Origin of the sequence: Salmonella sp. NW177, assembly GCF_051811585.1 — a bacterium.
GTDB lineage: Bacteria > Pseudomonadota > Gammaproteobacteria > Enterobacterales > Enterobacteriaceae > Salmonella > Salmonella enterica.
Window position 1 is genome coordinate 271,449 of sequence record NZ_JAMMZV010000002.1, and the last position, 115,343, is coordinate 386,791.

Genomic DNA, 115,343 nt, shown 5'->3' on the forward strand with positions numbered 1-115,343 from the left:
ACCGTCTTCCAGCGTAATCGTCGTGGTTACCAGTTCGAAATGGCTATTATGCCATGTTTCGCGTCAACTAAGACCTCGGCCAGAGGGGCTTTGAAAGCTTTGTTTCAACGTACCTAATCTGCGTCTTCATCAATTTTTTCCTGTGTTCAATCAATGGATTAATTTGCCAATTACGTCTAAAGGCGGCTTACTCCTCATCGCTTTAGCAGCGACCCGGATGATCAAAACCGTAACTGATGTTCTTAGGTTAACGTTGATGCTGATAATAAATTGAGCTCATTAATTCACTAGACAAATTATCAGGTTTGGTATGCTGTTTAAGCAGAATTGGTAAACAAAACAGGAGTGGGAAAAATTCATGGACACCATAGCTCGCCAGTTAGACGCCGCAAGGCACCAATTCAAAACGACTTATTCACGTCAGGGAATGGAAGCCAACATCGTACATATTGGATTTGGCGCCTTTCACCGTGGTCATCAGGCTGTTTATAACGATCTCACGAATGAGATAACCGGCAACCGCTGGGGGATTTTTGAACTGAATCTGTTCGGCGATGCGGAGCTGGTGGATGCGCTAAATGCGCAACAGGGGCTGTTTTCAGTGGTGGAAACGTCAGCCAGCGCCATCAACAGTCGCCTGGTTCGTACCGTCACCGGCGCGTTGCATACGCCGAAGTCAGGTATTCAGGCGGCGATCGAGAAGCTGACTGAGCCGCAGGTAAAAATTGTTTCGTTGACGATAACGGAAAAAGGTTACTGCACCGATCCGCGGTCCAGAACGCTCGATCTCAGCCATCCGCTCATCAAACACGATCTTGCCGATCCTGAACATCCCCGGTCAGCACTCGGACTGATCGTCGAAGCGCTACGGATACGCCGCCAGCAAGGGCTTCCCCCGTTTAGTGTACTGTCGTGCGATAACATTCCGGAAAACGGTCATTTGACCAAAACGGCGATCGTTACGTTTGCCGATAATCTTGATCCGCAACTGGCGGCCTGGATAGCGAAGCATGTCACCTTTCCTGGCACCATGGTCGATCGCATCGTGCCGGCAATGACGCCAGAGCAATTTGACATGATTAAAGACCAGATCGGTTTTGCCGATCCCTGCGGCATCGTATGCGAGGATTTCCGTCAGTGGGTTATCGAAGATAATTTCGTTGCCGGTCGTCCTGACTGGGATAAAGCAGGGGCGATGTTCGTCTCGGACGTGCTTCCCTATGAAGAAATGAAACTTCGTATGCTGAATGGCAGCCATTCGTTTCTCGCCTATAACGGCAGCCTGGCTGGATATGAGTTTATCTATCAGTGCATGGAAGACGACGCTTTTAAAACCGCCGTACATCATTTAATGACGGAAGAGCAGGCAAAATCGCTGCGCCCGAATTTGGCGGTAGATGTACATCAATATGCGCAGTTGCTCATTGAGCGATTCAGCAACCCGAACATTAAACATAAGACCGGACAGATTGCGATGGACGGTTCTCAGAAGCTGCCTCAGCGGGCCGTCGATCCTTATCTGACGCTTCAGGCGCGCGGCGTTAAGGGCAGGGCGTTAGCGACGCTGATTGCGGGCTGGCTCCATTACGTCATTAATACCCTCTCTCAGGGGCAGAGTGTGGCCGACCCGCTCAATGATACCTTCAATGCGGCTATTAAAAATAAAAACACGCGATGGGAACAAGCGCTGTCTTTGCTGCAGATAAATAGCATCTTTGGAACGCTGGCCGGCGACAACGCAGACTTTTTAAACGACATTCAGCAGGCCTTTAACCATATTGAGTTACATGGCGTCACGGCCACCATTCACCGTTTATCTTCAAAGGGTTAAGTATGAAAACGCTTATCTGTAATAATCCGGGAAATATTGAATACATTGAAAGGGATATTCCTCATTTAAAAGACGATGAAGTACTGTTAAAAATTAAAGCGGTTGGTATTTGCGGCACCGATATCCATGCGTTTGCCGGCCGCCAGCCCTTTTTTGCCTATCCGCGCGTGCTGGGTCATGAAATTTGCGGCGTGGCGGAAATGTTGGGTAAATCGTGCAGCACGGCGAAGGTCGGCCAACGCTATAGCGTTATTCCCTGTATTCCTTGCGGCGCTTGCGCAGCCTGCCGGGAAGGAAAAACCAACTGCTGTGAGAACGTCTCGCTGTATGGCGTTCACCAGGACGGCGGCTTTAGCGAATATCTGGCCGTTCGTGAACAAAATCTGGTTGAACTGTCGGATAACCTCACCGACAGCGCGGGCGCGCTGGTTGAGTGTTTCGCCATCAGCGCCCACGCAGTACGCCGCGCTGACGTGAAGCCGCAGCAAAACATTGTGGTGGTCGGCGCCGGGCCGATTGGGCTGGCCGCCGCCGCGATAGCAAAAGCCAAAGGCGCTCGCGTCGCGGTAGCTGATATTGACGCCGAACGCCGTCGTCTGGTAGCCGAAAAGGTAGGCGTTGCAACGCTCGATCCGTCGTCAGACGACTATATTGATGCGCTGAAAGCCTGTTTCTCCGGTGAATTAGCCGGCACTGTGCTTGATGCCACCGGCAATAAATCCTCCATGAGCCGCGCTGTCGATCTGATTCGTCACGGCGGAAAAATCGTCTTCATCGGGCTGTATATCGGCGAGCTCGTCATTGACGATCCGACCTTCCATAAAAAAGAGACCACGCTATTGAGCAGCCGTAACGCGACGCGGGAAGACTTCGAATGTGTCATTGAGCTAATGGCTCAGGGCGCTATTAGCGAAACAATGATGAAAAACCAGGAATTCGATTTCTATACGTTCGGCAACCAGTACCAGAAGAACGTGGTAGAAAACAAAAAATTGGTTAAAGGCGTTATCAAATTTTAATAGCGGGATAGTTATGTCAACAATATTAGTCAAAGAAAATGAATTGAAAGCGCTGGCGTTTAATAAACTCACCCAGGCGGGCCTTGACGCGCAAACGGCGCAGCAGGTAGCCGACGTTTTGGTTCATGCCGATATTACCGGCGTTCACTCCCACGGCGTTATTCGCGTAGAGCACTATTGTACCCGCCTGAACGCAGGCGGGCTCAATCCAAAAGCAACATTCAGCATCGAACAGATTTCGCCTTCTGTCGCTATTCTGGACTCTGATGATGGAATGGGACACTGCGCGCTGATAAAGGCGACAGACCACGCTATTAGTCTGGCAAGAGAGACGGGGCTGGGCTTCGTCAGCGTCAAAAATACGTCCCACTGCGGCGCGCTCTCGTGGTTTATTGAGCAGGCGACAAGCCAGGGAATGGTGGCTATCGCCATGACGCAAACGGATACCTGCGTTGCGCCGTATGGCGGCGCGGAGCGCTTTCTGGGGACTAACCCAATCGCCTTCGGCTTCCCCGTTAAAGACAGCCATCCGATGATCGTCGATATGGCGACCAGCGCCATTGCGTTTGGTAAAATTCTGCACGCCAAAGAAACCGGGAAACCAATAGGTCATGGTCTGGCGCTGGATAAAGAGGGACATATCACTACCGATCCGCATAAAATTGAAAATCTGCTGCCCTTTGGCGGACACAAAGGTTCTGGTATTGCCCTGGCGATTGATGCGCTCACGGGCGTCCTGATGGGGGCAAACTTTAGCAACCATATTGTTCGGATGTATGGCGACTATGACAAGATGCGCAAGTTAGCGAGTCTGGTTATCGTTATTGATCCGCAGATGTTGGGCAATCCGCTGTTTTCCTCAATAATGAGCACAATGGTCAATGAGCTAAGGGCTGTAAAACCGATGCCCGGTGTTGATAAAGTGCTGGCGCCAAACGATCCGCAAATCGCCTATAAAGAAAAATGTTTAAAAGAAGGTATTCCTGTGGCTGAGGGTATTTACCAGTACCTGATTGGCTGATAATTATAATCACGACCATTATTTAGGATAACTATAGTATGCTATATGGAAATATAGAGCAGCTTACTTTATTACCTTACGTTAACCACATTATTAAAAAACTTATCATCGAAGCGGTGAAGATAGCTGAAGACCAGCCTGCTGGTAGATATGAACTTTCTTTCCCGGAATCATTTCTTATGATAAGCGAAGGAGAAACGCACTCTTCGTTAAACCGCAAAGCTGAACTTCATAAAAAATATATCGATGTTCAGATTTTACTAAGCGGTTATGAGGAGATTGGCTATTCCAATAAAATTGATACCAGGATAAAGGAGCTTGAGCATCTTCCTGATGACATCATCTTTCCTGAATGTGTCGCTAATGAGCAGTTCGTTACATTAAATCCTGGCGATTTCGCGCTTTTTTATCCCAACCAGATCCACCGTCCGCTTTGTACGCGTGGTAAACCTGCGCCGGTTAAAAAAGCGATTGTGAAAATTCCGGCCACGGCATTTAGCGAGTCAAGCTTGCCCTGTCAGACGAAGGAATAAAGAAAGCGCCAAATGCAATTCAGGAAGAGACCTTCAAGTCATCCTGAATTATAGCCAGAATGAATAAGGTGGCACTTTTCTGACTTCAGAGCCTTTTCGCGTTGAGGCTAATCGCGGAAAGGCTTTTTACGTTCTGTAAAAAGATGATGCGGGGTCTCCACGGTAAATAAGTGAAAATGATACGAATCGATTTTGATATTGTTTTTTGTTCAACCTGAATAATATGGTCTTTTACACGGAAAGTGATTGGCGAGGTGTTATGAATCATATTTTTAAATTCGCATTTATTTTTATTATCAATATTATATTTTTAATAAATGCTTCAGCAACAACGATGGACAAAGATAAATTTGTGGAAGCGAATGGTATCAAAATTCATTACGTTGAAGAGGGCGAGGGGCCTCCGCTGCTGTTGATTCACGGTGGTGGTCTGACGGCGAAAAGTTGGCAGGGATTAGCGAAAGAAGCATCTCGATATTTTCGCGTCATCATGCCGGACAGTCGTGGACATGGATTAACCAATAACCCGCAAGGAACGTTTAGCTATGATCTGATGGCGGAAGATATGGCGGCTTTTGTTAAAGCGCTGAAGCTGGAAAAACCGCTGGTGATGGGTTACAGCGATGGCGGCATGGTCGTTCTGAAGTTAACCAGCCGATACCCGGATCTAGCGCGCGCTGCTATCGTCGGCGGCGCAACGCATCGCTTTGCTACGGCCCATTACATGCAGGGGATGGAAATTTTTTATGGTAAAGGAATGCCTCAGGGGCAATTGACGGATCGCGATCTGGATAAAATGGCTTCGGATGCGCCCGGGATGGTTAAATTTTATCAGAACATGCATCATCCAGAGCAAAAAGACTACTGGCGCACGTTCCTCAAAGGTGTCTGGCCAATGTGGACAACGCCCACATCGCTGGCGGAAGAAGAGGTGAAAAAAATCCACATTCCTGTGCTATTACTGGACGGCGACCGGGATGAATTTTTCACCGTTGAAGAAGTTACCGAGCTGTACCGGCTGCTGCCTCAGGCGGAGATGACCCTCATTCCCGGTAGCGGTCACGCCATTTTCCAGACGCCAGGAAAAACACCGCTGTTTTACGCATTAGTGCTTGAGTTTTTACAGCGGCAAATCCCTAAGGCCTCTTAACTGGCCGCGATGGACGTATGAGCCTACTGATTTGCGCTGGATATATATTTTTTTCGGGCGTTGTCTACTGTACCTGGCTAAACTGACTTCAATAATGCGGTCTGTCAGAGTAAACTTTGAGCCGTAAACAAATTCAAACCCTTCCTCGTCGGGCCTAACGACGCGGGAGGGTTTTTTTATATTGACTAAGAAGAGGTTTTTGCCATGAGCACCTTAGGTCATCAGTACGATAACTCACTGGTTTCTAATGCGTTTGGTTTTTTACGTCTGCCAATGAACTTCCAGCCGTATGACAGCGATGCCGACTGGGTGATCACTGGCGTACCGTTTGATATGGCAACGTCCGGTCGCGCTGGCGGCCGTCATGGCCCGGCGGCGATCCGTCAGGTGTCGACCAACCTCGCCTGGGAACATCACCGTTTCCCGTGGAATTTTGACATGCGCGAGCGCCTGAACGTCGTGGACTGCGGCGATTTGGTGTATGCGTTTGGCGATGCCCGTGAAATGAGCGAAAAATTACAGGCGCACGCTGAAAAACTGCTGTCTGCAGGCAAGCGTATGCTCTCTTTCGGCGGCGACCACTTCGTCACGCTGCCGCTGCTGCGCGCCCACGCGAAACATTTTGGCAAAATGGCGCTGGTACATTTTGACGCGCATACCGATACCTACGCTAACGGCTGCGAATTCGATCACGGCACGATGTTCTACACCGCGCCGAAAGAAGGCCTGATCGATCCGCATCATTCGGTACAGATCGGTATTCGCACTGAGTTTGACAAAGACAATGGCTTTACCGTGCTGGATGCCTGCCAGGTCAACGATCGCGGCGTGGATGATATTCTCGCTCAGGTGAAACAGATCGTCGGCGATATGCCGGTCTATCTGACCTTTGATATCGACTGTCTGGACCCGGCGTTTGCGCCTGGCACCGGTACGCCGGTGATCGGCGGTTTGACCTCCGATCGCGCCATTAAACTGGTACGCGGTCTGAAAGATCTGAACATTGTCGGTATGGATGTAGTGGAAGTCGCGCCGGCTTACGATCAGTCGGAGATCACCGCTCTGGCGGCCGCGACGCTGGCATTAGAAATGCTCTATATCCAGGCGGCGAAGAAAGGCGAGTAAGTTGTTTTGCCGGATGGCGCTGCGCTTATCCGGCCTACAGCTGATTGATGCTTGTAGGCCGGATAAGGCGTTCACGCCGCCATCCGGCACTGTTCGGGGATTATTTGATCCCGTCTGCGCTCATACGATCGCGCACATGCTGTGCGCGTGCGGCGGACGCCGGGTGATCGTCGAACATTGAGCTTTGACGACCCGCTTCCAGTTTTGCCAGTTTCTCAAAGCTGGTGGCGAGTCCTGCCGGACTGATACCGCGTTTGCGCAACAGATCGTAAGAATAATCATCCGCTTCGGACTCCTGACGCTGGGAGAACTGCGAGTTCACCAGTTTTTCGCCAAGATCGCCAAGCTGTGATTGCGACAGGCTGCCGACCACTCCTCCTGCCGATGCCGCCGCAACACGAACGGCGTTAGTGCCCAGCGCGACCTGCATCCCTTTCTTTACATGACCCAGCGCGACATGGCCCATTTCATGGCCGATCACGGCTTCAACTTCGTTGTCGGTCATCATATCCATCAGTCCGCTGTAGACGCGGATACAACCGTTCGCCATGGCAAACGCGTTGACGTCTTTCGTCTCGTAAACCTTATAGTTCACCGGCTGGCCGTTAATGTTATCCCCCAGCGCGGCGGCAATTTTTGCCAGTCGTTTAGTGTATTCGCTGCTCGCCGGCGCGATTTTCGCTTTGCTGTCGAGCTCTTGACAGGATTGATCGCTCAGCGCTTTTACCTGCGCATCGCTTAACGTATAGGCCTGAAAAGCTTCAGCACCCGAAGAAAGCAGTCCATTAGAGTCCATATTCTGGCAACCGGTCAGCACCGTCGCCATGCCCAAAGCAAGCAGTAAAGCGCGAATTTTCATTTTTCTCTTCCATACGAATTAATATTATTTTGAAATGCGCCCGTTGCAGATGAATTAGCGCCTGGGTTAAGTATAAAGAAAAGCGTGGCAGGCAAGTTAGCTAATTGCGCAACATGCGAGCACGATCCGGAGATTTCTGAAGCGGTAAAAGGATGTTCCATGTACATGACGCGCGGCTTGGGGTAAATTGTTGGCAAATCTTCCGGCGTAGCCCAAAACGCGCTGTCGTCAAGTCGTTACGGGCATGGCCTTTCAACATCCGATCTGGAGTCAAAATGTCCTCACGTAAAGAGCTTGCCAATGCTATTCGTGCGCTGAGCATGGACGCAGTACAGAAAGCCAAATCCGGTCACCCGGGTGCCCCGATGGGTATGGCTGACATTGCCGAAGTCCTGTGGCGTGATTTCCTGAACCACAACCCGACCAACCCGTCCTGGGCCGACCGCGACCGCTTCGTGCTGTCCAACGGCCACGGCTCAATGCTGATTTACAGCCTGCTGCACCTCACCGGTTATGACCTGCCGATGTCCGAGCTGCAGAATTTCCGTCAGCTACATTCAAAAACCCCTGGTCACCCGGAAGTGGGCTACACCGCTGGCGTTGAAACCACTACTGGCCCGCTGGGTCAGGGTATTGCCAACGCTGTCGGGATGGCGATTGCCGAGAAAACTCTGGCGGCGCAGTTTAACCGTCCTGGCCACGACATCGTTGACCACTTCACCTACGTCTTTATGGGTGACGGCTGCATGATGGAAGGCATTTCTCACGAAGTGTGCTCTCTGGCTGGTACTCTGAAACTGGGCAAACTGATCGCGTTCTATGATGACAACGGTATCTCCATCGACGGTCACGTTGAAGGCTGGTTCACCGATGACACCGCGAAACGTTTTGAAGCCTACGGCTGGCACGTTATCCGTGGCATTGACGGTCACGATGCCGACGCCATTAAACGCGCCACGGAAGAAGCTCGCGCCGTGACTGACAAACCGTCCCTGCTGATGTGCAAAACCATCATCGGCTTCGGTTCGCCGAACAAACAGGGTACCCACGATTCCCACGGCGCGCCGCTGGGCGACGCGGAAATCGCGCTGACCCGCGAACAGTTGGGCTGGAAGTACGCGCCGTTCGAAATCCCGTCTGAAATCTACGCCCAGTGGGATGCGAAAGAAGCCGGCCAGGCGAAAGAGTCTGCATGGAATGAGAAATTCGCGGCTTATGAGAAAGCTTTCCCGCAGGAAGCTGCTGAATTCACTCGTCGTATGAAAGGCGACATGCCGGCTGACTTCGATGCGAAAGCGAATGAGTTCATCGCTAAACTGCAGGCGAATCCATCCAAAATCGCCAGCCGCAAAGCGTCCCAGAATGCCATCGAAGCCTTCGGTCCGCTGTTGCCGGAATTCCTCGGCGGCTCCGCTGACCTGGCACCGTCTAACCTGACCCTGTGGTCCGGTTCGAAAGCGATTAACGAAGATGCCGCAGGTAACTACATTCATTACGGTGTGCGCGAATTCGGTATGACCGCTATCGCCAACGGTATCGCCCTGCACGGCGGTTTCCTGCCGTACACCTCCACCTTCCTGATGTTCGTCGAATATGCCCGTAACGCAGTGCGTATGGCAGCGTTGATGAAACAACGTCAGGTGATGGTGTACACCCACGACTCCATCGGTCTGGGCGAAGATGGCCCGACGCACCAGCCGGTCGAGCAGGTGGCAAGCCTGCGCGTAACGCCGAACATGTCCACATGGCGTCCGTGCGACCAGGTGGAATCCGCGGTGGCGTGGAAATATGGCGTAGAGCGTCAGGATGGCCCAACCGCGCTGATCCTCTCCCGTCAGAACCTGGCGCAGCAGGAACGTACTGAAGAGCAACTGGCGAATATCGCCCGCGGTGGTTACGTACTGAAAGATTGTGTGGGCCAGCCGCAGATTATCTTCATTGCGACCGGTTCAGAGGTTGAGCTGGCGGTTGCCGCTTACGAAAAACTGACTGCCGAAGGCGTGAAGGCGCGCGTGGTTTCCATGCCGTCCACCGACGCGTTCGACAAGCAGGATGCGGCTTACCGTGAATCCGTGCTGCCGAAGGCGGTCTCTGCGCGTGTGGCGATTGAAGCGGGTATCGCTGACTATTGGTTCAAATACGTCGGCCTGAACGGCGCTATTGTCGGGATGACCACCTTCGGTGAATCCGCCCCGGCAGAGCTGCTGTTTGAAGAGTTTGGCTTCACGGTGGACAACGTGATCGCCAAAGCGAAAGCGCTGCTGTAATCCTTAATACGGCATAAAACGGGTCGCTTCGGCGACCCGTTTTTATTTTTAGATGCATTTATTTTATCGCTAACAAGGTTTTATTTGTGAGTTTTATCACAATTTTGATATTTTATTATTTATTGAATTTGCAATGAGAATCACAAAATGAAACTTGCTTTTTATTTTTATATCTATAACAGGTTGTTTTATAGATAAATTATAATCATGTCATTTTAAGCGCTCGCTTTTTCGCCTGGATTGATTTCATTTTGCCGCCCGCGTATTTTATTTTTAACGACAGGTTGTACCCTAAAAATAAAATAAGGATAGTTTATGCGGTTAATAGATTATTTTCCTGAAGCATCTATTACAATAAGACCATTGGCACAAAATTGGCAGGAAGCTGTTGATTTTTCCATGTCATCCCTTTTGGCTAATCGTTATATAAATGAAAATTATATTCAGGCTATCAAAGATTCAACAATCAGTAATGGTCCTTACTATATTCTGGCACCTGGTGTCGCGATGCCTCATGCTCGCCCCGAATGCGGCGCGTTAAAAACCGGGATGTCATTAACATTGCTCAGGCAGGATGTGCAGTTTACTGACGAGGATGACGGCATAAAATTATTAATCGGCCTGTCAGCAGCAGATTCAGATTCACATATTGGCGCTATCCAGGCGTTAAGCGAACTATTATGTGAAGAGGATGTTTTAGCGGCGTTATTAGCTGCGAAATCAGAAAAAGAGCTGGCGGATATTATAGCTCGCGCATAATTATTCTCTCCTTTACAGGATATTAATATGGAACACAAGTCTGCTCGTGCAAAGGTCCAGGCTTTTGGGGGCTTTTTGACCGCGATGGTCATTCCCAATATCGGCGCTTTTATTGCCTGGGGTTTTATCACTGCATTATTTATTCCAACCGGATGGATGCCAAATGAGCATTTCGCCAAAATTGTCGGCCCGATGATTACTTATTTACTGCCGGTGATGATTGGTTCTACCGGTGGACATCTGGTCGGTGGAAAGCGTGGCGCCGTGATGGGGGGAATTGGCACCATTGGCGTTATCATCGGCGCTGACATCCCCATGTTTCTTGGCTCAATGATTATGGGGCCTCTCGGCGGTCTGGTCATTAAATATATTGATCGGTTGCTGGAAAAGCGGATTCCCGCCGGTTTTGAGATGGTGATTAATAACTTCTCGCTGGGTATCGCCGGGATGATTTTGTGCCTGCTGGGTTTTGAAGTGATTGGTCCGGCGGTACTTATTGCCAATAACTTTGTGAAGGAGTGTATTGAATCATTGGTACATGCGGGCTATCTGCCGCTGCTGTCTTTAATCAATGAACCGGCAAAAATCCTCTTTTTGAACAATGCCATCGATCAGGGCGTTTATTATCCGTTGGGAATGCAACAGGCGTCGGAAACCGGAAAGTCCATTTTCTTTATGGTGGCCTCTAACCCGGGGCCTGGCTTAGGTTTGCTGCTTGCCTTTACGCTATTCGGCAAAGGAATGGCAAAGAAATCTGCGCCTGGCGCCATGATTATCCATTTCCTCGGCGGGATTCATGAGCTCTATTTCCCCTATGTGCTGATGAAGCCATTAACACTCATCGCCATGATTGCCGGCGGGATGAGCGGAACATGGGTGTTTAACCTGCTGGATGGCGGCCTGGTTGCAGGGCCAAGCCCGGGGTCAATTTTCGCTTACCTGGCGCTGACGCCGAAAGGTTCTTTCCTTGCTACGATTGCTGGCGTAACGGCGGGAACGGCAGTGACCTTTATTATCACCGCTTTCATTTTGAAAATGGAAAAAAGTAGCGAAGCCGACAGCGAAGATACTTTTAGTGATTCCGCTAAAGCGGTGAAAGCCATGAAGCAAGAAGGCAATTTTTCATATCGCGACGTGAAACGTATCGCCTTTGTCTGCGATGCGGGGATGGGCTCCAGCGCAATGGGCGCCACAACGTTCCGCCGACGTCTGGAAAAGGCGGGCCTGACTATCGACGTTAAACATTACGCTATCGAAAATGTACCGGATGATGCCGATATTATCGTTACCCACGCCAGCCTTGAAGGACGGGTTAAGCGAGTCAGCGATAAGCCCTTAATACTTATTAAAAACTATATTGGCGATCCGTGTCTTGATGATTTATTTAACCATTTGACATCGAATTAATATTTCAGGTTTCTGGAGTAAATATGAAAACGAAAGTAGCTGCTATATATGGCAAGCGGGATGTCCGTATCCGTGAGTTTGAATTACCTGACATTACGGAGAATGAACTGCTCGTAAGCGTAATTTCCGACAGCGTATGTCTCTCTACCTGGAAAGCCGCTTTATTAGGTAGTGAACATAAACGAGTGCCAGATGACCTGGAAAATCATCCAGTCATTACGGGTCATGAATGTGCCGGAATTATCGTCGAAGTAGGAAAAAATCTGACTGATAAATATAAAAAAGGACAGCGTTTTGTTTTACAACCGGCGATGGGCCTGCCGAGCGGTTATTCTGCTGGCTACAGTTACGAATATTTTGGCGGTAACGCCACGTACATGATAATCCCGGAAGTAGCGATTAATCTGGGCTGTGTTTTACCGTATCACGGCTCATATTTTGCCGCGGCATCGCTGGCGGAACCGATGTGCTGCATTATTGGCGCTTATAACGCCAATTACCATACAACACCTTATGTTTATGAACATCGGATGGGAGTCAAACCCGGCGGTAATATCGCGCTCCTGGCCTGTGCCGGACCGATGGGCATTGGCGCGATTGATTATGCCATTAACGGCGGGATCCAGCCGGCGCGAGTTGTGGTGGTAGATATCGATGAAGCCCGCCTGGCGCAGGTGAAAAAACTGCTGCCGGTCAAACAGGCCGCCGAGAAAGGCATTGAGCTTATCTATGTGAATACCGCGGGCATGGTTGATCCTGCTGCGCAACTTCGGACATTAACCGATGGCGCAGGATTTGATGATGTCTTTGTTTATGCCGCCGTTCCGTCCGTCGTTGAAATGGCTGACGATCTTCTCGCCGAAGACGGTTGCCTGAATTTCTTTGCCGGGCCGACAGATAGCCAGTTCAAGGTACCGTTTAATTTTTACAATGTGCATTACAACAGTACCCATGTTGTAGGGACATCCGGCGGCTCCACGGATGATATGAAAGAGGCTATTACGTTAAGCGCAACAGGACAGCTCCAACCTTCATTCATGGTGACGCATATTGGTGGGCTGGATGCAGTACCGGACACCGTACTCAACCTGCCGGATATTCCCGGCGGTAAGAAGCTTATCTATAACGGCGTCACCATGCCGCTGACGGCGATTACTGATTTCGCCGAAAAAGGAAAAACGGATCCGTTGTTCAGGGAGCTGGCGCGTCTGGTTGAAGAGACGCACGGCATCTGGAACGAAAAAGCGGAAAGATACCTGCTGGCGCAATTTGGCGTGGATATCGGGGAGGCGGCATGATGTCTCTGGCATGGCCGCTATTTCGCATTACGGAGCAGGCAGCACTGGCTGCCTGGCCGCAAACCGGATGCGGCGATAAGAACAGAATTGATGGGCTGGCTGTTACCGCGATGCGACAGGCATTGAATGATATCGCCATCCGTGGGCGGATCGTCATCGGCGAGGGGGAAATCGATCATGCGCCCATGCTGTGGATTGGCGAGGAGGTGGGTAACGGCGAGGGGCCGGAGGTGGATATCGCCGTCGATCCTATAGAAGGCACCCGAATGGTCGCCATGGGACAAAGTAATGCGCTGGCCGTCATGGCGTTTGCGCCCCGGGGCAGCTTGTTACATGCGCCCGATATGTATATGAAAAAGCTGGTTGTAAATCGGCAGGCGAAAGGCGTGATCAATCTGGCGTTATCGTTAACCGATAACCTGCGAAATGTCGCCAGGGCGCTAAATAAGCCGCTGGAGGATATGCGTATGGTCACGTTAGATAAACCGCGGCTGAAACCGGCCATTACACAGGCGACGCAACTTGGGGTTAAGGTATTCGCTCTCCCCGATGGTGATGTGGCGGCCAGCGTCCTGACCTGTTTGCAGGATAACCCTTATGATCTGATGTATACCATTGGCGGCGCGCCTGAAGGCGTAATTTCCGCCTGTGCGGTAAAAGCGCTGGGCGGTGATATGCAGGCGGAGCTGCTCGACTTTTGTGAAGCGAAAGGGGACAACACTGACAACCGCCTGGTGGCGCAACAGGAGCGTCAACGCTGCGAAGAAATGGGCGTTGCGGTTAACCGCGTCTACTCCCTTGACGAGCTGGCTGCCGGTAATAACATTCTCTTTAGCGCGACGGGCGTTACGGGCGGCGATCTGGTTAACGGGATCCAACGGGTTGCGAACGGTGTGCGCACGCAAACTTTACTGATCGGTAGCGCAGATCGAACGTGTAATATTATAGACTCTCTGCATTCATGGTGACTTATCCCCGTCATTCTTCACGTTGCAAGTACGTTGGCGACGCGCGTTCACACCAGTCACTTACTCATGTAAGCTCCTGGTGGTTCTCTCTCTTGCCGCTTGTCTGCAACTCGAATTATTTAGGGTATATACTCTGGGCTTTTCAGGATAAAGGACGGTGGCAAGTCCACGCCCACCTGTAGCTTGAAAGACGATGAGTATATCGGGACACAAATGACGACGCTGACAGAAGACGATGTGCTTGAGCAACTGGATGCTCAAAATAATTTACTTTCGTTTATGACGACGGCACATAACATTTTGCTCCAGGGCATTAAGCGCTTTCTGCCGTCGCTGTTTGTCGATAATGATGAAGAAATTGTGGAATATGCAGTGAAGCCGTTACTCGCCCAAAGCGGGCCGCTTGACGATATCGACGTTGCATTACGTCTGATTTATGCGCTGGGGAAAATGGATAAATGGCTCTACGCTGACATCACCCATTTTTCTCAGTTTTATCAGTACCTGCATGAACAGGACGCGATTCCCGGTTTTGCCGACGACATTACCTGGGACTTCATCAGTAACGTTAACTGTATTACCCGTAATGCGCCCTTATATGGCGCGCTGGAGTCGATGAAGTTTGCCGACTTCGCCGCGTGGTCTGAGGTGCGCTTTACCGGTATGGTCAAAACGGCGATGGCGCTGGCGGTAACGTCAATTTTAAAGGAATTAACGCCGTGAAAATCGCATTAACGGTTAATGGGCTGCACGTTGAAGCACATTATCATGATGATGAAATAGAGAAGGTTCACAAGCCCTTACTGCAACAACTGGATAAAATACATGCCGCTAAACCTGAGCGCCGTACCATCGTTTTTCTTAGCGCGCCGCCCGGCACAGGCAAATCCACGCTGACCACCTTCTGGGAATATCTCTCTCGTCAGGATGCTGGCCTGCCGGAAATTCAAACGCTTCCCATGGATGGCTTTCATTACTATAACCGCTGGCTGGAGGCGCATCATTTACGTGCCTGTAAAGGCGCGCCGGAAACCTTTGACGTTGATAAGCTGGCGGAAAATCTGCGTCTGGTGCGGGCTGGCGAAGCGACCTGGCCGCAGTACGACCGACAGCGGCACGACCCGGTGGAACACGCTGTTGTGGTCACGGCGCCGATCGTGATTGTGGAAGGAAACTGGCTCCTGCGTGATGACGACAGATGGCGCGCGTTAGCGGAGTTTTGCGATTTCTCATTATTTATTCGCGCCCCGGCGGAAACCTTACGCGCCCGGTTGATTGGACGTAAACTGGCGGGAGGATTATCACAGGCGGAGGCGGAAACCTTTTATGAACGCACCGACGGCCCAAATGTGCGCCGGGTGCTGGAAAGTAGCCTGCCAGCCGATCTCATGCTGGAAATGACCTCTACGGGCGAATATCGGATGGCGTGTCCTTAATGATGTTACGCGGCGTTATCGCGCCATTATGCAGCCGTACCACCCGTGAAAAATGACGCCGGGTAAACGCAGCGTCATGGCTAATCGCCACGACGCTGGTTCCCCGTGCCCGGCATGTCGCCAGCCAGTGTTCAAATACGGTTAGCCAGTGGGCGTCAAAATCCCGGCTGGGTTCATCCAGTAATAACACCGGCGGCGCCATCGCCTCCAGACTGGCGACCGCCACCATCCGGCGCTGTGCGGCGTGCAGATCAAGCGGGTGTGCCTCGGCGACGTCCGTTAGCTGGCATAACCTCAGCGCGGCCTGCGTGCGCCGTGAAATTTCCTCTGCCGATAAGCGTTGTAGTTTCAGCCCAAAAGCGACCTCTTGTGCGACATTGCTGTGGAAAATCTGGTTTTCCGCTTCCTGAAAGAGTACGCCGATAGCGGCGGCGCGTTGACGATTTTTAAGCTGCGCAATCGGCTCTCCATTAAGCGTTACCGAGCCGGAAGTGGGGGAAAGCAGGCCGGCCATAATCCGTAACAGCGTTGATTTTCCCGCGCCGTTATCGCCGGTCAACGCCAGCCATTCGCCGTCACGAAGTTCAAGCGAGATAGCGTGCAGACAGTCGGTTGCGGCATCTGGCCAGCGATAAGCGACCTGATTTAACGTCAACATAATGGGGTTAGCGCTCCGTCGCGCAATTGCCATACCCGCTGGCATCGCGTCAGAAAAGGAAAGTGATTACGCTCAAAAAGCACAATGAGAGAATGACGTTCCAGCGCCCACTGTTGTAACCGTTCCAGCAGCGTCCCGGTGGCCGCTGAGGTCAGTCGACTGAAGGCTTCATCAAGAACTAATAATCTGGGCTGCATGGCAAGCGCGCTGGCAATCACTACCCGCTGCGTTTCGCCGCCGGAGAGCGTGCCGGGATGACGATGGCGTAACGACTGGCAGTTTGTCAGAGTCAGCGCCTCGTCAATGCGCCGTAGAATTTCCGCTTCATGGAGGCCGAGATTCTCCGGGCCAAACGCCACCTCTTCCTCTACGCTAAAGGTACAGCCGGAAAGCTGTAAATATGGCGATTGCTGCACCAACTGGATGGTGGGCGACTGTTCTACCAGCGGGAGCCGCCCGATAGGGACGCCAAGCAGTAAGCCTGTGCCGTCAATATCACCGGGGAGATAATCCGGATACCAGCCAGCCATCAGTTGCGCCAGCGTACTTTTTCCGCTGCCGTTATCGCCGACTATCGCCACTATTCCGGGCGTTGAATAGTGAAAATCAAAACATGCCGGCGGGCGTGTCGCATCGGACGGAAGATAACGAAACTGCTCTAACGTAACCATATCCATACTCCCGCTTCCGCCAGTATTAGCAGTACCATGCCATACCGCGCAACCCGCTGTAACATGCTATCTTTCGGCGCCCACAGCGTGGTTCGGGCTCGATGCAGCCGAAACCCCCGCATATCCAACGCCGCGCCGCGTATTGTCAGATCGTTAAGCGCATTTTGCGTAAGCGGCACGATCAGCGCAGGCATTGCCCGTAGCCGCTGATACCAGCCTTCATCCAGCGGTACGCCGCGCGCGCGCTGGGCTTCATGAACGATCGTCAGTTGTCGTTTGAGTTGTTCGACGACCAGCAGCGGGCCAGCGAACAGGTACGCGATGCCGGGTGGCAGACGTGAAGCGAACAGGGCGCGAATAAACCGCTGAACCGGCACATACTGCATCCATAGCTGCGACGTCGACACGATCGCCAGCAGGCGTAGCCATAGCGTAACGGCATATATCCAGCGCTGCGGATCGCGAGGCTGCCCGCTTATCCATTCCGTTAGCCAACCGCCATGTACCAGCCATAGCCCAAACCCTAAAGACAGCATCAGCCAGGCGACATACTTCGCCCGCCGCCGCGTTGATTTCAGCGCCAGCAGACAGAGGAAGGCCGCCGCGCTATAAACCGGGAGCACGGTCTGCGCAGGGAGTAGCAGCGTGGTGCAGGCCGCCAACGCCCATAAGGTTAACGAGGTAAACGGATGCATTTAGCGTACGGCTGACATCGCAGGAAAATGCCGTGTCGTACGTAACGGTAGCTGACGCAGCAGCACCCAAACGATGATCGCCGTCAGAATTTTATCGACCAGATTAGCGCCTATGACGGTAATCGCGACTGACTCCACCAGGTTTTGGCCCATTGAATGCATCCAGGCGACGAACAAATCAGCGCCGCTACCGGTAACGCCGCCAAAAAGCGCGGTACGAAGCGGTACGGCGACCAGCGTCACCGCTAACGTAATGACGACCCCGCTGACGATCACTTTGGGCAGGGTACGAAACCAGCCTGCGCGCGCCAGCCACCCGGCGACCAGACCGATAACCATCGCTACCGGGGCAAACGCGGCAGCGATAGGGTCGGTAAGCAGCCCCCACAGCAAGTTGGTCAGAAGCCCAGTCAACATACCGATGAACGGTCCTAACAGTACCGCGCTAATTAAGGTGCCGATCGAGTCGAGAAAAATAGGCAGCTTCAACATGCTAATAAGCTGTCCGCCAATCATATTGATGGCAATAGCGATGACAATCAGCACCAGAGACTGGCTGGAAAACGGGCGACGCGCCATAAAGTACCTCTTAAAGAGTCGTCAATTAACGGGAAGAAATATGCAGTTCGTCATAACCGGAAATGGCGCACGGTTGACGGCTGAACGTCAGCGCTGGCAGCTCGCCGATAACCAGTTCCAGCGTGGTACGCACGGTACACCCTGGCATCATATGGCCGCCGAGCATGACCCCGTAGGGATCCGATACCGCGAGATGCAGATGCTCGCCGCTCAATTCAAGCGTGCCGTTTAGCGAGATAACTTCAAACGTGCCGGTGAGCGATGTGGTCGCCTCTTGCCCGGCATAACGCAGCGCAACGTCGGTCAGACTGCCGGTACACCCTGCAATCCAGGCGGCATGTAATTGGTTCTGTTGCACAAAGGCGTGTAATTGGGAAAACACTTCCTGGCCGGGAAGCAGACGAAGCGCGTAAAAGCGCGCTGTAGAGGCGTTGTGGTGAGATACAGTCATCGTTACAGGACTCCGAGACTCGGACGTGGCGCTGATAATATAGACGCTGGCGACAGCGCTTTCTGATATAAATCAGTATTTGTGACGCGACGATGAAAAGATCTGACGGATGTACTGGTGATTCTTAAATATGGAATAAATTGCAGCGTAAGCGGCCATGAAATGTGATGCAGGTCAGATAACTGTCTTCTTCGACTGGACAAACATTCCTTTTATTCCCCGTTTCGCTTATTCTAGCTGAAGCGTTTCAGTTAATTAAATGTTCGACAATTAACCAATCAGTCGCAGTTTGCGACAGGTGAGGTTTTACTCGACGATGAGCTGCATTACTCTGTCAGCCTCATCTGAATCGGGATAGCCTTGCAGGAGACCTATGACCGTACGCATAGCGATTAATGGCTTTGGTCGCATCGGACGTAACGTGGTTCGTGCTTTGTATGAATCCGGACGTCGGGCGGAAATTACCGTGGTGGCCATCAACGAGCTGGCGGATGCCGCAGGCATGGCGCATTTGTTGAAATACGATACCAGCCACGGGCGTTTTGCATGGGAGGTTCGCCACGAGCGCGAGCAGCTTTTTGTCGGCGACGATGTCATTCGTATTCTGCATGAACGAACGCTGGCGGATCTGCCGTGGCGCGAACTGGGCGTGGATATCGTGTTGGATTGTACGGGCGTATATGGCAACCGGGAGCATGGCGAGGCGCATATTGCCGCTGGCGCGAAGAAAGTGCTCTTTTCTCATCCGGGCAGCAACGATCTTGACGCCACCGTCGTTTTTGGCGTGAACCACAATCAACTGCGTGCGGAACATCGTATTGTCTCAAACGCGTCCTGTACCACGAATTGCATAATTCCCGTCATTAAATTGTTGGATGATGCTTACGGCATCGAGTCTGGTACCGTCACGACGATCCACTCCGCGATGAACGATCAGCAGGTGATCGACGCGTATCACTCCGATCTGCGGCGCACGCGCGCGGCCAGCCAGTCGATTATCCCGGTAGATACAAAACTGGCGGCAGGCATTACGCGTATATTCCCGCAGTTTAACGATCGTTTTGAGGCGATTGCGGTGCGCGTTCCAACCATTAATGTGACGGCGATCGATTTAAGCGTGACGGTGAAAAAACCAGTAAAAGCCAGTGAAGTCAACCAGTTGCTGCAAAAAGCAGCACAAGGTGCATTTCATGGTATAGTTGACTATACGGAATCACCGTTGGTCTCGATAGATTTTAACCACGACCCGCACAGCGCCATTGTTGATGGCACGCAAACCCGGGTTAGTGGCGCCCACCTGATCAAGACGCTGGTCTGGTGCGATAATGAATGGGGCTTTGCTAACCGGATGCTCGACACCACGTTAGCGATGGCCGCAGTTGGTTTCAGGCTCGACGCGTCAGCGTCGACAAAACTTTAAGCATCATTGAGAGGATTCACCATGTCTGTAATTAAGATGACCGATCTGGATCTGGCCGGGAAACGCGTTTTTATCCGTGCGGATCTGAACGTACCTGTTAAAGAAGGGAAAGTGACCAGCGACGCGCGTATCCGCGCCTCTCTGCCGACCATCGAACTGGCTCTGAAACAGGGCGCGAAAGTGATGGTAACTTCCCACCTGGGTCGTCCTACCGAAGGCGAGTACAACGAAGAATTCTCTCTGCTGCCGGTTGTTAACTACCTGAAAGACAAACTGTCTAACCCGGTTCGCCTGGTCAAAGATTACCTGGACGGCGTTGACGTGGCCGAAGGTGAGCTGGTGGTTCTGGAAAACGTTCGCTTTAACAAAGGCGAAAAGAAAGACGACGAAGCGCTGTCTAAAAAATATGCCGCCCTGTGTGACGTATTCGTGATGGACGCCTTTGGTACTGCGCACCGCGCGCAGGCTTCTACCCACGGTATCGGCAAATTTGCTGACGTCGCGTGCGCAGGCCCGCTGCTGGCCGCTGAACTGGATGCGCTGGGTAAAGCGCTGAAAGAACCGGCTCGTCCGATGGTGGCTATCGTTGGTGGTTCTAAAGTATCTACCAAACTGACCGTTCTGGATTCCCTGTCTAAAATCGCTGACCAGCTGATTGTCGGCGGCGGTATTGCCAACACCTTCGTTGCCGCTCAGGGCCACAGCGTCGGTAAATCCCTGTACGAAGCTGACCTGGTTGACGAAGCAAAACGTCTGCTGACCACTTGCGATATCCCGGTTCCGACCGATGTTCGCGTTGCCACCGAGTTCTCCGAAACCGCACCGGCGACTCTGAAATCCGTTAACGACGTGAAAGAAGACGAGCAGATCCTGGATATCGGCGATGCTTCCGCTCAGCAGCTGGCTGAAATCCTCAAGAATGCCAAAACCATTCTGTGGAACGGCCCGGTTGGCGTGTTTGAGTTCCCGAACTTCCGTAAAGGGACTGAAATCGTGGCGAATGCCATCGCTGATAGCGAAGCGTTTTCCATCGCTGGCGGCGGCGACACCCTGGCGGCAATCGACCTGTTCGGCATTGCTGACAAAATTTCCTACATTTCTACTGGCGGCGGCGCATTCCTCGAATTCGTGGAAGGTAAAGTTCTGCCAGCCGTAGCGATGCTCGAAGAGCGCGCTAAGAAGTAATCGTTACGGGCAGGGATTCCTGCCCGTTGATTTATCGCCGATCTGACATTCAGGGCGGCCCGTGTTTTTTCCCAAAGCCCGACGATACAGGACAACGAAACATGTCTAAAATTTTTGATTTCGTAAAACCAGGCGTGATCACTGGTGATGACGTACAGAAAGTGTTCCAGGTAGCAAAAGAAAACAATTTTGCTCTGCCGGCAGTTAACTGCGTGGGCACTGATTCCATCAACGCTGTTCTGGAAACCGCTGCAAAAGTTAAAGCGCCGGTCATCGTTCAGTTCTCCAACGGCGGCGCGTCCTTCATCGCGGGTAAAGGCGTGAAAACTGACGTACCTCAGGGCGCGGCAATCCTGGGCGCTATCTCTGGCGCGCATCACGTTCATCAGATGGCTGAACATTATGGCGTTCCGGTTATCCTGCACACTGACCACTGCGCGAAGAAACTGCTGCCGTGGATCGACGGTCTGCTGGACGCGGGTGAAAAACACTTCGCGGCTACCGGTAAACCGCTGTTCTCTTCTCACATGATTGACCTGTCTGAAGAGTCTCTGCACGAAAACATCGAAATCTGCTCCAAATACCTGGCGCGCATGTCCAAAATTGGCATGACTCTGGAAATCGAACTGGGTTGCACCGGTGGTGAAGAAGACGGCGTGGACAACAGCCACATGGACGCTTCTGCTCTGTACACCCAGCCGGAAGACGTTGATTACGCGTACACTGAGCTGAGCAAAATCAGCCCGCGTTTCACCATTGCCGCTTCCTTCGGTAACGTACACGGCGTTTACAAGCCGGGTAACGTGGTTCTGACCCCGACCATTCTGCGTGATTCTCAGGAGTATGTTTCTAAGAAACATAACCTGCCGCACAACAGCCTGAACTTCGTTTTCCACGGTGGTTCCGGTTCTACTGCTCAGGAAATCAAGGACTCCGTAAGCTACGGCGTAGTGAAAATGAACATCGATACCGATACCCAATGGGCAACCTGGGAAGGTGTTCTGAACTACTACAAAGAAAACGAAGCGTATCTGCAAGGTCAGCTGGGCAACCCGAAAGGCGAAGATCAGCCGAACAAGAAATACTATGACCCGCGCGTATGGCTGCGTGCTGGCCAGACTTCGATGATCGCTCGTCTGGAAAAAGCATTTAAAGAACTGAACGCGATTGACGTTCTGTAATATAGTCTGCTGATTGAAATGGCTTCCCTTGGGAAGCCATTTTTTTATCGTTATTTCCGGAGAGCGGCGTTAGTTAGCGCTTTCATCCGGCCAACTCACAATGTACCTGCCTTTTTTGGTTTTGGGATGATGCCGAAAAATGGCATATTCCTCTGTTTTTGTTTACCTTTAAAAAGTTCTTTTCGTGAGAATGATCTCATTTGCTTGTTTTGCTATGACCAAGGAATATTGAATGGAAGATTTGAATGTTGTCGACAGCATAAATGGTGCGGGCACCTGGCTGGTACGCAACCAGGCGTTATTGCTCAGCTATGCTGTGAATATTGTTGCGGCTATCGCTATTATCATCATCGGCTTGATTGTAGCGCGTGTGATTTCCAATACGGTAAATCGTCTGATGCGTGCGCGTCATATTGATGCGACAGTGGCCGACTTTCTTTCTGCGCTGGTGCGCTATGGGGTTATCGCTTTTACGCTGATTGCGGCTCTGGGTCGCGTGGGGGTACAAACGGCGTCGGTGATCGCAGTACTGGGCGCCGCCGGTTTAGCCGTTGGCCTGGCATTACAGGGATCGCTTTCTAACCTTGCGGCTGGGGTATTGCTGGTTATGTTCCGTCCGTTCCGCGCCGGTGAGTATGTCGATTTGGGCGGCGTTGCCGGTACGGTACTGAACGTGCAAATCTTTTCCACGACAATGCGCGCGGTAGACGGCAAAATTATTGTGATTCCGAATGGCAAAATTATCGCGGGAAATATCATCAACTATTCTCGTGAGCCGGTTCGCCGTAACGAATTCATTATTGGGGTGGCCTACGATTCGGATATCGATCAGGTGAAACAGCTGCTAACGACGATTATCGAGTCCGACGATCGTATTTTAAAAGATCGCGAAATGACGGTGCGTTTGAATGAGCTGGGCGCCTCATCAATTAATTTTGTGGTGCGTGTCTGGAGTAAAAGCAGCGACCTGCAAAATGTCTACTGGGACGTGCTGGAACGTATTAAACGTGAATTCGACGCCGCTGGTATTAGCTTCCCGTACCCGCAGATGGACGTCAATTTTAAACGCGTGAAAGATAACGCCGCGGAGTAATTTTCCTCCCGCGCTGCGCTTATCCGCCTCCAGTATTCTCTGGTTATTGAGCGGATAAGCGTAGCCGCCATCCGTTATTCAGTCTCTTCATTAGCTTTTCTTATTAGTGATTAAAATTATCAATTTCCGCTAATAATATTCCCGCGCTATAGTCTGCCTTTAAGAAAAACAGCTCAGGGTAGTTAACGTGATATCTTATTATTTTCAAGGGTTTGCCCTTGGCGCCGCCATGATCCTTCCGCTTGGCCCGCAAAATGCGTTTGTGATGAATCAGGGAATTCGTCGCCAGTACCACCTCATGATAGCGCTGCTTTGCGCGTTAAGTGATTTAGTCCTGATTAGCGCCGGTATTTTTGGCGGTAGCGCGTTGCTGATGCAGTCGCCGTGGCTGCTGGCGCTGGTCACATGGGGCGGGGTCGCGTTCTTGTTATGGTACGGTTTTGGCGCGCTGAAAACGGCAATGAGCAGTAATCTGGAGCTGGCCAGCGCCGAGGTTATGAAGCAGGGGCGCTGGAAAATTATTGCTACGATGCTGGCGGTAACGTGGCTGAATCCGCATGTTTATCTGGATACGTTTGTCGTGTTGGGCAGTCTCGGCGGACAACTGGCTATGGAGCCAAAGCGCTGGTTCGCCCTCGGCACGATTAGCGCGTCGTTCTTATGGTTTTTTGGGTTAGCGCTACTGGCGGCCTGGCTTGCGCCTCGACTGCGTACGGCGAAAGCTCAACGCATTATCAACATTCTGGTTGGGGTGGTGATGTGGCTTATCGCCTTCCAACTGGCGCGGGAAGGCGTCGCGCATATGCACGCGCTTTTCAACTAAGCGTTGTCTGATGGACAACGGGCCGATATCCGCTAAGCTTGCCTGCATGCGCCCTGTATATCAGGGCAATGACTGCAATATGGAGGAGAGACTGTGAAGTTCAAAGTGATGGCCCTGGCGGCATTAGTGGGTTTAAGTGCAATGTCGGCGCAGGCAAGCGAATTGCCGGAAGGCCCGCACATCGTGACTTCCGGTACGGCAAGCGTCGATGCTGTGCCTGATATCGCCACCTTAGCGATTGAAGTGAACGTCGCGGCGAAGGATGCGGCGACGGCGAAGAAGCAGGCCGATGAGCGCGTGGCGCAATATCTTTCCTTCCTTGAGCAAAATCAGATTGCGAAAAAAGACATTAGCGCGGCGAATCTGCGCACGCAGCCGGATTATGATTACCAAAACGGTAAAAGCATTCTGAAAGGGTATCGCGCGGTGCGAACCGTTGAGGTGACGCTGCGTCAGTTAGATAAACTTAATTCGCTGCTGGACGGCGCGCTGAAGGCGGGTCTGAACGAGATTCGTTCGGTATCGCTGGGCGTGGCGCAACCGGACGCCTATAAAGACAAGGCCCGTAAAGCCGCCATTGATGACGCGATTCATCAGGCGCAAGCGCTGGCAGCCGGTTTTAACAGCAAATTGGGGCCGGTTTACAGCGTTCGTTACCATGTCTCTAATTATCAGCCGAGTCCGGTGGTGCGAATGATGAAAGCCGCAGATGCTGCGCCAGTATCCGCGCAGGAAACTTACGAGCAGCCGACCATTCAGTTCGACGATCAGGTCGATGTGGTATTCCAGCTTGAACCTGGAGCAGGGCAGACGTCGACCACGGCCGCCAGCACGCAGTAATCTCGCCCGGCCTGGGCTTTCCAGGCCGCGTTTTCTCCCGATGTTCGCGTTTTTTGCTCCGTATTACGCAATGAAATGAAGATTTGCTAATACGGTGAGCGTTTTGAATCGTCTTGCCGCCAGCAAAAAATAGCCAATGGCGCGTCGTTTTTTGCCGCCTGAACGCAATGATTTTGTGATGAATTTCAAAGAAGTGACGGGGGAATAATGGGTCATGCAGGCCGGATAAGACGTTCACGCCGCCATCCGGCATTCATAGAGAGGCTAATCCTGACGCAGCACCTTGTGCCCGTACTCCAGCAGCGCGTCGGTCACTTTGCGCATCATCCGGCTTTCCGGGGCAAAGCGGTGCCAGTAAAGCATCCGGCGTTGTAGCAAGCCAGGCGTTAAGTTGATCAACTCGCCGCTTTCCAGCTCTTTCTCAATCTGCAGGTGAGGGATCATGCAGCAGGTCGTGCCCTGACGCGCAAGCTGTACAAACGCTTCGGATGAATTAACGATATGGCACGGCACGCTGCCGGGCGGTAGATCGAAATTCTGTTGCAAAAAGGCCTGATGCATATCATCCAGATGGTCGAACGCGACGGCGGGCGCTTTCAGCAGCGAGGACCGGGTAACGCCATTGGGGAAATAGCGCTCGGCAAACGGCTTTGACGCGACAAACAGATAGTCGAGCGCGCCCAGTTTGTCCACCAGGCAACTGGGCAACGCCTGATGCTGGATACTCACCGCGCCCACCACCTCGCCGCGACGCAGACGTTCTTGCGTGCGCGTTTCATCTTCCACCTGTAAATTGAGACGGATAGGGGAGTCCGCCAGCACCGGCGCCAGCGCCGGAAGCAGCCAGGTCGCCAGACTATCGGCGTTAACCGCCAGCGACAGCAGCAGCGGTGTAGAGCCGGTTTGTTCATCGCCCAGCCACTCTTCTTCCAGCAGTTCAACCTGACGCAGCAGAGCCAGTAATTTTTGCCCTTGCTCCGTGGGGCGAGGAGGAACGGTACGCACCAACAAAGGTTGTCCGAACATATTCTCAAGCTGTTTTATGCGCTGTGAGACGGCGGATTGTGTGATGCACAGCTTCTGGGCGGCGCGCTCGAATCCTCGTTCACGTATAACGGCATCCAGCGCCTGTAGTGTTCTGTAGTCCGGACGTTTCATTGTTGTGTCATGCTCCTGTTATTTTTTTCCGCACTATGACATAAATTTGCCGTCGGTACAGATGAAATCCGTAGCCTGTGTACGGACACGGAGATTTTTCCCGACAATGTTCTATAATGCGGCTGTATTTTCACACCACAGGCGAAACGATCTATGACGCAGGATGAACTGAAAAAAGCGGTAGGATGGGCGGCACTTCAGTATGTACAGCCCGGCACCATTGTGGGCGTTGGTACAGGCTCAACGGCCGCACACTTTATTGATGCGCTGGGCACAATGAAAGGCCAGATTGAAGGCGCGGTCTCCAGCTCGGACGCCTCGACTGAAAAACTCAAAGGCCTCGGTATTCATGTGTTTGACCTCAACGAAGTGGATAGCCTGGGTATCTATGTCGATGGCGCGGACGAAATCAACGGTCATATGCAGATGATCAAAGGCGGCGGCGCGGCATTAACCCGTGAGAAAATTATTGCTTCCGTGGCGGAGAAATTTATCTGTATTGCGGATGCATCTAAACAGGTGGATATTCTTGGCAAATTCCCGTTGCCGGTTGAAGTGATTCCGATGGCGCGCAGCGCGGTCGCTCGTCAACTGGTGAAGCTGGGCGGGCGTCCGGAGTATCGTCAGAACGTGGTCACGGATAACGGCAACGTGATTCTGGATGTTTATGGTATGGAAATCCTTGATCCCATCGCGCTGGAAAACGCCATTAACGCGATTCCGGGCGTCGTGACCGTAGGGTTGTTCGCCAACCGTGGCGCCGATGTCGCACTGATCGGCACGCCGGACGGGGTGAAAACCATCGTAAAATGATCCCGCCAGGCGTATTTCCTGCCGCGTAAAAAATTCGGTCAGGGCAAATTTGGTGACATGTATCACGTTTAATCGTTTGCCCTGCCGATCCCTCCAAAGAAAAAGTTATTCCCGGTATTTTCATCTGCTATTTCCCGCTGTATGCGATTCCTTCACGACGCTGGCGCAAACGTTCATATTGCCGTGATAATTTTTTTTGATATGTTGAAGGACGGATGCAAATCCACACACAACATCAGATGGCAAAAAAAGACAGGATCGGGGAAATGGCAAAGGTATCGCTGGAGAAAGATAAAATTAAATTTCTGCTGGTTGAAGGGGTGCATCAAAAGGCGCTGGAAAGCCTTCGTGCGGCAGGTTACACCAACATTGAATATCACAAGGGCGCGCTGGACGCTGAACAGTTGAAAGCGTCCATCCGCGATGCCCACTTCATCGGTCTGCGATCCCGTACTCATCTGACAGAAGAAGTGATTAACGCCGCAGAGAAGCTGGTGGCGATTGGCTGTTTTTGCATCGGCACCAACCAGGTGGATTTAAATGCGGCGGCAAAACGCGGTATTCCGGTCTTTAACGCGCCATTCTCGAATACCCGTTCCGTGGCGGAGTTGGTGATTGGCGAGCTATTGCTGCTGCTGCGCGGCGTGCCGGAAGCGAACGCCAAAGCGCACCGCGGCGTATGGAATAAACTGGCGGCGGGATCGTTCGAAGCGCGCGGTAAAAAGCTTGGCATTATCGGTTACGGCCATATAGGAACGCAGTTGGGCATTCTGGCGGAATCGCTGGGGATGCATGTCTATTTCTATGATATTGAAAATAAACTGCCGCTCGGTAACGCAACTCAGGTGCAGCACCTGTCTGAATTGCTGAATATGAGCGATGTGGTCAGTCTGCACGTACCTGAAAACGCCTCCACCAAAAACATGATGGGCGCAAAAGAGATTGCCCTGATGAAGCCGGGTTCGCTGCTGATTAACGCCGCGCGCGGTACGGTGGTGGATATCCCGGCTTTGTGCGACGCGCTGGCGACGAAACATCTGGCGGGGGCGGCTATCGACGTCTTCCCGACGGAACCGGCCACTAATAGCGATCCGTTTACCTCTCCGCTGTGCGAATTCGATAACGTGATCCTGACGCCGCATATCGGCGGCTCGACGCAGGAGGCGCAAGAAAACATCGGTCTGGAAGTCGCAGGAAAACTGATTAAGTACTCGGATAACGGCTCGACGCTGTCCGCCGTGAACTTCCCGGAAGTGTCGCTGCCGCTGCACGGCGGTCGTCGCCTGATGCACATCCACGAAAACCGCCCGGGCGTATTGACCGCGCTTAACCAGATCTTTGCCGAGCAGGGCGTTAACATTGCCGCACAGTATCTGCAAACCTCCGCCCGAATGGGGTATGTGGTAATTGATATAGAAGCCGATGGCGATGTGGCGGAGAAAGCGCTGCTGGCGATGAAGGCGATTCCGGGCACCATTCGCGCCCGTCTGCTGTACTAATTTCCTCTAAATGGGCAGGAGATGACCTGCCCATCCTTTCTTCTGGTTTCCCTGCCTCAACATCTCTTCGTGTAACGCATACATTCTGTTTTCGAGCCTTGCCGCAATTGGTAATTAAAGGCAGCGTTGCGTGTTGTACAGCAATAAAAGGAATTTACGATAAGGGCTCAGCATAGCGCTGAAACGGGAAAGCCCCTACCGAAGCAGGGGCTCTAAAAAGGAAAGGGACGATGATGAGATACGTCATCATGCTGCTGATCCTGTTAATCATCGCTACGCCAGCATATTAACAGAGAGTACGCAGGAGGGAGGTTCGCCTCCCTCACCCTTCACCGAGAAATTTAGGTCAAAAAAGCGACGCTGTCAATCGGCAAAACACGGCTACCACTCCCAAATTTTGGACGGCGTCACCACCGCAGGCAGAGGGATATCCCACTCTTCAACTGGCAGTTTTTCTACTAACTGGCAATCATGCGCGTAGCCCACGGGCTGGATCTTATGCTGCTGCCAGTTTTGCAACGTACGGTCATAAAATCCGCCGCCCATCCCCAGGCGCTGCCCGTCTTCGTCAAACGCCACTAATGGCGTTACCAGCACATCCAGCTTTGCCAGCGGCAATACGTCGCGGACATCAAGCCGTGGCTCCTGGATCTTTAGGCGGTTGGTCACCAGCGCACTCTGCGGATGATAGTGCAGGAACAGGAGGTTGCCAGGGCTAAAGGGATGAAGAACCGGAAGGTAGACGCGCTTGCCCGCTCGCCATAGCTGTTCAATCAGCGGCTGGGTGTCGAGTTCGCCATCAAAGGAGAGAAACACGGCGACAGTGTGCGCCATCACGACGGGAGGAAAGCTGAGCATTCGGGCGGCGGCCTGTTGACCAAAGCGGCGTTGCTGCTCTGGCGTCAGCGCACGGCGACGTTGCCGAATCATTCGGCGGATTTCTTGTCGTGATAAAGAGAGTTCGGGAAGTTGCGTCATGGCTGTCGCCAGTCAGAAGGGGAATCTCCGAGATGCCGCCGCAGGCTGTAACCCTTGAACCCTTGGTTCAAGGTGAATGTGTCGTCACAGTTTTAAGGCTTCTCGGACGAACCGAGCATGCTCACCAACCGCGGAGCGCCACATTCTTGTGGTATGAAATATCGGCTCAGGGGACTGGCCCGCTTGCAAACATCTCAGAGAAATTCTGTTTTCACAATCACTTTACCATAGTAAAGCGAAAAGTGTTATTCAAAGTTTTGGCCCGTTTTTTCGGTTATGCGACCTTGATCAAGCAACGCCTGTTCGATGGTCTGTTGTAGCATCCGAATACGTTGTTCCATGCTCGCCGCGTAATCGCGGGTCTTCGCTTTTTCCTGAGTTAACTCATAGCTGATATTCAATGCGGCAATGAAAACCAACTGCTCAGTATTTGTGACTCTAGTGCGAACTTTCAGATCTTGCAACCGCTGATTCAGATCGTCCGCAGCCTGATTCAACGCATCCCTTTGGTCAGGCGGGCAATTCACTCGCAGTGAACGGCCAAATATTTGGATATCGACGGGTTGTGCAGACATGCCACCTTCCTGCTGATTGACTGCGCTGCCTTCGTCTCCAGACCCAGGGTCCGCGAAGGGGCGACACTATAGCTACCCTGGTGTGAAGATACAAGCCCTTTTCTGGTTCACCAGGGTCCAAAGTGGTAGCATATCATGAATATCCTCCCTTTGATGACGAATGCTTATGTCTATACAGAACGAAATGCCTGGTTACAACGAAATGAACCGGTTTTTGAATCAACAAGGGGCCGGTCTGACCCCGGCTGAAATGCATGGTTTAATCAGCGGGATGATTTGCGGCGGCAACAACGACAGCTCATGGCAGCCGCTGTTGCACGACCTGACGAACGAAGGTCTGGCCTTCGGGCATGAGCTTGCTCAGGCGCTGCGCAAAATGCACGCGGCGACCAGCGACGCGCTGGAAGACGACGGCTTTCTTTTTCAGCTTTATCTGCCTGAAGGCGACGATGTCAGCGTATTCGATCGCGCAGATGCCTTAGCCGGGTGGGTTAACCACTTTTTGCTTGGCCTCGGCGTAACGCAGCCTAAACTTGATAAAGTCACCGGCGAAACGGGTGAAGCGATTGACGACCTGCGTAATATTGCGCAGCTTGGTTATGATGAGAGCGAAGATCAGGAAGAGCTGGAGATGTCGCTCGAAGAGATCATCGAATATGTCCGTGTTGCGGCGCTGTTATGTCATGACACTTTCACGCGCCAACAGCCGACCGCGCCGGAAGTGCGTAAACCGACGCTACACTAAGAAAAAACGAAATGGAGGCCATGTCATGACTCAGCAGGAATACCAACGCCGTCGCCAGGCATTACTGGCGCAAATGCAGCCCGGCAGCGCCGCGCTGATCTTTGCCGCGCCGGAGGCGACGCGCAGCGCAGACAGTGAATATCCGTATCGCCAGAGTAGCGACTTCTGGTATTTCACCGGTTTTAACGAGCCGGAAGCCGTGCTGGTACTGATTAAGAGTGATGACACCCACAACCACAGCGTTTTGTTCAACCGCGTTCGCGACCTGACGGCGGAAATCTGGTTTGGTCGCCGTTTAGGACAGGATGCCGCGCCGGAAAAACTGGGCGTTGACCGGGCGCTGGCGTTTAGCGAAATCAACCAGCAACTCTTTCAGTTGCTTAATGGTCTGGATGTGGTGTACCACGCGCAGGGCGAATATGCGTATGCCGACGAAATTGTTCTGGCTGCGCTGGAGAAGCTGCGTAAAGGCTCCCGCCAGAATCTGACCGCGCCGGCCACCATGACTGACTGGCGACCGATCGTCCATGAGATGCGCCTGTTCAAATCGCCGGAAGAGATTGCTGTCCTGCGCCGTGCCGGGGAAATTAGCGCGCTGGCGCATATCCGCGCGATGGAAAAATGCCGTCCGGGGATGTTTGAGTATCAGCTGGAGGGGGAAATTCACCACGAATTTAATCGCCACGGCGCGCGCTATCCCTCCTATAACACCATTGTCGGCAGCGGCGAAAATGGCTGTATCCTGCATTACACTGAAAACGAAAGTGAAATGCGCGACGGCGATTTAGTGCTTATCGACGCAGGTTGTGAATATAAAGGTTACGCGGGCGACATCACGCGTACTTTCCCGGTGAACGGGAAATTTACGCCAGCCCAGCGTGAAATTTATGACATCGTTCTGGAATCGCTGGAGACCAGCCTGCGACTGTTCCGTCCTGGTACCTCTATTCAGGAGGTGACCGGCGAAGTCGTGCGCATCATGATAACCGGGCTGGTGAAGCTGGGGATTTTGCAAGGAGAGGTTGATCAACTGATTGCCGAAAATGCGCATCGTCCTTTCTTTATGCATGGCTTGAGCCACTGGCTGGGGCTGGATGTTCATGATGTCGGCGTTTATGGGCCGGATCGCTCCCGCATCCTGGAGCCGGGCATGGTGCTGACCGTAGAGCCAGGCCTCTATATCGCGCCGGATGCCGACGTGCCGGAAGCGTATCGCGGCATTGGCGTTCGAATTGAAGATGACATTGTCATTACCGAAACCGGTAATGAAAACCTGACCGCTGGCGTTGTGAAGAAGGCGGATGACATTGAGGCATTAATGGCGGCGGCGCGGCAGCAATGAGCGTCATTATCGTTGGCGGCGGCATGGCAGGCGTGACGCTGGCGCTGGCCATCTCTCAGTTCAGTCATGGGACGTTGCCGGTACACCTGATTGAAGCGAAAGCGCCTGAAGCCGACGGTCATCCCGGCTTTGACGCCAGAGCGATTGCGCTGGCGGCGGGCACTTGTCAGCAACTGGCGCGAATTGGCGTCTGGCAGGCGATTTCCGATTGCGCAACGGCAATCAACACCGTACACGTCAGCGATTGCGGTCATGCCGGGTTTGTGACTCTCGACGCGCAGGACTACAGTCTGGCAGCGTTGGGGCACGTTGCGGAGCTGCATGATATCGGGCTGCGTCTGTTTGCGCTCTTGCGTAAAGCGCCAGGCGTTACGCTGCACTGCCCGGAGCGCGTAGCCAGCGTGTCGCGTACCCAACAGCAAGTTAACGTCACTCTGGAAAACGGCAATGTGATAGCTGGCAGCGTGCTGGTGGCGGCTAACGGTACCCACTCCGCGCTCGCGTCAGCCTGCGGCGTTGACTGGCATCAGGAGCCTTACGAACAGTTAGCGGTGATAGCGAATGTCGCGACCGCTATCCCGCATCAGGGACGCGCCTTTGAACGTTTTACTCCCAATGGCCCGCTGGCGATGTTGCCGATGTCGCATGGCCGATGTTCGCTGGTTTGGTGTCACCCGCTCGACCAGCGCGATGAGGTGCTGAGCTGGTCCGACGCGCAGTTCTGTCATGCATTGCAGGCCGCGTTCGGCTGGCGGCTGGGGCGAATTACTCAGGCCGGTAAGCGCAGCGCGTATCCGCTTGCCCTTACTACGGCGGCGAAAGTGTTTACTCACCGGACTGTCGTGGTCGGCAATGCGGCGCAGACGTTGCATCCTATCGCCGGACAAGGGTTTAATCTCGGTCTGCGCGATGTCATGAGCCTGGCGGAAACGCTGGTCACGGCACAGGACGCGGGCGAGGATATTGGCGCCTGGCACGTGTTATCGCGCTATCAGCAGCGTCGTCAGGTTGACCGGGATACGACGATTGGCGTAACGAACGGTCTGGTCCATCTGTTTGCAAATCGTTGGGCGCCGCTGGTTATTGGGCGCAATATCGGTTTAATGGCGATGGAGTTATTACCGCCTGCGCGCGATGCGCTGGCACAGCGGACCTTAGGTTGGGTTGCGCGTTAAGCAGATCTGTAGGCCGGATAAGGCATTTACGCCGCCATCCGGCATCGTGTTCGTAAAAATGCCGGATGGCGGCTTCGCCTTATCCGGCCTACGGTTTGATTGTTCCGGTTTCCAGGAGTAAATAGTGCAAAGTGTTGATGTAGCAATAGTTGGCGGAGGCATGGTGGGACTGGCTGTCGCCTGCGGCTTGCAGGGGAGCGGTTTGCGCGTTGCGGTACTGGATCACGTTGTCCCCCAGCCGTTGGCGAACGATGCGTCGCCTCAGCTTCGGGTGTCGGCGATTAATGCCGCCAGCGAAAAACTGCTTACCCGTCTTGGCGTATGGTCAAACATTGTGGCGCGACGGGCAAGTTGCTACCACGGTATGGAAGTCTGGGATAAAGACAGCTTTGGCCGTATTACGTTTGATGACGCAAGCATGGGATATAGCCATCTGGGGCATATTGTTGAAAACAGCGTCATTCACTACGCATTGTGGCAAAAAGCGCAGCAAGCGGCGGATATCACCTTAATGGCGCCAGCAGAGTTACAGCAGGTCGCCTGGGGGGAAAACGACGCCTTCCTGACTTTAAAAGACGGCGCGATGTTAACCGCGCGTCTGGTGATTGCCGCGGATGGCGCCAACTCTTGGCTGCGTAACAAAGCGGATATCCCCTTAACCTTCTGGGACTACCGTCACCATGCGCTGGTAGCGACTATCCGCACCGAAGAGCCGCACGGCGCGGTTGCTCGCCAGGTGTTTCATGGTGAAGGTATTCTGGCGTTTTTGCCGTTAAGCGATCCGCATCTGTGTTCCATTGTCTGGTCGCTTTCTCCGCAGGATGCGGAGCGTATGCAACAGAGCGGCGACGAGGCGTTTAACCAGGCGTTGACTATCGCCTTCGATAATCGGCTGGGCTTATGCCGCCTGGAAAGCGAACGGCAGGTTTTTCCGCTGACGGGCCGCTATGCTCGCCAGTTTGCCGCGCATCGTCTGGCGTTGGTCGGCGATGCCGCGCACACCATCCACCCGCTGGCAGGGCAAGGCGTCAACCTCGGCTTTATGGACGCGGCCGAACTGGTGGACGATCTGCGCCGGCTCCAGCGCCAGGGCAAAGACATTGGTCAACATCTTTATCTTCGTCGTTATGAGCGTAGCCGTAAACATAGCGCGGCGATGATGCTTGCCGGGATGCAAGGTTTTCGTGACCTGTTTGCCGGCGAAAACCCGGCAAAAAAATTGCTGCGCGACATCGGGCTGAAACTGGCGGATACGCTCCCCGGCGTCAAACCCCAACTGCTTCGCCAGGCAATGGGGCTAAACGACCTTCCGCAATGGCTTCGTTAAGTGTCTGACTGCACGCCAGCAAGAGTTTGAAACCCGTCACACTTTGCTTTCCCGGCTATCGCGCCGGGGGGCTTTCCTCGTTTGAAATAATCTAATTTCACCGCTTATTTCGCATTATATTTTCTCATGCCACTATTTTTGGTGAACGCGATTTTCGACATTTTTTCCGCATTTAATATTAATTTATGTTGTGGTAAATCGTATCAGCTTCCTTTTTATGACGGTTATTTAGCGTAATAGTGGTTTTTTGTGCTGATGGGATTTTAGCGTTTTTTAGTCATAAGCTAATGTGATGGTAAATTCAGCCTTATGGTTTAGCGCCTGGTTCGGTGGTAAGTTCAGGAGCAAGAGAACGTTTGCGTCGGCGCAGGAAAAAGGGCGTCGATGCCAGGTTTCGTGGCGAAGATTTCCCATGAAAATGGTTGTTAGCCCCCGCTAATTCAACGAGGAAAAGATGGCCCAACAGACGCCTTTGTACGAACAACACACGCTATGCGGCGCCCGCATGGTCGATTTTCATGGCTGGATGATGCCCCTGCATTACGGCTCTCAGCTTGATGAACACCACGCTGTGCGCACCGATGCCGGGATGTTTGATGTATCGCATATGACCATTGTCGATCTTCATGGCAGCCGCACCCGGGAGTTCTTGCGTTATCTGCTGGCAAACGACGTCGCGAAGCTAACGAAGACGGGTAAAGCCCTCTACTCCGGTATGCTTAACGCATCGGGCGGCGTGATTGATGACCTTATCGTCTACTACTTCACTGAAGATTTCTTCCGTCTCGTTGTTAACTCCGCCACCCGCGAAAAAGATCTCTCCTGGATTACCCAACACGCTGAACCTTATGCCATCGACATCACCGTTCGTGACGACCTGTCGCTGATTGCGGTACAGGGGCCGAATGCGCAGGAAAAAGCGGCGACTCTGTTTACTGACCAACAGCGCCATGCAGTAGAAGGTATGAAGCCGTTCTTCGGCGTTCAGGCGGGCGATCTGTTTATCGCCACCACCGGTTATACCGGCGAAGCGGGCTATGAAATCGCCATGCCGAATGAAAAAGCGGCGGATTTCTGGCGTGCGCTGGTGGAGGCGGGCGTGAAGCCGTGCGGTCTTGGCGCGCGCGACACGCTGCGTCTGGAAGCAGGCATGAACCTGTACGGTCAGGAGATGGATGAAGGTATCTCTCCGCTGGCGGCTAATATGGGATGGACTATCGCCTGGGAACCTGCTGACCGCGACTTTATTGGCCGTGAGGCGCTGGAGATGCAGCGTGAAAAAGGCCATGAGCAGCTTGTCGGTCTGGTGATGACCGAGAAGGGCGTATTGCGTAATGAACTGCCGGTGCGTTTTACCGATGCGCAGGGCAATCAGCAAGAAGGCATTATCACCAGCGGGACGTTTTCCCCAACGTTGGGCTACAGCATTGCGCTGGCGCGCGTTCCGGCGGGCATCGGCGAGACGGCGATTGTACAAATTCGTAACCGTGAAATGCCGGTAAAAGTGACTAAACCTGTTTTTGTGCGTAACGGCAAAGCCGTCGCGTGATTCATCCTTTTTTGGAGATTAATTGATGAGCAACGTACCCGCAGAACTGAAATACAGCAAAGAACACGAATGGCTACGTAAAGAAGCGGATGGCACTTACACCGTTGGCATTACTGAACACGCTCAGGAGCTGTTGGGCGATATGGTTTTTGTTGATCTGCCGGAAGTCGGCGCGACCGTAAGCGCGGGCGACGACTGCGCCGTGGCGGAGTCCGTAAAAGCGGCGTCCGACATTTATGCGCCGGTAAGCGGCGAGATCGTGGCGGTAAACGATGCGCTGAGCGACTCCCCGGAGCTGGTGAACAGCGAACCGTATGCCGGTGGCTGGATCTTTAAAATCAAAGCCAGCGATGAAAGCGAACTTGAATCGCTGCTGGATGCCACCGCGTACGAGGCATTGTTAGAAGACGAATAATGTTGTGCCGGATGGCGCTAATGCTTATCCGGCCTACTCACTGCAACGCGAATGATTTTGCGTATTCGTTTTCGCACGCGTAGGCCCGGTAAGCGTCAGCGCCACCGGGCAATTGAGTTAGAGACAATCACGATTCACTGCACGTTTCAGGAACCATCGCCCATGACACAGACGTTAAGCCAGCTTGAAAACCGCGGCGCTTTCATTGAACGCCACATCGGACCGGACGCCGCACAGCAACAAGAGATGCTGAATGCGGTTGGCGCCGAGTCGTTAAACGCGCTGACAGGTCAGATTGTGCCGAAAGACATTCAGCTCGCGACTCCGCCGCAGGTTGGCGAGGCGGCAACCGAATATGCCGCACTGGCGGAATTAAAAGCCATCGCCGGGCGTAACAAGCGCTTCACGTCGTACATTGGCATGGGCTACACCGCCGTGCAGCTACCGCCGGTTATCCTGCGCAACATGCTGGAAAATCCAGGCTGGTACACCGCTTATACCCCGTATCAACCGGAAGTCTCTCAGGGGCGTCTGGAAGCGCTGCTCAACTTCCAACAGGTGACGCTGGACCTGACGGGGCTGGACATGGCTTCCGCCTCGCTGCTGGATGAAGCGACCGCCGCCGCTGAAGCGATGGCGATGGCAAAGCGCGTCAGCAAACTGAAAAATGCCAACCGGTTCTTTGTCGCCTCTGATGTCCATCCGCAAACTCTGGACGTCGTGCGTACTCGCGCCGAAACCTTTGGCTTTGACGTCATTGTGGATGACGCGGCGAAAGCACTGGATCACCAGGATGTGTTTGGCGTGCTGTTGCAGCAGGTTGGCTCCACGGGCGAAATTCACGATTACAGCGCGCTGATTAGCGAACTCAAAGCCCGTAAAGTGATTGTCAGCGTCGCCGCCGACTTTATGGCGCTGGTGCTGCTTACCGCGCCGGGTAAACAGGGCGCGGACATTGTTTTCGGCTCTGCGCAACGCTTCGGCGTACCGATGGGGTACGGTGGCCCGCATGCGGCGTTCTTTGCCGCCAAAGACGAATTTAAACGCTCCATGCCAGGCCGTATTATCGGCGTCTCAAAAGATGCGGCGGGCAATACCGCACTGCGCATGGCGATGCAGACTCGCGAGCAGCATATCCGCCGTGAGAAAGCGAACTCCAACATTTGTACCTCGCAGGTGCTGCTGGCTAACATCGCCAGTCTGTATGCCGTTTATCATGGACCGGTTGGCCTGAAACGCATTGCGAATCGTATCCACCGCCTGACCGATATTCTGGCGGCCGGTCTGCAACAGAAAGGCTTAAAGCTGCGTCATGCGCACTACTTTGACACGCTGTGTGTGGAAGTAGCTGATAAAGCTGCGGTACTGGCGCGTGCGGAAGCGGCAGAGATCAATCTGCGCAGCGATATTCATAACGCGGTGGGTATTACGCTCGATGAAACCACCACCCGTGAGAATGTGGCGCAGTTGTTCAATGTTTTGCTGGGCGACAGCCACGGCCTGAACATTGAAACACTGGATAAAGACGTGGCGCTTGATAGCCGTTCCATTCAGCAAAGTATGCTGCGTGACGATGCGATTCTGACGCATCCGGTATTTAACCGTTACCACAGCGAAACCGAGATGATGCGCTATATGCACTCGCTGGAGCGTAAAGATCTGGCGCTGAATCAGGCGATGATCCCGCTGGGTTCCTGCACCATGAAGCTGAACGCCGCCGCCGAGATGATCCCTATCACCTGGCCGGAATTCGCTGAACTGCATCCGTTCTGCCCGCCGGAACAGGCGGAAGGATATCATCAGATGATTAGCCAGCTTTCTGACTGGCTGGTGAAACTCACCGGGTACGACGCCGTCTGTATGCAGCCTAACTCCGGCGCACAGGGGGAATACGCGGGGCTGCTGGCGATTCGTCACTATCACGAAAGCCGCAACGAAGGGCATCGCGATATCTGCCTGATTCCGGCCTCTGCTCACGGCACTAACCCTGCTTCTGCACATATGGCAGGAATGCAGGTGGTGGTAGTCGCCTGTGATAAGAACGGCAACATCGACCTGGACGATCTGCGGGCAAAAGCAGAACAACATGCTGCGAACCTTTCTTGCATCATGGTGACCTATCCGTCCACCCACGGCGTGTATGAAGAAACGATCCGTGAGGTGTGTGAAGTTGTGCACCAGTTCGGCGGTCAGGTTTACCTTGACGGCGCGAACATGAACGCTCAGGTCGGCATTACCTCACCGGGCTTTATTGGCGCGGACGTTTCGCATCTTAACCTGCATAAAACTTTCTGCATTCCGCACGGCGGCGGTGGCCCAGGCATGGGACCGATCGGCGTGAAAGCGCATCTGGCACCGTTCGTACCGGGCCATAGCGTGGTGCAAATCGAAGGCATGTTAACCCGTCAGGGCGCGGTTTCTGCGGCGCCGTTCGGTAGTGCCTCTATCCTGCCAATCAGCTGGATGTACATCCGCATGATGGGCGCAGAAGGCCTGAAGCAGGCAAGTCAGGTCGCGATTCTTAACGCTAACTACATTGCCAGCCGTCTGAAAGATGCCTATCCGGTACTGTATACTGGTCGCGATGGCCGTGTGGCGCACGAATGTATTCTTGATATTCGCCCATTGAAAGAAGAAACCGGCATCAGCGAGCTGGATATTGCCAAGCGTCTGATCGACTACGGTTTCCATGCGCCAACCATGTCGTTCCCGGTGGCGGGCACGCTGATGGTAGAGCCGACGGAATCTGAAGGTAAGGCTGAGCTGGATCGCTTTATCGATGCGATGCTGGCTATTCGCGCAGAGATTGACCAGGTGAAAGCGGGTGTCTGGCCGCTGGAAGATAACCCGCTGGTGAACGCGCCGCACATTCAGAGCGAACTGGTCGCCGAGTGGGCGCATCCGTACAGCCGTGAAGTTGCCGTATTCCCGGCAGGCGTGGCAGACAAATACTGGCCGACGGTGAAACGTCTGGATGATGTTTATGGCGACCGCAACCTGTTCTGCTCCTGCGTACCGATTAGCGACTACCAGTAATTTACTGATTCGACTGTTTTCTAAAGGCGCTTCGGCGCCTTTTCAGCTTGTTAATAAAGTGCGTTTTGTTTATGTCGGATGCAGTGTGAGTGACTTATTCAGGCTACAAAGTGTTACTAATTCAATATATTACAGTAAATCGTTGGCTCCTGTCAGGCAACCTGGCGTCTGTATCAGTGTATTAGCCAGAATTAAATTATCGGTTTTTTAGAGCCTAATGATTCATTGTGCATCATTTTTACCTTGCTGTTATTTAATCAAAACAACACAGTATATTTACATGTAGTTACAAATAGTTTCTCTCCGGAATCGTTATTTACCTCTCAATATAGTTACAAAAATTTCCGTATATTAAATTCATCAAGTTATTAATTTTAATTATAAATTAAAAACAAACATAAATAACGTAAATATTTATTAACTTAGCGCTTTGTTTTTTTATACCTGGAGGGAATAATGAAACGATTTATATTTCTGCCATTAATGACATATTTTCTATTAATGAATGCAATGGCAGCTAACGGAGAAAATAAGCCCAGTAATCTATTAGGTGCACCAGTTAATACCGCTATTTCTGGTGGTTCAGTATTGCCGGAAGGAAAGTTATTAACCGCCGTGAATAGCTCATTTCGCGATAAAGATCATCAAATCGAGGGGCACGGAAGTCCGGATGTTTACTCCCAGATATGGTTATTGAAGATTCGTTACGGTTTGACCGACAGACTGGAATTATCAACTGTGGGTTCCTATATCAATAACAAACGAGACAATCTGTCTCCTGAGCACATAGAGGGAATGGGCGACCAATCGGTGGGGGTCAATTATGCTTTAATGAGCCAGCGAAGAGGTGATCCGTTTTGGGTTACGGTAGGTGGGGCAGTATTACTACCCACCGGGCAAGATGGAGATAATCATTTGCCTGGGAATAGCGCCTGGGGAGGAAGAGTAACACTCACTTTAACAAAATTATTTACTCCTAACATTAAAGGGGATATGGGTTTTGTATATCAGGGACCATTTGAGCGCGGTAACCAGGACGTGAAACGAGGTAACGAATTCCAGTGGAATACCCAGGTACGGTATATGTTTAGCGATTTACCGCTGGATCTTGGTCTGGAAAGTGCCTACAGCAATAATGCCTCTGGAACGAAAAAACTGTCTAATGGCAGCGTAATTAATAACCATTCTGGAACTACCGAATGGGTTGTTGGTCCGTCATTTAATATTGCCGTCGATTCACTGAAATTATGGTTTGGTGCCGGAGCCTTCTTCCCGGTAATGCAGGAAGCGAAGTCGCCAACCAAAATGGAAGATGTACGCTGGGAATTTAAAATAGGTAAGACCTGGTAAGACTCGTTCAAAGTGTTACCCGCCGACTGGCGGGTAACGTGCAGGAGTTAAAGCTTCTCGCCGTTGCTGGCAATCACCTCTTTGTACCAGTTGAAGCTTTTCTTACGCGAACGCGACATATCGCCCGTACCGTCATCGTGCTTGTTCACGTAGATGAAGCCGTAGCGCTTGCTGTACTGACCGGTGGTGAACGACACGCAGTCGATGCAGCCCCACGGCGTGTAGCCCATCAGGTCGACACCATCGTAAGTCACCGCTTTTTTCATCTCTTCAATATGGGCGCGCAGGTAGTCAATTCGGTAGTCGTCGTTGATGCCGCCATCTTCTTCTACTTTGTCGTAAGCACCAAAACCGTTTTCGACAATAAACAGCGGCTTTTGATAGCGTTCGTACAGTTCACACAATGAATAACGCAGGCCCACCGGGTCAATCTGCCAGCCCCAGTCAGAGGTTTTAACATAGGGGTTCGGTACGCTGCCTTCAAAACCGGAAATCGCATCGCCGCTACCGCCTTCGGCTTTGACCGCGTTGGTCATGTAATAACTGAAACCAAGATAATCGCAGGTGCCTTCGCGCAGCACTTCAAGATCGCCATCGTCCATTTTGATGTTAAATCCGCGGCGCTCCCACTCGTTCAACACATAGGACGGGTAATAGCCGCGCAGCTGCACATCGGTAAAGACGTAGCGTTCACGCATCGACTCCTGAGCAAACATCACATCTTCTGGTTTACAGGAGAAAGGATACAGCGCGACCATCGCCAGCATACAACCCACTTTCATCTGTGGATTAATACGACGTGCCGCTTTTACCGCCAGCGCGCTGGCGACAAACTGATGATGTAAGACCTGATACATGGTTTCTTCTGGATTCTCATGCTCGGTATACACCACGCCGGAACAGCAGTAGCCAAACAGCGGCGCGCGCCAGTTTCGCTGGTTGTTAATTTCGTTGAAGGTCATCCAGTATTTGACCTTATGTTTGTAGCGTTCAAACACGACTTCAGCAAAACGGACAAAGAAATCAACGACCTTACGATTGGTCCAGCCGCCGTAGTGCTGTACCAGATGTAATGGCATTTCAAAGTGGGAAAGGGTGATGACCGGTTCGATGTTGTATTTGAGCAATTCATCAAACATGTCGTCGTAGAATTTCAGACCGGCCTCGTTTGGCTGGGATTCGTCGCCATTCGGGAAGATACGCGTCCAGGCAATAGAGGTACGGAAGCATTTGAACCCCATTTCGGCGAAAAGACGGATGTCTTCTTTGTAATGTCCGTAAAAATCCACCGCCTCGTGGTTCGGATAGTATTTGCCAGCAACGACATTCTGGGTGATTTCGCGTGGCACGCCGTGTGCGCCGCCGGTTAGCACGTCGCAGATGCTGGGGCCTTTACCGTCTTTATTCCAGCCGCCTTCAACCTGGTGTGCGGCAACCGCGCCGCCCCATAAAAAATCTTTTGGCAGGGTGAGTTTTCTCATTGTTGCATAATCTCAATTTATTTAGTCTGTTATCATTCATTCTGCACCAAATGGCATGTAAAGCGTACGCAAAATTCCAGGATGCTCGCGTGTCGGGACAAGAACACATTCAGATCGTAACATCCACTTCAAGGGGCCATATTCAGGGGATAACCACATGCAGCCAAACGACATTACTTTCTTTCAACGTTTCCAGAATGACATTCTGGCAGGGCGTAAAACCATCACTATTCGTGATGCCTCCGAGTCCCACTTTAAAGCAGGCGATGTGCTACGCGTGGGACGGTTCGAAGATAATGGCTATTTTTGCACAATCGAAGTGACAGGAACGTCAACTGTGACGCTGGATACGCTGAACGAAAAACATGCGCAACAGGAAAATATGTCGCTTGATGAGCTGAAACGGGTCATTGCTGAAATCTATCCCAACCAGACGCAATTTTATGTGATTGATTTTAAATGCCTTTGATAAACATGAACGCGTGTTAGTTGAGTTTTTGTAGTTAACTTATTGAATAATAAACAAAATTTAATTTTGCGAATTTATTTTAGCTAACATGTGTTCACTGGAACCATTCTCAGTTACGCTAGAGGCGCAGTTCATCGTTATGAACGTTTCTCCGGAGTAAGTTATGGTGCAAAAACCATTAATGACGCAGGGATATTCGCTGGCTGAGGAAATCGCCAACAGTATTAGCCACGGCATTGGATTGGTATTTGGTATTGTCGGCCTGGTGCTGTTGTTGGTTCAGGCGGTAGAGGCGAATGCGGGTATGACGGCTATCGCCAGCTACAGTTTATATGGCGGGAGCATGATCCTGCTTTTTCTTGCCTCAACGCTTTATCATGCCATTCCTCATCAGCGGGCAAAAATCTGGTTAAAGAAATTTGATCACTGCGCTATCTATCTGCTCATTGCCGGAACCTATACGCCATTTCTGCTGGTAGGTCTGGATTCGCCGCTGGCGCGCGGACTAATGATTGTGATCTGGAGCCTGGCGCTATTCGGTATCCTCTTCAAGTTGACGATTGCGCACCGATTTAAAGTGCTTTCACTGGTTACGTATCTGGCAATGGGCTGGCTGTCGCTGATAGTGGTTTATCAGTTGGCGATTAAGCTGGCGATAGGCGGCGTGACGCTGCTGGCGGTAGGTGGCGTCGTTTACTCGCTGGGCGTAATTTTCTATGTTTGCAAACGCATACCTTATAACCACGCTATCTGGCATGGCTTTGTGCTGGGCGGCAGCGTGTGCCACTTCCTGGCCATCTATTTGTATGTGGGACAGGCGTAATTCCCGGATGCCCGTGCCGGATGGCGGCGCTGTCGTACCTTATCCGGCCTACGAGAGCAGCACGTGCGAGCCTGATGGCGTTGCGCTATCAGGCTATCCGGCTTTTAACGTGATATCACTCTTCCAACGAGTAAGGCAGCGGGACGATATGCAGGGTGTTGGCATCGTCGCGAACACGGAAGACGCTTTCGGCTTCTAAATCGTTATTCATGACGGCCTGAACCAGTAACTGACCGTCGTCTAACTGCGTCGCCGCCAGAATAGCGCCGGTACGACGCCAGTTCTCGCCCATCTGTAGCTCCAGATCTTCTCCTGCTTCCGGTACCCGGCTGGCTTTGCCCGCCAGCAACCAAAGCGCGCGTTTATTGGCGCCGCGGAATTTTGCCCGTGCGACCATCTCCTGTCCGGTGTAGCAGCCTTTCTTGAAGCTGATGCCGCCCAGCGCCTGTAGGTTAGTCGCCTGGGGGATAAACTGACCGCTGTTTGCCGCGTCAATCACCGGAATGCCTGCTTCAATATCCAATGCCAGCCACTGTTGGCTGTTATTCAGTTCGGCTTCGCCATGTAACTTCTCCGTTAACATGTTGGCCGTCGCGACATCGGTGACAAGCAGGAATCGTTCCGCAGGATGTTCAAACCATAGCAGCGTGGAGGCGCCGTCTCTGACCACCTGATTTTCGCTATTGGGCAGTTCGCTAAAGACATTAGCCAGCGCCGCGCGGGCCTGAAAACCGGCCACGCCAAGCAATACGCGCTCGTCATCCGGCGCGATGACCACTTTGGAAAATACGGCGTACTTTTTCAGCTCCGTTAATTGCGCTTCACGCACGCTACGGCGTTCAATCCAGGCGAAACCGTCGCGCTCACGGAACAGGCGCAGAGTGCTCCACATCTTACCTTTAGCATCGCAGTGGGCGGCGAGAAGGTGTTGCTGTTCAGTCATCTGGCTTACGTCAGCGGTGACCTGGCCCTGAATATACTTTTCACTGTCTACGCCGGTGATGGACGACAGCGCCCAGTCGTCAAGCGCGATCAGCGTCAGCGGCAGGCGGGCTGACGATGAAGGATGACGTGGCGGAAAGGAGATAAAAGCCATAAATAATGTCCTGGTTAGCTGCAACAATAATGGTTAATGGTAAAAGAGCCATCGGTCATTGCAAGTGCTTTAAATAGCCCATTGAGAGCGGATTGATCGTTTTGCGAGGCGGTATCCAAAACGGATGAACGTATTGATTCCCAGCCTTTTATTTCGCGATCGCGTTCCAGATTACTGAGATTCCCGTAAAACAACGCCAAAAACACGTTACAATAGCCCGGTACTTCATTTTCGCGAGGCAGGAAGAACATGGATATTCACAATAAAGCACGTATTCACTGGGCATGTCGTCGCGGTATGCGCGAACTTGATATTTCCATCATGCCGTTTTTTGAACATGAGTACGATAGTTTAAGTGATGAAGAAAAGCGTATTTTTGTCCGTTTGTTGCAGAGTGATGACCCGGATTTATTTAACTGGTTGATGAATCACGGTAAACCGGCTGACGCTGAACTGGAACAGATGGTCCGACTCATTCAGACACGGAATCGGGAACGTGGTCCTGTGGCAATCTGATTTACGCGTCTCATGGCGCGCTCAGTGGATCTCATTGCTCATTCATGGGCTGGTTGCCGCGGTGATTTTATTGATGCCCTGGCCGCTGAGTTATACCCCGTTATGGATGATACTACTGTCGCTGGTCGTGTTTGACTGTGTACGTAGCCAGCGCAGGATTAATACCTGCCAGGGAGAGATCAAGCTACTCATGGACGGGCGCTTACGCTGGCAGGGGCAGGACTGGACGCTCTTGCGTCCGCCCTGGTTACTGAAGAGCGGGATGGTGTTGCGTTTACGCGCAGAGTCTGGACGTCATCAACATTTATGGCTGGCGGCGGATAGCATGGAAGAAGCGGAATGGCGTGAGTTGCGTCGGATACTGTTACAGCAGCCGATATCAGGCCAACACTGACGGAACGGCGTAAACGCGGTTCCGTCGAGAGGGAAATACAGCGAGTAAGGCTTCAGGCGTAGTGTTCGGCCATTTCGCCGAGAATTTGTTCACACCAGGTCTGTATACGCTCATCGCTGAGATCGTACTGGTTCGTTTCATCCAGCGCCAGGCCGACAAACAGTTGCCCATCCGCAATGACCGGTTTATTGCTGGTAAATTCGTAGCCTTCTGTGGGCCAGTAGCCGACAAATTTAACGCCTTTGAGGGCAAGTTTGTCATGCAACATACCCAGCGCATCCAGGAACCACTCGCCGTAGCCGAGCTGGTCGCCCATACCGTAAAGCGCAACGATTTTGCCTTCCAGATTGAGATCGTCCAGTTGCTCCCAGACGGCTTCCCAGTCCTCCTGAATTTCACCAAAATCCCAGGTGGGGATGCCTAAAATGAGCACGTCGTACTGCTCCATTAAGGCGGGGGCGTCATCCTTGAGGTTATGTAATGTCACCAGCTCCGGGCCGAGGATATCGCGAATTTTCTCTGCGGCCATCTCGGTGTAGCACGTGCTGGAACCGTAAAAAAGACCCATGTTCATTACGTTACATCTCGATTCTGCTATAGCGTTGCGGGTAGTGTAACAGAATCGCTGCATTCACGGCACAATGAGGCATAATGCACCCAAAGTCAGCGTGAAGTGGGGAGCGCGAATGGAACAGGATTTAGCGCGTATTGAGCAGTTTCTGGATGCCCTGTGGCTGGAACGAAATCTGGCGGAAAATACATTAAGCGCGTATCGTCGCGATTTATCGATGGTCGTTGCGTGGTTGCATCGTCGCGGAAAAACGCTTGCGACGGCGCAGGCTGATGATTTACAAACGCTGCTGGCTGAACGGGTGGAGGGCGGATACAAAGCGACCAGCTCCGCACGCCTGTTAAGCGCTATGCGGCGCTTTTTCCAGCATCTGTACCGTGAAAAGTATCGTGAGGATGATCCGAGCGCGCAGTTGGCCTCGCCTAAGCTTCCGCAGCGTTTACCGAAAGATCTTAGCGAGGCGCAGGTTGAACGGCTCTTGCAGGCGCCGCTTATTGATCAACCTTTGGAGTTGCGCGATAAAGCTATGTTGGAAGTGCTGTATGCCACCGGTTTGCGCGTGTCGGAACTGGTGGGGCTGACAATGAGCGATATCAGTCTGCGGCAGGGCGTGGTGCGGGTTATCGGTAAAGGCAATAAAGAGCGGTTGGTGCCGTTAGGCGAAGAGGCGGTATATTGGCTGGAAACGTATCTGGAGCATGGGCGTCCCTGGTTACTCAATGGCGTATCGATTGACGTATTGTTCCCCAGCCAGCGTGCGCAGCAGATGACGCGGCAGACCTTCTGGCACCGTATTAAACATTATGCGGTACTAGCTGGAATCGATAGCGAAAAACTATCGCCGCATGTTTTACGTCACGCTTTCGCCACGCATTTGCTGAATCACGGCGCCGACTTGCGCGTTGTACAAATGCTACTTGGGCATAGCGATCTTTCGACGACACAAATTTATACGCATGTCGCAACGGAGCGTTTGCGTCAACTTCATCAACAGCACCATCCGCGGGCATGAGTGCTGACAGGAAAGGATAGTTTATGAAAAAGCGTTTTATGATGTTCACTTTACTGGCGGCGGCGTTTTCAGGCGTGGCCCATGCGGATGATGCGGCTATCCGTCAGTCGCTGGCTAAGCTGGGCGTTCAGAGTACGGAAATTCAGGCCTCGCCAGTGGCAGGGATGAAAACCGTCCTCACTCACAGCGGCGTACTGTACGTCACTGATGACGGCAAACATATTATTCAAGGGCCGATGTATGACGTGAGCGGCGCGCATCCGGTAAACGTGACGAACAAACTGCTGATGAGCCAGCTAAATGCGCTGGAAAAAGAGATGATCGTCTATAAAGCGCCGGATGAGAAACATGTCATTACTGTTTTTACCGATATCACCTGCGGCTATTGTCATAAGCTACATGAAGAGATGAAAGATTATAACGCGCTGGGGATTACGGTACGTTATCTGGCCTTCCCGCGCCAGGGGCTGGAAAGCCAGGCGGAGCAGGATATGAAATCTATCTGGTGCGCCAAAGACAAAAACAAAGCGTTTGATGACGCCATGGCAGGTAAGGGCGTGAAACCGGCAAGCTGTGACGTGAACATTGCTGATCATTATGCGTTGGGCGTGCAGTTGGGCGTTAGCGGTACGCCAGCCATTGTATTGAGTAACGGCTATGTGGTGCCTGGCTATCAGGGACCGAAAGAGATGAAAGCGTTTCTTGATGAGCATCAAAAACAGACCAGTGGTAAATAATACGCGTGAAACAACAGAGACAACTTCGTCGGCGCGAGGCTGATGAGACGGCGGAACTCCCCGCCGATCTTCCTCCATTACTACGACGTCTATATGCCAGCCGGGGCGTTCGTAGCGCCCGCGAACTGGAGCGCAGCGTGAAAGGAATGCTGCCCTGGCAACAGCTTAGCGGCATAGATAACGCGGTGGAGATCCTCTACAACGCCTTTCGCGAAGGTACCCGCATTATTGTTGTTGGCGATTTTGACGCCGACGGCGCGACCAGTACTGCGCTAAGCGTATTGGGAATGCGTGCGTTGGGATGTGACAACATCAGTTATCTGGTGCCTAATCGCTTTGAAGATGGCTACGGTTTAAGCCCGGAAGTGGTCGATCAGGCGAAGGCGCGCGGCGCGCAGCTTATCGTCACCGTAGACAACGGCATTTCATCCCACGCCGGCGTAGCGCATGCAAAGACGTTGGGGATTCCGGTGATCGTGACCGATCACCACCTGCCAGGCGACACGTTGCCGGATGCCGAAGCGATTATTAATCCCAATCTGCGCGACTGCGAATTCCCGTCTAAGTCGCTGGCGGGCGTCGGCGTGGCGTTTTACCTGATGCTGGCGTTGCGAACATTTTTGCGCGACAAAGGATGGTTCGACGAGCGCAACATCGCGCCGCCGAATCTGGCGGAGCTGCTGGATTTAGTGGCGTTGGGAACGGTAGCAGACGTTGTGCCGCTGGACGCCAACAACCGTATTCTGACCTGGCAAGGGCTAAGTCGTATTCGTGCCGGGAAATGCCGTCCGGGAATTAAAGCGTTGCTGGAGATATCGAATCGCGATCCGCAGCAGCTTGCCGCCAGTGATTTAGGCTTCGCGTTGGGGCCTCGCCTGAATGCCGCCGGCAGGCTGGATGATATGTCCGTTGGCGTGGCGTTACTGTTGTGCGACAACCTCGGCGAAGCGCGTGTTCTGGCCAGTGAGCTGGATGCGCTTAACCAGACGCGCAAAGAAATAGAGCAGGGGATGCAGGCGGAAGCGCTTATCCTGTGCGAAAAGCTTGAGCGCAGTAGTGAAACGCTTCCGGGCGGTCTGGCGATGTATCATCCTGAATGGCATCAGGGCGTGGTCGGAATTCTGGCGTCGCGCATTAAAGAGCGTTTTCACCGCCCGGTGATCGCCTTTGCACCTGCGGGCGACGGCACGCTAAAAGGCTCAGGCCGTTCGATTCAGGGGTTGCATATGCGCGATGCGCTGGAAAGGCTGGATACCCTTTACCCTGATCTGATGATCAAGTTCGGCGGTCATGCGATGGCGGCGGGATTGTCGCTGGAAGAGCATAAATTCGAGCAGTTTCAGCAACGTTTTGGCGAGCTGGTGACGGAATGGCTCGATCCTGCCCTGTTGCAAGGCGAGGTGATCTCCGATGGTCCATTAAGCGCGGCGGAGATGTCTATGGAAGTGGCGCAACTGTTGCGGGATGCCGGACCGTGGGGGCAAATGTTCCCGGAACCGTTATTCGATGGTCGTTTCCGTCTGCTACAGCAGCGTCTGGTGGGCGAGCGCCACCTCAAGGTGATGGTGGAGCCCGTCGGCGGCGGCCCGCTGTTGGATGGCATCGCATTTAATATTGATACGACCTGTTGGCCGGATAACGGCGTGCGGGAGGTAGAACTGGCTTATAAACTGGACATTAACGAGTTTCGCGGCAACCGTAGTTTACAGATTATTATCGATGATATTTGGCCGCTATGATCGGGGCGATTTAACAACACTTTCGCTGTAATTAAGGGGCGAAATCCGCTAATATTTCGCCCTTATAACCGCATTTTGACAAGTCAAATAAAAGAAATCAGACCATGTTTGAAATTAACCCGGTGAATAACCGCATTCAGGACCTCACGGAACGCACCAACGTTCTTAGGGGGTATCTTTGACTACGATGCTAAGAAAGAGCGTCTGGAAGAAGTAAACGCCGAGCTGGAACAGCCGGATGTCTGGAACGAACCTGAGCGCGCGCAGGCGCTGGGAAAAGAGCGTTCATCGCTCGAAGCGATCGTCGATACGCTTGATCAAATGACTCAGGGGCTGGACGACGTTTCCGGGCTGCTGGAACTGGCGGTAGAAGCTGACGACGAAGAGACGTTTAACGAAGCCGTCGCGGAACTGAATACGCTGGAAGAGAAACTGGCGCAGTTGGAATTCCGCCGGATGTTCTCCGGCGAGTACGATAGCGCCGATTGCTATCTCGATATTCAGGCCGGTTCTGGTGGTACTGAAGCGCAGGACTGGGCCAGCATGTTGCTGCGTATGTATCTGCGTTGGGCGGAAGCGCGCGGCTTCAAGACGGAAGTCATTGAAGAGTCGGAAGGGGAAGTCGCCGGCATTAAGTCCGCGACTATCAAAATCTCCGGCGAATATGCCTATGGCTGGCTGCGCACTGAAACCGGCGTACATCGTCTGGTGCGTAAAAGTCCGTTTGACTCCGGCGGTCGCCGTCATACCTCGTTTAGCTCCGCGTTTGTGTACCCGGAAGTGGACGACGATATCGATATCGACATTAACCCGGCGGATCTGCGTATCGACGTCTATCGCGCGTCTGGCGCAGGCGGTCAGCACGTTAACCGTACGGAATCCGCCGTGCGTATCACCCATATTCCCACCGGGATTGTGACGCAGTGTCAGAACGACCGTTCGCAGCACAAAAACAAAGACCAGGCCATGAAGCAGATGAAAGCGAAGCTTTATGAACTGGAGATGCAGAAAAAGAACGCTGAAAAACAGGCGATGGAAGACACTAAGTCTGATATCGGCTGGGGAAGCCAGATTCGTTCCTATGTCCTGGACGATTCCCGCATTAAAGACCTGCGTACTGGGGTGGAAACCCGCAATACACAGGCGGTACTGGACGGTAGTCTGGATCAATTTATCGAAGCAAGTTTGAAAGCAGGGCTATGAGGAATCAACATGTCTGAACAAAACGCACAGGGCGCTGACGAGGTAGTCGATCTTAACAATGAAATGAAGGCACGTCGCGAGAAGCTGGCTGCACTGCGTGAGCAGGGTATCCCGTTCCCGAACGATTTCCGTCGTGACCGTACCTCAGACCAACTGCACGCAGAGTTTGACGCGAAAGAAGCTGAAGAACTGGAAGCGCTGAATATTGAAGTGTCCGTCGCGGGCCGTATGATGACTCGCCGTATTATGGGTAAAGCCTCTTTTGTTACCCTGCAAGACGTAGGCGGCCGCATTCAGCTGTATGTGGCGCGCGATGATCTGCCGGAAGGCGTTTACAACGAGCAGTTCAAGAAGTGGGATCTTGGCGATATCCTCGGCGCAAAAGGTAAGCTGTTCAAAACCAAAACCGGCGAGCTGTCTATCCACTGCACCGAACTGCGCCTGCTGACGAAAGCGCTGCGTCCGTTGCCGGATAAATTCCACGGCCTGCAGGACCAGGAAGCGCGCTATCGCCAGCGTTATCTGGATCTCATCTCTAACGATGAATCCCGTAACACCTTCAAAACCCGTTCGAAGATCCTGGCCGGTATTCGCCAGTTTATGGTTGCTCGCGGCTTTATGGAAGTCGAAACCCCGATGATGCAGGTGATCCCAGGCGGCGCGTCTGCCCGTCCGTTTATCACCCATCACAACGCGCTGGATCTGGACATGTACCTGCGTATCGCGCCGGAACTGTACCTCAAGCGTCTGGTGGTTGGCGGCTTCGAACGCGTATTCGAAATTAACCGTAACTTCCGTAACGAAGGCATCTCCGTGCGCCATAATCCTGAGTTCACCATGATGGAACTCTATATGGCGTATGCGGACTACAAAGACCTGATCGAGCTGACTGAGTCTCTGTTCCGTACGCTGGCGCAGGATGTTCTGGGCACCACCCAGGTTCCGTACGGTGATGAAGTGTTTGACTTCGGTAAGCCGTTCGAAAAACTGACCATGCGTGAAGCGATCAAGAAATATCGTCCGGAAACAGATATGGCTGATCTGGACAACTTCGATTCCGCGAAGGCGATTGCTGAAAGCATCGGCATTCACGTCGAGAAGAGCTGGGGTCTGGGCCGTATCGTCACCGAGATCTTTGACGAAGTCGCTGAAGCGCATCTGATTCAGCCGACCTTCATCACCGAATATCCGGCTGAAGTGTCTCCGCTGGCGCGTCGTAATGATGTGAACCCGGAAATCACTGACCGCTTCGAGTTCTTTATCGGCGGTCGTGAAATCGGCAATGGCTTTAGCGAGTTGAACGATGCGGAAGACCAGGCGCAGCGTTTCCTGGATCAGGTTAATGCAAAAGCGGCGGGCGATGACGAAGCCATGTTCTACGACGAAGACTACGTGACGGCGCTGGAACACGGTTTACCGCCGACAGCGGGTCTGGGAATTGGTATCGACCGTATGGTGATGCTGTTTACTAACAGCCACACGATTCGCGACGTTATTCTGTTCCCGGCGATGCGTCCGGTGAAATAAGATGTAAATTGCCGGATGGGGCATTAGCCGCCATCCGGCATCTCTTCGTTCAGACGTAGCGCCATCAGGCAATTTTTAACGCTGGCAGTAATTGAGCAGTCGTTCACGCGCTTGTTCGTCTGACGCTTGCATGACCATCCACGGGCTAAATGCCCACGGCGTAGCGAGAAGGCTTTTCCATACGCTTTTAAATTCGCTCCACTGATAGTCCATCACCTCTTCGCTGTTAACCTGTAACATACTGGTTGTCCGCGCGGCAAATACCGGACAGACTTCATTTTCCACAATACCGTTTGGATCTGTCGCCCGATAGCTGAAGTGCGGATAGACGGGGGTGAGATCGGTAATTTCCACGCCGAGTTCGAACCGACAACGGCGGAGGATCGCCTCTTCGGTGGTTTCGCCTTGTTGCGGATGACCGCAAACCGAATTCGTCCACACGCCTGGCCAGGCTTTCTTGCTCAGCGACCGTCGTGTTACCAGCAACTGACCCTCTTCGTTAAATAGCCAGCAGGAGAAAGCCAGATGCAAAGGCGTATTAAGCGTATGAGCCGCATACTTTTCCAGTGTGCCGGAAGGCTTATCCTGCTCATCCAATAAAACGACATGTTCCTCAGTCATGAAAGCTCCTGAAAATTAAAATGACCCGGCAGCATGGCCAGGCCATATACTCAGACGATCAGCGTAGCGCATAACAGAAAGAAAGGCATTACCAAAACAGGCCCTGACAGAACGCAGACGAGCGCCATTGTGCCGTGAGTCGATATTATGCTGGCATATCGGATATTCGCGGCATCATCATCCACGCGGACCCTTTCCGGCGTCAATGGATTGGGCATACGGCATTTGGCTGCTATCATAAGGCGTCTGTCAATAGAGTGAGGAATGGTTTTGAGCGCAGGACGCCTGAACAAAAATAGCCTGGGTATTGCGGTGCTGTTATGCGCAGGGCTGCTGCTGGCGGGGTGTTCCAGTAATTCCGGCTCAGGAACGTATTCCGGCTCCGTCTATACCGTTAAGCGCGGCGATACGTTGTATCGTATATCGCGCGCTACGGGAACCAGCGTGAAAGAACTGGCCCGACTGAATGGCATTTCTCCGCCTTATACTATTGAGGTGGGGCAGCGAATTAAAGTGCGCGGCAGCGCAAAGAGTAGCAGTTCAGCACGCAAAACCAGCAATAAAACAGCAACAAAAACTGCCGCGGTAAGACCGTCATCTTCGGTGCCAAAATCCTCCTGGCCGCCGGTGGGGCAGCGTTGTTGGGTATGGCCTGCTAACGGTAAAGTGATTTTACCTTATTCCACCGCGGAGGGCGGAAATAAGGGGATCGATATTGCGGGCGCGCGCGGAACGCCTGTTTATGCGGCGGGAGCGGGTAAAGTTGTCTATGTCGGGAACCAGCTGCGCGGTTACGGCAATCTCATCATGATTAAGCACAATGAAGATTACATTACGGCTTACGCTCATAATGACACCATGCTGGTTAATAATGGACAAAGCGTTAAAGCGGGGCAAAAAATCGCTACGATGGGCAGCACGGATGCCGCATCCGTAAGACTACACTTCCAGATTCGCTACCGGGCGACGGCCATCGATCCGCTGCGTTATCTGCCGCCGCAGGGGAGTAAACCGAAGTGCTGACGGCGAATTAATCGCCAGTCAGCCAGTAAGTCTCTTGCCAACCAGAGCGTAAGGTTTATAATGCCTTACGCATCTCAAAGCGGGCGTAGTTCAATGGTAGAACGAGAGCTTCCCAAGCTCTATACGAGGGTTCGATTCCCTTCGCCCGCTCCAGACAAATATCTTCTAGTATTTACTAAATCCACGAATTTACAGCAATTTTCCGTGTCGGCCCCACAGTACACAGGGTTTCAATACCTATGTCGGACGGCTATTATCAGCTGGCGACTCCGGTAATGACTTTATCATTCAGCCCGCAGCACAACGATGCCCGGTCTGGAATGCATGTATTCCATAAACGGTGTGTCCACCACTTTTCTGTTTGCGGCCAATGAGGAGGCGTTCCGAAACCACACCTGTTCATCATGGCGAACTACGATACCCACATGTGAAACGTCCAGCCCGTCAAGCGGGGAGTAGACACCGATATAGTCCCCATTTTTTAGGTGGTTCATGACCTGCTGGTTGATGGCTCTTCCGGGAATATAATTTATTTTACGAGGATGGATGCCCAGACCAGGAATGTACTCGCCGCCATCAGGTTTATGGTTAAGCTGCTTGTCAACAACGATATAATCAGGGCTGATATCCGGCGTTACATCCCGTGCATTACGCGGTGCTGCGGCGAACCAGTCAGAGAAGAAGTGCCTGCGGCTGAGATAAGCAACTTTGCCCGCGGCGTAGCGAGTCCTGGCAAGATTATGCAGAAACGATTTCTGATTATCGCTGCGGGCCAGGGCCTCAACGTAATCAGCCAGGGTAAAGCAGTCCACGCCGTTGAAATTCGCTACAAGGACTTCGGGGGTTCCAGGCCCACCGATGAGCGTATCCGCCTGATAAGGTGTTCCGAGAAAAGCAGACGATACGCGGCTAATAACTTCTCCATGGTTTTCGCCTTTATAAGGAATGACATCCGACTGGATAATCCGGCTTACTTTTTCTGCCGTAACGCTGTCCATGCTGGTCTGATATTTTTCTGTGCCAGGGACGGCACAGGCCGTCAGATGCGCCGACATAAGCAAAATTGTCCATGCATTTACCTTCATTATCATCTCCGGAAAGGTTCAAATCCCTTTTTTACCTTTACCGGAAATGGTTGTGATGGATACAGAAAAACGCCAGAGGTTGATTACAGGTTGAGTAATATGAACGCTGATGATGATAAATGTGAAGATCATCATACGACTTTATTCGCCGTTGTTTTTTGCCTGATCGTCAAAGCCAACATGCCCCTTCAGGCTGGCGATACATACCGGTCAAATCCGTGCCGAACTGGCCCGCAAGGGAACACCTGTCGGGCCTTATGACCAGATGATTGCTGGCCATGCCCGTAGCCGCGGACTGGTCGTTGTCACAAACAATCTCCGCGAGTTTGAACGCATTCCGGGTATCCGAATCGAAGACTGGTGCTAATTTCTGCATCAGATGTTATCCCCGGATTCAAACTCTTTTCCGGATTTAGTGGCACAGTCAATTTGGTTACCTGCTTAATGGTGGTTTGCATCACATTTTTAGCTGGTGGTATTTTTTTATGTTGACTGGAGATATCTGCCAACAGCATAACTTTTACGGCCAGATAATAAATAAAAGAGTACCAAAATGTCGTATTCTGACATGTTTACGAAGGGAGTACCGCTCCCTTCTTTTTTTGTTTCCTGGATACTCACTGAACAATGCCGTTACTGCCCGATAACTGCCGCCCCCCCCCTCACCATAGCCGTTTCCTGCAACTAAGTCACAGACGTTGATTTACCAGGCCGATATGCCTTCTTTCCCGTTATATACCCTTCATACTTCAAGTGGCTTATGTGTTGGCTACGGATTACTCAGTCCATCCATGGGCCTCGCCCTGACGGGCCGTCGCACGCGACGTTCAAATCTGCTCCCGGCAGATTTGTCGCTCACCCCAGTCACATAGTTATCTATGCTCCTGGGGACTCACTCCCTTGCCACCTTTAAGCAACTCGAATTATTTTGGGTATATATCAGTGAACTTCTATTTTTGTCAGTTTTTATTTTTCAGCTTATTTATTATTAAATACTGTTTCTGGCCTGGATATATTTCTGTGAATAGCCTCCCGACAGCCGGAGATAAAGGTATTTGCTGGCGTAACAGCGCTCATAATTTAAAAGATTTATTTATAGTTTGTTATCACGGAAAGATTTTAACTTAATACATGCCAGTAAGGCATCAGGTAAAAATAACCGGAGAGAAGAAGATGAACAAAATGCTATTAGCCGGAAGTGCCGGTATTGTTCTGCTGTCTGCTGCAGCCAGTCCGGTATGGGCAGACGATAATGCCAGTACATTTTCACTTGGATACGCCCAGTCCCATACTAATCACGCCGGGACGTTGCGTGGGGTTCGGCTGGCAAACAACTATGAAATGTCACCGGACTGGGGGCTGACAACCTCATTTGCCTGGCTAAATGGAAGCCAGCGCTATTCCGATGAAAGCAGTAATGGTCGTGTAACAACCCGTTATTACTCCCTGCTTGCAGGCCCCTCATGGAAAATAAATAACCAGTTAAGTCTGTATAGTCAAGTGGGCCCCGTATTATTGCATCAGCGTGATCACGGGATAAATGAGTCTGACAGTAAGGTCGGATATGGTTATTCTGCTGGCGTGGCTTATACCCCGGTCAGTAATGTCGCTATAACTCTGGGTTATGAGGGCGCGGATTTTGATGCTACCCATAACAGCGGAAGCCTTAATAGCAACGGCTTTAATCTTGGCGTGGGTTACCGGTTCTGAATAGGATAATCCGATAAAAAATGTTACTTTGTGGAGATGATGGATTATGAAAAGCCATATTATGCCAGGCGTTGCGCTGATGGTTATCCTGTTTTCAGGAAATATTATGGCCGCAACAAACATGACTGATAACGTTACTCTGAATAATGACAAGATATCCGGACAGGCCTGGCAGGCCATGCGTGATATCGGAATGTCGCGATTCGAGTTGTTTAATGGTCGCACCCAAAAGGCGGAACAACTGGCTGCGCAAGCAGAAAAACTCCTGAACGATGACAGCACTGACTGGAAGCTGTATGTCAAATCAGATAAAAAAGCCCCGGTTGAAGGAGACCACTATATTCGGATAAATTCATCGATTACGGTAGCCGAAGATTATCTCCCTGCGGGCCAGAAAAATGATGCTATTAATAAAGCAAACCAGAAAATGAAAGAAGGAGATAAAAAAGGGACTATAGAGGCCCTGAAACTAGCAGGCGTCAGTGTTATTGAAAATCAGGAACTCATTCCTCTTCAGCAAACCCGTAAGGATGTGACCACAGCGCTTTCCTTGATGAACGAAGGAAAATACTATCAGGCAGGTCTGATACTGAAATCAGCTCAGGATGGCATAGTTGTAGACTCTCAGTCAGTTCAGGAATCACCCACGCACTCCGTGCAGCACGACGCCGCGCATTAATATCCCCAGCCTGCTGTATACATTACAGCAGGCAGCATTATGTCTGACAGCTATTACCAGTTTATTCTTTGCTGTCGGCATTGTTTTTAAATTTCATCCGCGAAGTTCAGGAATGTCAGGGTACCTGCATTTATATCTATTGTGATGCCCATCACAAATACAGAAGAATATCATTTCATTTATTATTTTTTATTCCTTCCACTTATGATGGTTCATAATCATTTATTAAGTTAATGTTTTGAAATTAAATGCCTTTCACTTGCGTCATATCTGGTTTTTTATGCTGCCAGCAATTTCATTGCTATATATGATTAGTATTATGTTTTGTAAATATCCAGTGTGATGGAAAAGCAAAACATACATTCCAGATAACATATTACAAAATATTTCATGTCCGCTGCGAATATCTGTCTGTTAGGTATTCATCTGCTTATAATTACATTAAAAAGTATTTCTTTGATGATTATTCTTAAATTACGATCATAATCATCGATCGTATCGATCTATTTTTATTGTTTTAATTTGAATAAGAATTTTCTTACAACTGATTAGGCATTAGCTGAAATCAATATTTTTCGATGGAAAGTTCAGGTGCTTCGTTTAACACCAGGCGTTTATTATTCATACGAATCTTTTCTGAACGCTTTCATTAATACCCTCAGAGTTGTTTTCAGCCTTTGCAAAATAATTCTCATTCACCCAAAGGACATATTATCTATGCGTAATAAAATAATACTTGCCATGGCGGCTGCCGGTATGATGTATGGCGCTTCTGTATTTGCCGCCGATACTACACTCACAGCAGGCTCGTTCGGCTCAGGTAAAATTCTTTTCACTGGTACCATCACCAACTCACCCTGTGATATCGCACCGGGCGACGATGCGATCACCGTTCCGTTTGGACAGATTTCTTACCGTAAACTGAATACCGCCGACGCAACCACGGACTCAAAACCGTTCACCATTCATCTGCAGAACTGCGCCTTCGATCCGAATGAAACTACAATAGCCGGCTCCGCAGGGAAAATGTCTAAAGTAACCGTCTCTTTCAGTGGCACAGCTGATACCTCAGGTAAAGCTTACGTCAGCACCGGCAGGGCCCAGCATGTTGGTGTCCAGCTACTGAAGAGTGACAACACCACAATTATCGAGCCCAACACCCCGATGCCGGATACCGACGCTCAGCAACTGCAGGTCGGAAACAACGAACTCAACTTCTTTGCCCGCCTGATAGCCCTGACAGATGCCGCAACTCCTGGCGATGTTAACGCATCCGTCACCTACACCCTGAAATACTTGTGATTTTACGCGGTAAATAACGACAGGGAGAAGCCGTCCACGGAGGGGATCGGACGGCTTTTATATCTGACTGTGCCTGCGGGCTGTCTGTTACACGGACGACAACACGAAAACGCCATGCCATGAAAATTACCCGGCTTGCCATTCTGATTACCCTGACATTTTCCGTCCTGAAGTCGCAGGCCACGGAGTTCAATGCCAGCCTGCTGGACAGCGGGAACCTGTCTAACGTGGACCTCACGGCCTTCAGCCGCGAGGGGTATGTGGCGCCCGGTAACTATATTCTCGATATCTGGCTCAATGACCAGCCGGTACGGGAACAGTATCCGGTCAGAGTTGTACCGGTTGCCGGACGCGACGCGGCCGTCATCTGTGTGACAACAGACATGGTGGCCATGCTGGGTCTTAAGGATAAGATTATTCATGGCCTGAAACCCGTTACCGGTATCCCGAACGGGCAATGCCTTGAGCTGCGCTCCGCTGACAGTCAGGTACGGTACAGCGCTGAAAATCAGCGTCTGACCTTCATTATCCCTCAGGCCTGGATGCGTTATCAGGACCCGGACTGGGTGCCCCCTTCACGCTGGAGCGACGGCGTCACCGCCGGCCTGCTCGATTACAGCCTGATGGCCAATCGCTATATGCCGCAGCAGGGGGAGACCTCTACCAGCTACAGCCTCTACGGCACCGCCGGGTTTAATCTCGGCGCCTGGCGGTTGCGGAGCGATTATCAGTACAGCCGTTTTGACAGTGGGCGGGGCGCATCACAGTCCGATTTTTATCTGCCGCAGACGTATCTGTTCCGTGTCCTGCCAGCACTGCGCTCAAAACTGACGCTCGGACAGACGTACCTCAGCTCCGCTATTTTTGACTCCTTCCGCTTTGCCGGGCTCACTTTGGCCAGCGATGAGCGCATGCTACCGCCCTCTCTTCAGGGGTATGCCCCGAAAATCAGCGGCATTGCGAACAGTAATGCACAGGTTACCGTCAGCCAGAATGGCCGCATTCTGTACCAGACCCGGGTGTCGCCGGGGCCTTTTGAGCTTCCCGACCTGAGCCAGAATATCAGCGGCAACCTGGATGTCAGCGTCCGGGAAAGCGACGGTAGCGTCCGGACCTGGCAGGTCAACACGGCCAGCGTCCCCTTTATGGCACGCCAGGGACAGGTTCGCTATAAGGTGGCCGCCGGACGTCCGCTGTACGGCGGGACGCATAACAACAGCACGGTCAGTCCTGACTTTCTGCTCGGGGAGGCCACCTGGGGAGCATTTAACAACACGTCGCTGTATGGCGGCCTCATTGCTTCCACCGGCGACTACCAGTCCGCGGCGCTCGGGATCGGCCAGAATATGGGGCTGCTGGGCGCTCTGTCTGCGGACGTCACCCGCTCAGATGCGCGGTTGCCGCATGGGCAGAAGCAGTCCGGTTACAGCTACCGTATCAACTATGCCAAAACGTTTGATAAAACCGGCAGTACCCTGGCGTTCGTCGGATACCGCTTCTCGGACCGCCATTTTCTGTCCATGCCGGAGTACCTGCAGCGTCGGGCCACCGACGGCGGCGATGCATGGCATGAAAAACAGAGCTACACCGTGACTTACAGCCAGTCCGTTCCGGTACTCAATATGAGCGCGGCCCTCTCGGTAAGCCGGCTCAATTACTGGAATGCGCAGTCCAACAATAACTACATGCTCAGCTTCAACAAAGTGTTCAGTCTCGGCGACCTTCAGGGGCTCTCGGCCTCGGTGTCGTTTGCCCGTAACCAGTACACCGGCGGGGGGAGCCAGAATCAGGTCTACGCCACCATCAGTATCCCGTGGGGCGACAGCCGCCAGGTGAGCTACAGCGTGCAGAAGGATAACCGGGGCGGCCTGCAGCAGACCGTGAATTACAGCGATTTCCATAACCCGGATACCACATGGAACATCAGCGCCGGTCATAACCGCTATGACACCGGCAGTAACAGCAGCTTTAGCGGCAGCGTGCAGAGCCGTCTGCCGTGGGGTCAGGCGGCAGCGGACGCCACCCTGCAGCCCGGACAGTACCGCAGCCTGGGCCTGAGCTGGTACGGCTCGGTGACCGCCACCGCCCACGGCGCCGCCTTCAGCCAGTCGATGGCCGGGAATGAGCCTCGCATGATGATAGATACCGGAGACGTGGCCGGTGTGCCGGTGAACGGCAACAGCGGGGTGACCAACCGCTTCGGGGTGGGCGTGGTAAGCGCCGGCAGCAGCTATCGGCGCAGCGATATTTCGGTTGATGTGGCCGCCCTGCCGGAGGACGTGGACGTCAACAGCTCCGTCATTAGCCAGGTGCTGACGGAGGGCGCGGTGGGCTACCGGAAGATTGACGCCAGCCAGGGGGAGCAGGTGCTCGGTCATATCCGACTGGCTGATGGCGCCAGTCCGCCGTTTGGCGCTCTGGTGGTGTCCGGAAAAACCGGCAGAACCGCGGGGATGGTCGGGGATGACGGTTTGGCCTACCTGACAGGCCTCAGCGGGGAAGACCGCCGGACCCTGAACGTGTCCTGGGATGGCCGGGTGCAGTGCAGACTCACCCTGCCGGAAACGGTGACACTCAGTCGGGGGCCGCTGTTACTGCCCTGCAGATAAAAATATCCCTGTCACAGAGCAGGACTAAAGGAGAAAACAGGTGAAAAACAGCAGAAGAAGCCGTGTGATTTTACTCGCGCTGGCGGCAGCATGGAGCCAGTGCAGCCCGGCGGCCGTCAATGTCGACCGGACCCGTATTATCATGGATGCATCGCAGAAAACGGTGGCCATCACGCTGAATAACGATGACAAAACCACGCCGTTCCTGGCGCAGTCCTGGGTGACGGACGCTGACGGGGTGAGAACCGATGCGCTGATGGCGCTGCCGCCGCTGCAGCGTATTGATGCCGGACAGAAATCCCAGGTCCGCATCACCCAGGTTCGCGGGCTGACAGATAAGCTCCCTCAGGACAGGGAAACACTGTTCTGGTTTAACGTGCGGGGCGTTCCCCCGAAGCCAGAAGACGACAACGTTCTGCAACTGGCCATGCAGAGCCAGCTGAAACTGTTTTACCGTCCGAAAGCCATTATCAGAAGCAGCAGTGACCAGCCGGAAAGAAAGCTGACTGCTGAGCGGAATGCGGGACATCTGACCCTCAGAAACCCGACGCCGTACTACATCACTGTGGCGTGGCTGGGAGCAGACCGCAGCCACAGGCTCAGCGGTTTCCGCGAGGGCGTGATGGTGCCGCCCCTGGGGAGCCTGCCTTTAAAGGCTGTTTTGCCGGCAGAAACCCGGACGCTGTGGGTGGGGTATATTGATGATTACGGTGGACTGCAGATGAACCGCTACGCCTGCGATGCCCTGAACTGCGCGTTTAAGGACGCAGGGGCGACATCATGACAGAATGGATTTTTAATCTGAAAACAAAACTGACCGTACTGGTGATGATGTTGTGCTCTTTATGTGTGACTAAAGTGTATGCGGTTGAGCCAGGTATAAATGAATGTGCAGTCACTTCCGGTCAGAATATTAATTTAAGAAATATAAATTTGACAACCGATGATTTTAAACCTGGTCCGGATTCGGTTATCTATACAATCAATCAGGATGCTGTTTTTAAATGTTACATGGGATATGGCACGCAATTTCCACAACTGGTATTTAATCAGGACTACTTCAGTAAATTTACCCAGACACTAGATGCGATGGGACTTGGATTCAGAATGTCCGTTAAAGAAACAGAAAATGCTTCAAATGTTGTTTCGTTCTCCTGGGATGAAATAAAGAGCACTCAGTCAGGAAATGAGTTGCGAAAAGAGTTTGGCACAAAACTACCTGTTGGGACTACAGAACGAAAAGTAAGGATAACACTGGATTTCTTATATACAAAAGCATATTCAGAGAGTAGTGCAGTTACAGCTTTTACGGGGGTAAGTAATGTTTTAAATATTGTACCTTTTCCTTATTCTGTGAGACAAAACGGATTTGTTTTATCTGGTTTTAATGTGAGAATTCTCAGAAACGGATTGGGTAAAGTTGACATTGTTCCATTACAGGTCAACTTTGGGCATATTTATACGACTTATGAACCTTCACAGACCAGGCAGGCAAATTTTACAGTGATCGCCACGCAGGTTTTACGACCGGCTATGGGACAGGAATTCACGATCCCTCTGGCCATCACCTTCGGGAAAGGTGCACTGACACAGGATACCGGGCAAACTCTGAATCTTGTCAGCCTGGATGGCCCCAACAAAGGTCAGCCTAATGGACTCCGGCTTTCAATAAAAGACGGTACAAAAGAGATTACTTTTGATAAACAAGAAGTACTGGGGGATATTACTATTACAGGAGCTGTCACCGGTAATGTGTCGAAGGTATATACCGCAGTAATAACCCCGACCCCGGGGGAAAGTGTAAAGACAGGAATGTTTTCTGCTGCAATACCCGTTACTGTTACCTATAACTAATCGGGGGGCAGATAATAAAAATAAAAGAACTGACTGAGTTATCGGGGAACTAATCCCGAATAAACACACATTAATAATAAATACTATTTAAGAGTTGTTCTTCACCTCCGGGAAATCATTTACCCAGTTATGGAGAGGTTTTATGTGCCCTGATAATACACACGCAAAAAAGCAGTACCTTACCCCTGGTAACGATATTCATTATCCCGGACAGACCAACCATGATGCCTGTTTTATTCCGGTAAGTGTCCGCCAGTATTCCGGCGAGCCCCTGTATATCATCGTGGCACACTGGTGCCTGTTGCAGCAGAACTGGGTTCAGCGTAACCAGATAGCAGAGGCGTTTCACATCACGGCCAGACGGGCCAGCTACCTGATTGCCTATCTGCGAAGCAAAACATCGCGGGTGGTCAGCATCTGCCGTCACCAGACCCTGCCCAATAAAGCACGACGCTATGAGATTTATGTTATCCGGGTTCTTGACAGTCCCACCCCGTCCACGCGCCGTGAAAAAGCCGGACCGCCGCCGGTATCAAAACGCCGGGTCGGTAATGGTGACAGGTCGATGGCAAATGAACTGTGGAACCGGCTGTGCAGTAACAGAAATGCGGGGAAGATCCTGAAAAAGAAGGAGGATGAGGATGACGGAACATAACCGGATGCCGGCCCGGCAGATTATCGTTTACGGTGACTGCTGGCCGGTGACGAGCGCCGTGGCACACCTGGTCCGAAGATTTCTGCCGGGCTGCAACTGTGAAACCGCATACAGGCTGCCTGTTCTGTTGCAGCAATTACGTCGGAAACCGGAGGCCATACTGATACTGTGTCTGCGTCCCCGTGAACATCTCTTTTTGTTCTATTCCCTGAGGCAGATACTGCCGGACTACCCGGTTATGATTATCAGCGATGAGCTGTTTTTCAGCGACCGGGTGGTACTGAAGGTATACGGCGGCATCCCGGCGCTGCTGGAGCAGGAACTGGCGGAGATACTTATTCGGTGGCGGCGGGATGAACAGTGGGCCGGGGGCGCACGCTTGCGCAGGACAGGAGCGCTGGACGCCTTTTTGTTATCTCCGGAGCCAGTGACGGGCTTTCTGGAAGTGCCGCCGATATTTAACAATCCGAAGCGGTTGATGAAATATATGGACCAGTTGATGCACCGGGAGATACTGGCATGTGGAGTGAGCCTGGCCCAGTTACGCTTGCTTCAGGAAGTTTACCGTGGACGGGGAAGGTTGTCAGCGTTGTGTGGAAGGCTGAATACGCAGGAGAAGCAAATCTGGCAGGACAAATACCGGTTACTGGTGAAGCTGGGAATGCGGAACCGATTACGGGAACTGCTGTTTGGTACCCGGTTTTGTAAATCACTGCAGCGAACTCCGTTTATCGCTCCGCAATAACCCGCCTCCGGCGACCCTATCCAGAAACACTGACACGCCGGCTAAACCCGGTGGCGGTGGGGTATGTTTTGCCTGTGGTGTCGTGAAGTAAAACACAGATCATTATTCAGGCGGGACGCTGAATGTATGGCCTTTCATACCGTTTGATAAGTAAAAACGCTTCTGGAATGAAACCCGAAGTGAATGATACGGCCTGAGCAGAAGCGTTACATATTTACTGCATGATCCCGGTATAGCCATGAATTCCCATATACACGCCGACCAGACCAATCAGAATGCTCGAAAAATAGGGCGCCCGCCGGGCAAGCGTCGAAAAACCACTCCAGCGCTTTGCTGCCTGTTGAACGCTTATCGCCGCGCCAACGCCTACCGTCACCAGCGTTAATGCCAGGCCAAGACTAAAGCTCAGCACCATCGTGGCGCCCAGCGTAAACGCTTTAAGCTGGATACAAATCAGTAAAACGGTGATCGCAGCCGGACAGGGGATAAGCCCTCCGGTCAGGCCGAATAGCAGGATCTGTCCATTAGTCACTGTTTGACCATCAAAACGGCGTTGAATATCGGCAGCATGGGCGCGTTCATGGGCATCCTGATACGCTTTTGACGTTGCGCCTTCCGGATGTATGTGACCATGATGGTCGTGGTCGTGGTCGTGGTCGTGGTCGTGGTCGTGGTCGTGGTCGTGGTCGTGGTCGTGGTCGTGGTCGTGGTCGTGATGGTGGTTTCCCGCCAGCCACTGCTGCTCGCCTCGCCATGTCCGCCAGAACATCCAGCACGCGGTGCTCAGAATAATAATCGCAGAAATTAACTGCAGCCATGGTTCCACTGATTGTGCGGTGAATGCCCGGCTAAGATACATCCCACCCAGCGCGATTAACCAGACGATCGCGGTATGAGAAAGCGTTGCTGCCAGACCGAGCATGACGGCCTGTTTAACCGTACCTTTAATGGCAATGATAAAAGCCGCCATCATAGTTTTGGAGTGCCCTGGTTCAAGCCCGTGCAAAATACCTAATAAAATGGCGCTGGGAATGAAGAACCAGCCGTTTCCTTGCTGAAGAAGTGTCGAAAATTCACCCATGAGAATGATTCTTAGTTGTTTTATGTGGGCGTCATTCTACTCCCCCCCAGTATGGAATACTACCCCCCAGTAGCATCGTAATGCTATAATTTGTATTCGTTAATGTTAGTGAGGTGTTGTAATGTCACATACCATCCGGGACAAACAAAAGCTTAAAGCCAGAACCAGCAAGATTCAGGGGCAGGTGATAGCGCTAAAAAAAATGCTGGATGAACCGCATGAATGCGCGGCCGTGTTACAACAGATCGCGGCGATTCGCGGCGCGGTAAATGGCTTAATGCGTGAGGTGATTAAAGGGCATCTGACCGAGCATATCGTTCATCAGAGTGATGAAGCCAGGCGTGAAGAAGATCTGGACGTAATATTAAAGGTGCTGGATTCTTATATAAAATAGCCGGGAGTTATATCCCGGCTATCTTTTACTTTAGCCGAAAAACATCACCGATACGCAAAGTAAACCGACGACCAACGTAATGAAATTACCTATTGAACGGTAGGGTTTCAATGCCGGTATCAGGTACGTTGACAACGTGGGCATAATAAACAGAATCATCGCAATGAGCGGGCCGCTAATGGCATAAATCATAGAGATGGCATTCGGGTTAATACAGCAAATAATAAACGTAATCCCGGAAACCAGCATGATAGACAGCGCGCGATTGAACGCCCGGCTTTTTTTCACGCCAACCTGCTGTAGGGTGGTTCTTACCATTTCGGTTGCGCCCTCGATGACGCCGAAATAGGTGCCGAGGAAAGATTTCGACATGGCCACGACGGCAACGATAATACCGGAAATAGAGAGCCAGGCCGGCGCATTGGGCATCATCGAGAGCGCGGAAAGGATGGTAACGCCTTCGTTGCGCGCGTCTTCAATGTATGACGGCGGAATGGAGAGCAGGCAGCTAAAGACAAAGAACAGCACGCTCAGGCAGATAATCAGATAGGCGACCTTCATGATCTTTTTGCATTTATCCATGGCCTGATCGCCAAAATTTTCCCGTCTGTCGATGGCAAACGTCGAAATAATGGGCGTATGGCTAAAAGCAAAAACCATCACCGGAATAGAAATCCATACCTGGTGCAACGTGTGACTATCCAAAGACATCTGCCCGGTCAGTAACGAGGGTTGCCAGCTTCCGGTTAAGTAGAGCGAAAGGAACAAGAAGTAAGCGATAAGTGGAAAGACTAAAAAGCCCATTACGCGAAGAGTGGCATGTCTTCCCATTAAGAAAATCATATTCAGGATAAGTACTACGCCGAAGCTAACTGCCATCCGGATGCGAATATCTATCTGAATATGCTTCGCTAATTGCTCTGTCAGGGAATTGGTAATCGCCACAGCATAAATTAATACCACGACAAAAAACGCAATGAAATAAAGCGTGGTAATAATATTGCCGATTTTCTTGCCGTAATAATGAGTAACGGCGCCAGTAATTCCCTCACCGGCAGAAGTCTTTGAGGAAAGAATAAACTGACACAGCGCCTTATGCGGCCAGTATGTCAGCGGCCAGGCGACCAGCGCGGTAATAAATAGCACGATTGCGCCTGCCGATCCCAACTGGATGGGAAGGAAAAGAGTGCCTGCGCCTACAGCCGTTCCGTATAATGCAAAACTCCAGAGAGTCTCATCTTTTGACCAAATTTTAGACATTATTTGAATTTATCAACTATAAAACACACAAAAAGAAGCGCAATTTACCATAAATAGCGTCAGTTGGGGGCGTTTTAAGCAGATGGATGTCGTGGAGGCGGAGGGCCGGGAGCGTTGCGATCCCGGCAAAAAAGAGCAATATCATGCACTAACGCGCTGTTGGCGGCGGGTCACTATTCGCTGACGTAAAACATCGTATGCCCAGTTGTACAGCATCGTGTACGGTAAAAAGAACAGAAAGAAACCAATTTCCAGGGTGAATGCTTGTAGCAGGCTGACATTCAGTACCCAGGCGACAATACTCACGCCAATGACAATAAACCCACTTTCAAATCCTAACGCATGGAGTGCGCGCACTTTGGCGGTTCGTCTCACCTGATGCGCAGGCCACAGTCGATCAAACAGAGCGTTATAAATGATATTCCAGATCATGGCCGTCGTTGCCAGCAATATCGTCAGGCCGCCCATCTCCAGCACCGAGCGCTGCATTAGCCAGGCGGTCGTTGGCGCCAGTATCGCAGTCGCAATACCTTCAAAACAGACAGCATGGAAAATACGCTCCGGCAGCGAGCGACGTTGTATGGCGTCATGTTGCATAAACGAAAAAACCTTACTCTTAATCAAACTAAAGAAATTTCCGCTATTTTATCGTTTAATGTGATACCTAAAAGATAATATCCATCGATAAAGTAGATAGGTTATGCGTTACTCACCTGAAGCGTTAATGGCATTTGTTGAGACCGTCTCTTGCGGTTCGTTTTCTGCGGCGGCGCGCCGCCTGCGTAAAAGCCAGTCCACCATTAGTACCGCCATTGCGCATCTGGAGGCGGATCTGGGATTCTCATTATTTGATCGATCATCGCGCCAGCCCGTTCTGACCGAAGAAGGAAAACGGGTGCTTAGCTATGTTCAGGCTATTTTATCGGCGAGCGATCGTCTGGATGAGGTGGCGCTGACGTTATCCGGCGAGACGGAGGCAAGACTCACGTTCGTCCTCTCTGATACCCTGCACCCTGACAGTCTGGAAGAGTTAATGGCGCAGTTTGATCGTCAATTCCCGCATACCGAGTTTGAATGCTTGATCGGAGAAAATGATGATGTCATCGACCTGCTGCAAAAAGGGCGCGCCCAGATAGGCCTGATTGAAGCGCGTGATGACTATCCCACAGACATTGGCGCGACGCGTCTGCCTGTTCAAAGCTGGATGGGAGTTTATGTGGCGACCACGCATCCGTTGGCATCGCAGACGAACCTGCAATGGGAACAACTGCATACCTGGCGCGAGCTGCGTCTGAATACCTACCTTGACTCTAACGCCAACATTACGCGCGGCCCGGCCTGGTCAGCGCCAAACTATTTATTGCTGTTGAGCATGGCGGTTCAGGGATTTGGCTGGTGCGTATTGCCCTGCGCGCTGGTGGAAGAGTTTGCGGCGGAAAAACCGCTGGCGCAGCTGGATGTTCCTGGCTGGCCGAGGGCGATTGCTATTGATTTGCTGTGGAACAAGAAGACGCCGCCCGGAACGGCAGGGAACTGGCTTCGCTACCATTTGCAGCAGAAATAAGCTGCGTCACCGTCAAATCAGCGTCATTTCCTTTGTGATAAAACTCACTTTTTTTAAACAATCAAGATAACTAATTTTAACAATGCTCTACTATGGCGGTGTCATTTTGCGCTGAGGTGGTAATGAAAGAGGTTGTGATAGTGGGGGCTTTACGGACACCCATCGGCTGTTTTCAGGGAACGCTGGCCCGTCATTCCGCCGTCGAGCTGGGGAGCATGGTCGTAAAAGCGTTAATTGAGCGCACCGGCGTGGACGCTAACGCTATCGATGAGGTCATCCTCGGTCAGGTGCTGACGGCTGGTGCCGGGCAGAATCCGGCGCGCCAGTCAGCCATCAAAGGAGGGCTGCCGACTACCGTTTCCGCCATTACCATTAATGACGTTTGTGGTTCCGGTTTAAAAGCGTTGCACCTGGCGACGCAGGCTATTCAGTGCGGCGAAGCGGACATTGTTATTGCGGGCGGGCAGGAGAATATGAGCCGTGCGCCGCATGTCCTCAATGACAGCCGTAGCGGCGCGTTGCCTGATGCCGACAATCTGGTGGATAGTCTGGTACATGATGGCTTATGGGATGCCTTCAACGATTATCACATTGGCGTGACGGCAGAAAACCTGGCGCGGGAATATGGCATCAGCCGCGAGTTACAGGATGCTTATGCGCTCAGTTCGCAGCAAAAAGCCAGGGCCGCGATTGATACCGGGCGTTTTAAAGATGAGATTGTCCCCATCATCACGCAACGTAATGGGCAGACCGCAATTGTCGATACGGATGAACAACCGCAGGCCGACGCCAGTGCGGAGGGGTTAGCCCTGCTGCATCCGGCGTTTGATAGTTTAGGTTCGGTGACGGCGGGTAATGCCTCCTCAATCAACGATGGCGCCGCCGCGGTGATGATGATGAGCGAGGCGAAAGCCCAGGCGCTGGGGCTGCCGGTGCTGGCGCGCATCCGCGCGTTTGCCAGCGTCGGCGTCGATCCTGCGCTAATGGGGATTGCGCCGGTATATGCTACCCGGCGCTGTCTGGAGCGTGCCGGCTGGCAACTGACGGAGGTCGACCTTATCGAAGCCAACGAAGCGTTTGCCGCCCAGGCGTTGTCGGTAGGAAAAATGCTGGAATGGGATGAGCGACGGGTAAACGTTAATGGCGGCGCGATTGCGCTGGGGCATCCTATTGGCGCTTCCGGCTGTCGAATTCTGGTTTCACTGGTGCACGAAATGGTTAAACGCGACGCGCGTAAAGGCCTGGCGACGCTGTGTATCGGTGGTGGCCAGGGCGTTGCTTTAACCATTGAACGCGATTGATCCTGCGCCAGCCATCCTTTTTCTGCTTCAGTATTCCGTCATAAAAAGCCCTCTATCACGAGGGCAAAGCCAGTGACAGAACCCCCTTTTTCGTTATAGCGCAGAACGTCTTGCCGCGTCGGGCATTGCAGACGCATACCGCTTTTAATTCAATTCGCACATCAGACCCCGTTCCAAAACAAGCTCCAATTTTTATCTGAGTAACCGCATACAGCATCTGGCGCACATGTCTGAAAATCAGACAAGTGCGTAAGTTTTAGCGCCGTTCGTGATCGCTACAGCAGTTTTAAAAATAACCAACCATATAAATGAAACGTTGTTTTATTTATTGTTGAAAACCTTTATCCAGGCGACTATGATGCCGTTAAATAAATCAAAACAGTGTTTTGATTTTATGCCATTGCGATCGATTTATCATTGGAGGGAAAGGTGGACGTAAGGCAAAGTATCCATAGCGAGCACGCTAAAACGCTGGACACCCAGGCGCTGCGACGCGAGTTTTTAATAGAAAATATTTTTGTCGCTGATGAATATACGATGGTCTACAGCCATATCGACCGTATTATTGTCGGCGGCATTATGCCCGTCAGCCATCCCGTTGAAATCGGCGGAGAGGTGGGTAAACAGCTTGGCGTTTCCCGGTTACTGGACCGCCGCGAGCTGGGCGTCATTAATATTGGCGGCGCGGGCGCCATTATCGTTGACGGGCAGCGCCATGACATTGGTCATCGTGATGCTCTGTATATTGGTAAAGGGGCGAAAGAGCTGGTCTTCGTCAGCAATGAGGCGAGCAGACCGGCGAAGTTTTATTACAACTGCGCGCCAGCGCATACCGCTTATCCGACGAAAAAAGTGTCGCCTGCCGACGTTGCGCCCGTCACCTTAGGCGATAACCTCACCAGTAACCGTCGCACCATCAATAAATACTTCGTACCGGATGTACTGGAAACCTGTCAGCTCAGTATGGGACTCACCGAACTGGCGCCCGGCAATCTATGGAACACCATGCCATGCCATACCCATGAGCGCCGTATGGAAGTGTACCTCTATTTCAATATGGAAGAGGACAGTTGCGTTTTCCATATGATGGGGCAGCCTCAGGAAACCCGTCATATTGTGATGCGTAATGAACAGGCGGTTATTTCCCCAAGCTGGTCAATACATTCCGGCGTTGGCACCAAAGCCTATACGTTTATTTGGGGCATGGTGGGAGAAAATCAGGTCTTCGATGACATGGATCACGTTGCGGTACAAGATCTGCGCTAGTCGCGACCGGTGATAACGCCTGTGCGTGACAGGCATGACAAAAATAAGGATTAACAATGATTTTGAATGCATTTTCTCTTGAAGGTAAAGTCGCGGTTGTGACGGGGTGCGATACCGGATTGGGGCAGGGGATGGCGTTAGGGCTGGCGGAAGCGGGCTGTGACATTGTCGGTATTAACATTGTTGAACCGACGGAAACTATTGCGCGCGTCACCGCTCTGGGACGTCGTTTTTTAAGCCTGACAGCCGATCTGCGTCAAATCGATGGTATTCCGGCATTACTGGAACGGGCGGTGGCGGAATACGGTCATATTGATATTCTGGTGAATAACGCGGGTTTGATCCGTCGTGAAGATGCGATTGATTTCACGGAAAAAGACTGGGATGACGTCATGAACCTGAACATCAAGAGCGTGTTCTTTATGTCTCAGGCGGCGGCAAAACATTTTATTGCCCAGGGCAACGGCGGCAAAATTATTAATATCGCGTCTATGCTCTCCTTCCAGGGCGGCATTCGCGTTCCGTCTTATACCGCGTCGAAAAGCGGCGTAATGGGAATAACGCGTCTGATGGCGAACGAGTGGGCGAAACACAATATCAATGTGAACGCCATCGCGCCGGGCTATATGTCCACGAATAATACCCAGCAATTGCGCGCTGATGCACAACGTAGCGCCGAAATTCTCGACCGTATTCCGGCTGGACGTTGGGGGCTACCGGGCGATTTAATGGGGCCGGTAGTCTTCCTGGCATCCAGCGCCGCTGATTATGTTAACGGCTATACCATAGCGGTAGATGGCGGTTGGCTGGCGCGTTAATCCGCTACTGACAAATGCGTTTCTGGAAAAATCGACGCTTTGGCCGAAAAAACTGATAAAGCCCTGTCCTCGTACAGGGTTTTTTTATGATCTCATTAGCATAGTCCATATTGTGGGTTTAACTTAATCCATATATTGTTAAATAATAGCTATGATCAATGGTTTAATTCATTGAAATATTGGTGGTTTAAAAAAATACCCGGCAACGGCGTTAAATTTAAAAAGTGTAATATCCATCACATATCGCTATAGCGTAGCCATTTAATCCATATTTATGCCGTTTCCAGCCTGACACTTGAGGAAGAGTATCCCGTACTTTCAGGCTATGTCTTACTCTGTTGTGGCAGGAAAATATGGTCTCTATTAATCATGACTCTGCTTTAACGCCGCGTTCGCTTCGCGACACACGACGTATGAATATGTTTGTTTCGGTTTCTGCAGCGGTAGCGGGACTGTTATTTGGTCTGGATATCGGCGTTATCGCCGGGGCGCTGCCTTTTATTACCGACCATTTCGTACTGACCAGCCGGCTGCAGGAATGGGTCGTCAGCAGCATGATGCTTGGCGCGGCAATTGGCGCATTATTTAACGGCTGGCTTTCATTCCGGCTGGGGCGTAAGTATAGCCTGATGGCCGGCGCGATTTTGTTCGTGCTCGGCTCGCTGGGGTCGGCGTTTGCTTCCAGCGTGGAAGTATTGATTGGCGCCCGCGTGATACTGGGCGTAGCAGTAGGGATTGCCTCCTATACCGCGCCGCTTTATCTCTCTGAAATGGCAAGTGAAAATGTTCGCGGCAAAATGATCAGTATGTATCAACTGATGGTGACGTTAGGCATTGTGCTGGCTTTTTTATCCGATACGGCATTCAGCTACAGCGGCAACTGGCGCGCGATGTTGGGCGTGCTGGCGCTGCCTGCGGTGTTGCTCATTATTCTCGTGGTATTCCTGCCGAATAGTCCGCGTTGGCTGGCGCAAAAAGGTCGCCATATTGAAGCGGAAGAGGTGCTGCGTATGCTGCGCGATACCTCGGAAAAAGCCCGTGATGAACTGAATGAAATTCGGGAAAGCCTCAAACTCAAGCAGGGAGGGTGGGCATTATTTAAAGCTAACCGCAATGTTCGCCGCGCCGTGTTCCTCGGTATGCTGCTACAGGCAATGCAGCAGTTCACCGGCATGAACATCATTATGTACTATGCGCCGCGCATTTTTAAAATGGCCGGCTTTACCACCACGGAACAGCAAATGATCGCCACGCTGGTGGTCGGGCTGACCTTTATGTTCGCGACGTTTATCGCCGTCTTTACGGTCGATAAGGCCGGGCGTAAACCGGCGTTAAAAATCGGTTTCAGCGTAATGGCGTTAGGGACATTGGTGTTGGGCTACTGCCTGATGCAGTTTGATAACGGTACGGCATCAAGCGGCCTCTCCTGGCTTTCCGTTGGGATGACGATGATGTGTATCGCCGGTTACGCGATGAGCGCCGCTCCGGTGGTGTGGATACTGTGTTCGGAAATCCAGCCGCTGAAATGCCGTGATTTTGGCATTACCTGTTCAACCACGACAAACTGGGTATCGAACATGATCATCGGCGCGACATTCCTGACACTGTTGGACAGCATTGGCGCGGCAGGTACATTCTGGCTTTACACCGCGCTGAATATCGCTTTTATCGGCATCACTTTCTGGCTGATTCCGGAAACCAAAAATGTCACCCTGGAGCATATCGAACGCAAGCTAATGGCGGGCGAGAAGCTAAGAAATATTGGCGTGTAATCCCCCCTCCCATGCCGGATAACGTCTGTTATCCGGCATGATGAAAAATAGGCTGGAAACGGATGTGTAAGTTTGCTTCACTGCCATAATGCTTTACAAAAAGGAGAGCGCAGTGAAAACGATCGGACTGTTGGGTGGTATGAGCTGGGAATCGACTATCCCTTATTACCGTTTAATCAATGAAGGCATTAAACAGCAGCTGGGAGGCCTGCACTCGGCGAGCTTACTGCTGCATAGCGTAGATTTCCACGATATTGAAGTATGTCAACGCCGCGGCGAGTGGGATAAAGCGGGCGATATCCTGGCGCAGGCCGCGCAGGGGTTACAGCAGGCGGGCGCAGAAGGCATTGTGCTGTGTACCAACACCATGCATAAAATCGCGCACGTTATTGAATCTCGTTGTTCGCTGCCTTTCCTACACATCGCTGATGCTACCGGGCGAGCCATCGCCCGTCAGGGGTTGCATCGCGTGGCGCTATTAGGGACCCGCTATACGATGGAGCAGGATTTTTATCGCGGGCGGCTGGAACAGCAATTTGCGATTGAGACCATCGTGCCGGAGGCGGACGATCGGGCGCGTATCAATCAGGTCATTTTTGACGAGCTCTGTCAGGGGACATTCACTGACGCGTCGCGCCACTATTATTTACAGGTTATCGAACAACTGGCTGCGCAAGGCGCGCAGGGCGTTATTTTTGGCTGCACTGAAATAGGTTTGCTTGTTCCCCAGACGCAAAGCGCGCTACCGGTTTTCGATACCACGGCAATTCATGCCGCAGATGCCGTGAGCTTTATGCTTTCGTCATCGGCCCCAGAATAACCTCCAGCGGTTCGACCAGGCGCGAAAGATGCGTTTGTAAATGCTTACTGAAGGCGTCAACCAGCGCGGAGGCGGGGCGGTGTAGCGGGCGAATCAGGCTGACGGTAAAGGGCACGTCAATGCTGAAGCGGCGAACGGTGACGCCGCTGGCGGCATAGTCCAGCGCGGTCAGCGGGTTAACGATCGAAACGCCCGCCCCGGCGCGCACCATCGCGCAGACGGAGGCCGCGCTATGCGTTTCCACCACCATTCTGCGCTTCACCTGATGTTCGGCAAATAACGTATCCAATAACTGTCGATAGCTGTCCAGGCGGGAGAGGCTGATAAAGTTTTCCCCCTGAAAATCGTCTGGCGTCAGTACCGTTTTGGCGGCAAGCGGATGGTCGCAGGACAGTACGCACACTTCATTTAGCGTTAGTAACTCGGTGCGGGTTGTTCCTGCCGGGGCATGAAGCGTCTCCGTCAGCCCTAAGTCGTGGCGCTGGGCGGAGAGCCACTCTTCCAGCAACGGCGACTCCTGCGGCACAATATTCAGGCTGACATCCGGATAACGCGCCAGAAAAGGCGGTAGTAACGGCGGCAAAAAGGATTGTGAAAAGACCGGCAGGCAGGCGATAGAGAGCTCGCCCTGACGGAACTCGCGCAGACTTTCCGCCGCGCTGACGATGCGATCCAACCCATACCAGGAGCGTTGTACCTCTTCGAACAGGCGTAGCCCTTGCACCGTCGGATGTAAGCGCCCGCGTGTGCGCTCAAACAGCGTTAATCCCAGCACTTTCTCAAAACGCGCCAGCTCGCGACTGACGGTAGGCTGCGAGGTATGCAGCAGCCGCGCCGCTTCGGTGAGATTTCCGGCGGTCATTACGGCGTGAAAAATTTCAATGTGACGTAAATTTACGGCAGCCATACGTTTCCCTGAATCATTTATCCCATATCATTTTTGCATAGACTGACAATAAAACGATATTTTTTATTCTTTCTAAGGTATGGCGTAATCGTTAAAAAGCCTGTTCCGGAGTTTGTTATGTCATTGCCGCATTATCACGCTGAAACTGACCTTAACGCTGAAAATTTGCTCAGATTGCCTGCTGAATTCGGCTGTCCGGTCTGGGTCTATGACGCGCACATTATTCGCCGTCAGATAGCCGCCCTGCAGCAGTTTGACGTCGTGCGTTTTGCGCAAAAAGCCTGTTCGAACATTCATATCCTGCGCTTAATGCGCGCGCAGGGCGTCAAGGTGGATTCTGTTTCATTGGGGGAGATCGAACGTGCGCTGGCGGCGGGCTACGATCCGCAAACGTGCCCTGATGATATCGTTTTTACCGCCGATGTGATTGACGCCGCCACGCTGGCGCGCGTCAGTGAACTGCATATTCCGGTCAATGCCGGCTCGGTAGATATGCTGACGCAGCTTGGTCAGGTTTCGCCTGGGCATCGCGTCTGGTTGCGCGTGAATCCTGGCTTTGGTCACGGCCACAGCCAGAAAACCAACACCGGGGGCGAAAACAGCAAACACGGCATCTGGCATAGCGATCTTCCGGCGGCGCTGGCGGTAATGCAGAAATACCGACTGAAACTTGTCGGTATCCATATGCACATTGGTTCCGGCGTCGATTATGGCCATCTGGAGCAGGTTTGCGGCGCGATGGTACGCCAGGTGCTGGAATGTGGTCAGGATGTGGAGGCGATTTCGGCAGGCGGCGGACTCTCGATACCTTACCGTGAGGGAGAAGAGCCCGTTGATACGCGCCATTACTATGGCCTGTGGAACGCGGCGCGCGAGCAAATCGCCCGCCATCTGGGACATGCGGTCAAACTTGAGATCGAACCCGGACGTTTTCTGGTGGCGCAATCGGGCGTGCTGGTAACGCAGGTGCGTAGCGTAAAACAGATGGGAAGCCGCCATTTCGTGCTGGTAGATGCGGGTTTTAACGATCTGATGCGCCCGGCGATGTACGGTAGCTATCACCGTATTTCGGCGCTGGCGGCGGATGGTCGCGCGCTTGAAAATGGCCCGTGGGTCGAGACGGTGGTCGCCGGGCCGCTATGCGAATCAGGCGATGTTTTTACGCAGCAGGAAGGGGGAATGGTTGAAACACGCGCCTTACCTGCGGTCATCCCCGGCGATTACCTCGTATTGCACGATACCGGCGCGTACGGCGCGTCTATGTCATCGAATTACAACAGCCGCCCGCTCCTGCCGGAAGTGCTGTTTGACAATGGACAGGCGCGGCTGATCCGCCGTCGTCAGACCATTGAAGAGCTGTTAGCGCTGGAGATGCTCTGAAGCGCATCATTAGGCCGGACGTTGAAAAAACGGGCCCGCGGAGACGGACTCACGCAGAATCAGCGTGCCGGTAAAGGGTGGGATCGGGGCGACCGGCTCGCTGTTCGCCAGACGAACGGCCTGATCGATCGCGGTGGCTATCATATCCTCGATGGGTAAATAGACTGTTGAAAGCCCCGGTTCAAGCCAGGTTGCGCCCGGCGCATCGTCAAAACCAAACAGCGACACATCCTGCGGGATGCGTAATCCGGCCTGGCGCAGCGCTTTTGCCGCGCCCAGCGCCGTGTCATCATTACAGGCGAATAGCGCGCTAAACGTGACGCCTTCCTCCAGTAATTCCCGGCAGGCGTCATAGCCGCGCGTCAGCGTGTAATCGCCGTATTTCACTTTTGCCGGTTGCCAGGGGATGCCATATTTTTCCAGCGCCTTGCGATAACCCGCTACGCGTGATGTGCCGGTGGGAGTATGAACAGGCAGCGTAATACAGGCGATATCGCGATGGCCCTGCGTAATCAGATATTCCACCGCCTGGAATGCCGCCGTCTCCTGCTCGAAGAAAATAGCGCGATCGCGGGCCTGAGTGACGTTGCGATTAATAATCACCAGCGGCATTTCCGTGGCGTCAATCAACGACAAAATCGCCGGCTCATCCATATAGCGAGTGTAAAGAATAATAGCGTCGCACTGTCTGTCGGCCAACATTTGTACGGCTTTCTGCTCTCGTTCCGGCGTATCGTGACCATCGGTGACGATCAACTGCTTGTTATGAAACTCCGCCTGGCGCGACGCCCGGCGCAACAAACTGCCGAAATAGAAGCCGTCAAACGTAGAGACGACCAGACCGATGCTGTTGCTGGTGCGATTCGCCAGCGAGCGTGCCAGTAGGTTGGGGCGATAGTCCAGAGCCTGCATCGCCGTAAACACTTTCTGGCGCGTGCTTTCTTTTACCTGCCCCGTCCCATTCAGCACTCGTGAGACGGTGGCCTTTGATACGCCCGCATGGCGGGAAACATCCAGCATTGTCGCCATCATGCTACCCTGATTAATCGGTTGTCGACAGGTGCCCGGTATCCGTCGGCGTGGATACCGAATGTCGGCGTACCAGTGTCGGACTAAATACATGGGTCACTTCCGGCGTAGGGCATTTCCCTGCCAGCGCTAACGCCAGTTCCGCCGCCTGTGTCGCCATGGTGACGATCGGATACCGAATGGTGGTCAGTCGGGGACGCACATAGCGTGAGACCAGTACATCATCAAAACCGATGAGCGATACTTCGCCCGGCACCCCCACGCCATTATCATTTAATACTCCCATCGCGCCAGCCGCCATCGAGTCGTTATAGCAGGCCACTGCGGTAAAATTTCTGCCGCGACCTAATAACTCAGTCATCGCCTGCTCGCCGCCGCTTTCATCCGGTTCGCCGAACGTCACCAGCCGATCGTTAGCCGGGATATGGCTTTCCGCCAGCGCATCGTAATAGCCCCTCAGGCGATCTTCGGCATCAGAGATAGTGTGATTGGAACAGATATACCCAATACGCGTATGACCTTGCTGGATCAGATGCCGGGTCGCCAGCCATGCCCCGTAACGGTCATCCAGCGCGACACAGCGATGTTCTAACCCCGGTAAAATGCGGTTAATCAGCACCATGCCGGGGATTTGCTTCATTAATGAGGCCAGGTCCGCATCCGGAATCATTTTGGCGTGTACCACTAACGCTGCGCAACGATGACGAATCAACTGTTCAATAGCCTGACGCTCTTTTTGTTCGTTATGATACCCGTTGCCAATCAGTAAAAAATTGCCGGTGTGATACGCCACCTGTTCAACGGCTTTCACCATCGCGCCGAAAAAAGGATCGGAAACGTCGCCGACCACCAGACCGAGGGTTTCCGTTGCCTGCTGTGCCAGCGCGCGCGCGTTGGCGTTAGGGTGATAGCTCAGGGACTCCATTGCGCTGGTTACCGCCAGCCGGGACGCTTCGCTGGCTTTTGGCGAATCGTTAATAACGCGAGAAACGGTGGCGACTGAAACACCGGCCAGTCGGGCTACATCTTTTATGGTCGCCATGATAATACCTATAGTGGGTAAACGCTTACATTACGCCAGTTTTACGGAAAATGAACCTCTGTTCAAGCCTCTTGCCCCGCCGTGTCGGGCAAATGTGACCTGCACGGGAGAAATGCGTCTGTAAAGTGACAATACAAATCTTTCGTTACAGTTTGCGAAGCGCTGTTGCGATTGTCTGCTGGCAGGCCAGCGAGTCAGGTTGATAGAGTGGTGATCCCAGAGGTATTGATAGGTGGAATCAACGTCATTGTTGATCACACGAATTACACCAACCTGCGTAGAGATGCGCAGGTTTTTTTTTGTTTCGCCTGAACCTGTAACAGTAACGGATAATTTACACAACTCGTTGCATTTCCGTTTATTCCTTTGCGTTTTCGGACTGGCGATGCAGACGCGCGAAGCCCACAATCAAGATCCCAGAGGTATTGATTGGTGAGATTATTCGGTACGCTCTTCGTACCTGTCTCTTGCACCAACCTGCGCGGATGCGCAGGTTTTTTTTCGAACCTATTTTGCTATCGCTCCTGTTACGCAACTCGTGTAATCTGCCACAATTCATGTTTTAGCGAATTGTCGGCCAAAGGGAGTTGAAATGCTGTTTGGATTTTTCCGTAACCTGTTTCGCGTGCTTTATCGTGTGCGCGTCACTGGCGATGTCCGGGCGCTACAGGGGAACCGGGTCTTAATTACCCCCAATCACGTTTCATTTATCGATGGTATGCTACTGGCGCTGTTTTTGCCGGTACGGCCTGTCTTTGCGGTATATACCTCCATCAGCCAGCAATGGTATATGCGCTGGTTAACGCCGCTGATCGATTTTGTACCGCTCGATCCCACTAAACCCATGTCCATTAAACACCTGGTGCGTCTGGTGGAGCAGGGGCGTCCAGTGGTGATTTTCCCGGAAGGGCGGATTTCCGTGACCGGCTCGCTGATGAAAATTTATGACGGCGCAGGCTTTGTGGCGGCAAAATCGGGCGCAACCGTCATTCCGCTCCGCATTGACGGCGCGGAGCTTACCCCTTTCAGCCGCCTGAAAGGTCTGGTTAAACGGCGCTTATTCCCCCGTATTCAGCTTCATATTTTACCGCCGACGCAAATACCGATGCCGGAAGCGCCGCGCGCGCGCGACAGACGTAAGATAGCGGGTGAGATGCTGCACCAGATCATGATGGAAGCGCGTATGGCGGTGCGCCCGCGCGAGACGTTATACGAATCGTTGCTGGCGGCGCAATATCGTTACGGCGCGGGTAAAAACTGTATTGAGGACATTAACTTTACGACGGATACGTATCGTAAGTTACTGACCAAGACGCTTTTTGTTGGCCGGATTCTGGAAAAGTACAGCGTTGAGGGCGAGAAAATCGGTTTAATGCTGCCGAATGCCGCCATCAGCGCGGCGGTGATTTTCGGCGCGGTTTCTCGTCGCCGCATTCCGGCCATGATGAACTACACAGCGGGGGTAAAAGGGCTGACCAGCGCGATTACCGCGGCGGAAATTAAAACGATTTTTACCTCCCGCCAGTTCCTCGATAAAGGTAAATTGTGGCACCTGCCGGAACAGCTAACGCAGGTTCGCTGGGTTTACCTGGAAGATTTAAAAGCGGACGTCACACTCGCCGACAAGCTGTGGATTTTTGCCCACCTCCTGGCGCCGCGACTGGCGCAGGTAAAACAGCAGCCGGAAGACGCGGCGATCATTCTTTTTACTTCCGGCTCGGAAGGGCACCCGAAAGGGGTGGTGCACAGCCATAAAAGCATTCTGGCGAACGTCGAGCAGATAAAAACGATTGCGGATTTCACCGCCAATGACCGTTTTATGTCGGCGCTGCCGCTCTTTCACTCGTTCGGTTTGACGGTGGGCCTGTTTACGCCGTTGTTGACCGGCGCGGAAGTGTTTCTTTATCCAAGTCCGCTGCACTATCGCATTGTGCCGGAACTGGTCTATGACCGTAACTGTACCGTGCTGTTTGGTACGTCAACCTTCCTCGGCAACTATGCGCGCTTTGCCAATCCGTATGATTTTTATCGCCTGCGCTATGTGGTGGCCGGTGCGGAAAAACTTCAGGAGAGCACCAAACAACTGTGGCAGGATAAATTCGGTCTGCGCATTCTTGAGGGCTACGGGGTAACGGAATGCGCGCCAGTAGTCTCGATTAACGTGCCGATGGCGGCTAAGCCTGGCACTGTTGGCCGCATTCTGCCTGGCATGGACGCGCGTCTGCTGGCGGTGCCCGGTATTGAAAACGGCGGTCGGCTACAGCTGAAAGGGCCGAATATCATGAATGGCTATCTGCGCGTGGAAAAACCGGGCGTGCTGGAGGTGCCGTCGGCGGAAAACGCCAGAGGCGAAACCGAGCGCGGCTGGTACGACACGGGCGATATTGTACGCTTCGATGAAAATGGTTTTGTGCAGATTCAGGGGCGCGCGAAACGCTTTGCGAAAATTGCTGGCGAAATGGTCTCGCTGGAGATGGTCGAGCAACTGGCGCTTGGCGTTTCGGCGGACAAAATGCACGCTACCGCCATTAAAAGCGATGCCAGCAAAGGTGAAGCGCTGGTACTGTTTACGACTGACAGCGAACTCACCCGAGAAAAGTTACAGCACTATGCCCGTGAACACGGTATTCCGGAACTTGCCGTCCCGCGTGATATCCGTTATCTGAAGCAGCTTCCCTTGCTTGGCAGCGGGAAACCCGATTTTGTGACGCTGAAAAGTTGGGTGGATGCGCCGGAACAACATCATGAGTGAGTCAGTACGTACTAACACTTCCATCTGGTCGAAAGGGATGCTGTCGGTGATTGTCGCGCAGTTTCTCTCGGCTTTTGGCGATAATGCGCTGCTGTTCGCGACGCTGGCACTGCTGAAAGCTCAGTTTTACCCGGACTGGAGCCAGCCTGTTTTGCAAATGGTGTTTGTGGGCGCTTACATTCTTTTTGCGCCGTTTGTCGGCCAGATAGCGGACAGCTTTGCCAAAGGCCGGGTGATGATGGTCGCCAATGGTCTTAAACTGGCGGGAGCGGCAGGTATCTGCCTCGGCGTAAATCCTTTTGTCGGTTATACGTTGGTCGGGATTGGCGCGGCGGCTTATTCTCCGGCGAAATACGGTATTCTGGGCGAACTGACGACGGGCGATAAGCTGGTGAAAGCCAATGGCCTGATGGAAGCCTCTACGATTGCGGCGATTTTGCTCGGTTCCGTCGCGGGCGGCGTATTGGCCGACTGGCATGTCATCGCTGCGCTGGTTGCCTGCGCGTTGGCCTACGCTGGCGCAGTGGCGGCGAACCTGTTTATCCCGAAGCTTGTGGCGGCGCGTCCAGGACAATCCTGGCGGTTGTCGACGATGACGCGTAGCTTCTTCAGCGCTTGCGTTGTCCTTTGGCGTAACGGTGAAACGCGGTTTTCGCTGGTGGGGACCGGGCTATTCTGGGGCGCAGGCGTGACGCTGCGTTTTCTGCTGGTGCTGTGGGTGCCGGTGGCGCTGGGTATTACGGATAACGCCACGCCGACTTACCTGAACGCCATGGTGGCGGTAGGCATTGTGGTCGGCGCGGGCGCGGCGGCAAAACTGGTGACGCTGGAGACCGTATCGCGCTGTATGCCCGCCGGGATTTTGATTGGCGTTGTGGTTGCGATCTTCTCATTACAGCACGCATTGCTGCCTGCTTATGCCTTGTTGTTATTGATAGGTATGCTGGGCGGCTTTTTTGTGGTGCCGCTCAACGCTTTGCTCCAGGAGCGCGGTAAGAAGAGCGTTGGCGCCGGGAATGCCATTGCCGTACAAAATCTGGGCGAGAATAGCGCCATGCTATTAATGCTGGGACTGTACTCGCTGGCGGTGCTGGTTGGCGTTCCGGCAGTGGCGATAGGTATCGGCTTTGGCGTGCTGTTCGCGCTGGCGATCGCGGCGCTGTGGATCTGGCAGCGCCGGCAGGCATCATACTGAGTGAATATGCCGGGCGGCGAGCGCGCGTTATCCGGCTTACATTGTCTCTGTAAGCCCGGAAGCGTAGCGCCACCGGGCACTGACTATCACGGCGCCGGATAGGTATAAACCTGGTGCGCCGCCTCAATCTCCGCCAGGACCTCTTCGCTTAACGTCAGATGCAGACTTTCCACATTCGTCTTGAGCTGCGCCATCGTGGTTGCGCCCAGTAACGTACTGGCGACAAACGGCTGGCGGCGAACAAAGGCCAGCGCCATCTGCGCCGGATCAAGATTGTGACGCTTCGCGATATCGACGTAGGCGGCAACGGCTTTTTGCGCCTGTTCGCCGCTGTAACGTGTGAAGCGGCTGAACAAGGTATTCCGCGCGCCTGCGGGTTTGGCCCCGTTCAGGTATTTACCGGTTAATGTGCCAAACGCCAGACAGGAGTAGGCGAGCAATTCAACACCTTCATACTGGCTGACTTCCGCCAGCCCGACCTCGTAACTGCGGTTTAACAGGCTATAGGGGTTCTGGATCGTGACAATACGCGGCAGGTCATGTTTTTCCGCCAGATGCAGATAGCGCATAACGCCAAACGCTGTCTCATTTGAAACGCCAATATAACGAATCTTACCCGCTCGCTGAAACTCACTTAGCGCGTCTAACGTCTCCAGCAGACTTACTACTGGCGTGGAGTCCGTCCAGTTATAGCCGAGTTTACCGAAGCAGTTAGTGGGGCGCTGCGGCCAGTGCACCTGATACAAATCCAGATAGTCGGTCTGCAATCGGGTCAAACTGTCGTGTAGCGCTTCGCGAATATTTTTACGATCCAGCGCCTGATGAGGCCGGATGCCTTGATCATTATTACGTGCCGGTCCGCTGACTTTGCTGGCGATGATCAGTTTTTCACGGTTGCCGCGTTTGGCGAGCCAGTTACCGATATAGGACTCCGTCAGCCCTTGTGTTTCCGGGCGCGGCGGTACCGGATACATCTCGGCGGCGTCGATAAGGTTAATGCCATTTGCGATGGCATAGTCGAGCTGTGCGTGAGCGTCGGCTTCGCTGTTTTGTTCACCAAATGTCATTGTGCCCAGCCCTAGCGTACTTACTTCGAGCGAGCTGTGGGGTATACGGTGATAGTGCATAGCCGTTTCCTTTTTATTATGAAGTCAGAAATTCCCGACAAAGGACAATAAAAATGGCAGAGGGAAGGCAAAAGGGAAAGTAAAATTGCAGGCTGCGCGGCGTAATTGTTACCGGGCGTGGTCGCCACGCACCGTTACGGGACGCAGCCTGGAGGCTTGCAGAACGCTGACCTCGATCACAGGCCACCGCTTAACGTTCGATGATTTGAGACACTTCGTCACGGTTGATTTGCATCTCGTTTCCCTGTGCATCGGTATAGCTGACCAGACCGGTATCATCGTCAACTTGTGGTTTTCCATCGGTCAGGATCATACGACCATCTTTCGTCGCCATTACATAATCGCTGCTGCATCCGGATACCGCAAAAGCCAACCCTACTGCGGAAATTACAACTGCCCACTTTTTCATCCGTTTGTCCTCACATAGCTTGCATCTGATAATAGTCTGTTAATCATATGTCTGATAATAGTCTAGTAATAACGCGCAGCTCTGCATGTCGGAAGCAGCAAAATCTTAATCTGTGAGAAGAAAGGAAATAAAGTGAGTATTCGCTCCCCGGCGGGGGAGCGACACAGGATTACAGCGGATTCTTTTTATTACGCAACAGGTTCAGGCTCTCTACTGCGATAGAGAAGAACATGGCGAAATAGATATACCCTTTCGGAACGTGAACGTCGAAACTTTCCAGAATCAGGGTAAAGCCAACCAGGATCAGAAAGGAGAGCGCCAGCATTTTTACCGACGGATGGCGATCGACAAACTCGCCGATGGGCCGTGCCGCAAACATCATGACGCCCACGGCAATAACGACTGCCGCCATCATAATAAACAGATGATCGGAGAGGCCAACCGCTGTGATAACTGAATCAAGGCTGAAAATAATATCCAGCAGCATAATCTGTACAATTGCGCCCAGGAAAGAAGAAACCCGGGTTTTTAACCCTTCTTCTTCGCCTTCGATGGACTCATGGATCTCCTTGCTGGCTTTCCACATTAAAAATAACCCGCCCAGTAACAGAATGAGATCGCGGGCGGAAATCGCTTCGCCGAAAAGCTCAAACAGCGGATTAGTCAGACGAGTGACCCAGGCGATTGACGCCAGCAGCGCCAGGCGCATGACCATCGCCGCCGCCAACCCAAGCCGCCGTGCGTGGTTTCGTTGCGCCGTAGGAAGTTTTGCTACCACCAGAGAAAGAAAAATAATGTTGTCGATCCCAAGTACAATCTCCAGCAGCGTCAGCGTACCGAGCGCCAGCCAGGCATTAGGATCGGTTATCCATGCAAATAACATCGAACAAAGTCCTGCCAAAAAAAGAAGCGGTAATTATAGGCCCGTCGAGTGACGGGCGAAAGCCCAGGCTGAATTTGCGCAACCAGGAACGGTGTAAAATAGCGGCGACAATACGCTTACGTTTATCCGGCGTCGGCCCGATGCGTAGCCATAGCGGAGGCGCATTTGCGTGTAATGGACGTTACGGATTCTGCAATAAAAAATGGCGAGCCAGCAGCGCCTGCGTAAAATTTTTTTTCAGATAAAATCCACGCGGTAGCGTCAAAATAGGTTCCCCGCGCGCGCCGATAGCCTCGGTGAGCGCCCTGGCATTGGCGGCTTTGGGCCGCAGTTGTAAGACTTCGCCATGACGGGCGGTAATGCGTTCCACCTGGCCCAGCACTATCATGTCCATCAGCTCTTCCCAGTCGAGGCGTAGCTGCCTGTCCTCTTCTTCACTCGGACTCCAGAGTAGCGGCGAACCTACGCGGCGTTCGGCTAACGGTATGCTGCGATCGCCTTCGACAGGCACCCATAGCACGCGCTTCAATTTATGCCGTACGTGACTTGTCTCCCAGGTCACGCCGCTGTTACCGGTTAACGGCGCCACGCAAACAAAGGTTGTTTCCAGAGGACGACCCAGACTATCCACCGGGATGGTTTTCAGTTCTACGCCTAACGCGGCGAAATCCTGCTCCGGCTTGCTCCCGGCGCTGGCGCCGAGCCAGATCTCCAGCAAGACGCCGATCCAGCCTTTGTCTCGCTTCAAATCTTTAGGCGTGGTAATGCCGGCCATCGCCGCCAGCTCGCCTAACGTATAGCCGGAAAGCTGCCGCGCCTGGGCTAACAGCAATGCTTCCGAAGCAGGCGGAGTCAGTAGCGGACAAAGAGCGGACATGACAATTACCTTAGGTCAAAAAATAAGCAGCGATTTTATACCGTATGGGCAGAGTTTATCTTTTTCTGTGTCTTATATTCAATAGACTGATTTTTATTGCCTTTTTTGTGTTGTTTCTTCGTGTTGCGCAACGCTGAAGCGGGTTTTCCAATTCTGGTCACTGACAATAAACAGGATCTTACACTATGTTATCCACAGAAAGTTGGGATAACTGTGTAAAACCGCCACTACTGTTTCCATTTACAGCCTTGACGTGCGACGAAAATCGAAAATTCAGACAAATAGTGCGTAAGTTATTGGCACAATCTGTGGATAAAACCGACGCTGGTTGATCTTTCATCAGCATAAGGATCTTAGATGTGATGCTGGTCACGCTTTATGAAGGTGGTATGTAAGATTTGTCTATAACACAATGAATATAAGGCACTATTTTTACTGTTTTCCGCATGAGGAATTCAGACTGTTCTGGGTTTTCCCGTGGTAATTCCATACTTCTTCACAACTATATCCACAGAAAAGGTGAATAAAATGGCGCAAGGGCGTCATCATCTGTTTATAACTCGGCTATTTACTGTGAGTTATTCAATTGTTATTAGGCTGTGTCACTATTACAGAGTGGTTTACCGCCTCACTGGAGTATGAAACAATCGTTCATATATAAGGTTTATGTTGAGGTAGTCCGGTGATTGATGACGATGGCTACCGCCCAAATGTAGGTATCGTAATTTGTAATCGTCAGGGGCAGGTGATGTGGGCCCGGCGATTTGGTCAGCACTCCTGGCAGTTCCCGCAGGGCGGGATAAATCCAGGGGAGTCGGCAGAACAGGCGATGTACCGGGAACTGTTTGAAGAAGTTGGGTTAAGCCGTAAAGATGTGCGGATCCTTGCTTCTACTCGCAACTGGTTGCGTTACAAGTTACCAAAACGTTTGGTGCGTTGGGACACAAAGCCGGTATGTATCGGCCAGAAACAAAAGTGGTTTCTTTTGCAGTTAATGAGCGCCGACGCCGAAATCAATATGCAAACCAGCAGTACGCCGGAGTTTGACGGCTGGCGCTGGGTAAGTTACTGGTATCCGGTTCGACAAGTGGTGTCATTTAAACGCGATGTCTACCGCAGGGTAATGAAAGAGTTTGCAAGTGTTGTCATGGCGCTTCAGGATAATCCTCCTAAGCTACAAAGCGCGCCTGCTTATCGACGTAAAAGAGGTTAAGCCACGCAAATTATGCTCACTCGCCTGCGCGAAATAGTCGAAAAAGTGGCCAGTGCGCCGCGTCTGAACGAGGCGCTGAATATTCTGGTCACGGATATCTGTCTTGCGATGGATACTGAGGTTTGCTCGGTTTACCTGGCCGATCATGACCGACGCTGTTATTACCTGATGGCGACGCGGGGGTTGAAAAAACCGCGTGGTCGAACCGTTGCGCTTGCGTTTGATGAGGGGATCGTCGGTCTGGTGGGCAGACTGGCGGAACCCATTAACCTTGCCGATGCGCAAAAACATCCCAGCTTTAAATACATTCCTTCGGTAAAAGAGGAGCGTTTTCGCGCGTTTCTCGGCGTGCCGATCATTCAGCGTCGCCAACTTCTCGGCGTGCTGGTCGTACAGCAGCGCGAATTGCGCCAGTACGATGAAAGCGAAGAGTCTTTCCTCGTCACGCTCGCTACGCAGATGGCGGCTATCCTGTCACAGTCGCAGGTCACAGCGCTGTTCGGGCAATACCGGCAGACGCGAATCCGCGCGCTTCCTGCGGCGCCGGGCGTGGCTATCGCAACGGGCTGGCAAGACGCGACCATGCCGCTGATGGAACAGGTTTACGAAGCGTCTACGCTGGATACCTCTCTTGAACGCGAACGACTGACCGGCGCGCTGGAAGAGGCGGCGAACGAGTTCCGACGATACAGCAAACGCTTTGCCGCCGGCGCGCAAAAAGAGACGGCGGCCATTTTCGATCTGTACTCACACCTGCTTTCAGATGCCAGACTGCGTCGCGAACTCTTCGCCGAGGTCGACAAAGGCGCTGTTGCGGAGTGGGCCGTTAAAAAAATCATCGAAAAATTTGCCGAGCAATTTGCGGCGCTAACCGATAACTACCTCAAAGAACGTGCGGGAGACTTACGCACGCTGGGGCAGCGGCTGTTATTCCACCTTGATGATTCAGTTCAGGGGCCAAACGCCTGGCCGGAACGTTTTATTCTGGTCGCGGATGAGCTGTCGGCGACCACCCTGGCGGAGCTGCCGCAGGACAGGCTGGCGGGCGTTGTAGTGCGCGACGGCGCGGCAAACTCGCATGCGGCGATTATGGTGCGCGCGCTCGGTATCCCGACCGTCATGGGCGCGGATATCCAGCCTTCGGTGCTACATCGCCGTACGTTGGTGGTGGATGGCTATCGCGGTGAATTACTGGTCGATCCTGAACCCGTGCTTATTCAGGAATATCAGCGACTCATTAGTGAAGAGATAGAACTCAGTCGTCTGGCGGAGGACGACGTCAATCTTCCCGCCCAACTGAAAAGCGGCGAGCGAGTCAAAGTGATGCTGAATGCCGGGCTCAGCCCCGAGCATGAGGAAAAGTTAGGCAGTCGGATCGACGGTATCGGCCTGTACCGTACTGAAATTCCCTTTATGCTGCAAAGCGGGTTTCCCTCGGAAGAAGAGCAGGTGGCGCAGTATCAAGGGATGCTGCAAATGTTTAACGATAAACCGGTGACGCTGCGGACCCTGGATGTGGGAGCGGATAAGCAACTGCCCTATATGCCGATCAGCGAGGAGAACCCGTGTCTGGGCTGGCGCGGGATCCGCATTACGCTGGATCAGCCGGAGATCTTTTTGATCCAGGTCCGCGCGATGCTGCGCGCCAATGCGGCGACTGGCAACCTCAGCATTTTGTTGCCGATGGTCACCAGTATTGATGAAGTCGATGAAGCGCGGCGTCTGATCGAACGCGCCGGGCGCGAGGTCGAGGAGATGATCGGCTATGCGATCCCGAAACCGCGTATCGGCATTATGCTGGAAGTGCCGTCCATGGTATTTATGCTGCCGCATCTGGCTAACCGGATCGACTTTATCTCGGTCGGCACCAACGATTTAACGCAATATATCCTGGCGGTAGATCGTAACAATACCCGCGTGGCCAGTATTTATGACAGTTTGCATCCGGCTATGCTGCGCGCACTGTCCATGATTGCGCAGGAAGCCGAAAAACATGGTCTCGATCTTCGCTTGTGCGGCGAGATGGCGGGCGATCCGATGTGCGTGGCGATTCTTATCGGTCTGGGATATCGCCATCTTTCGATGAATGGCCGTTCGGTAGCGCGTGTGAAATATCTGCTGCGGCATATCGATTTTGAAGATGCGCAAACCCTTGCCAGACGCAGCCTTGAGGCGCAGATGGCGACCGAAGTGCGTCATCAGGTGGCGGCGTTTATGGAGCGCCGCGGGATGGGGGGATTGATTCGAGGAGGGTTGTAACGACTGGAGCGGGAAAAGAGAGTGACTGTGGATTCACGGCGCAGACAACACGCCTGCAAGATGAAAGACAATGCGTATACATATCTTTTAACGGTAATCGGCATCTCGCTTTTAACCCTTGTGCTATTATTCGCACCTTTGGAGCGTCTGCAACGCGCAGGCGCGCTTATCAATCGCTATCTCTTCAGCGAAATAACAAGAAATTGTGGTGACAGATGACCAGTAGCTATCTGCATTTTCCGGACTTTGATCCGGTCATTTTCTCAATTGGGCCCGTCGCGCTTCACTGGTATGGCTTGATGTATCTGGTGGGGTTCGTTTTCGCGATGTGGTTGGCGGTGCGTCGCGCTAACCGTCCGGGAAGCGGTTGGACCAAAAACGAAGTTGAAAATTTACTCTATGCAGGTTTCCTGGGGGTCTTCCTGGGGGGGCGTATTGGCTATGTCCTGTTTTATAACTTCCCTCTGTTTCTGGATAACCCGCTCTATTTATTCCGCGTCTGGGACGGCGGCATGTCCTTCCACGGCGGGCTTATCGGTGTGATACTGGTGATGATTATCTTCGCCAGGCGCACGAAGCGCTCGTTCTTTCAGGTGTCTGATTTTATTGCGCCGTTAATTCCGTTCGGCCTGGGCGCCGGGCGTCTGGGCAACTTTATCAACGGTGAATTGTGGGGGCGCGTTGATCCTGACTTCCGGTTTGCCATGCTCTTTCCTGGCTCACGCGCGGAAGATATTGCGTTGCTGCCGTCACATCCGCAATGGCAGCCTATTTTTGATACCTACGGCGTATTGCCGCGCCACCCTTCCCAGTTGTATGAACTGGCATTAGAAGGCGTGGTGCTGTTTATCATCCTTAATCTCTTTATTCGCAAACCGCGTCCGATGGGCGCAGTCTCCGGATTATTCCTGATTGGCTATGGCGCGTTTCGTATCATTGTTGAATTCTTCCGCCAGCCGGACGCGCAATTTACCGGCGCGTGGGTACAGTACATCAGCATGGGGCAGATTCTCTCTATCCCGATGATTATCGCTGGCGCGATCATGATGGTTTGGGCATATCGCCGCCGCCCGCAGCAACACGTTTCCTGAGGAACCATGAAACAGTATTTAGAACTGATGCAAAAAGTGCTGGATGAAGGCACACAGAAAAACGACCGTACCGGCACCGGCACGCTTTCCATTTTTGGCCATCAGATGCGTTTTAACCTGCAGGAAGGCTTTCCTCTGGTGACGACGAAACGCTGCCATTTACGTTCAATTATTCACGAACTGCTATGGTTTTTGCAGGGCGATACCAACATCGCTTACCTGCACGAAAATAATGTCACCATCTGGGACGAATGGGCCGATGAGAACGGCGATTTAGGCCCGGTTTATGGTAAGCAGTGGCGTGCATGGCCAACACCGGATGGCCGCCATATCGATCAGATCGCCACGGTCTTAAGCCAGCTTAAAAACGACCCGGACTCTCGTCGTATTATCGTTTCTGCGTGGAACGTCGGCGAGCTGGATAAGATGGCGCTGGCGCCGTGTCACGCCTTTTTCCAGTTTTATGTCGCAGATGGAAAACTCTCCTGTCAGCTTTATCAGCGCTCCTGCGATGTGTTCCTCGGTCTGCCGTTCAACATTGCCAGCTACGCGTTACTGGTGCATATGATGGCGCAACAGTGCGACCTGGACGTCGGCGATTTTGTCTGGACCGGCGGCGACACGCACCTGTACAGCAACCATATGGAGCAGACGCACCTGCAATTAAGCCGTGAACCGCGCGCGCTGCCGAAATTGGTCATTAAGCGTAAACCCGATTCGCTTTTTGACTACCGGTTCGATGATTTCGAAATTGAAGGCTATGATCCGCACCCCGGTATTAAAGCGCCGGTCGCTATCTAAGCGCTGACGATCCTGCCATAACCGACGTCATTGCGCGTCGGTTTTTTTACCCTTCGTCTCAATCTTCGGCGCGGATTCCTGAAATTTTGCAACGCGCTGCAAGACATGAACTTTTTTCCGTAACGCGCCGAACAATCTGTATTTGGCGCTCGTTATTTTTCTTCCGCCCGCCATACTGCCGACATGAAAAAACAACAGGGCTATACGCTCATTGAAACGGTGGTCGCGATGTCGCTCATTATCATTCTCAGCGCCACAGGACTTTATGGCTGGCAACGCTGGCAGCAGCAACAGCGCCTGTGGCAAACCGCATGTCAGGTGCGGGATTACCTGCTGCAACTTCGTGAGGACGCTCACTGGCATAACCGCGATCACATTCTTCGCGTGGTCAGCGAAGGCGGTTCATGGTGCTTTGTCAGCTCTGTTGCTACGCAAACATCGTGTACGCCATCTTCCCCCTTTGTGTTTACGCCCGACTGGCGTGATGTCGTCCTTGCCGATATCACGCCGTCGTTAGCCTTCTTTGGCCTGCGCAATACGGCATGGGCAGGGCATATCGTACTGAAAAACGCTGCCGGAGAGTGGCGTCTGGTCGTCTCCTCCTGGGGGCGAATCAGGCTATGTGAGCGTAATGAGGCCGCCACGTGTCAATAACCACGCGAGGGTTCTCGCTACTGGAGGTTGTGCTGGCGATGGCGATCGGTTCCATTTTACTGCTTGGGTCCGCACGATTTTTACCGGCGCTACAGCGTGAGATCTGGCACAACACGCGACAGTTATCGCTGGAAGATGAAATCTGGCAGCGAACCTATACCGTAGCGAAGCATCTTCAACGTGCGGGTTACTGCCATGGCCACTGTATTGGCGAAGGGTTACATCTTGCCGAACAGGGGCAATGCGTCATCGTTCAGTGGGACGGGAATAATAACGGTGTCTGGGATACCATACCGGCGAAAGAGGCCGACCAGACCGGGTTCCGTATGAAGGATAACGTTCTGGAAACATTACGCGGAGCAACATCTTGTCAGGGGAAGGGATGGGAAAAAATGACCGATCCCAATACGGTACTCATCACGGCGTTTACCGTTGAGCGCCGGGATATAACGGGATTCTCGCCAGTGCTCATGCTGCATCTGCGCGGCGCCAGCAAAGCCGAGCCTCAGACGGTTATTGACGCGCAATACAGCGTAACGGGATTTAATCTGTGAATCGGGAACGTGGCGCTTCTTCGCTAATACTGGCGCTTTTAATACTGATTCTGGGTAGTCTGCTACTGCAAGGCGTAAATCAGCAGCAGGCCAGCTATGCCGCCCGCGTGACGACGCAGAGCATGGCGATACAACGCCAGGCGCTCGTACAGTCGGCGCTGGAATGGGGGCGGGGGCAGCTATGGTCAGGCGTAACCGAAATGGAATGTCGGCGCTATTCCCCTTCAGGTGCGAGGGTCTGTTTGCGGAGATTATCGGGGGATGAGGTGGTGATGGCGGCACAAGATGACGGCATGACGTTATGGCGTTTGGGCAACGTCATTCAGGGAAGCATTGTCTTTTCTCCCCACGGCTGGAGCGATTTTTGTCCGTTAAAAGAGGTGGCGTTATGTCGCATCCCCTGAATTTACAACGCGGGTTTAGCCTCCCGGAAGTTTTAGTGGCGATGGTTCTAATGGTAATGATCGTCACCGCGCTGTCAGGCTATCAGCGGGTATTAATGCACAGTTTTGCATTACGACACCAGTATCTCCAGATCTGGCGGCAGGCGTGGCAGCAAACGGCGCTGTATCCATTTTCGCCTGCTGACGACTGGAAGGCCAACCGGATGCAGACAACGCAATCGGGATGTGTCAGCATCAGCGTCACGATGGTTTCACCCTCTGGCAGGCAGGGGCAGATGACGCGCTTGCATTGTCCAAATCGTTAATCGTCAGGAGTAATTATGTTAAGGGTCTACCACTCCAATCGTCTGGATGTGCTGGAAGCGTTGATGGAATTCATCGTCGAACGCGAGCGGCTGGATGATCCCTTTGAACCAGAAATGATTCTGGTACAAAGCACGGGTATGGCGCAGTGGCTGCAGATGACCCTTTCACAAAAGTTTGGTATTGCGGCGAATATCGCTTTTCCGTTACCGGCGAGTTTTATCTGGGAGATGTTTGTCCGCGTGTTGCCGGATATCCCCAAAGAAAGCGCTTTCAGCAAACAAAGCATGAGCTGGAAACTGATGACCTTGCTGCCGCAGTTGCTGGATAAGGATGAGTTTGTACTGCTGCGCCATTATCTGACCGACGACACCGATAAACGCAAACTCTTTCAGCTTTCCGCGCGCGCTGCCGACCTGTTCGATCAGTATCTGGTTTATCGGCCTGACTGGCTTACGCAGTGGGAAGCGGGAAAAACCGTGGAAGGTCTGGGGGAGGCGCAAAACTGGCAGGCGCCGCTGTGGAAAGCATTGGTGGAATATACCGCCGCGCTGGGGCAGCCGCGCTGGCATCGCGCCAATCTCTACCAACGCTTTATTCAGACGCTGGAGAGCGCGACCGCCTGCCCGCCAGGGTTGCCGTCCCGCGTTTTTATTTGCGGCATTTCCGCGTTACCGCCAGTGTATCTCAGAGCATTGCAGGCGCTGGGTAAACATATTGAAATCCATCTCCTTTTTACTAATCCGTGTCGGTATTACTGGGGGGATATTAAAGACCCAGCCTGGCTGGCAAAACTCATGGCTCGCCAGCGTCGTCACAGTTTTGAAGACCGTCATTTACCGTTGTTCCGTGAAAACCAGAATCCGGAAGCCTTATTTAACAGCGACGGTGAACAGGATATCGGTAATCCGCTACTGGCCTCATGGGGAAAACTGGGGCGGGATTATATCTACCTGCTATCTGAACTGGAAAACAGCCAGGAGCTGGATGCGTTTGTTGATATTACGCCAGATAATCTTTTGCATCGGATTCAGGCGGATATCCTTGAACTGGAAAGCCATGCGGTGGCGGGCGTAAATCTTGAGGAGTATTCGCGCAGCGACAATAAGCGTCTGCTCGATCCTGAGGATAACAGCCTCTCTTTTCACGTTTGTCACAGCCCGCAGCGTGAGGTGGAAATACTGCACGATCGCCTGCTGGCGATGCTGGAAGCCGATCCGACACTAACGCCGCGCGACATTATCGTTATGGTGGCTGATATTGACAGCTATAGCCCGTTTATCCAGGCGGTATTTGGTAGCGCGCCAACGGAGCGCTATCTGCCTTATGCCATTTCCGATCGGCGGGCGCGTCAGTCACATCCGGTGTTACAGGCATTTATCAGCCTACTTTCGTTACCGGACAGCCGCTTTGTCTCCGAGGATGTTCTGGCGTTGTTAGACGTACCGGTATTGGCTGCCCGCTTTACGATCAACGAAGAAGGGTTGCGTTATTTGCGCTTGTGGGTCAATGAGTCAGGCATTCGCTGGGGAATTGACGATGACAACGTACGAGAGCTGGAACTTCCTGCCACAGGGCAGCATACATGGCAATTTGGCCTGACGCGTATGCTGCTGGGGTATGCGATGGAAAGCGCCCAGGGCGAGTGGCAGTCGGTTCTGCCTTATGACGAATCCAGCGGTCTGATTGCTGAGCTGGTCGGGCATCTGGCTTCGCTGCTGATGCAGCTTAATATCTGGCGGCGCGGTCTGGCGCAGGAGCGACCGCTGGAAGAGTGGTTGCCCGTTTGTCGCGATATGCTCAATGATTTCTTCCTGCCCGATGCGGACACGGAAGCGGCAATGACATTGATTGAACAGCAGTGGCAGGCCATTATCGCCGAAGGCGTCGCGGCGGAATATGGCGACGCGGTACCGATTTCGCTACTGCGGGATGAACTGGCGCAGCGTCTGGATCAGGAACGTATTAGCCAGCGCTTCCTGGCGGGCCCCATCAATATTTGTACGCTGATGCCGATGCGTTCCATTCCGTTCAGAGTCGTTTGCCTGCTGGGAATGAACGACGGCGTATACCCGCGCCAGCTTGCGCCGTTGGGCTTTGACCTGATGAGCCAAAAACCCATGCGCGGGGATCGAAGCCGTCGCGACGATGACCGCTACCTGTTTCTGGAAGCGTTAATCTCGGCGCAGCAGACGCTGTATATCAGCTACATCGGTCGCTCCATCCAGGATAATAGCGAACGCTTTCCCTCTGTACTGGTGCAAGAATTGGTGGATTACATCGGACAAAGCCACTATTTGCCGGGCGACGAAACGCTGACCTGTGATGAGAGCGAAGCACGAGTCAAAGCGCATATTACGCGTCTGCATACCCGTATGCCTTTTGATGCGCAAAATTACCAACCCGGCGAACAGCAAAGTTATGCCAGAGAGTGGTTGCCCGCGGCGAGTCAATCGGGAAAAGCGCATTCTGACTTTGTGCAGCCGCTTCCTTTTACGATGCCGGAAACATTGACTCTGGAAAGTCTGCAGCGTTTTTGGGCCCATCCGGTACGCGCATTTTTTCAGATGCGGCTTCAGGTTAATTTCCGCTCGGAAGAGAGTGAGATTCCTGATGCGGAACCGTTTGAATTAGAGGGATTGACGCGATATCAACTTAACCAACAGTTGCTCAATACGCTGGTTGAAGAGGACGACGCCGAACGCTTGTTCCGCCGTTTCCGGGCTGCGGGAGAGTTGCCTTACGGCGCGTTTGGCGAAATATTCTGGGATGCGCAATGTCAGGAGATGCAGCAACTGGCAAGCCGGGTCATCGCCTGCCGTAAGCCGAGCCAAAGCCTGGAAGTGGATCTGCTTTGCAATGGCGTTCAGCTAACCGGCTGGCTACCGCAGGTACAGGAGGATGGATTATTGCGCTGGCGTCCCGCTTTAATCAGCGTGGCGCAAGGTGTGCAACTTTGGCTGGAACACCTTGTCTATTGTGCCAGCGGCGGGAGTGGCGAAAGTCGCCTGTTTTTGCGCAAAGAGGGAGAGTGGCGATTTCCGCCTCTTGATAAAACGCAGGCAATGGCTTACCTGGCGCAACTGATTGAAGGCTACCGGGAAGGCATGTCTTCTCCACTATTGGTACTGCCGGAAAGCGGCGGCGCATGGATAAAAGCCTGTTATGACGCTGAAAATGATGTCATGTTAGACGACGATGATACCTTACAGAAGGCCAGGACAAAGTTTTTACAGGCTTATGAAGGCAACATGATGGTGAGCGGCGAAGGCGAAGATATCTGGTATCAACGTCTTTGGCGTCAGCTGGAATCTGAAACGTTGCAGGCTATCATTGCGCAGTCCCGACATTACCTGTTACCGCTGTTTCGTTTTAATCAGTCTCGTTGATTGTATGAAAATCGCACAATTAAAAGGCTTCGACTATGATGCGCTCTTCGTCACGGACTGATTACTGATAAAAAGATGCTGCCTGGTTCAGCACAATAATATCCCGTTCCGCTCAGGTCGATGGTTTATGTGACCATCGAGGTGAGTGGGAATGAAAGTTAATGATGAGGTCCGTGAATGCCCCGCAGCACCTGGTTCAAAGCGTTATTGTTATTGGTCGCCCTCTGGGGGCCTGCAGTTCAGGCGGATATCGGTTGGCAACCGCTGCAAGAAACTATCCGTAAAAGCGATAAAGATACCCGGCAGTATCAGGCGATACGTCTTGATAATGACATGGTGGTGTTGCTGGTATCCGATCCGCAGGCTGTAAAGTCTCTTTCAGCGTTAGTGGTGCCCGTTGGATCGCTTGAAGATCCTGAGGCTCATCAGGGGCTTGCTCATTATCTTGAGCATATGTGCCTGATGGGGTCAAAAAAATATCCGCAGGCGGATAGCCTTGCCGAATACCTTAAAAGACATGGCGGTAGCCACAACGCCAGCACCGCGCCTTATCGAACAGCCTTCTACCTGGAGGTTGAAAACGACGCGCTTCCAGGCGCCGTAGATCGCCTGGCCGACGCCATTGCCGCGCCATTGCTCGATAAAAAATACGCCGAACGCGAACGAAACGCGGTGAATGCCGAGCTGACGATGGCGCGCACCCGCGACGGTATGCGTATGGCGCAGGTAAGCGCCGAAACCATTAACCCGGCGCATCCAGGCTCGCACTTTTCTGGCGGCAATCTGGAAACGCTAAGCGATAAGCCGGGAAATCCGGTGCAACAGGCGTTGATCGCTTTTCATGAAAAATACTATTCATCTAATCTGATGAAGGCGGTGATTTACAGTAATAAACCCTTGCCGGAACTGGCGAGTATTGCCGCCGCAACCTATGGTCGCGTGCCGAATAAACAGATTAAAAAACCGGAAATTACCGTACCTGTCATCACCGAGGCGCAGAAGGGCATCATTATTCATTACGTGCCGGCGCTACCGCGTAAAGTGCTGCGCGTGGAGTTTCGTATTGATAACAATAGCGCGCAGTTCCGTAGCAAGACCGATGAACTGGTCTCTTATCTGATTGGCAATCGTAGCCCGGGGACGCTCTCTGACTGGCTGCAAAAACAAGGACTGGTCGAAGGTATTAGCGCGGATTCCGATCCGATTGTTAATGGTAACAGCGGCGTATTTGCCATTTCGGCAACGCTGACTGATAAAGGTTTGGCCAATCGTGATGAAGTCGTCGCAGCTATCTTTAGCTATCTCAATACGTTACGTGAAAAAGGGATAGATAAACGTTACTTTGACGAGCTGGCGCATGTGCTGGATCTCGACTTCCGCTATCCGTCGATTACCCGCGATATGGACTATGTCGAATGGCTGGCGGACACTATGATCCGCGTCCCGGTAGCGCATACGCTGGATGCGGCGAATATCGCCGATCGTTACGATCCTGCCGCTATCAAAAATCGCCTGGCGATGATGACGCCGCAGAATGCGCGCATCTGGTACATCAGTCCCCAGGAACCCCATAATAAGATTGCGTATTTTGTGGATGCGCCTTATCAGGTCGATAAGATTAGCGAACAGACGTTTAAAAACTGGCAGAAAAAAGCACAGGGCATTGCGTTGTCGCTGCCGGAGTTAAACCCCTATATTCCTGATGATTTTACGCTTGTTAAGAATGACAAAAACTACGTGCGGCCAGAACTGATTGTCGATAAAGCGGATTTGCGCGTGGTTTATGCGCCGAGTCGTTATTTCGCCAGCGAGCCAAAAGCTGACGTGAGCGTGGTATTGCGTAACCCGCAGGCGATGGACAGCGCCCGCAATCAGGTACTGTTCGCCCTTAATGATTATCTGGCGGGAATGGCGCTAGATCAGCTCAGTAACCAGGCGGCAGTGGGTGGCATTAGCTTTTCTACTAACGCCAACAATGGTCTGATGGTCACTGCGAACGGTTATACCCAGCGTTTGCCGCAGCTTTTCCTGGCGCTGCTGGAAGGATATTTTAGCTACGACGCCACGGAAGAACAGCTGGCGCAGGCGAAATCCTGGTATACGCAGATGATGGATTCTGCGGAGAAGGGAAAAGCCTACGAACAGGCGATTATGCCAGTGCAGATGATTTCGCAGGTGCCTTATTTTTCCCGTGATGAACGTCGCGCTTTGCTGCCGTCCATTACGTTGAAAGAGGTGATGGCCTATCGTAATGCGTTAAAAACGGGCGCTCGTCCGGAATTTCTGGTTATAGGGAATATGAGCGAAGCCCAGGCGACCTCTCTGGCGCAAGATGTTCAAAAACAGCTCGCGGCGAACGGATCGGCGTGGTGTCGCAACAAAGACGTGGTGGTTGAGAAAAAGCAGTCCGTAATATTTGAAAAAGCGGGCAGTAGCACCGACTCCGCGTTAGCCGCGGTCTTTATCCCGGTCGGCTACGACGAGTACGTCAGCGCCGCCTACAGCGCGATGTTAGGTCAGATTGTTCAACCGTGGTTTTACAATCAGCTACGAACCGAAGAGCAACTGGGATACGCCGTTTTCGCCTTTCCGATGAGCGTTGGCCGTCAGTGGGGAATGGGATTCCTGCTACAGAGCAACGATAAACAGCCCTCTTACCTGTGGCAACGCTATCAGGCATTTTTCCCTGACGCCGAGGCAAAGCTGAGGGCGATGAAGCCGGAAGAGTTCGCCCAAATTCAGCAGGCGATCATTACGCAAATGCGCCAGGCGCCGCAAACGTTGGGCGAAGAAGCATCCCGTTTAAGCAAGGATTTCGATCGGGGTAATATGCGCTTTGACTCGCGTGATAAAATCATCGCTCAGATAAAATTGCTGACGCCACAAAAGCTTGCCGACTTCTTCCACCTGGCGGTGGTGGAACCACAAGGTATGGCAATATTGTCACAGATTGCCGGTAGCCAGAATGGAAAAGCAGAATACGTGCATCCGACAGGCTGGAAAGTGTGGGATAACGTCAGCGCATTGCAGCAAACGTTACCTCTAATGAGCGAAAAGAATGAATGATGTCGCCGAGACTCTTGATCCTCTACGCTTGCCCCTGACAGGCGAGCGTTTGATTGAAGCATCAGCGGGCACAGGCAAAACGTTTACTATCGCGGCGCTGTATCTGCGGTTATTGCTCGGCCTGGGCGGCAGTGCCGCATTTCCCCGCCCGTTGACCGTTGAAGAACTGCTGGTGGTAACCTTTACGGAGGCCGCCACTGAAGAGCTGCGTGGGCGAATCCGCAGTAATATCCATGAGTTGCGCATCGCCTGTCTGCGGGAAAGCACGGATAATCCGCTTTATGCCCGCTTGCTGGAAGAAATTAGCGACAAAAAGCAGGCCGCACAGTGGTTATTACTGGCGGAACGACAAATGGACGAGGCCGCGGTTTTTACCATCCACGGTTTTTGCCAGCGTATGCTCAGCCTGAACGCTTTCGAATCCGGTATGTTGTTTGAGCAACAGCTTATTGAAGACGAATCTTTGTTGCGTTATCAGGCCTGCGCCGATTTCTGGCGGCGTCATTGCTATCCGCTGCCGCGCGACATCGCGCAGGTGGTGTTTGACGTGTGGAAGGGACCGAAGGCGCTCTTAAAGGATATCGATCGTTATCTGCAGGGCGAAGCGCCGGTCATTAAAGCGCCGCCATCGCAGGAGGAGACGCTGGCATCGCGTCATGAACAGATCCTGGCGCGCATCAACCAGGTGAAGCAGCAGTGGTGTGAGGCGGTTAGCGAGCTGGACGCGCTGATCGAATCATCCGGCATCGATCGCAGAAAGTTCAACCGCGGCAATCAGGCGAAATGGATCGAAAAGATCACCGCGTGGGCGCAAGAAGAGACGAAAAACTATCAATTACCCGAGGCGTTGGGAAAATTTTCACAGCGTTTTTTAGCTGAGCGCACCAAAGCTGGCGGCGTGACGCCCCAGCACCCATTGTTTGTCGCCATTGATAACCTGTTGGGCGAACCGCTATCGATTAAAGATCTGGTTCTTACCCGAGCGCTATCAGAGATCCGTGAAACGGTGGCTCAGGAAAAACGCCGGCGCGGCGAGCTGGGGTTTGACGATATGCTCAGCCGTTTAGATACCGCGCTGCGTAGTGAAAGCGGCGAGGCGCTGGCTGCGGCGATTCGTACCCGTTTTCCGGTGGCGATGATCGATGAATTTCAGGATACCGACCCACAACAGTACCGTATTTTTCGCCGTATCTGGCGACATCAACCCGATACGGCGCTATTGCTGATTGGCGATCCTAAACAGGCGATTTATGCGTTTCGTGGCGCGGATATCTTTACCTACATGAAGGCTCGCAGCGAAGTGAGCGCGCACTATACCCTTGACACTAACTGGCGCTCCGCGCCGGGGATGGTGAATAGCGTTAACAAGCTGTTCAGTCAGATGAATGACACCTTTATGTTCCGCGATATTCCCTTCAGTCCGGTAAAGTTTGCGCCCAGAAACCAGTCGCTGCAATTTAAAGTGAATGACGCGCCTCAACCGGCGATGACCCTGTGGCTAATGGAGGGAGAAAGCTGCGGTTCGGGCGATTATCAAAGTTATATGGCGCAGGTGTGCGCCACGCAAATTCGCGACTGGCTGCGTGCCGGGCAAACGGGCGACGCGCTGCTGACGAACGGCGATTCGTCGCGGCCCGTTCGCGCCTCGGATATCAGCGTGCTGGTGCGCAGCAGGCGGGAAGCCGCGCTGATACGGGATGCGCTGACCTTACTGGCGATCCCCTCCGTCTATCTTTCTAACCGCGACAGCGTATTCGAAACGCTCGAAGCGCAGGAAATGCTGTGGGTGTTGCAGGCGGTGATGGCGCCCGAACGTGAGAATACGCTGCGTAGCGCTCTGGCGACATCAATGATGGGCCTTACCGCGCTGGATATCGAAACGCTTAACAATGATGAAAATGCGTGGGATGCGGTTGTTGAAGAGTTTGATGGCTACCGACAGATTTGGCATAAACGCGGCGTGATGCCTATGCTGCGCGCGCTAATGTCGGCGCGCAATATTGCTGAAAACCTGCTGGCGACGGCGGGAGGTGAACGTCGGCTGACGGATATTCTGCATATTAGCGAACTGTTACAGGAAGCCGGTTCGCAGCTGGAAAGCGAACATGCGCTGGTGCGTTGGCTGGCGCAACATATCCTTGAACCCGATAGCAATGCTTCCAGCCAGCAACTACGTCTGGAAAGCGATAAGCATCTGGTGCAAATCGTCACCATACATAAATCGAAAGGTCTGGAATACCCGCTGGTCTGGTTACCTTTTATCACCCATTTCCGCGTGCAGGACCAGGCTTTTTATCACGACAGGCACTCCTACGAGGCGGTGCTGGACCTTAGTCACGCCGAAGAGAGCATAGCACTGGCGGAAGCCGAACGCCTGGCGGAAGACCTGCGCCTACTTTATGTCGCGCTGACCCGTGCAGTGTGGCATTGCAGCCTCGGCGTCGCGCCGCTGGTGCGGCGTCGCAGTGATAAGAAAGGCGAGACGGATGTGCACCAAAGCGCGCTTGGGCGACTCCTGCAAAAAGGCGAACCGATGGATGCCGCAGGCCTTCGCGCCTGTATTGAGGCGCTATGCGACGAGGATATCGTGTGTCGAACGCCAGGCAATACGGATAACGACCGCTGGCAAATTGCCGCTGCCTCGCACGCGGAACTCAGTGCCAGAACGCTGCAACGCCTGCTTTATGATAGCTGGCGCGTCACCAGTTATTCCGGTTTGCAGCAGCGGGGACATAGCGTGGCGCAAGATCTTATTCCTCGTCTCGACATTGACGCCGCAGGCGTTGGCGAAGCGGCGGAAGCGCCGGCAATGACGCCGCATCACTTTCCTCGCGGGGCATCGCCGGGAACATTTTTGCACAGCCTGTTTGAAGAGCTTGATTTTACTCAACCGATAGACCCCCAATGGGTACAGGAAAAACTGGAGCTGAGTGGTTTTGAAACGCGATGGGAGCCCGTACTTACCCGCTGGCTGGACACCGTGTTGCACGTTCCCCTTAACGAGACGGGCGTTAGTCTGAGCGTGCTGACCGAGCGTGAAAAACAGGTCGAAATGGAGTTTTATCTGCCGATTGCCCAGCCGCTTACCGCCGGAGAGCTGGATGCGTTGATTCGTCGATACGACCCGCTTTCAGCAGGTTGCCCTGCGCTGGATTTCATGCAGGTTCGCGGCATGTTAAAGGGCTTTATCGACCTGGTGTTCCGTTATGAAGGGCGCTATTACCTGCTCGACTATAAATCTAACTGGCTGGGCGAGGATAGCGCCGCTTATACCCAGACGGCGATGGCTGCGGCGATGCAGGCGCATCGCTATGATTTGCAGTACCAGCTTTATACGCTGGCATTGCACCGTTACCTTCGTCATCGAATGGCGAATTACGACTATGAACGCCATTTCGGCGGCGTCATCTATCTCTTTTTACGCGGGGTGGATAGCGAACGTCCGCAGCAGGGTATTTTTACCACTCGTCCTGCGGCGGCGTTAATTAACCAACTGGATGATATGTTTGCAGGTGAAATGAGTGAGGAGGCGCAATGACAATCCAGGAGCGGTTGCTGGAGGCCGTTGAACAAAAACTCTTACGGCCCATTGATGCCCAGTTTGCTTTAACCGTCGCCGGTAACGACGATCCCGCCGTGACGCTGGCGGCAGCGCTGCTTAGTCATGACGCAGGTGAAGGTCACGTGTGTCTGCCGTTGTCGCGTTTAACGTTAACAGAGGGGGCGCATCCCTTACTGGTCGCCTGGATAAGCGAAACGGCTACGCCAATTGACTGGAAAAAGCGGTTACTGGCGTCTGCGGCGGTTAGCTGCGGCGATAGCCCCGCGCCGTTAATTCTGTGCGGCGAGCGCCTCTACCTGAATCGCATGTGGTGCAACGAGCGTACGGTTGCGCGCTTTTTTAACGAGGTTAACCAGGCCATCGCCGTAGATGAAGATCAGTTATCCCGTATTCTGGACGCGCTATTCCCTCCGACAGACGAGGTGAACTGGCAAAAGGTGGCCGCCGCCGTAGCGCTAACTCGCCGTATCTCCGTGATTTCAGGCGGTCCCGGCACCGGTAAAACCACCACCGTCGCGAAGCTGCTGGCGGCATTAATTCAAATGGCGGATGGCGAACGTTGCCGTATCCGGCTGGCAGCGCCGACCGGGAAAGCGGCCGCACGCCTGACGGAGTCGCTCGGCGCGGCGTTGCGTCAGCTTCCACTTACCGATGCGCAGAAAAAGCGTATACCGGAGGACGCCAGTACGCTGCACCGACTGCTGGGCGCACAGCCCGGCAGCCAGCGATTACGCCATCATGCGGGCAACCCGCTGCATCTGGACGTGCTGGTGGTCGATGAAGCATCAATGATTGATTTGCCGATGATGTCACGTTTGATTGACGCTCTGCCGCCGCACGGGCGGGTCATTTTTCTTGGCGATCGCGATCAGTTGGCATCCGTTGAGGCGGGCGCTGTGTTGGGCGATATTTGCGCCTATGTCAACGCAGGGTTTACGGCGGAACGCGCCCGACAGCTAAGTCGACTCACTGGTAGCGCCATTCCGGCGGGGGCCGGAACGCAAGCCGCATCTTTACGCGATAGCCTCTGTTTGTTGCAAAAGAGCTATCGTTTCGGCAGCGATTCTGGTATCGGCAAGCTGGCGGCGGCAATTAACTGCGGCGACAGGTCGGCAATCCAGGCTGTTTTTCAGCAGGGGTTTAGCGATATAGAGAAGCGTACATTGCAAAGCAGCGACGATTATGCCGGGATGCTGGATGAAGCGCTGGCGGGCTATGGGCGCTACCTGCGGTTGCTGCATGAAAAAGCGGTGCCGGAGGCAATCCTTCAGGCTTTCAATGAGTATCAACTGCTTTGTGCGCTGCGCGAAGGCCCATTTGGCGTGAGGGGACTGAATGACCGCATTGAGCAGGCGATGGTGCAGCAACGAAAAATTCAGCGGCATCCGCATTCTCGCTGGTATGAAGGGCGTCCGGTAATGATTGCGCGCAACGATAGCGCGTTGGGGCTATTTAACGGCGATATTGGTATTGCGCTCGATCGCGGGCAGGGGTTACGCGTCTGGTTTGTGATGCCGGACGGCACGATCAAGTCCGTTCAGCCCAGCCGTCTGCCGGAACATGATACAACCTGGGCGATGACGGTACATAAATCACAGGGGTCTGAATTTGATCACGCCGCGCTGATTTTACCCAGCCAACGTTCGCCGGTCGTGACGCGGGAGCTGGTGTATACCGCGGTTACGCGGGCGCGGCGGCGATTATCGCTGTATGCCGATGAACGGATCCTGGCAGGCGCGATTGTGACGCGAACGGAACGGCGCAGCGGGTTAGCCACCTTATTTGATGAAGTCAGTCGTACCGAATAAGACGAGTTCTCGCCGGATGGCGACGCGTAGCGTCTTATCCGGCCTCCAAATGATGCTTTCGAGCGTAGGCCTGATAAGCGCAGCGCCATCAGGCCCCCCTCGTTACCCTAAATCCGCCATCAGCACCTTTGAACGTCGCTGATAGTTATACATTTTTTTCTTGCTCTCAGGCAGTAACTCAATATCGACAGGCGTAAAACCGCGCTCCTGGAACCAGTGAATACTGCGCGTCGTCAGCACAAACAATTTACGCAGCCCCATTTGCCGTGCCTGGGCGGCAACCCGCTCCAGAAGCACTTCTCCACGCGATGAGCTGCGATAATCCGGATGTACCGCTACGCAGGCCATTTCGCCTATTTTCTCTTCCACAAAAGGATACAGCGCCGCGCAGGCGATAGTCATATTATCGCGCTGAATAATGGTAAATTTATCGATCTCCATCTCCAGTTGTTCACGGGAACGGCGTACCAGAATGCCCTGCTGTTCCAGTGGGCGGATAAGCTCCAGAATACCGCCAATATCGTTGATGGTGGCGCGGCGGATCTGCTCGGCGCTCTCCATGACGATCTGCGTACCGATACCGTCACGCGAGAACAGTTCCTGTAATAGCGAGCCATCTTCCTGATAGCTGATCAGATGGCAACGACGAACGCCGCTACGACAGGCTTTTACCGCGCCGCGCAAAAAACGTACGGTTCCGGAGTTGTAATCGCCCTGCGCTTCCAACTCTTCCACCCGCGCCTGCGCTTCATTCGGGAAGAGTTCAGAAATGATGCCGCCCTCGCTATTGGTAACGCCCTGAGAAGAACAGAACCCGATCATTTTTTCCGCTTTCAATTTAACGGCGAGTTGAGTGGCAATCTCTTCTGAGGTCAGATTAAAACTTTCGCCGGTCACTGAGACGGCGACCGGCCCCATCAGAACGATCGCGCCGTTATCCAACTGGCGGTTGATCGCATCTTCATCAATGCGCCGGATACGGCCGCTATGACAGTAGTCCACGCCATCATCAACGCCCAGCGGCTGCGCAATGGTGAAATTGCCGCTGACGACATTAATGTGCGCGCCCTGCAACGGCGTATTGTTCAGACTCATCGACAGACGGGCGGTAATATCAAGCTGGAGTAAACCGGCGGCCTGTTTCACCAGCTCCAGTGCTTTGGCGTCCGTCACCCGCGTGTTTTTGTGGTAAATCGGTTCATGATGATGCGCGGCCAGATTGGCGTCGATTTGTGGTCGCGCGCCATACACCACGACAAGGCGAATACCGAGGCTATGCAGTAGTCCGATATCGCTAACGATGCTGGAAAAATTGTCATGCTCAATGGCTTCGCCGCCGAGCATAATGACAAAGGTTTTTCCGCGATGGGTGTTGATATAGGGAACTGAATGGCGAAACCCTTCTACCAGTTCGGTTTTACGTTCCTTTATCATTGTGCGCCCCACTAATGAATTATTATTCGAAATTAGTGTATTTTTATTCTGTTTTTGCCCTCTGTGCAAGCGTAAATTTTATGCGGTCCGATCGCTTTTCTTAGTAATGCCGTGAATATAAAAAGAATGTTTACCCTTTTATAGATGACAGATTATGCGTCATTCGCTAAAGTTTCCGGTCAATTTGGATGAACTTTGTATGATCTCTATTTAGTTTTTGCTCGGGAGAAGCATGTCGGGAGCCAATTCAGCAATCAGCCGTCGCCGTTTACTACAAGGCGCGGGCGCCATGTGGCTATTAAGCGTGAGCCAGGTCGGGCTGGCTGCCGTAAGCCAGGTCGTTGCGGTGCGTATCTGGCCTGCGTCCAGCTATACCCGCGTCACGGTAGAGTCGAATCGTCTGCTGAAATATAAACAATTTGCCTTAAGTAACCCGGACCGCGTGGTGGTAGATATTGAGGATGTGAATCTGAACTCGGTGCTTAAAGGCATTGGCGCGCAGATTCGCAGCGACGATCCGTATATCAAATCCGCAAGGGTAGGGCAGTTTGATCCTAAGACTGTGCGTATGGTCTTTGAGCTAAAACAAAACGTGAAGCCGCAGCTATTTGCGCTGGCGCCTGTAGCAGGCTTTAAAGAACGACTGGTGATGGATCTTTATCCTGCCAATGCGCAGGATATGCAGGATCCGCTGCTGGCGCTGCTGGAAGACTACAATAAAGGCGATCTGGATAAACAAGTGCCGCCTTCGCAAAGCGGGCCGCAGCCCGGTAAAGCGGGGCGCGACCGCCCCATTGTCATTATGCTTGATCCGGGACACGGCGGCGAAGACCCCGGCGCGATAGGCAAATACAAAACGCGTGAAAAAGACGTGGTGCTCCAGATAGCCCGCCGCCTGCGCGCGTTGATCGAAAAAGAAGGCAACATGAGGGTCTATATGACGCGCAATGAAGACATCTTCATTCCGTTAAAAGTCCGGGTGGCGAAAGCGCAGAAACAGCGCGCCGACCTGTTTGTCTCTATTCATGCGGATGCCTTCACCAGCCGGCAGCCTAGCGGTTCATCCGTATTCGCGCTATCGACCAAAGGCGCCACCAGTACCGCGGCGAAATATCTGGCGCAAACGCAGAACGCCTCGGACTTAATTGGCGGCGTGAGCAAAAGCGGTGACCGTTATGTCGACCATACGATGTTCGATATGGTGCAATCGCTGACCATTGCCGATAGTTTGAAATTCGGTAAAGCGGTGTTGAAGCAGCTTGGTAAAATTAATGATCTGCATAAAAACAAGGTCGAGCAGGCGGGGTTTGCGGTGTTAAAGGCGCCCGATATTCCGTCTATTCTGGTCGAGACGGCGTTTATCAGTAACATTGAAGAAGAACGCAAGCTCAAGACTGCGACGTTCCAGCAACAGGTCGCAGAGTCGATTCTGGCGGGCATTAAAGCGTATTTTGCCGATGGGGCGACGCTGGCGAGAAGAAGTTAACCTGAGATGACGGCGAGTTTATTGCGCGGGTAAGTAGGATGCTGCCCGCACTGTCGTTGCGGACCAGACGACAGATACAAAAAAACACCCGTAAGGGTGTTCATTAAGTTGGTTGCGGGGGCCGGATTTGAACCGACGACCTTCGGGTTATGAGCCCGACGAGCTACCAGGCTGCTCCACCCCGCGTCCGTCTAAACTTGCATTCTCATTGTAATTGGTTGCGGGGGCCGGATTTGAACCGACGACCTTCGGGTTATGAGCCCGACGAGCTACCAGGCTGCTCCACCCCGCGTCCGTGGATGCGCACTATACTCCGCTGAGCTTTTGTTGCAACCCTTTTTTCATATAAATCGCTAATTTCTCATGAATTGCGCAAATACGCCGCAGATAGCGCGATTTTTAAACGAATTTACATAATGAGATCGCGATCGCATTTCATTACTCCGGACGGTTTGTTATCTTCACCGGGCACTTTCGATTACGCAGAAGACGAGACACCATGAAAGGACGTTGGGCAAAATATGTGGCGACAGGCGTAATGCTGGCAATGCTGGCTGCCTGTTCATCAAAACCGACCGATCGCGGTCAGCAATATAAGGACGGGAAATTTACCCAGCCCTTCTCCCTGGTAAACCAGCCGGACGCGGTGGGCGCGCCGATTAATGCTGGTGACTTTGCCGAGCAGGTCAACCAGATCCGTTCCGCGTCGCCGCGTTTATACACCAATCAAAGCAACGTCTATAACGCTGTCCAGAACTGGTTACGTTCCGGAGGCGATACGCGCACTATGCGTCAGTTTGGTATCGATGCCTGGCAGATGGAAGGCACCGACAATTACGGTAACGTCCAGTTCACGGGCTACTATACGCCCGTCGTTCAGGCTCGCCATACGCGCCAGGGCGCGTTCCAGTACCCTATCTATAGTATGCCGCCAAAACGCGGACGCTTACCGTCCCGCGCTCAGATCTACGCAGGCGCGCTGAGCGATAAGTACATCCTGGCCTGGAGTAATTCGCTGATGGATAACTTTATTATGGATGTCCAGGGCAGCGGTTATATTGATTTCGGTGATGGTAGTCCGCTGAACTTCTTTAGTTATGCCGGTAAAAACGGCTGGCCTTATCGCAGTATTGGTAAAGTGCTTATCGATCGCGGTGAAGTGAAAAAAGAAGATATGTCGATGCAGGCCATACGCGAATGGGGAGAGAAGCACAGCGAAGCGGAAGTGCGTGAATTACTGGAGCAGAACCCGTCGTTCGTCTTCTTTAAGCCGCAATCTTTTGCGCCGGTCAAAGGCGCCAGCGCCGTACCGCTGATTGGGCGAGCATCCGTCGCCTCCGACCGCAGCATCATTCCGCCTGGCACGACCTTGTTGGCGGAAGTACCGTTGCTGGATAACAACGGTAAATTTAGCGGTCAGTATGAGCTACGTTTGATGGTCGCGCTGGATGTCGGCGGAGCGATTAAAGGCCAGCACTTTGATATTTACCAGGGGATCGGCCCGGATGCCGGGCATCGTGCCGGATGGTATAATCACTATGGTCGCGTCTGGGTGTTAAAAAGCGCGCCGGGCGCCGGTAACGTGTTTAGCGGCTGATTGTGGTATTCTGCGACAACCGGATTGCCCGATAACGTGTTCGCTATCGGGCCTGAAAATAGTGAGCAGGGGTGAGGAATAACCTCACCTTTTTTTATTCTGAGGTCATATGTCAGTGGTGATAAGTGATGCCTGGCGCCAACGCTTTGGCGGCACCGCGCGTCTGTACGGTGAAAAAGCGCTGCAGCGGTTTGCTGAGGCGCATATCTGCGTCGTGGGAATCGGCGGGGTGGGATCATGGGCGGCAGAGGCGCTGGCGCGTACGGGCATCGGCGCGATTACGCTGATTGATATGGACGATGTCTGCGTGACCAATACGAACCGTCAGATCCATGCGTTGCGTGATAACGTCGGGTTGGCGAAAGCGGAAGTGATGGCCGAACGGATTCGGCAAATTAACCCGGAGTGCCGGGTAACGGTTATCGATGATTTCATCACGCCGGATAATGTGGCGGGTTATATGGACGCGGGTTTTACCTATGTCATTGACGCCATTGACAGCGTTCGTCCAAAAGCCGCTCTGATTGCGTACTGTCGCCGATATAAGGTTCCTTTAGTGACCACTGGCGGCGCGGGCGGGCAGATCGATCCGACGCAAATCCAGGTCGCTGATTTGGCGAAAACCATCCAGGATCCGCTGGCGGCAAAACTGCGCGAGAGATTGAAACATAATTTTGGCGTAGTGAAGAACAGTAAAGGTAAGCTGGGCGTGGACTGTGTTTTTTCCACTGAAGCGCTGGTTTACCCACAGGCGGACGGTTCCGTATGCGCGATGAAAGCTACCGCAGAAGGGCCAAAACGGATGGATTGCGCCTCTGGCTTCGGCGCGGCGACGATGGTGACGGCAACGTTCGGTTTTGTCGCCGTTTCCCATGCGCTGAAGAAGATCATGGCTAAAGCGGCGCGACAAGAATAAAAGGACGGGGCGGAGTGTCACGCAGACGCGTATCCGGCCCTGCGCCCTTTGTTAGCGAAAGAAGCGCTGTACCCTGCCGAACACCGGTTTCAGACGGGCGCGGAGATAATGGGAATATAAATTTTCAGATATGCATAAAAACAACCCGAACCATACCGCACAAAAGCAGAGCAGTTCCGCGTAATTAATGTGCTCGCCAAATATCATAATGGCAAGTAAGAACTGTAAAGACGGCTCTATATATTGCGCCAGTCCGGTGACAATCAACGAGGTGTGATTTAACGCGATGGCAAATAATACCAGTGGAATGATCGTCACTGGCGCCGTCATGACATACAAAAAGAAAGGAGTATTAGCGGATATAATTGGTCCGCTATCGCTAAAGAGAAAAATTAATAGTGAGACAGGCAATGCCCATAATGTTTCAATCGTTATCGATGTCATCACATCATAATGTATAAACTTTCGCGCCAGGCCATATAGCGCAAATGATAATCCCATGGTTAGCGCCAGCGCCGGGAAATGCCGTAACATGATAATTTGAAAAGTCAGGCCACAGACACCAGAAAAAACGGCGATGGCCTGAAACAACGACAGTTTTTCTTTAAGAAAAATGCATCCCAGCGCAATAACAAATAGCGGGTTGATAAAATAGCCGAGGCTGGCATCAAGCACCAGATGATGGGTTAGCGCATAAATAAAAGATGACCATGAGACAATCATCAAAAGTCCGGCGATCATGCAGAAGAAAAAAGATTTTTTATCTTTCCAGGCATCATGAAATCGCGTTCGCTGCCGAAATAACAATCTTACTGCCAGTAATAATGGAATTGACCAGAACACCCGGTATATCAATATTTGTGCGAGATTTCCCCCTGATAAATATTGGTAGTATAAAGGTGTTAACCCCCATAATATAAATGCCAGCACCACAAACATGGTACCGCTACGCAGATATTTTTCCACTTATCCATATCCTGTTATAACTTCACCCGATGCGTATGAATTTTCCAGTTCTCCTGCTACGCTACATCGAGTGGCTTTATTTACTCTAAAATCTTCACGCCGTTTTAACATGGATTCTAACATTGTAATTTCATTGTGATAGCTGATAAAAATCAAAAGAATGCTTATCAGGGAAATCTGACGCCGAAACTAATAAAGTGACTGGATTATTTTATCTGCATCGCCTGACCGCCGCGGGCGGCGCTGTCAGGCGACAGAATATTTACGCTATTTCAACCCTTATGCGTTGCGGCAACAATCGCTTCGCTCAGCGCGTTCAGCCCCTGACTACGTGAGGCGCTAAGCTGGGCGCGTAAACCCAGCTCGTCAAACAGCGCCAGCGGTGAACGAGCCTGCAACTCGGCGGCGTTTTTTCCTTCCACCGCGGTGAGCAATACCGCCAGCAGGCCGCGGACAATCCGCCCCTCACTGTCGCCGAAAAAGTGCATCGTTCCGTTATCTGATCGGGTAAAGCCCAGCCAGACGCGGTTCTCGCAGCCGGCTATCTCTTTCGCCTGCGCTTTGCATTCATCCGGCAGAGCGGGGAGCTGTTTTCCTAACAGAATCAACTGACGATATTTATCCTCCCATTGGGTCAGCGGGAGAAAGACAGCGCGTAACGTCTCTTCCGTTACCGTTGTGCCGAACGGGTGTCCGGTATAAAGAGGGTTTGTCATTAATCCACCAGCAGTTCCAGCGCGCGGTCAACGGCGTTAACCAACGCATCCACATCATGTTGGGTATTATACGGCGCAAAAGAGGCGCGCAGCGTCCCTGTGACGCCAAGTTCCGCCAGCAATGGCTGGGCGCAATGTTGCCCGGCCCGGAGCGCAATACCGTATTCCGCCAGCAGCGTCACCATATCGCCGTGGTGCACGCCGACAAAATCAAAGGCCAGCAGGCTGGAGTCCTGGCAGCGGAACGAACGAAAGCCCGGACGTTTCGCCAGTGCGTCTTCCGCCAGCGTCGCCAGCCCGCGGCTCCAGTTTTCGGCCTGTTCAATATCGATATCGGACAGCCATTCCAGCGCAGCGCTCAGGCCGATGACCCCGGCGACGTTCGGCGTCCCCGCTTCCAGCTTCCAGGGAGCGCTTTGAGTGGTGAAGCCTTCAAAGCTAACGTCGCGGATCATCTTGCCGCCGCCGAGCCAGGGCGACATCGCCTCAAGAAGCTCCGGCTTACCGTACAGCACGCCGATACCGGTCGGGCCATACAGTTTGTGGGCGGAAAAAGCATAAAAATCGATATCAAGCTGCTGGACATCCGCCGGGAAGTGTACCGCGCCTTGCGCGCCATCTACCATCACGACCATTCCCGCTGCGTGAGCGGCGCTGATAGCGCTTGCGAGATCCGGGCAGCCGCCCGTTACGTTCGACATTTGCCCCAGCGCCAGAATCCGGCTGCGCGACGTGATCAGTTCCGGCAGACGCTCAACATCAGGAAGACGCCGGTCATTAAGCGGCAGTTTTATGACCTGCGCGCCGGTTTGTTGCGCCACCATCAGCCAGGGCACAAGGTTGGCGTGATGCTCGGCGACGCTAACGATAATTTCATCGCCGGGGCGCAGACGAGGACGGGCGTAACACTGCGCCACCATGTTGATCGCTTCGGTGGTGCCGCGTGTCCAGACGATACTTTTTTCATCGGGCGCGTTTAACAGTCTCGCCGCTTTTGCTCTGGCCGCTTCATATTGCGCCGTCAGGCGCTGCGCCTGCGCAAACTGGCTACGATGAACGTTACCGGCGCTCAAACAATAAAACTGGTGCGTGGCGTCAATGACTGCCTGTGGCTTTAATGCCGTGGCGGCGCTATCGAGATAAACACCCGCATCGGCTAGCGCGGGAAACTGCGCGCGAAACTGCGTGGGATTAAAAGCGTTCATGATATTCCTCGGTTCAGTTTACCGATCGTGGCGTAAAAGCGCGGCTGATACAAGGTTTGTCCTAACCATCGGAATCGTCTGTATATCCTGGCGAATTATGTAAAGGAGGTTATGCTGAATAATGTTAGGCGAATGTTTAAGCCTGTTACGGAGTCCGCTTTAAATAGCACAAACAGCTTTAAGGAGAAGAAGATGAAAAAGACTGCCGCAATTATCTCTGCATGTATGCTGACTTTTGCCCTGAGCGCCTGTTCCGGTCCTAATTACGTTATGCACACCAATGATGGACGTAGCATTGTGACCGACGGTAAACCCCAGACCGATAACGATACCGGTATGATTTCGTATAAAGACGCTAATGGCAACAAACAGCAGATCAATCGTACTGACGTGAAAGAGATGGTGGCTCTGGAAAACTAACCGTTTGTTATACAAAAAAAAGCACCGCAATATGGCGGTGCTACATTAATCACTATGGACAGACAGGGTAAATGTACAGGAAGTGAAAAAGGGTAGTCTCGCTACCGTGGTCTGAATCGCAGACCAATTGCAAACACAACAACACAACATCACAACCGTAAGCCAAAAGCCCATCAGAACACGCATTCCGATAAAACTTTTCGTTCCGGCTCAGGAAGTGCCGCCACTATAGGTATTTGCTGGTAGAACCTCAACGGACAATTTATAATGTCTCAGATTAAAAAAACTAATAGGTTACATATTGTTACCTATTTGTTAAATTCATTCGACATTAAGTCCAGAGGCCATGTCAAAACGATTACCTCCTTTAAATGCGTTACGCGTTTTTGATGCTGCCGCGCGCCATTTGAGCTTTACGCGAGCAGCGGAAGAACTTTTTGTGACGCAGGCCGCAGTAAGCCACCAAATTAAGTCACTTGAGGATTTTTTGGGGCTAAAACTGTTCCGCCGCCGCAATCGTTCGCTGTTGCTGACGGAAGA

102 protein-coding genes, 3 tRNA genes, 1 other RNA gene and 2 pseudogenes (1 of these 108 only partly in view) are annotated in these 115,343 nt (G+C 52.7%); 77 read left to right on the forward strand and 31 right to left on the reverse strand.

The annotated features are described in order from the left end of the window. Positions 1–358 precede the first annotated feature (358 nt). The 7 genes and pseudogenes from NA986_RS08020 to NA986_RS08050 form a co-directional block, all read left to right on the forward strand. A complete protein-coding gene (locus NA986_RS08020) occupies positions 359–1,831 on the forward strand; it encodes a mannitol dehydrogenase family protein (RefSeq protein ID WP_000379532.1) in 1,473 nt (490 codons plus the stop codon). Between the two features lie 2 nt (positions 1,832–1,833). After that, entirely contained in the window at positions 1,834–2,850 is a 1,017-nt protein-coding gene (locus NA986_RS08025) for a zinc-binding alcohol dehydrogenase family protein (RefSeq protein WP_000853913.1), read from the forward strand. Positions 2,851–2,863: 13 nt separating this feature from the next. Further along, on the forward strand, positions 2,864–3,871 hold the full coding sequence (locus NA986_RS08030; protein WP_000104231.1) for an Ldh family oxidoreductase: 1,008 nt from the start codon (positions 2,864–2,866) through the stop codon (positions 3,869–3,871). Positions 3,872–3,909: 38 nt separating this feature from the next. Continuing rightward, complete coding sequence (locus NA986_RS08035; RefSeq protein ID WP_000965537.1) at positions 3,910–4,404, forward strand: YhcH/YjgK/YiaL family protein; 495 nt, start codon at positions 3,910–3,912, stop codon at positions 4,402–4,404. A 223-nt stretch (positions 4,405–4,627) separates the two neighbouring features. Beyond that, a complete protein-coding gene (locus NA986_RS08040) occupies positions 4,628–5,554 on the forward strand; it encodes an alpha/beta fold hydrolase (RefSeq protein ID WP_077957173.1) in 927 nt (308 codons plus the stop codon). 204 nt (positions 5,555–5,758) lie between these two features. Further along, positions 5,759–6,679 (forward strand): agmatinase, encoded by a 921-nt coding sequence (gene speB, locus NA986_RS08045; protein ID WP_000105550.1) that lies wholly within the window; start codon positions 5,759–5,761, stop codon positions 6,677–6,679. 3 nt (positions 6,680–6,682) lie between these two features. After that, positions 6,683–6,767 (forward strand): annotated as a pseudogene (locus tag NA986_RS08050) (hypothetical protein); the annotation flags it as partial. A 12-nt stretch (positions 6,768–6,779) separates the two neighbouring features. Here NA986_RS08050 and NA986_RS08055 read toward each other — a convergent pair. Then, complete coding sequence (locus NA986_RS08055) at positions 6,780–7,538, reverse strand: M48 family metallopeptidase (RefSeq protein WP_000701830.1); 759 nt, start codon at positions 7,536–7,538, stop codon at positions 6,780–6,782. A gap of 275 nt (positions 7,539–7,813) precedes the next feature. On the opposite strand from NA986_RS08055, the gene tkt reads away from it, so the two are divergent. From tkt to NA986_RS08090, 7 genes are all read left to right on the forward strand, one after another. Further along, positions 7,814–9,805, forward strand: coding sequence for a transketolase (gene tkt / locus NA986_RS08060; RefSeq protein WP_023193721.1), 1,992 nt, complete (start codon positions 7,814–7,816; stop codon positions 9,803–9,805). Between the two features lie 315 nt (positions 9,806–10,120). Continuing rightward, a complete protein-coding gene (cmtB, locus tag NA986_RS08065; protein ID WP_001518319.1) occupies positions 10,121–10,564 on the forward strand; it encodes a PTS mannitol transporter subunit IIA in 444 nt (147 codons plus the stop codon). Positions 10,565–10,591: 27 nt separating this feature from the next. Beyond that, positions 10,592–11,971 (forward strand): PTS mannitol transporter subunit IICB, encoded by a 1,380-nt coding sequence (locus NA986_RS08070; protein WP_000400413.1) that lies wholly within the window; start codon positions 10,592–10,594, stop codon positions 11,969–11,971. Positions 11,972–11,994: 23 nt separating this feature from the next. Beyond that, the gene (locus NA986_RS08075; RefSeq protein WP_070793832.1) at positions 11,995–13,269 is read left to right on the forward strand and encodes a zinc-binding dehydrogenase; all 1,275 of its coding nucleotides are present in this window, start codon (positions 11,995–11,997) and stop codon (positions 13,267–13,269) included. Beyond that, complete coding sequence (gene glpX, locus NA986_RS08080) at positions 13,266–14,237, forward strand: class II fructose-bisphosphatase (protein ID WP_023216282.1); 972 nt, start codon at positions 13,266–13,268, stop codon at positions 14,235–14,237. The genes NA986_RS08075 and glpX overlap by 4 nt, the downstream gene beginning before the upstream one ends. Before the next feature lie 213 nt (positions 14,238–14,450). Continuing rightward, positions 14,451–14,960 carry an MltR family transcriptional regulator gene (locus NA986_RS08085; RefSeq protein ID WP_023216281.1) on the forward strand — a complete coding sequence of 170 codons (510 nt, stop codon included), beginning with the start codon at positions 14,451–14,453 and terminating at the stop codon, positions 14,958–14,960. Further along, on the forward strand, positions 14,957–15,673 hold the full coding sequence (locus tag NA986_RS08090) for a nucleoside/nucleotide kinase family protein (RefSeq protein ID WP_023216280.1): 717 nt from the start codon (positions 14,957–14,959) through the stop codon (positions 15,671–15,673). The genes NA986_RS08085 and NA986_RS08090 overlap by 4 nt, the downstream gene beginning before the upstream one ends. On the opposite strand, the gene NA986_RS08095 is transcribed toward NA986_RS08090, so the two are convergent. From NA986_RS08095 to NA986_RS08115, 5 genes are read right to left on the reverse strand one after another with little or no spacing between them, the layout of a single operon-like run. Continuing rightward, the gene (locus tag NA986_RS08095) at positions 15,642–16,331 is read right to left on the reverse strand and encodes an energy-coupling factor ABC transporter ATP-binding protein (protein WP_023216279.1); all 690 of its coding nucleotides are present in this window, start codon (positions 16,329–16,331) and stop codon (positions 15,642–15,644) included. The two genes, NA986_RS08090 and NA986_RS08095, sit on opposite strands and share 32 nt — an antisense overlap. Then, the gene (locus tag NA986_RS08100; RefSeq protein ID WP_001517914.1) at positions 16,325–17,002 is read right to left on the reverse strand and encodes an ABC transporter ATP-binding protein; all 678 of its coding nucleotides are present in this window, start codon (positions 17,000–17,002) and stop codon (positions 16,325–16,327) included. Before NA986_RS08100 ends, NA986_RS08095 begins: the two co-directional genes overlap by 7 nt. Next, entirely contained in the window at positions 16,990–17,697 is a 708-nt protein-coding gene (locus NA986_RS08105) for an energy-coupling factor transporter transmembrane component T (protein ID WP_020839035.1), read from the reverse strand. Before NA986_RS08105 ends, NA986_RS08100 begins: the two co-directional genes overlap by 13 nt. Continuing rightward, positions 17,698–18,276: an ECF transporter S component gene (locus NA986_RS08110; protein WP_000124001.1), complete on the reverse strand. Its 579-nt coding sequence runs from the start codon at positions 18,274–18,276 to the stop codon at positions 17,698–17,700. A gap of 25 nt (positions 18,277–18,301) precedes the next feature. Beyond that, positions 18,302–18,727 (reverse strand): PPC domain-containing DNA-binding protein, encoded by a 426-nt coding sequence (locus NA986_RS08115; protein ID WP_023216278.1) that lies wholly within the window; start codon positions 18,725–18,727, stop codon positions 18,302–18,304. Positions 18,728–19,100: 373 nt separating this feature from the next. Between NA986_RS08115 and epd the strand changes: the two genes are divergently transcribed. The 6 genes from epd to NA986_RS08145 all read left to right on the forward strand — a co-directional run bounded on the left by epd (position 19,101) and on the right by NA986_RS08145 (position 25,269). After that, complete coding sequence (gene epd / locus NA986_RS08120) at positions 19,101–20,147, forward strand: erythrose-4-phosphate dehydrogenase (protein ID WP_023216277.1); 1,047 nt, start codon at positions 19,101–19,103, stop codon at positions 20,145–20,147. 21 nt (positions 20,148–20,168) lie between these two features. Continuing rightward, positions 20,169–21,332, forward strand: coding sequence for a phosphoglycerate kinase (pgk, locus tag NA986_RS08125; RefSeq protein WP_000111274.1), 1,164 nt, complete (start codon positions 20,169–20,171; stop codon positions 21,330–21,332). A 101-nt stretch (positions 21,333–21,433) separates the two neighbouring features. Further along, a complete protein-coding gene (gene fbaA, locus NA986_RS08130) occupies positions 21,434–22,513 on the forward strand; it encodes a class II fructose-bisphosphate aldolase (protein WP_000034387.1) in 1,080 nt (359 codons plus the stop codon). Between the two features lie 232 nt (positions 22,514–22,745). After that, complete coding sequence (locus NA986_RS08135) at positions 22,746–23,606, forward strand: small-conductance mechanosensitive channel MscS (RefSeq protein ID WP_000389833.1); 861 nt, start codon at positions 22,746–22,748, stop codon at positions 23,604–23,606. Positions 23,607–23,793: 187 nt separating this feature from the next. After that, a complete protein-coding gene (gene argO / locus NA986_RS08140; RefSeq protein ID WP_000626863.1) occupies positions 23,794–24,429 on the forward strand; it encodes an arginine exporter ArgO in 636 nt (211 codons plus the stop codon). Between the two features lie 93 nt (positions 24,430–24,522). Next, entirely contained in the window at positions 24,523–25,269 is a 747-nt protein-coding gene (locus NA986_RS08145; RefSeq protein ID WP_000669853.1) for an oxidative stress defense protein, read from the forward strand. Between the two features lie 264 nt (positions 25,270–25,533). On the opposite strand, the gene argP is transcribed toward NA986_RS08145, so the two are convergent. Next, a complete protein-coding gene (gene argP / locus NA986_RS08150; protein ID WP_000828345.1) occupies positions 25,534–26,427 on the reverse strand; it encodes a DNA-binding transcriptional regulator ArgP in 894 nt (297 codons plus the stop codon). Positions 26,428–26,580: 153 nt separating this feature from the next. Between argP and rpiA the strand changes: the two genes are divergently transcribed. Both rpiA and serA read left to right on the forward strand, forming a co-directional pair. Further along, positions 26,581–27,240 carry a ribose-5-phosphate isomerase RpiA gene (rpiA, locus tag NA986_RS08155; protein ID WP_000189741.1) on the forward strand — a complete coding sequence of 220 codons (660 nt, stop codon included), beginning with the start codon at positions 26,581–26,583 and terminating at the stop codon, positions 27,238–27,240. 266 nt (positions 27,241–27,506) lie between these two features. After that, entirely contained in the window at positions 27,507–28,739 is a 1,233-nt protein-coding gene (serA, locus tag NA986_RS08160; protein WP_001151627.1) for a phosphoglycerate dehydrogenase, read from the forward strand. A gap of 381 nt (positions 28,740–29,120) precedes the next feature. On the opposite strand, the gene NA986_RS08165 is transcribed toward serA, so the two are convergent. The 3 genes from NA986_RS08165 to zapA form a co-directional block, all read right to left on the reverse strand. Beyond that, entirely contained in the window at positions 29,121–29,717 is a 597-nt protein-coding gene (locus NA986_RS08165) for a 5-formyltetrahydrofolate cyclo-ligase (protein WP_001532573.1), read from the reverse strand. A 20-nt stretch (positions 29,718–29,737) separates the two neighbouring features. Beyond that, a non-coding RNA gene (ssrS, locus tag NA986_RS08170) (6S RNA) lies at positions 29,738–29,921 on the reverse strand. 41 nt (positions 29,922–29,962) lie between these two features. Continuing rightward, entirely contained in the window at positions 29,963–30,292 is a 330-nt protein-coding gene (gene zapA, locus NA986_RS08175) for a cell division protein ZapA (protein ID WP_001276011.1), read from the reverse strand. A gap of 166 nt (positions 30,293–30,458) precedes the next feature. Between zapA and NA986_RS08180 the strand changes: the two genes are divergently transcribed. The 8 genes from NA986_RS08180 to NA986_RS08215 all read left to right on the forward strand — a co-directional run bounded on the left by NA986_RS08180 (position 30,459) and on the right by NA986_RS08215 (position 41,231). Further along, the gene (locus tag NA986_RS08180; RefSeq protein ID WP_000027236.1) at positions 30,459–31,037 is read left to right on the forward strand and encodes a YecA/YgfB family protein; all 579 of its coding nucleotides are present in this window, start codon (positions 30,459–30,461) and stop codon (positions 31,035–31,037) included. A 25-nt stretch (positions 31,038–31,062) separates the two neighbouring features. Continuing rightward, positions 31,063–32,379: a Xaa-Pro aminopeptidase gene (gene pepP / locus NA986_RS08185; RefSeq protein WP_000193681.1), complete on the forward strand. Its 1,317-nt coding sequence runs from the start codon at positions 31,063–31,065 to the stop codon at positions 32,377–32,379. Further along, positions 32,376–33,554 carry a 2-octaprenyl-6-methoxyphenyl hydroxylase gene (gene ubiH / locus NA986_RS08190; RefSeq protein WP_198910075.1) on the forward strand — a complete coding sequence of 393 codons (1,179 nt, stop codon included), beginning with the start codon at positions 32,376–32,378 and terminating at the stop codon, positions 33,552–33,554. The genes pepP and ubiH overlap by 4 nt, the downstream gene beginning before the upstream one ends. Positions 33,555–33,678: 124 nt before the next feature. Further along, positions 33,679–34,881 carry an FAD-dependent 2-octaprenylphenol hydroxylase gene (gene ubiI, locus NA986_RS08195; protein WP_001192149.1) on the forward strand — a complete coding sequence of 401 codons (1,203 nt, stop codon included), beginning with the start codon at positions 33,679–33,681 and terminating at the stop codon, positions 34,879–34,881. Between the two features lie 454 nt (positions 34,882–35,335). Continuing rightward, positions 35,336–36,430, forward strand: a complete 1,095-nt coding sequence (gene gcvT / locus NA986_RS08200) for a glycine cleavage system aminomethyltransferase GcvT (RefSeq protein WP_000068738.1) — start codon at positions 35,336–35,338, stop codon at positions 36,428–36,430. A 25-nt stretch (positions 36,431–36,455) separates the two neighbouring features. Beyond that, on the forward strand, positions 36,456–36,845 hold the full coding sequence (gene gcvH / locus NA986_RS08205) for a glycine cleavage system protein GcvH (protein ID WP_001295377.1): 390 nt from the start codon (positions 36,456–36,458) through the stop codon (positions 36,843–36,845). A gap of 162 nt (positions 36,846–37,007) precedes the next feature. After that, positions 37,008–39,881 carry an aminomethyl-transferring glycine dehydrogenase gene (gene gcvP, locus NA986_RS08210; protein ID WP_000194964.1) on the forward strand — a complete coding sequence of 958 codons (2,874 nt, stop codon included), beginning with the start codon at positions 37,008–37,010 and terminating at the stop codon, positions 39,879–39,881. 456 nt (positions 39,882–40,337) lie between these two features. Continuing rightward, positions 40,338–41,231 (forward strand): transporter, encoded by an 894-nt coding sequence (locus NA986_RS08215; RefSeq protein ID WP_023216366.1) that lies wholly within the window; start codon positions 40,338–40,340, stop codon positions 41,229–41,231. Between the two features lie 47 nt (positions 41,232–41,278). Here NA986_RS08215 and bglA read toward each other — a convergent pair whose 3' ends face one another. Next, on the reverse strand, positions 41,279–42,712 hold the full coding sequence (gene bglA / locus NA986_RS08220) for a 6-phospho-beta-glucosidase BglA (protein ID WP_023216365.1): 1,434 nt from the start codon (positions 42,710–42,712) through the stop codon (positions 41,279–41,281). Between the two features lie 157 nt (positions 42,713–42,869). Here bglA and yqfB point away from each other — a divergent pair, with 157 nt between their 5' ends. Beyond that, a complete protein-coding gene (yqfB, locus tag NA986_RS08225) occupies positions 42,870–43,181 on the forward strand; it encodes a N(4)-acetylcytidine aminohydrolase (protein ID WP_023216364.1) in 312 nt (103 codons plus the stop codon). A 163-nt stretch (positions 43,182–43,344) separates the two neighbouring features. Continuing rightward, positions 43,345–44,004 carry a PAQR family membrane homeostasis protein TrhA gene (gene trhA, locus NA986_RS08230; RefSeq protein ID WP_000250289.1) on the forward strand — a complete coding sequence of 220 codons (660 nt, stop codon included), beginning with the start codon at positions 43,345–43,347 and terminating at the stop codon, positions 44,002–44,004. A gap of 115 nt (positions 44,005–44,119) precedes the next feature. Here the strand turns inward: trhA and ygfZ are convergent, their stop codons facing one another. Beyond that, entirely contained in the window at positions 44,120–45,100 is a 981-nt protein-coding gene (gene ygfZ, locus NA986_RS08235; RefSeq protein ID WP_000874170.1) for a tRNA-modifying protein YgfZ, read from the reverse strand. Positions 45,101–45,349: 249 nt separating this feature from the next. On the opposite strand from ygfZ, the gene sdhE reads away from it, so the two are divergent. Further along, the gene (sdhE, locus tag NA986_RS08240; RefSeq protein WP_000351186.1) at positions 45,350–45,616 is read left to right on the forward strand and encodes an FAD assembly factor SdhE; all 267 of its coding nucleotides are present in this window, start codon (positions 45,350–45,352) and stop codon (positions 45,614–45,616) included. Next, on the forward strand, positions 45,597–46,010 hold the full coding sequence (locus NA986_RS08245; RefSeq protein ID WP_000244756.1) for a protein YgfX: 414 nt from the start codon (positions 45,597–45,599) through the stop codon (positions 46,008–46,010). Before sdhE ends, NA986_RS08245 begins: the two co-directional genes overlap by 20 nt. A 52-nt stretch (positions 46,011–46,062) precedes the next feature. Here NA986_RS08245 and fldB read toward each other — a convergent pair whose 3' ends face one another. Beyond that, entirely contained in the window at positions 46,063–46,584 is a 522-nt protein-coding gene (gene fldB / locus NA986_RS08250; RefSeq protein ID WP_001055885.1) for a flavodoxin FldB, read from the reverse strand. 112 nt (positions 46,585–46,696) lie between these two features. On the opposite strand from fldB, the gene xerD reads away from it, so the two are divergent. The 5 genes from xerD to lysS all read left to right on the forward strand — a co-directional run bounded on the left by xerD (position 46,697) and on the right by lysS (position 52,799). Next, the gene (gene xerD, locus NA986_RS08255; protein ID WP_000434303.1) at positions 46,697–47,593 is read left to right on the forward strand and encodes a site-specific tyrosine recombinase XerD; all 897 of its coding nucleotides are present in this window, start codon (positions 46,697–46,699) and stop codon (positions 47,591–47,593) included. A 23-nt stretch (positions 47,594–47,616) separates the two neighbouring features. Further along, positions 47,617–48,330: a bifunctional protein-disulfide isomerase/oxidoreductase DsbC gene (dsbC, locus tag NA986_RS08260; protein WP_000745614.1), complete on the forward strand. Its 714-nt coding sequence runs from the start codon at positions 47,617–47,619 to the stop codon at positions 48,328–48,330. A 5-nt stretch (positions 48,331–48,335) separates the two neighbouring features. Beyond that, positions 48,336–50,069 carry a single-stranded-DNA-specific exonuclease RecJ gene (gene recJ, locus NA986_RS08265; protein WP_000813394.1) on the forward strand — a complete coding sequence of 578 codons (1,734 nt, stop codon included), beginning with the start codon at positions 48,336–48,338 and terminating at the stop codon, positions 50,067–50,069. A 104-nt stretch (positions 50,070–50,173) separates the two neighbouring features. After that, positions 50,174–51,272, forward strand: a protein-coding gene (prfB, locus tag NA986_RS08270) for a peptide chain release factor 2 (protein ID WP_010989230.1) whose coding sequence is annotated in 2 segments (ribosomal slippage) — positions 50,174–50,248 and positions 50,250–51,272 — 1,098 coding nt in all. Because the reading frame shifts where the segments join, the coding sequence is not laid out codon by codon here. Positions 51,273–51,281: 9 nt separating this feature from the next. Then, positions 51,282–52,799: a lysine--tRNA ligase gene (gene lysS, locus NA986_RS08275; protein ID WP_000003339.1), complete on the forward strand. Its 1,518-nt coding sequence runs from the start codon at positions 51,282–51,284 to the stop codon at positions 52,797–52,799. Positions 52,800–52,874: 75 nt separating this feature from the next. On the opposite strand, the gene idi is transcribed toward lysS, so the two are convergent. Beyond that, positions 52,875–53,420 carry an isopentenyl-diphosphate Delta-isomerase gene (idi, locus tag NA986_RS08280; protein ID WP_023216363.1) on the reverse strand — a complete coding sequence of 182 codons (546 nt, stop codon included), beginning with the start codon at positions 53,418–53,420 and terminating at the stop codon, positions 52,875–52,877. A gap of 264 nt (positions 53,421–53,684) precedes the next feature. Here idi and actS point away from each other — a divergent pair, with 264 nt between their 5' ends. Together actS and NA986_RS08290 are read left to right on the forward strand one after the other, a co-directional pair. Then, the gene (actS, locus tag NA986_RS08285) at positions 53,685–54,443 is read left to right on the forward strand and encodes an amidase activator ActS (RefSeq protein ID WP_000244317.1); all 759 of its coding nucleotides are present in this window, start codon (positions 53,685–53,687) and stop codon (positions 54,441–54,443) included. 79 nt (positions 54,444–54,522) lie between these two features. Beyond that, positions 54,523–54,596, forward strand: a tRNA-Gly gene (locus NA986_RS08290). Between the two features lie 131 nt (positions 54,597–54,727). Here NA986_RS08290 and NA986_RS08295 read toward each other — a convergent pair. Beyond that, positions 54,728–55,534, reverse strand: a complete 807-nt coding sequence (locus NA986_RS08295) for a DUF1460 domain-containing protein (protein WP_023888953.1) — start codon at positions 55,532–55,534, stop codon at positions 54,728–54,730. 190 nt (positions 55,535–55,724) lie between these two features. On the opposite strand from NA986_RS08295, the pseudogene vapC reads away from it, so the two are divergent. The 9 genes and pseudogenes from vapC to NA986_RS08340 all read left to right on the forward strand — a co-directional run. Then, positions 55,725–55,895, forward strand: a pseudogene (vapC, locus tag NA986_RS08300) (tRNA(fMet)-specific endonuclease VapC); the annotation flags it as partial. 806 nt (positions 55,896–56,701) lie between these two features. Beyond that, positions 56,702–57,238, forward strand: coding sequence for an STM3031 family outer membrane protein (locus NA986_RS08305; protein WP_001038500.1), 537 nt, complete (start codon positions 56,702–56,704; stop codon positions 57,236–57,238). 46 nt (positions 57,239–57,284) lie between these two features. Then, positions 57,285–57,917, forward strand: coding sequence for a YfdX family protein (locus NA986_RS08310; protein WP_000835260.1), 633 nt, complete (start codon positions 57,285–57,287; stop codon positions 57,915–57,917). A gap of 717 nt (positions 57,918–58,634) precedes the next feature. Beyond that, positions 58,635–59,219, forward strand: coding sequence for a fimbrial protein (locus NA986_RS08315; RefSeq protein WP_139758742.1), 585 nt, complete (start codon positions 58,635–58,637; stop codon positions 59,217–59,219). Between the two features lie 119 nt (positions 59,220–59,338). Beyond that, positions 59,339–61,828: a fimbrial outer membrane usher protein StdB gene (gene stdB, locus NA986_RS08320; RefSeq protein WP_023216361.1), complete on the forward strand. Its 2,490-nt coding sequence runs from the start codon at positions 59,339–59,341 to the stop codon at positions 61,826–61,828. Between the two features lie 40 nt (positions 61,829–61,868). Then, positions 61,869–62,612, forward strand: a complete 744-nt coding sequence (gene stdC / locus NA986_RS08325) for a fimbrial biogenesis chaperone StdC (protein ID WP_000798496.1) — start codon at positions 61,869–61,871, stop codon at positions 62,610–62,612. Continuing rightward, complete coding sequence (locus tag NA986_RS08330; protein WP_023216360.1) at positions 62,609–63,682, forward strand: hypothetical protein; 1,074 nt, start codon at positions 62,609–62,611, stop codon at positions 63,680–63,682. The genes stdC and NA986_RS08330 overlap by 4 nt, the downstream gene beginning before the upstream one ends. A gap of 142 nt (positions 63,683–63,824) precedes the next feature. Next, a complete protein-coding gene (locus NA986_RS08335) occupies positions 63,825–64,337 on the forward strand; it encodes a CaiF/GrlA family transcriptional regulator (protein WP_023216359.1) in 513 nt (170 codons plus the stop codon). Continuing rightward, entirely contained in the window at positions 64,324–65,082 is a 759-nt protein-coding gene (locus NA986_RS08340; protein ID WP_023216358.1) for a hypothetical protein, read from the forward strand. Before NA986_RS08335 ends, NA986_RS08340 begins: the two co-directional genes overlap by 14 nt. Positions 65,083–65,296: 214 nt before the next feature. Here NA986_RS08340 and NA986_RS08345 read toward each other — a convergent pair whose 3' ends face one another. Then, a complete protein-coding gene (locus tag NA986_RS08345; RefSeq protein ID WP_000503682.1) occupies positions 65,297–66,163 on the reverse strand; it encodes a nickel/cobalt efflux protein RcnA in 867 nt (288 codons plus the stop codon). 121 nt (positions 66,164–66,284) lie between these two features. Between NA986_RS08345 and rcnR the strand changes: the two genes are divergently transcribed. Beyond that, complete coding sequence (gene rcnR / locus NA986_RS08350; protein ID WP_000019953.1) at positions 66,285–66,557, forward strand: Ni(II)/Co(II)-binding transcriptional repressor RcnR; 273 nt, start codon at positions 66,285–66,287, stop codon at positions 66,555–66,557. Positions 66,558–66,587: 30 nt separating this feature from the next. Here rcnR and NA986_RS08355 read toward each other — a convergent pair whose 3' ends face one another. Together NA986_RS08355 and NA986_RS08360 are read right to left on the reverse strand one after the other, a co-directional pair. After that, positions 66,588–67,817 (reverse strand): amino acid permease, encoded by a 1,230-nt coding sequence (locus NA986_RS08355; RefSeq protein WP_000036824.1) that lies wholly within the window; start codon positions 67,815–67,817, stop codon positions 66,588–66,590. 141 nt (positions 67,818–67,958) lie between these two features. After that, positions 67,959–68,414: a multidrug/biocide efflux PACE transporter gene (locus tag NA986_RS08360; RefSeq protein WP_001519547.1), complete on the reverse strand. Its 456-nt coding sequence runs from the start codon at positions 68,412–68,414 to the stop codon at positions 67,959–67,961. Positions 68,415–68,517: 103 nt separating this feature from the next. Between NA986_RS08360 and NA986_RS08365 the strand changes: the two genes are divergently transcribed. The 6 genes from NA986_RS08365 (at position 68,518) to NA986_RS08390 (ending at position 75,358) form a co-directional block, all read left to right on the forward strand. Next, entirely contained in the window at positions 68,518–69,381 is an 864-nt protein-coding gene (locus NA986_RS08365; RefSeq protein ID WP_001270769.1) for a LysR family transcriptional regulator, read from the forward strand. A gap of 122 nt (positions 69,382–69,503) precedes the next feature. Then, positions 69,504–70,682 carry an acetyl-CoA C-acetyltransferase gene (locus NA986_RS08370; RefSeq protein ID WP_023216357.1) on the forward strand — a complete coding sequence of 393 codons (1,179 nt, stop codon included), beginning with the start codon at positions 69,504–69,506 and terminating at the stop codon, positions 70,680–70,682. A gap of 429 nt (positions 70,683–71,111) precedes the next feature. Next, a complete protein-coding gene (gene kduI / locus NA986_RS08375) occupies positions 71,112–71,948 on the forward strand; it encodes a 5-dehydro-4-deoxy-D-glucuronate isomerase (RefSeq protein ID WP_000383270.1) in 837 nt (278 codons plus the stop codon). Between the two features lie 56 nt (positions 71,949–72,004). Continuing rightward, positions 72,005–72,766, forward strand: a complete 762-nt coding sequence (kduD, locus tag NA986_RS08380) for a 2-dehydro-3-deoxy-D-gluconate 5-dehydrogenase KduD (protein ID WP_000602491.1) — start codon at positions 72,005–72,007, stop codon at positions 72,764–72,766. Positions 72,767–73,119: 353 nt separating this feature from the next. Further along, positions 73,120–74,538 carry an arabinose-proton symporter AraE gene (araE, locus tag NA986_RS08385; RefSeq protein WP_000253650.1) on the forward strand — a complete coding sequence of 473 codons (1,419 nt, stop codon included), beginning with the start codon at positions 73,120–73,122 and terminating at the stop codon, positions 74,536–74,538. A 112-nt stretch (positions 74,539–74,650) separates the two neighbouring features. Continuing rightward, on the forward strand, positions 74,651–75,358 hold the full coding sequence (locus tag NA986_RS08390; RefSeq protein WP_000848633.1) for an aspartate/glutamate racemase: 708 nt from the start codon (positions 74,651–74,653) through the stop codon (positions 75,356–75,358). Here the strand turns inward: NA986_RS08390 and NA986_RS08395 are convergent. Then, a complete protein-coding gene (locus NA986_RS08395) occupies positions 75,330–76,265 on the reverse strand; it encodes a LysR family transcriptional regulator (protein WP_023216776.1) in 936 nt (311 codons plus the stop codon). The genes NA986_RS08390 and NA986_RS08395 overlap by 29 nt on opposite strands. 117 nt (positions 76,266–76,382) lie before the next feature. Between NA986_RS08395 and lysA the strand changes: the two genes are divergently transcribed. Continuing rightward, positions 76,383–77,645, forward strand: coding sequence for a diaminopimelate decarboxylase (gene lysA / locus NA986_RS08400; RefSeq protein ID WP_000056587.1), 1,263 nt, complete (start codon positions 76,383–76,385; stop codon positions 77,643–77,645). Between the two features lie 9 nt (positions 77,646–77,654). Here lysA and NA986_RS08405 read toward each other — a convergent pair whose 3' ends face one another. Both NA986_RS08405 and galR read right to left on the reverse strand, forming a co-directional pair. After that, a complete protein-coding gene (locus NA986_RS08405) occupies positions 77,655–78,677 on the reverse strand; it encodes a LacI family DNA-binding transcriptional regulator (RefSeq protein ID WP_077957175.1) in 1,023 nt (340 codons plus the stop codon). A gap of 10 nt (positions 78,678–78,687) precedes the next feature. After that, entirely contained in the window at positions 78,688–79,716 is a 1,029-nt protein-coding gene (gene galR, locus NA986_RS08410) for an HTH-type transcriptional regulator GalR (protein ID WP_000201030.1), read from the reverse strand. Between the two features lie 592 nt (positions 79,717–80,308). Here galR and aas point away from each other — a divergent pair. Beyond that, positions 80,309–82,468 (forward strand): bifunctional acyl-ACP--phospholipid O-acyltransferase/long-chain-fatty-acid--ACP ligase, encoded by a 2,160-nt coding sequence (gene aas / locus NA986_RS08415; protein ID WP_070793833.1) that lies wholly within the window; start codon positions 80,309–80,311, stop codon positions 82,466–82,468. Further along, on the forward strand, positions 82,461–83,663 hold the full coding sequence (gene lplT, locus NA986_RS08420) for a lysophospholipid transporter LplT (protein ID WP_023216774.1): 1,203 nt from the start codon (positions 82,461–82,463) through the stop codon (positions 83,661–83,663). The genes aas and lplT overlap by 8 nt, the downstream gene beginning before the upstream one ends. Before the next feature lie 86 nt (positions 83,664–83,749). On the opposite strand, the gene NA986_RS08425 is transcribed toward lplT, so the two are convergent. From NA986_RS08425 to mutH, 4 genes are all read right to left on the reverse strand, one after another. After that, a complete protein-coding gene (locus NA986_RS08425) occupies positions 83,750–84,790 on the reverse strand; it encodes an NADP(H)-dependent aldo-keto reductase (RefSeq protein ID WP_000558960.1) in 1,041 nt (346 codons plus the stop codon). Positions 84,791–84,980: 190 nt separating this feature from the next. Beyond that, the gene (locus NA986_RS08430; RefSeq protein ID WP_000758662.1) at positions 84,981–85,199 is read right to left on the reverse strand and encodes a YgdI/YgdR family lipoprotein; all 219 of its coding nucleotides are present in this window, start codon (positions 85,197–85,199) and stop codon (positions 84,981–84,983) included. A gap of 169 nt (positions 85,200–85,368) precedes the next feature. Further along, on the reverse strand, positions 85,369–86,082 hold the full coding sequence (locus NA986_RS08435) for a TerC family protein (RefSeq protein WP_023216773.1): 714 nt from the start codon (positions 86,080–86,082) through the stop codon (positions 85,369–85,371). A gap of 181 nt (positions 86,083–86,263) precedes the next feature. Beyond that, on the reverse strand, positions 86,264–86,959 hold the full coding sequence (gene mutH / locus NA986_RS08440; protein ID WP_001274930.1) for a DNA mismatch repair endonuclease MutH: 696 nt from the start codon (positions 86,957–86,959) through the stop codon (positions 86,264–86,266). A gap of 682 nt (positions 86,960–87,641) precedes the next feature. On the opposite strand from mutH, the gene rppH reads away from it, so the two are divergent. The 12 genes from rppH (at position 87,642) to recD (ending at position 106,063) form a co-directional block, all read left to right on the forward strand. Beyond that, complete coding sequence (rppH, locus tag NA986_RS08445) at positions 87,642–88,172, forward strand: RNA pyrophosphohydrolase (protein WP_000564481.1); 531 nt, start codon at positions 87,642–87,644, stop codon at positions 88,170–88,172. 12 nt (positions 88,173–88,184) lie between these two features. After that, positions 88,185–90,431 carry a phosphoenolpyruvate--protein phosphotransferase gene (gene ptsP / locus NA986_RS08450; protein WP_000957887.1) on the forward strand — a complete coding sequence of 749 codons (2,247 nt, stop codon included), beginning with the start codon at positions 88,185–88,187 and terminating at the stop codon, positions 90,429–90,431. Between the two features lie 215 nt (positions 90,432–90,646). After that, positions 90,647–91,522, forward strand: a complete 876-nt coding sequence (gene lgt, locus NA986_RS08455) for a prolipoprotein diacylglyceryl transferase (RefSeq protein WP_000204645.1) — start codon at positions 90,647–90,649, stop codon at positions 91,520–91,522. A gap of 6 nt (positions 91,523–91,528) precedes the next feature. Continuing rightward, on the forward strand, positions 91,529–92,323 hold the full coding sequence (gene thyA / locus NA986_RS08460) for a thymidylate synthase (protein WP_000816247.1): 795 nt from the start codon (positions 91,529–91,531) through the stop codon (positions 92,321–92,323). 183 nt (positions 92,324–92,506) lie between these two features. Then, complete coding sequence (locus NA986_RS08465) at positions 92,507–92,977, forward strand: prepilin peptidase-dependent protein (protein ID WP_000744668.1); 471 nt, start codon at positions 92,507–92,509, stop codon at positions 92,975–92,977. Next, complete coding sequence (locus NA986_RS08470) at positions 92,968–93,531, forward strand: prepilin peptidase-dependent protein (protein ID WP_000029150.1); 564 nt, start codon at positions 92,968–92,970, stop codon at positions 93,529–93,531. Before NA986_RS08465 ends, NA986_RS08470 begins: the two co-directional genes overlap by 10 nt. Continuing rightward, positions 93,528–93,935, forward strand: coding sequence for a DUF2509 family protein (locus NA986_RS08475; RefSeq protein ID WP_001078535.1), 408 nt, complete (start codon positions 93,528–93,530; stop codon positions 93,933–93,935). The genes NA986_RS08470 and NA986_RS08475 overlap by 4 nt, the downstream gene beginning before the upstream one ends. After that, a complete protein-coding gene (locus NA986_RS08480; protein WP_000019286.1) occupies positions 93,920–94,240 on the forward strand; it encodes a prepilin-type N-terminal cleavage/methylation domain-containing protein in 321 nt (106 codons plus the stop codon). Before NA986_RS08475 ends, NA986_RS08480 begins: the two co-directional genes overlap by 16 nt. 15 nt (positions 94,241–94,255) lie before the next feature. Further along, positions 94,256–97,627: an exodeoxyribonuclease V subunit gamma gene (gene recC, locus NA986_RS08485; protein WP_000946832.1), complete on the forward strand. Its 3,372-nt coding sequence runs from the start codon at positions 94,256–94,258 to the stop codon at positions 97,625–97,627. Positions 97,628–97,804: 177 nt separating this feature from the next. Further along, positions 97,805–100,693, forward strand: a complete 2,889-nt coding sequence (gene ptrA, locus NA986_RS08490; protein ID WP_023215980.1) for a pitrilysin — start codon at positions 97,805–97,807, stop codon at positions 100,691–100,693. After that, complete coding sequence (recB, locus tag NA986_RS08495; RefSeq protein WP_001748691.1) at positions 100,686–104,231, forward strand: exodeoxyribonuclease V subunit beta; 3,546 nt, start codon at positions 100,686–100,688, stop codon at positions 104,229–104,231. The genes ptrA and recB overlap by 8 nt, the downstream gene beginning before the upstream one ends. Next, positions 104,228–106,063, forward strand: coding sequence for an exodeoxyribonuclease V subunit alpha (recD, locus tag NA986_RS08500; protein WP_023181510.1), 1,836 nt, complete (start codon positions 104,228–104,230; stop codon positions 106,061–106,063). The genes recB and recD overlap by 4 nt, the downstream gene beginning before the upstream one ends. Positions 106,064–106,165: 102 nt before the next feature. Here recD and argA read toward each other — a convergent pair whose 3' ends face one another. Further along, a complete protein-coding gene (argA, locus tag NA986_RS08505) occupies positions 106,166–107,497 on the reverse strand; it encodes an amino-acid N-acetyltransferase (protein WP_000588964.1) in 1,332 nt (443 codons plus the stop codon). A gap of 232 nt (positions 107,498–107,729) precedes the next feature. On the opposite strand from argA, the gene amiC reads away from it, so the two are divergent. Continuing rightward, positions 107,730–108,983 carry an N-acetylmuramoyl-L-alanine amidase AmiC gene (gene amiC, locus NA986_RS08510; RefSeq protein WP_000011922.1) on the forward strand — a complete coding sequence of 418 codons (1,254 nt, stop codon included), beginning with the start codon at positions 107,730–107,732 and terminating at the stop codon, positions 108,981–108,983. A gap of 109 nt (positions 108,984–109,092) precedes the next feature. Here the strand turns inward: amiC and NA986_RS08515 are convergent. Next, positions 109,093–109,169, reverse strand: a tRNA-Met gene (locus NA986_RS08515). A 29-nt stretch (positions 109,170–109,198) separates the two neighbouring features. Beyond that, a tRNA-Met gene (locus tag NA986_RS08520) sits at positions 109,199–109,275 on the reverse strand. 207 nt (positions 109,276–109,482) lie between these two features. Between NA986_RS08520 and mltA the strand changes: the two genes are divergently transcribed. Both mltA and tcdA read left to right on the forward strand, forming a co-directional pair. Next, a complete protein-coding gene (gene mltA / locus NA986_RS08525) occupies positions 109,483–110,580 on the forward strand; it encodes a murein transglycosylase A (protein ID WP_000678626.1) in 1,098 nt (365 codons plus the stop codon). A gap of 109 nt (positions 110,581–110,689) precedes the next feature. Then, on the forward strand, positions 110,690–111,496 hold the full coding sequence (gene tcdA / locus NA986_RS08530; RefSeq protein ID WP_000117742.1) for a tRNA cyclic N6-threonylcarbamoyladenosine(37) synthase TcdA: 807 nt from the start codon (positions 110,690–110,692) through the stop codon (positions 111,494–111,496). A gap of 51 nt (positions 111,497–111,547) precedes the next feature. On the opposite strand, the gene rarD is transcribed toward tcdA, so the two are convergent. The 3 genes from rarD to csdA all read right to left on the reverse strand — a co-directional run bounded on the left by rarD (position 111,548) and on the right by csdA (position 114,383). Next, positions 111,548–112,435, reverse strand: a complete 888-nt coding sequence (gene rarD / locus NA986_RS08535; protein WP_077248417.1) for an EamA family transporter RarD — start codon at positions 112,433–112,435, stop codon at positions 111,548–111,550. Positions 112,436–112,734: 299 nt separating this feature from the next. After that, on the reverse strand, positions 112,735–113,178 hold the full coding sequence (gene csdE / locus NA986_RS08540) for a cysteine desulfurase sulfur acceptor subunit CsdE (RefSeq protein ID WP_023215981.1): 444 nt from the start codon (positions 113,176–113,178) through the stop codon (positions 112,735–112,737). Next, positions 113,178–114,383 (reverse strand): cysteine desulfurase CsdA, encoded by a 1,206-nt coding sequence (csdA, locus tag NA986_RS08545; protein ID WP_000991053.1) that lies wholly within the window; start codon positions 114,381–114,383, stop codon positions 113,178–113,180. Before csdA ends, csdE begins: the two co-directional genes overlap by 1 nt. A gap of 192 nt (positions 114,384–114,575) precedes the next feature. On the opposite strand from csdA, the gene NA986_RS08550 reads away from it, so the two are divergent. Further along, a complete protein-coding gene (locus NA986_RS08550; RefSeq protein WP_000750393.1) occupies positions 114,576–114,803 on the forward strand; it encodes a YgdI/YgdR family lipoprotein in 228 nt (75 codons plus the stop codon). A gap of 346 nt (positions 114,804–115,149) precedes the next feature. Then, a protein-coding gene (gcvA, locus tag NA986_RS08555; protein ID WP_000044409.1) for a glycine cleavage system transcriptional regulator GcvA crosses the window boundary here: on the forward strand, positions 115,150–115,343 show its 5' portion. 724 nt of this gene lie beyond the right edge of the window; 194 of the gene's 918 nt are visible here — the first part of the coding sequence; the start codon lies at positions 115,150–115,152; the stop codon falls past the right edge of the window.

Bases quoted from the DNA above. Each gene is read 5' to 3' on its own strand.
- NA986_RS08020 (WP_000379532.1), top strand. From the start codon at position 359: ATGGACACCATAGCTCGCCAGTTAGACGCCGCAAGGCACCAATTCAAA.
- NA986_RS08025 (WP_000853913.1), top strand. From the start codon at position 1,834: ATGAAAACGCTTATCTGTAATAATCCGGGAAATATTGAATACATTGAA.
- NA986_RS08030 (WP_000104231.1), top strand. From the start codon at position 2,864: ATGTCAACAATATTAGTCAAAGAAAATGAATTGAAAGCGCTGGCGTTT.
- NA986_RS08035 (WP_000965537.1), top strand. From the start codon at position 3,910: ATGCTATATGGAAATATAGAGCAGCTTACTTTATTACCTTACGTTAAC.
- NA986_RS08040 (WP_077957173.1), top strand. From the start codon at position 4,628: ATGGTCTTTTACACGGAAAGTGATTGGCGAGGTGTTATGAATCATATT.
- speB (WP_000105550.1), top strand. From the start codon at position 5,759: ATGAGCACCTTAGGTCATCAGTACGATAACTCACTGGTTTCTAATGCG.
- NA986_RS08055 (WP_000701830.1), bottom strand. From the start codon at position 7,538: ATGAAAATTCGCGCTTTACTGCTTGCTTTGGGCATGGCGACGGTGCTG.
- tkt (WP_023193721.1), top strand. From the start codon at position 7,814: ATGTCCTCACGTAAAGAGCTTGCCAATGCTATTCGTGCGCTGAGCATG.
- cmtB (WP_001518319.1), top strand. From the start codon at position 10,121: ATGCGGTTAATAGATTATTTTCCTGAAGCATCTATTACAATAAGACCA.
- NA986_RS08070 (WP_000400413.1), top strand. From the start codon at position 10,592: ATGGAACACAAGTCTGCTCGTGCAAAGGTCCAGGCTTTTGGGGGCTTT.
- NA986_RS08075 (WP_070793832.1), top strand. From the start codon at position 11,995: ATGAAAACGAAAGTAGCTGCTATATATGGCAAGCGGGATGTCCGTATC.
- glpX (WP_023216282.1), top strand. From the start codon at position 13,266: ATGATGTCTCTGGCATGGCCGCTATTTCGCATTACGGAGCAGGCAGCA.
- NA986_RS08085 (WP_023216281.1), top strand. From the start codon at position 14,451: ATGACGACGCTGACAGAAGACGATGTGCTTGAGCAACTGGATGCTCAA.
- NA986_RS08095 (WP_023216279.1), bottom strand. From the start codon at position 16,331: ATGTTGACGTTAAATCAGGTCGCTTATCGCTGGCCAGATGCCGCAACC.
- NA986_RS08100 (WP_001517914.1), bottom strand. From the start codon at position 17,002: ATGGTTACGTTAGAGCAGTTTCGTTATCTTCCGTCCGATGCGACACGC.
- NA986_RS08105 (WP_020839035.1), bottom strand. From the start codon at position 17,697: ATGCATCCGTTTACCTCGTTAACCTTATGGGCGTTGGCGGCCTGCACC.
- NA986_RS08110 (WP_000124001.1), bottom strand. From the start codon at position 18,276: ATGGCGCGTCGCCCGTTTTCCAGCCAGTCTCTGGTGCTGATTGTCATC.
- NA986_RS08115 (WP_023216278.1), bottom strand. From the start codon at position 18,727: ATGACTGTATCTCACCACAACGCCTCTACAGCGCGCTTTTACGCGCTT.
- epd (WP_023216277.1), top strand. From the start codon at position 19,101: ATGACCGTACGCATAGCGATTAATGGCTTTGGTCGCATCGGACGTAAC.
- pgk (WP_000111274.1), top strand. From the start codon at position 20,169: ATGTCTGTAATTAAGATGACCGATCTGGATCTGGCCGGGAAACGCGTT.
- fbaA (WP_000034387.1), top strand. From the start codon at position 21,434: ATGTCTAAAATTTTTGATTTCGTAAAACCAGGCGTGATCACTGGTGAT.
- NA986_RS08135 (WP_000389833.1), top strand. From the start codon at position 22,746: ATGGAAGATTTGAATGTTGTCGACAGCATAAATGGTGCGGGCACCTGG.
- argP (WP_000828345.1), bottom strand. From the start codon at position 26,427: ATGAAACGTCCGGACTACAGAACACTACAGGCGCTGGATGCCGTTATA.
- rpiA (WP_000189741.1), top strand. From the start codon at position 26,581: ATGACGCAGGATGAACTGAAAAAAGCGGTAGGATGGGCGGCACTTCAG.
- serA (WP_001151627.1), top strand. From the start codon at position 27,507: ATGGCAAAGGTATCGCTGGAGAAAGATAAAATTAAATTTCTGCTGGTT.
- NA986_RS08165 (WP_001532573.1), bottom strand. From the start codon at position 29,717: ATGACGCAACTTCCCGAACTCTCTTTATCACGACAAGAAATCCGCCGA.
- zapA (WP_001276011.1), bottom strand. From the start codon at position 30,292: ATGTCTGCACAACCCGTCGATATCCAAATATTTGGCCGTTCACTGCGA.
- NA986_RS08180 (WP_000027236.1), top strand. From the start codon at position 30,459: ATGTCTATACAGAACGAAATGCCTGGTTACAACGAAATGAACCGGTTT.
- pepP (WP_000193681.1), top strand. From the start codon at position 31,063: ATGACTCAGCAGGAATACCAACGCCGTCGCCAGGCATTACTGGCGCAA.
- ubiH (WP_198910075.1), top strand. From the start codon at position 32,376: ATGAGCGTCATTATCGTTGGCGGCGGCATGGCAGGCGTGACGCTGGCG.
- gcvT (WP_000068738.1), top strand. From the start codon at position 35,336: ATGGCCCAACAGACGCCTTTGTACGAACAACACACGCTATGCGGCGCC.
- gcvH (WP_001295377.1), top strand. From the start codon at position 36,456: ATGAGCAACGTACCCGCAGAACTGAAATACAGCAAAGAACACGAATGG.
- gcvP (WP_000194964.1), top strand. From the start codon at position 37,008: ATGACACAGACGTTAAGCCAGCTTGAAAACCGCGGCGCTTTCATTGAA.
- NA986_RS08215 (WP_023216366.1), top strand. From the start codon at position 40,338: ATGAAACGATTTATATTTCTGCCATTAATGACATATTTTCTATTAATG.
- bglA (WP_023216365.1), bottom strand. From the start codon at position 42,712: ATGAGAAAACTCACCCTGCCAAAAGATTTTTTATGGGGCGGCGCGGTT.
- yqfB (WP_023216364.1), top strand. From the start codon at position 42,870: ATGCAGCCAAACGACATTACTTTCTTTCAACGTTTCCAGAATGACATT.
- trhA (WP_000250289.1), top strand. From the start codon at position 43,345: ATGGTGCAAAAACCATTAATGACGCAGGGATATTCGCTGGCTGAGGAA.
- ygfZ (WP_000874170.1), bottom strand. From the start codon at position 45,100: ATGGCTTTTATCTCCTTTCCGCCACGTCATCCTTCATCGTCAGCCCGC.
- sdhE (WP_000351186.1), top strand. From the start codon at position 45,350: ATGGATATTCACAATAAAGCACGTATTCACTGGGCATGTCGTCGCGGT.
- fldB (WP_001055885.1), bottom strand. From the start codon at position 46,584: ATGAACATGGGTCTTTTTTACGGTTCCAGCACGTGCTACACCGAGATG.
- xerD (WP_000434303.1), top strand. From the start codon at position 46,697: ATGGAACAGGATTTAGCGCGTATTGAGCAGTTTCTGGATGCCCTGTGG.
- dsbC (WP_000745614.1), top strand. From the start codon at position 47,617: ATGAAAAAGCGTTTTATGATGTTCACTTTACTGGCGGCGGCGTTTTCA.
- lysS (WP_000003339.1), top strand. From the start codon at position 51,282: ATGTCTGAACAAAACGCACAGGGCGCTGACGAGGTAGTCGATCTTAAC.
- idi (WP_023216363.1), bottom strand. From the start codon at position 53,420: ATGACTGAGGAACATGTCGTTTTATTGGATGAGCAGGATAAGCCTTCC.
- actS (WP_000244317.1), top strand. From the start codon at position 53,685: ATGGTTTTGAGCGCAGGACGCCTGAACAAAAATAGCCTGGGTATTGCG.
- NA986_RS08295 (WP_023888953.1), bottom strand. From the start codon at position 55,534: ATGATAATGAAGGTAAATGCATGGACAATTTTGCTTATGTCGGCGCAT.
- NA986_RS08305 (WP_001038500.1), top strand. From the start codon at position 56,702: ATGAACAAAATGCTATTAGCCGGAAGTGCCGGTATTGTTCTGCTGTCT.
- NA986_RS08310 (WP_000835260.1), top strand. From the start codon at position 57,285: ATGAAAAGCCATATTATGCCAGGCGTTGCGCTGATGGTTATCCTGTTT.
- NA986_RS08315 (WP_139758742.1), top strand. From the start codon at position 58,635: ATGCGTAATAAAATAATACTTGCCATGGCGGCTGCCGGTATGATGTAT.
- stdB (WP_023216361.1), top strand. From the start codon at position 59,339: ATGAAAATTACCCGGCTTGCCATTCTGATTACCCTGACATTTTCCGTC.
- NA986_RS08330 (WP_023216360.1), top strand. From the start codon at position 62,609: ATGACAGAATGGATTTTTAATCTGAAAACAAAACTGACCGTACTGGTG.
- NA986_RS08335 (WP_023216359.1), top strand. From the start codon at position 63,825: ATGTGCCCTGATAATACACACGCAAAAAAGCAGTACCTTACCCCTGGT.
- NA986_RS08340 (WP_023216358.1), top strand. From the start codon at position 64,324: ATGACGGAACATAACCGGATGCCGGCCCGGCAGATTATCGTTTACGGT.
- NA986_RS08345 (WP_000503682.1), bottom strand. From the start codon at position 66,163: ATGGGTGAATTTTCGACACTTCTTCAGCAAGGAAACGGCTGGTTCTTC.
- rcnR (WP_000019953.1), top strand. From the start codon at position 66,285: ATGTCACATACCATCCGGGACAAACAAAAGCTTAAAGCCAGAACCAGC.
- NA986_RS08355 (WP_000036824.1), bottom strand. From the start codon at position 67,817: ATGTCTAAAATTTGGTCAAAAGATGAGACTCTCTGGAGTTTTGCATTA.
- NA986_RS08360 (WP_001519547.1), bottom strand. From the start codon at position 68,414: ATGCAACATGACGCCATACAACGTCGCTCGCTGCCGGAGCGTATTTTC.
- NA986_RS08365 (WP_001270769.1), top strand. From the start codon at position 68,518: ATGCGTTACTCACCTGAAGCGTTAATGGCATTTGTTGAGACCGTCTCT.
- NA986_RS08370 (WP_023216357.1), top strand. From the start codon at position 69,504: ATGAAAGAGGTTGTGATAGTGGGGGCTTTACGGACACCCATCGGCTGT.
- kduD (WP_000602491.1), top strand. From the start codon at position 72,005: ATGATTTTGAATGCATTTTCTCTTGAAGGTAAAGTCGCGGTTGTGACG.
- araE (WP_000253650.1), top strand. From the start codon at position 73,120: ATGGTCTCTATTAATCATGACTCTGCTTTAACGCCGCGTTCGCTTCGC.
- NA986_RS08395 (WP_023216776.1), bottom strand. From the start codon at position 76,265: ATGGCTGCCGTAAATTTACGTCACATTGAAATTTTTCACGCCGTAATG.
- lysA (WP_000056587.1), top strand. From the start codon at position 76,383: ATGTCATTGCCGCATTATCACGCTGAAACTGACCTTAACGCTGAAAAT.
- NA986_RS08405 (WP_077957175.1), bottom strand. From the start codon at position 78,677: ATGATGGCGACAATGCTGGATGTTTCCCGCCATGCGGGCGTATCAAAG.
- galR (WP_000201030.1), bottom strand. From the start codon at position 79,716: ATGGCGACCATAAAAGATGTAGCCCGACTGGCCGGTGTTTCAGTCGCC.
- aas (WP_070793833.1), top strand. From the start codon at position 80,309: ATGCTGTTTGGATTTTTCCGTAACCTGTTTCGCGTGCTTTATCGTGTG.
- lplT (WP_023216774.1), top strand. From the start codon at position 82,461: ATGAGTGAGTCAGTACGTACTAACACTTCCATCTGGTCGAAAGGGATG.
- NA986_RS08425 (WP_000558960.1), bottom strand. From the start codon at position 84,790: ATGCACTATCACCGTATACCCCACAGCTCGCTCGAAGTAAGTACGCTA.
- NA986_RS08430 (WP_000758662.1), bottom strand. From the start codon at position 85,199: ATGAAAAAGTGGGCAGTTGTAATTTCCGCAGTAGGGTTGGCTTTTGCG.
- NA986_RS08435 (WP_023216773.1), bottom strand. From the start codon at position 86,082: ATGTTATTTGCATGGATAACCGATCCTAATGCCTGGCTGGCGCTCGGT.
- mutH (WP_001274930.1), bottom strand. From the start codon at position 86,959: ATGTCCGCTCTTTGTCCGCTACTGACTCCGCCTGCTTCGGAAGCATTG.
- ptsP (WP_000957887.1), top strand. From the start codon at position 88,185: ATGCTCACTCGCCTGCGCGAAATAGTCGAAAAAGTGGCCAGTGCGCCG.
- lgt (WP_000204645.1), top strand. From the start codon at position 90,647: ATGACCAGTAGCTATCTGCATTTTCCGGACTTTGATCCGGTCATTTTC.
- thyA (WP_000816247.1), top strand. From the start codon at position 91,529: ATGAAACAGTATTTAGAACTGATGCAAAAAGTGCTGGATGAAGGCACA.
- NA986_RS08465 (WP_000744668.1), top strand. From the start codon at position 92,507: ATGAAAAAACAACAGGGCTATACGCTCATTGAAACGGTGGTCGCGATG.
- NA986_RS08480 (WP_000019286.1), top strand. From the start codon at position 93,920: ATGTCGCATCCCCTGAATTTACAACGCGGGTTTAGCCTCCCGGAAGTT.
- recC (WP_000946832.1), top strand. From the start codon at position 94,256: ATGTTAAGGGTCTACCACTCCAATCGTCTGGATGTGCTGGAAGCGTTG.
- ptrA (WP_023215980.1), top strand. From the start codon at position 97,805: ATGCCCCGCAGCACCTGGTTCAAAGCGTTATTGTTATTGGTCGCCCTC.
- recB (WP_001748691.1), top strand. From the start codon at position 100,686: ATGAATGATGTCGCCGAGACTCTTGATCCTCTACGCTTGCCCCTGACA.
- recD (WP_023181510.1), top strand. From the start codon at position 104,228: ATGACAATCCAGGAGCGGTTGCTGGAGGCCGTTGAACAAAAACTCTTA.
- argA (WP_000588964.1), bottom strand. From the start codon at position 107,497: ATGATAAAGGAACGTAAAACCGAACTGGTAGAAGGGTTTCGCCATTCA.
- amiC (WP_000011922.1), top strand. From the start codon at position 107,730: ATGTCGGGAGCCAATTCAGCAATCAGCCGTCGCCGTTTACTACAAGGC.
- mltA (WP_000678626.1), top strand. From the start codon at position 109,483: ATGAAAGGACGTTGGGCAAAATATGTGGCGACAGGCGTAATGCTGGCA.
- tcdA (WP_000117742.1), top strand. From the start codon at position 110,690: ATGTCAGTGGTGATAAGTGATGCCTGGCGCCAACGCTTTGGCGGCACC.
- rarD (WP_077248417.1), bottom strand. From the start codon at position 112,435: ATGTTTGTGGTGCTGGCATTTATATTATGGGGGTTAACACCTTTATAC.
- csdE (WP_023215981.1), bottom strand. From the start codon at position 113,178: ATGACAAACCCTCTTTATACCGGACACCCGTTCGGCACAACGGTAACG.
- csdA (WP_000991053.1), bottom strand. From the start codon at position 114,383: ATGAACGCTTTTAATCCCACGCAGTTTCGCGCGCAGTTTCCCGCGCTA.
- NA986_RS08550 (WP_000750393.1), top strand. From the start codon at position 114,576: ATGAAAAAGACTGCCGCAATTATCTCTGCATGTATGCTGACTTTTGCC.